Source organism: Azospirillum picis, from assembly GCF_017876115.1.
GTDB lineage: Bacteria > Pseudomonadota > Alphaproteobacteria > Azospirillales > Azospirillaceae > Azospirillum > Azospirillum picis.
The window spans coordinates 1-111,050 of sequence record NZ_JAGINO010000009.1 but is presented as its reverse complement, the minus strand read 5'-3'; the positions used below and the strand labels follow the sequence as shown (position 1 = coordinate 111,050).

The following is a 111,050-nucleotide window of genomic DNA, read 5'->3' as shown; positions in this document are numbered from 1 at the left end:
GCCTACGGTGATGCTGCGATCTTCGGCACGGTGACCCGTCCCTTGCTGGACCGCCTCGCCGTCTGACGTCGGCGCACCGAGGCGGAGGCTGGAGCCGCGCTCCCGATACGGCCCGACGCGTGCCCACAGAGCCTATCGACTAATAGGTAGGGCGCTCGCGCCTTGCTCCCCGTCCCTTGCTCCCCGTCCCTTGCTCCCCTTCGAAACCTTGTTTGCCCGACCGGCCTTCGCATCGTGATCAGACCCGTGATCGGAAAGGAACTCTCCCCATGTTCGGAATTTCCCCGCTCGGCTGGCTCCATACGCTCGGCAGCCTGCCGGCCATTCCGGTGGCCTTCTACATGTTTGTCCGCCATGGCCGGATCGTTCCCCGATCCGGGCTGGGCGCCGTCTATCTCGTTTCGATGCTGGTCGGCGCCTCGACCGTCTTTCCCGTGGCGCATCAGCCGGTCAGCTACGGAATCGGCGCGGCGACGATCCTGCTGGTGCTCGCCGGCTACGGGGTCGGGCGGCTCCCGGGGGCTGGGCGCCCGGCCCGGTACATCGAAACCATCTGCCTGAGCGTGAGCGCGTTTCTCCTGATGGTCCCGACCGTCAGCGAAATCCTGCGCCGTGTCCCGGATGGCCATCCCCTGGTCACCGACCTCAAATCTCCGCTGCTTCTCGGCGCACAGGGCGGGCTGGCTGTCCTCCTCGTGGCCGGCCTGGCCGCCCAGATGATCCACCTGGCAAGGCAGGGCGCGACGGCCTCGTCATAACACCGGCTGCTACCTCCAGTCGGTCCGGGATGGCGCCTCCGTTCCGGCCAAGGCCCGGTTGGGGAATGTGCTGCGCCGGACCGGCTATTTCCCGGGCGCGTCGGCGTACGCCGGAAGAACGCTTCTTAGAATCAACCAAAACTGCATACACTGCGAGCATTCCCACACCACATGCCGCGCAACCAACGCGGTTCTGGTCCCTTCCTGGCAACCGGCCCGCAGAGTCCGGCTTCTCCTGGGATGCAACGCACATGAATGTCGCGAACATCGCCCGGCGCCTCGTCGCCGGGGAGCTTCACTATGCGCTCGGCCGCTTCGAAACCGTGCGGCGGGGCTACAGCGCCTGGCGGCGCCTGTCGCCGCGGTCACGGCAGCGGCAGCCTGCCGGCCCACCGGTCCAGCTTCCGGCCCTGCCGGTCAGCCTGTTCGAAAGCCGGACGGCGGAGAGTGCCCTGGCCGACCTGCGGCGCGACTCGATCGCGCTCGGGTTCGATCTTCCCTGGGCGATGGTCGAGGAGATGGTGGAGTTCGCCACCCATTCGCCGCTTCAGCGCCGGCTGCGCGGCGAACGGGTCTTTTACCACCACGAGGTCCGCAAGGGCCGGCTGCCGGATGGGTCCCCGGCGGTGATGGGCATCGTCCCCGATCCGCTGGACTGCCCCGCCGTGCGCCGGGTCTGCCGGGATCCGGTGCTGATGGAGTGCGCCTCCGCCTTCCTCGGCTTCGGGGTCACCAAGATCATCCCGCGGCTGTTCTGGAGCTTCGTAACCGACGCGACCGATGACGAGCGGCGCCAGCTCGGCCAGACCATCGACTGGCATTACGACGTCCACGACTTCCATTTCTGCTCGGCCCAGTTCTACCTGACGGACGTCGGGCCGGGATCGGGCGAGCACGCGCTGGTCCGCGGCAGCCACCATGGCAAGTCGCTGCGCATGCTGCTGGGGTCCGCGAACGCCCGCGACGAGGAGCTGTTCACCCGCTTCGCCCGCGACCGCATCCTGGTGGTGGAGGGACCGGCCGGCACCGGCTTCATCGAGGATACCTCCTGCTATCACCGGGCGATGCCGCCGACCACGCGCGAGCGGCTGATGCTGCAGCTCTGGATGAGCTAGGCCAAGCGGGTTTTCCAGGCAGGTTTTCCCAGGCAGGTTTTTCCAGGCCTGGCCTGTGGCCCGATCTGGAAAAACCTGCGTAGACTGCGCCGCATTGCGACCACGCGATTGCGGAGCGGACGGCATGGGGAACTGGGGCGGAGAGCGCGGGGAGGCTCAAGGCGGCGGCAGGCAGGGCCGGGACGGCCTGCGCACCGTCGTCGGGCTGATGAGCGGCACCTCGATGGACGGCATCGATGCCGCCCTTCTGCGCACCGACGGCCGGGAACGGGTAGAGCCGCTCGCCTTCGTCACCGTCCCCTACGACGACGGCTTCCGCGCGCGCCTGCGCGGCTGCCTCGGCGGGAAGGGGGCAGTGGAACAGGCAGCGGATCAGGCAGTGCATCAGGTCGAGCGCGAGCTGACCGATGCCCATGCCGGCGCGGTGCGGCGCCTGCTGGCGGAGGCCGGGTGCGCCGCCGCGGACGTCGACCTGATCGGCTTCCACGGCCAGACCATCCATCATGCGCCGGAGGAGCGGCGGACCTTGCAGATCGGCGATGGCGCCAGGCTTGCCGGCGCCACCGGCATCGCCGTGGTCAATGATTTCCGCAGCGCCGACGTCGCCGCCGGCGGACAGGGGGCGCCGCTGGTGCCGCTGTTCCACCGCGCGCTGGCCCACGGCCTGCCGCGCCCGCTCGGCATCCTCAACATCGGCGGCGTCGCCAACGTCACCTGGATCGGTCCGGAACCGCAAGACGGCCTGGGCGAAGCTGCGGTGGTGGCCTGCGACACCGGGCCGGGCAATGCGCTGATCGACGATTGGATGCTTCGCCACGGGCTCGGCCGCTTCGATGCCGGCGGCGCGCTGGCCGCCGCCGGGCGGGTCGACGAGGCGGCCCTCGCGGCGCTGCTGGCCCATCCCTATTTCGACCGGCCGGCACCGAAGTCGCTCGACCGCGACGCCTTCGACCCGGCGCCGGTCACCGGCCTGTCCACGGCGGACGGTGCGGCCACGCTGACCGCCTTCACCGCCGAAGCCGTCGTCCGCGTGGTCCGCCACCTGCCGGCGCCGCCGGTGCGCTGGCTGGTGTGCGGCGGCGGGCGGCGCAATGCCACCCTGATGGCGATGCTGGCCGACCGCCTGGGCGTGGCGGTCGAGTCGGCCGACGGCGTCGGCTGGGACGGCGACGCGCTGGAGGCGCAGGCCTTCGGCTATCTGGCGGTGCGCAGCCGCCTGGGCCTGCCGTTGAGCCTGCCGGCGACGACCGGGGTGCCGTCGCCGATGACCGGCGGCCGGTTCCATCCGGTGCGATAGTCCGGCGCGATAAGGGAGAGTGATGCCGGTGATGCCGGGCATGAACCGGGCCCTTGCGGGCCGGCTCCGCCGCGGGGCCGTGCCGGGGCCGCAGGGGTCATCGTCCGGCTGCGAGCCCGCCCTCTTCGGGGCCGCATTCCGCCAAGCCATCCGCCAGCAGGGCCGACAGGGCCGCATCCTGGTCCACCGCGGCGAAGTCGGTCTTGCGCTCCATCGCTGCCGCGAGGCGGCGGCGATACTCGTTGCGCGGGATCTCGACAGCCCCGAACCGGCTCAGATGCTCGGTCACGAACTGGGTGTCGAGCAGCGCGAAGCCGGCGGCGCGCAGCCGGGCGACCAGGTGGACCAGAGCCACCTTGCTGGCGCCGGTCTCGCGGCTGAACATGCTTTCCCCGAAATAGGCGCCGCCGATCGACACCCCGTAGAGTCCGCCGACCAGCCGGCCGTCCTTCCAGCATTCGACGCTGTGGGCGAAGCCGGTCTCGTAAAGGTCGGTGTACAGCCGGACGATGTCGTCGTTGATCCAGGTCTTCGGCCTGTCTTCCGTCGCCTCGGCGCAACCCTCGATCACCGCCTGGAAGGCGCTGTCGAACCGCAGGTCGAACGGCCGGCGGCGCAGGACCTTGCGCAGGCTGCGCGGCACATGGAAAGCGTCCAGCGGCAGGATGCCGCGGCGTTCCGGATCGAACCAATGAAGCTCCCGCGATTCGGCACTTTCCGCCATAGGGAAGATCCCGGCGGCGTAGGCGCGCAGCAGAACCGGGGCGGACAGGGTGAACATGCCGGTCATTATACCCGCTGATGCGCCGCCGGGCGACGGGCGGCTGAGTGATTCTGGTATCGAGACCCCGCGACAGCAACCTCCTTCCATGGTATGCAACGAAAGGAAGAGAAATCTTGGGGAAAATCGTCATGCGCAACGCGATAGCCGCCGCATTGTCCGTCATGGTTGCCGGTCTTTTCCTCTCAAGCCCGTCTTGGGCGCAGCGGAAGGCGGAACCGGGGGCCTTCGATTACTACGTCCTGTCGCTGTCCTGGACGCCGACCTACTGCGCCCGCGACAGGTCCGGTCCCGATCCCGACCAGTGCGGCGAGAAGAAATACGGTTTCGTCGTCCATGGCCTGTGGCCGCAATACACTGACGGCAGCTATCCGGCGACCTGCTCGCGCGACCGCAACGTCCCCAAGGCCGCGGTCGACCAGACGATGGCGGTGATGCCCAGCGTCGGCCTGATGATGCATGAGTGGCGCAAGCATGGGACCTGTTCCGGCCTGGACGCCGGCGACTATTTCGCCAAGCTGCGTGCCGCCGCCGCCAAGGTGGCGATCCCCGACACGCTGAAGGCGCCCGGCCCGACGGTGCCGGCTCTGCAGGTGGAGCGCCTGTTCCTCGATGCCAACCCGGGCCTGACGCCGGAGGGCGTGGCGGTGATGTGTTCGCGCCGCGACGTTTCGGAGGTGCGGGTCTGCCTGGACAAGGACCTGGGGTTCATGCCCTGCGGCCAGAAGGTGGTCGACCGCTGCCGGGACCGCGATGCCGCTCTGTCGCCCGAGGTGTCCCAGTCTCCGCAGCCCCGCGGACGCGCCGCGGCGCCTGCCGCGTCGGCTTTGCCGCCGGCCCCGGCCCCGGTCCCGCTGTCGGCGCCCATGCGCTGAACGGGCAGACGCGCTGAACGGGCAGACGCGCTGGCGGATTGGCGTCACCCGGCCGCCAGCTCGGCCATCACCCCCGGCACCTCGGCCAGAAGCTCGCGGGCGAGGAAGCCGAGCGGCCCGATGCGCCGGCTCAGGCGGTTGCCGGCCTCGCCATGCAGGAAGACGCCCCAGATGGCGGCCTGCTCGGGGCTGGCGCCGCGGGCCATCAGGCCGGCGACGATTCCCGCCAGCGTGTCGCCCGAACCGGAAGTCGCCAGGCCGACCGTGCCGCCGCGATAGGCCCAGCAGGTGCCGCCCGGCGTGACGATGCGGGTGCAGCCCCCTTTCAGCGCCACCACGGTCTGCAGCCTGGCCGCCGCCGCCCGGGCGGCGGCCAGCGGGTCGGCGGCGACCTCGTCGCGGGTGCAGCCGAGCAGGGCGGCCATCTCGCCGGCATGAGGGGTGGCGACCGCGCGGCCCGGATGGCGCAGCAGCGGCGCCGGGTCGCGGCCCAGGCCGGCGAGGGCGACGGCGTCGAGCACGAGGCGCGGGCCGGCTTCCGCGGGGTCGAGGCGCCGCAGCAGGGCGCCGGTCAGTGCCGCGACCTCCTCTTCGTCGATCATGCCCGGACCGATCAGCACCGTCTCGCACCGTCCGGCACGGTCGGCGAGGACCGCCGCCGCCTCGGCCGCGATGGCACCGTCCGGCGTCTCCGGCAGGCCGACCACCAGCGCTTCCGGCAGGACGAGGCCGAGATGCGGGGCGACGCTGGCGGCGGTCGCGACCTGCAGCTTGCCGGCGCCGGCCCTGAGTGCGCCGATCCCGGCCAGCAGCGCCCCGCCGGGAACAGGAACGCTGCCGGCGACCACCAGCACGCGCCCGCGCGCCTCCTTGTCGCCGTCGCCGTCCGGCTGCGGCAGCGGCATGCTGCGGAGCAGGTCGGGGGTGACCGCTATCTCCTGGCTGTCGTTCACGGCCGATCCTCCCTAGCGCGCGGCCACGGCGACGTCCGGCTCCGCGGTGACGGCGGCGCCCGCCTCCTCCAGCGGGGCGACGAAATTGTAGCGGTGCAGGCGCAAGCCGCCGCGCGGCCCCGATTTCGGATCGAAGCGGTATTCGGTGACCGAGCAGTTGGCGACGTCGCCCGCGGCATCCACGGCCAGGATTTCCGATTCGGTCATGTTCTCCAGCAGGTAGCGCAGGCACAGCACCACCACCTGGTGCCCCACCACCAGCACCCGCCGGCCGCCATGGTGCAGGCTGATCGTGTCGAGCGCGCTGCGCAGGCGCAGGATCACGTCGCACCAGCTCTCGCCGCCGGGCGGCCGGTGGTAGAACTTGCCGAGCAGGCGGCGGAACTCGGCCTGCTCGGGGTATTCCTGCTCGATGCCGCTGCGGGTCAGCCGGTCGAGCACACCGAACTCCTTCTCGCGCAGCCGCTCGTCGATCACGAAGTCGGCGGGATCGACCGGCAGGCCGCCGGCCTGGTGCAGCCGCTCCGCCGTGCGCATGGCGCGGCGGTAGGGCGACGTCAGCACCACGTCCGGCCGCTCGACCGCCGGCATCGCCGCGAACCAGCGCCCGAGCGCGTCGGACTGGCGTTCGCCAAGCGGGCTCAGCGGCACGTCGACGTCGCGGTCGGCGATGTCGATCCGGCCGAGCCCGGCCGCGTGCGCCGCGTCGCGCGCGACGTTGCCGGCGCTCTCGCCATGCCGGACGATCCATAGTCGGTCGGGCCAGCGCTGCTGCATTCCCGGTCGCCTCCCAGTCCCAAGCCTCGGAAATCCCCGCCCCGGCGTCCGCCGCCGGGCGGGACTGCCGGGAATAACCGTCGGGCGCGGCGAAAGGTCCCGTGGTGCCGGACGGAGGGCAGGGCGGCCGTTCCGGGTGGCCCGGCCGGGCGGCTGCCGGGCGGCGGGAAGGTATGGCAGCCATGCTGTCCGGATCGCGCTGCCGCCCGATCCGGCCATTGCCGGGGGCCGGTCGCGGGCCACACTCTTGCCACGCCCTTTCACCATCTGAATGGATCGGACATGACGGACAGCAAGGCAGCGGCCCCCCTGTTCCAGCCGGTGACGATCGGCCGGTACGACTTGCCCAACCGCATCGCGATGGCTCCCCTGACGCGCAGCCGCACCGACAACGCCACCGGCGTTCCGACCGGGATGAACGCGGAATACTACGCCCAGCGGGCGAGCGCCGGCCTGATCATCGCCGAGGCGACGCAGATCTCGCCGCAGGGCAAGGGCTACGCCTACACGCCCGGCATCCATAGCGCCGAGCAGGTCGCCGGCTGGCGGCTGGTCACCGATGCCGTCCATGCCAAGGGGGGGCACATGTGCCTCCAGCTCTGGCACGTCGGCCGCATCTCCCACCCGGATCTCCAGCCGGGCGGGGCGTTTCCGGTTGCGCCGTCGGCGGTGAAGCCGAACATGAAGGCGTTCACCGTCGACGGGTTCAAGGACATCCCGGCGCCGCGCGCCCTGGATGCCGCCGAACTGCCGGGCATCGTCGAGGACTACCGCAAGGCCACCCGCAACGCGCTCGCCGCCGGCTTCGACATGGTGGAGGTGCACGCGGCCAACGGCTACCTCATCGACCAGTTCCTGCGCGACGGCACCAACAAGCGCACCGACTCCTACGGCGGTTCGGTGGAGAACCGCGCCCGCTTCCTGTTCGAGGTGCTCGACGCCGTGGTGGCGGAGGCTGGAGGCGATCGCGTCGGCATCCGCCTGTCGCCGCTGAGCCCGGCGAACGACGCGCAGGACAGCGACCCGCGCGGCACCTTCACTCCGGTCATCGAGCGGCTGAACGACTATGGCCTCGCCTACCTGCACATGATCGAGGGCGTCACCCGCGGGCCGCATCCGGGGTTCGGCGGGCTGCTCTCGGAACTGCGCGGGCTCTACAAGGGCCGCTACATCGCCAACAACGTCTACACCCGCGACATGGCGCTGGAGGCGACCGCCAACGGCCACGCCGACATGATCGCCTTCGGGCGCCCATTCATCGCCAATCCCGACCTGGTGGAGCGGCTGCGCATCGACGCGCCGCTGGCCGAACCCGACCAGGCGACCTTCTACGGCGGCGACCGCCACGGCTATACCGACTACCCGACGCTGGAGCGGTCGACCGCCTGACCGCGGCCGGGTTCTGCACGTCCGGCTTGTGATTCTCCCCCGAGTCGCAACGCCGGGCATGGGCCATTGTGCCGCATGCGGCACTTCGGTGCCGCTCCGCCGGGCGAAGCGGGGCGAGCGTGAGCCAGGGGTGGGGCAATTAACGGCGATTCGGCCATCTTTCCTTTGGAAGGCTTGACGGGGGACCGGATCCCTGTGACAACAGACATTCGGCACCCTCTATGAGCTTGAAGACACATGTTCGACCGCCCGCCCCGCCAGGGCTTCCGCGCTCCCGAGATCACCAAGTCCAACGTCACCGCCACCGTGAAGTGGTTCAACCCCACCAAGGGGTTCGGCTTCGTGTCGCCTGAGGACGGTTCGCCCGACGCTTTCCTCCACGTCTCGGCGGTTCAGGCCGCCGGCTATGACGCTCTGGACGAAGGCACCACCATCACTTGCGACCTGGCCCGTGGGCCGAAGGGTCCGCAGGTGGCTTCCATCCACACCGTCGACACCTCGACGGCTCAGCGTTCGGCCCGTCCGCGGACCGGCGGCGGCGGCTTCGACCGTGGCGGTTACGACCGCGGCGGCTACGATGCCGGCGGCGGCGGCGGCGAGGAAGTCGACGGCACCGTGAAGTGGTTCAACGCCGACAAGGGCTTTGGCTTCATCACCCCGAGCACCGGTGGCAAGGACGTGTTCGTCCATGTCAACGTGCTGCGCCGCTCGGGCATGCAGACCCTCCAGGAGGGCGATCAGGTGCGCGTCACCGTTCGCCAGGGCCAGAAGGGTCCGGAAGCGGGCAAGGTCGAGTACCTCTAAGGCCGGATTTTCCGCGCCTCGGCCGACCGGCGCCTGCCCTTACGGGAGCGCGCCGGATCGGTTGGCCCGTACTTCGGTGAGCGATACCGGCCTGGGACGATCCGTCCCAAGGCTTGCCGATACGATACCGGATTTTTGGCGCGGTGCCCTCCTGGGAGGGTGCTGCGCCATTTCTTTTTTATACGCCTTCGCACGGATCATCGGTGCGTCGGTGATTTGGATGCCGTCGGACTCGTCTGCCCGCGCGCCCGGGTCCGCTTTGACGCCGGATCGGGGGCGTCCGGCGCTGCGTCCTTACGCCCTCGCGGCCTTCTCCAGGCGGATCGCCGTGGGAGCCAACGGTTCCCGCGACCATACGGCCGTGTGCAAGCCGGTGGCTTTGTCCCGCCGATTGGTGCACAACGGTACCGCTGGGCTATCCCCTTAAGGGTCGCCCCTTAACGGTCGCTTTGGGGGCCGGCACGGTCCGCGGCAAGGGAAGCGAAGCTGTCATGAGCCAGACTCTCGGCAATCTGTCGGCGGACGACGCCGCCACCCTGAGGGCCATTCCCCTATTCGGCAAGCTGTCGGATCGCGCCCTGTCGCTGCTGGGCGGTGCCGCGATCGTACGCCCGGTGGTGCGCGGCTCCACCCTGTTCCTCCAGGACGAGATGGCGGACCGCTTCTTCGTGCTGTTCGACGGCTGGGTGAAGCTGTTCCGCCTGACCCGCGACGGTGCCGAGGCGGTGGTGCATGTCATCGGTCCGGGCGAGAGTTTCGCCGAGGCCGCGATGTTCGCCGACGGCAGGTTCCCGGTCTGCGCCGAGGCGGTCACCGACGCCCGCATCATGACGCTGACGGCGGAAGGCTTCGCCCGCTGCCTGCGCGAGGACGAGCGCATCGCCTTCGGCATGCTGGGCTCGCTGTCGATCCGGCTGCGCCATCTGGTCACCCAGATCGAGCAGTTGCAGGTCCAGCCGGCGCCGCAGCGGGTCGCCGCCTTCCTGCTCCGCTTCTGCCCGCCGGGCGACGGACCGGCGCAGTTCCAGCTTCCCTTCGACAAGGCCCTGATCGCACGCCGGCTGGGCATGCAGCCGGAAACCCTGTCCCGCGCCCTGGCCAAGCTGCGGCCGGCCGGCGTGGACACGCAGGGGCTGGCCGTGACGGTGGCCGACCGCGCCGCCCTGCGCGCCATGGCCGAGGCGGCCGAGGACGAGTGACGCCCGGCCCCGCCGGGATGGCCTGTCGGGAGGAGCGCGGGACGGCTCCGGGATGGGGTGGCGCCGCGGTGTGACAGCGGCGGCTCGGGTGTTCTGGGACGGTTGACGGCGCTGGTCCCCCGTGCGAGTTTGCACCCCTTCGGCGCCTCCCTTTCGGTGGTGGGAGAAGCGTCCGACGGCTCCGGGTACAGGGATTTCGAGGCAGCGATGGGCGACAGCAAGACGGTGGCGGCGGCATCGGACCCGGCGCGGGATCTGGTGGCCTTCGCCGGTGACCGGCGCTTCGCCACGGTGATGGCGGACCCGCCCTGGCGTTTCGTCAACCGCACCGGCAAGATGGCGCCGGAGCATCGCCGCCTGTCGCGCTACGGCACCATGACCGTGGAGGACATCTGCGCCCTGCCGGTCGCCGACATCGCCGCCCCGACCGCGCATCTCTACCTGTGGGTTCCCAATGCCCTGCTGCCGGAAGGGCTGCAGGTGATGCGGAGCTGGGGATTCGAGTACAAGACCAACCTGATCTGGCACAAGGTGCGCAAGGATGGCGGTTCCGACGGCCGCGGCGTCGGATTCTATTTCCGCAATGTGACCGAGCTGATCCTGTTCGGCGTGCGCGGCAAGAAGGCGCGCACGCTGCCGCCCGGCCGCACCCAGGTCAACCTGATCGAAAGCCGCAAGCGCGAACACAGCCGCAAGCCCGACGAGCAGTATGAGCTGATCGAGGCGTGCAGCCCCGGCCCCTATCTGGAGATGTTCGCCCGCGGCGCCCGTCCGCAATGGGCGGTGTGGGGCAACCAGGCCGACGACAGCTACGAGCCGACCTGGAAGACCTACGCCTACAACTCCGCCACCGACCGCGAGGCGGCGGCGGAGTAGGCGGGACGGCTGCAGCAGCCCCCCTCTTACAGCAGCCCCCCCTTACAGCAGCCCCAAGTCCGTCAGGTCGCGCCGCAGCGCCTCGGCGCCGAGGAACAGGTGCGCCGACATGCCGGTCGACCTTGCGGCCTCGACGTTGTCCGGGTTGTCGTCGATGAAGAAGCACTGCCTGATATCGAGCCCGTAACGGTCCGCCAGCAGCCTGTAGATCGCCGGGTCTGGCTTCACCAGCCGTTCCTCTCCGGAGACGATCAGGCCGTCGAAGCCGTTGAGGAAGTCGAAGCGCCTGCGGGTCAGCTCGAACTTCTCGGCCGAGAAGTTGGTGATGGCATAGACCGGAACGCCGCGCGCCTTCAGCTCGGCGAGGATTTCCGGCGTGCCGGGGATCGCGCCCGGCACCATCCGCTCCCACATCTCGTCATAGGCGCGGATCAGCTCGGCGCAGTCGGGATGCTCGGCGGTCAGCAGCGCGACCGCGTCGCTCCAGGGCCGGCCGCGGTCCTGCTCCAGGTTCCAGGCGGGCGTGCACACCCGCTCCAGGAAATCCTCCATCAGGTCCTCGTAGCCGTCGAACAGCTCGCGGTAGAGGTGGCGGGGGTCCCACTCGATCAGCACCTGGCCGATGTCGAACACGACGATGCTGGGGGTGCCGGCGGCGGTCGCCGCCGGTGCCTCGGTCGATGCGGTCATGGAATTGCCGTCCTCAGCCCTTGGCGCGGGCGGCGTCGACCAGCCGCTTCATCTCGTCGAGCTTGATGGCGCCCGGCACCAGCTCGTCGCCGAAGACGAAGCCGGGGGTACCGTGGATGTTGAGCTTCTCGGCCAGGGCCTGGTTGGCGGCGATCACCTTCAGGACGTCGGGCGAGTCCATGTCCTTCTTCAGCCGGTCGGTGTCGAGCCCGACCGACTTGGCGAGGCGCATGATCACGCCCTCGTCAAGCTGGCCGCGCTGGGCCATCAGGGCGTTGTGGAACTCCATGTACTTGCCCTGCGCACGGGCGGCGAGCGCCGCTTTGGAGGCGACGAGCGACGCCGGGCCCAGGATCGGGAATTCCTTCAGGACGAAGCGCAGCTTCGGGTCGTCCTTGATCAGCTTCTGGGTGTCCGCCTGCACCGCCTTGCAGTAGCCGCACTGGTAGTCGAAGAACTCCACCACCGTGACGTCGCCCTGCGGGTTGCCGGCGACCGGGTCGGCCGGGCTGCGCAGCAGCGCCTCGCGGTTCTCGGACAGCGCCCGGCGGGCCTCTTCGGCCTCCGCCGTCTTCTGGCGCTGCTGCATGGCGTCGACGGACTGGAGGATGATCTCCGGATGCTCCATCAGGTAGTCGCGGACGATCTTCTCGATGGCCGCCTTCTGGCTGCTGTCGAAGGCCGCCGACTGGGCGCGGGCCGGCAGGGCGGCGGACAGCGCCAGCGCCGCGACGGGCAGCGCAAGCAGGGCGGAACGCAGGGGCAGGGCGGAACGCATGGGAACAGTCTCCGAATCTCGGGAACAATGGGTCCGAAGGCCGCCCACACTGGACCGACAATCCCGTCCCGACAAGCGCAAAGCGAGGGAAGTTGACCACAAGATCGCGTGATCGGTGCGGCGGGGGCGGTTCGGTGGCCGGTGGGCCGGTGCGGGGCCGCGGTCAGGGCCTGCCGCCGGCCTGCGTGCCTCCGGCCTGGCCTCCGCCCGCTTGGGCACCGCCCGTCTGGCCACGGATGTCCTGGGCGCGGATCCAGCCTGGCGAGCCGGCGGGGAGCAGCCGTTCGGCCCGTTCCGCCTGGGCCTTGGCCATCGGCAGGTCGCCCCGCGCCAGCGCTTCCTCCGCGGTGGCGTAGGCGACCATGCCGTCGTTCTTCTTCATGCTCCAGGCCTGGGCGGTCAGCCGCCACAGGAAGGCCGACTGCGCCTTGCCCTTGGCGGCGATCTGCAGGTTCTTCAACGCCTCGTCCGCGACGCCCGGATCATGCTGCTCCAGCAGGGCATGGGCCAGCGAGACGCGGATGCTTCCGGCCTCGGAGCCGGCCAGATCGACCGCCTTCCGGTACGGGGCGACGGCATCGACCGCCCGGCCGGTCTGCAGCATCAGGTCGCCCTTCATCTCGTAGAGATAGGGATTGCGCGGCTCCTGGGCGATCAGCCCGTCGACCAGGGGCGTCGCCTGCCGGACGTCGCCCTGGCGGAAATAGGCGTAGGCGCGGCCGTAGCGCGCCGCCGCCGACGGATCACTCGCCTTGTAGCGCTGCAGGGCGCCGCGCGGGTCGAGATAGCCGTAAAGCTTGGCCTGGATGCGCTGCAGGTCGGCCTCCGTCGCCGCCGGCAGCCGGGCGTCGGAATAGCGGGAGCGGGCGACGAAGGCCTTTACGGCGTCGATGCGCTCGCGGGTCAGCGGGTGGGTCAACCGGTAGCCGGCATCGCGGTCGTTCAACAGCGGCTCGCCGACCCCCAGCTTTTCCAGGAAGGTTTCCATCCCGCGCGAGGAGATGCCGGACTGCTCCAGGTAGGACAGGCCGGCCTGGTCGGCCGAGGCCTCCTGCGTTCGCGAGAAGGACAGGAAATTCCGTTCCGCCAGATGCTGGCCCAGCATGACGCCCGCGGCGCCGGCGCCGGCATTGCCGGACGCGATGCCGCCGACGATGCCGAGGCCGATGCCGATCAGCGACGAGAGGAAGGCGTTGTCCATCGCCTCGGTCCCGCGGACCAGATGGCCGCCGGAGATGTGGCCGGTTTCGTGGGCGATCACGCCGAGGAGCTGTTCGGCGTTGTCGACGGTCAGCAGCAGTCCGGTGTGCAGGAAGATGTTCTGCCCGCCGGCGACGAAGGCGTTCACCGAAGGGTCGTTGATCAGCAGGATCTGCACGGAGTCGGGGTCGACGCCGGCCGCCTGGAAGATTGGCCGTGCCATCTTTCGAATGATATGGTCCGTCTCGGCGTCGCTGAGGACCTGCATGTCCGCGCGGCGCTGCGCGCTTGCCGGTGGCGCTCCCCACACCAGCGACATCAGACACATGGACATGATGGCGACGACCGAAACCAGCCTGCTGGGCTTGCGCACCGTGACGACCTCCGGCTTGGAACAGCGGAATCCCGCGCGCGACCGGCGGAACTCCGGGCCGCGACACACTCGCCTGCGAATCTGGCGACGGTTGGGCGCGGTTGCCATAGTGGCATCACTGCTCACCGGCTGCGTCAACACCAAGTTCAAGACCGACGCCATGGTGCAGAGCTTCGTCGCCGCCGACGAACCCTATGCCGCCGGGATCGGGCGCGACATCCTCGCCCAGGGCGGCCGGGCCGGCGACGCGGTCGCCGCGATGGCGCTGGCGATGACCGCCAGCCTGCCGTCGCGCGTCGGGCTGTCCGGCGGCGGCGTCTGCGTCCTGTTCGACAGTGCCAGCAAGCAGGCCCGCACCGTCGATTTCCTGCCGCGCCCGGCCAGCGCCGGCGGAGCGGCCATGCCGGCGATGCTGCGCGGCCTCTATGCCGTCAAGGCGTCGGTCGGCGTGCTGCGCTGGGAGCAGGTCGTCGCTCCCGCCGAACAGCTCGCCCAGTTCTCCCCCGGTCTCAGCCGTGCGCTGGTGCAGGACCTCGAGCGCTTCGGCGGGCGCCTGGCGCCGGAGTCCGAGGCCCGCCGCCGCTTCCTCGGCAACGGCGTGCCGTCGGTCGGTGCGGTGGTCGGGCAGCCGGAGCTGGCGGCCACCCTGTCGCTGATCCGCCGCGAGGGCGTCGGCGCCTTCTATGCCGGGCCGCTGTCGGCCACGGTGGCGCAGGGTCTCGGCCTCGACCCGGCGGCGCTGCGCGCCTACCAGCCGCGGGTCGCCGGCACGCTGACCGTGCCCTTCGACATCACCAACCTGCATCTCCCCGATCTTCCGGTGCCGGAGGCCGGGGCCGCGCTGGTGAAGACGTGGCAGGCGGTGGCCGGCCTGCCCGCCGGCCAGCGCGTCACCCGCGCCGCCCAGCTTCTCGGCGCCACCGGCAGCGGTCCGGCCGCCGCCGGTGCCGGGGTGGTGGTGATCGACCAGGACGAGAACGGGGCCGCTTGCACCTTCACCCAGGGGGCGCCGTTCGGCAGCGGCCGCACCATCCCCGGAACCGGCATGCTGGTGGCCCAGGGGGTGGAGAGCGGCGGCTTCGGCACGCCGGCGCTGATCGCCAACTCCATCGTCGGCCGCACCCTGTTCGCCGCCGCCGGCACCGCCACCGGCGACGATGGCCCGGCCGCCGGTCCTGCCGCCCTGCTGTCGGCTGCCCTGCCGGCGGCATTGGACGACAGCGTGACGGCGGCGGACATCCAGTCCTCGCGTCCCCAGGGGCTGCCGGGGCGGGTCAGCTTTGTCGGATGCCGGGTGTCGCGCGAGGATGGAGTACGCTATTGCCAGACGGCGGCCGACCCGAAGGCCGGTGCCTTGGCGCTGACCGCCGAGAGTGAACGCAAGCGCGAGTGACGCCGCCGGGTCCGGCGTGCTGGCAGGGTTCGAGAGACGGGAAACGATGAGCAAGCAGCCCAAAGTGTCGAAGCGGGGCGCGATCCCGCCCTTTTTCGTGATGGAAGTCATGCGCGCCGCCGCCGAGCGCGAGGCGGCCGGGCTCGAGGTCCTTCACATGGAGGTCGGCCAGCCCTCCACCGGCGCGCCCAGGGGCGTTGTCGACGCGGCGGCGTCCGCGGTGGTCGGCACCGACCCGCTGGGCTACACCGGGGCGCTCGGCATCCCGCCGCTGCGGGCGGCGATTGCCAAATGGTACAAGGACCGCTACGGCGTCGAGGTGCCGGAACGGCGGGTGGTCGTCACCACCGGCTCGTCGGGCGCCTTCCAGCTCGGCTTCCTCGCCGCCTTCGATCCGGGCGACCGGGTGGCGATGGCCTCGCCCAGCTATCCGGCCTATCGCCACACCCTGACCGCCGCCGGCGTCATCCCGGTGGAGCTGCCGACCGGCCCCGAGCACCGCTTCCAGCCGACGGTCGAGCTGCTCGACGCGCTGGAGCAGCCGGTGCAGGGACTGATCGTCGCCAGCCCGGCCAACCCGACCGGCACCATGCTGAGTCGCGAGGAACTGACGGCCCTGTCCGGCTGGTGCGAGCGCAACGGCGTGCGCATGGTGTCGGACGAGATCTACCATGGCCTGACCTACGGCACCGGCGCGGTCACCGCGGCCGAGGTCAACCAGGACGCCCTGGTGGTCAACAGCTTCTCCAAATACTTCTCGATGACCGGCTGGCGGCTGGGCTGGATGATCGTGCCGGACGACCTGCTGCGGTCGGTCGAGTGCCTGGCGCAGAACCTGTTCATCTCCGCCCCCACCCTCAGCCAGGTGTCGGCGGTCGCCGCCTTCGACTGCACCGAAGAGCTGGACGGCCACGTCGCCCGCTACGCCCGCAACCGGGCGCTCCTGCTGGAGGAACTGCCGAAGGCCGGGTTCGCCAGGCTCGCCCCGGCCGACGGCGCCTTCTACATCTACGCCGACGTCTCCGACCTCACCGACGACAGCGAGGCGCTGGCCAAGCGGATCCTGGAGGAGACCGGCATCGCCTGCACCCCCGGCATCGACTTCGACCCGGCCCGCGGCCGCCGCTTCCTGCGCTTCAGCTTCGCCGGATCGGAGGCCACCATCGCCGAGGCGGCGCGCCGGCTGATCGCCTGGCGGGCCGGGAAGTAGCGAGCGGTCCTGCCCCCTCCCTAACCCTCCCCGCTCTCGGCCGGCCATAGGCCGGTCCGATCGCGGGAGAGAGGGTTTCTCCCTCCCCTGCGGAGCGGGGGAGGGTCGGGGAGGGGGCTGGACGTGGCCTCAGAAAAGACGCTGCCTCAGAACAGGTGCTGGCCGCCGGTGACGAAGGTTTCGGTTCCCGTCACATAGGCGGAATCGGGGCCGCAGAGGTAGAAGATCACCGCGGCCACGTCCTCCGGCGTGCCCATGCGCTTCAGCGGGATGCGCGGGATCAGCACGTCGTATTCCGGGCCGGTCATCGCCGTCTCGATCTCGCCGGGGGCGACGGCGTTGACGCGCACGCCGATCTCGGCGAACTCCACCGCCATCTCGCGCGTCAGGCCGGACAGCGCGGCCTTCGAGGTCGAATAGGCCGATCCGGCGAAGGGATGCACGGAATGGCCGGCGATGGAGGTGATGTTGACGATCGCCCCCTTCGCCCGCGACAGCGGCGCGGCGAAGCCGCGCGCCAGCACCAGGGCGGCGAAGAAGTTCAGTTCGAACACCCGGTGCCACCCTTCCAGCGACCCGTTAAGGCAGCCCAGCCGCTCCTTGATCGGGGTTTTCGGCGACACGCCGGCATTGTTGATCAGCGCATGCAGGGCGCCGCCGTCCAGCGCCTTGTTCGCCTCCTCCACGAAGGCGGCGCGGCTGGCCGGGTCGGACAGGTCGGCCGGGATATGGTGTGTCCAGTTGGGGTCGCGCCGGCAGTGCTCCGGCACATCCTCGCGCGAGCAGGAGATGACGCGCCAGCCTTCGGCGCTGAAACGGGCGACGGTGGCGTGTCCGATACCCCGGCTGGCGCCGGTGAGGATGACGGTCTTGCGATGCGGCATGGGGGCGCTTCACGAATGATTGCGGTCGGCGGCGGGGCGGACGCGCTGGGAACGGCCTGGCCTGCGCCTCGCGGGCTGCGGGCGTGCGCTGCTTGGCATGCTCCGCCTGCCGGCCCTCCTCCGCCGCCGGCGATCCTACCCGCCGCCGCCGCACCTGTCATCCGTCGCCGCTCGGGCGGTCCCCGATGCGCGCGGCCGAACGCCGCAACGGGACCTTTGCGCCATTGACGCGGCGGCGGCGGCGCCCAACCTTGCCGCCTGCACCCAGAGCGACGGAGCCAGCCTGTGCGAAGCCTGCCAGCCCGCCTCCTTTCCGTCCGGCCCGGCGGCCTGCGGACCATCCTGCCGGCGGCGGTCGCCCTGGCGCTGTGCACGGCCGGCGCCCTGGCGCAGGAGGTCCAGCGGACCGGCTGCGTGCCGCCCGGAATCTGGGCCGACGGCACCGGCGCGGCCGTGGAGCCGGTGCCGCTGCTGCGCCGGATCGCCGACAGCCCGGTCGTCCTGCTGGGTGAACAGCATGACCGGCCGGACCATCACCGCTGGCAGCTCCACACCCTTGCCGGCCTGCATGCGCTCAACCCCGACGTCGCGGTCGGGCTGGAGATGCTGCCGCGCCGCCTCCAGCCGGTGCTCGACCGCTGGGTGGCTGGCGACCTTACGGAGGAGGAGTTCCTGCAGCAGACCGACTGGCGGACGGTCTGGGGCTTCGATCCGCAGTTCTACCTGCCGATCCTGCAATTCGCCCGGCTGCACCGGCTGCCGGTGGTGGCGCTGAACGTCGAGCGGTCGTTGATCAGCCGCACCGCCCGCAACGGCTGGAGCGCCGTCCCCGAGGCCGAGCGGGAGGGCGTCGGCACCCCGGCCGCTCCTTCCGCCGACTACCGTGCCCGCCTGAGGGAGGCGCTCGCCGCCCATGACCGCAGCGAATCGCAGGCCGACCCGGCCTCGTCCGCCGGGGACCCGTCCACCCGCTTCATCGAGGCGCAGACCGTCTGGGACCGTGCGATGGCCGAGAAGATCGCCGAGACCCGCAGGGTCACCGGCCGCCTCGTCGTCGGCATCCTGGGGGAGGGGCATGCCGCCCACCGGGACGGGATTCCCCATCAGCTCGCCGATCTGGGGGTTGCCGACAGCGTGGTGCTGCTGCCCTGGGACGCCGACCGCGATTGCGGCGAGTTGGACGGCCGCATCGCCGACGCCGTCTTCGGCCTGGGCGTCGAGCCGCGGGAGAACGCCCCGCCGCCGCCGAAGCTCGGCGTGCAGCTCGGTCCGGCGCCGGACGGGGTGGCGGTGTCGACGGTCAGCGACGGCAGCGTCGCCGCCGCGGCCGGCATCCGGGCGGGCGACCGCATCCTGAATGCCGCCGGCAGTTCGTTGCGCGCGCCGGCCGACCTCGTCGCCATCATCCGCCGCCAGGCACCCGGCACCTGGTTGCCGCTGACCATCCGACGCGACGGGGCGGAGCAGGAGCTTGTGGCGAAGTTCCCGGTTCAGGCGCGCTGACGGCGGATGCCCGCTCCTGCGCCGGGCCGTCCTGCTACAGCATCCGTTCCCAGCGCGCGAGCGCCTCGGGGGTCGGGTTGACCGCCGGAGCGCAGTCGGTGCCGCGATCCCGGCGCTCGCGGTGCTCCCGCAGCGCCCAGTGCACGGTCGGGAAGGCGATCTCGTCCCAGGGGATGTCCTCCCAGGCGAAGAGGCCGACCTCCAGGCTTTCCGGCCCGGGCGCGACGTCGGGGGAGAGCAGGCGGGCGCTGAAGATCATCTGCACTTGGCTGATGCGCGGGATGTCGTAGATCGCCAGCAGGTGGTCGATCCCGATGCGGGCGCGCGCCTCCTCCCACGCCTCGCGGGCAGCGCCCTCGCGGGTGCTCTCGCGCTCCTCCATGAAGCCGGCAGGGAGGGTCCAGAAGCCCTTGCGCGGCTCGATGGCGCGGCGGCACAGCAGGATGCGGCCATCCTCCCAGGTGGCGACCGCTCCCACGACGATCAGCGGATTCTGGTAGGCGATGTAGCCGCAGTCGGGGCACATCAGCCGTTCGCGGTCCTCCCCGGGCGGGATGGCGCGTACACGCGGCCCGCCGCAGGGCGGGGCACAGGACGGGGAAGCGGTGGCGGGGGTGTCTTCGGGCGTCTCGTCGGGCATGGCTTCCGATATGGCGCGGTCCCCTCCGCCCGGCAAGCGGGGAAAGCGGGGGCCTTGCCGTGGCATCGGCGCCCGGGCGGGGCCGTTCGCGCCTTGTTCCAATTCGTGTTTCGTTCCGATAGGCTGTGCCGGGCGACAGGCCTTGCGGGAAGCCGCTGAACGGGTCGGGTGCGGGAGAACGGGTGTTGACGCAAATCGCGGTGAATGGGGTCGCGGTGAATGGGGTCACGGCCTATGGGATGACGGTTGACGGCCCGTCCCTCGGCCTGGGGCTGCTGGCCGGGCTGCTGCTGGGCGCGCTCGTCGCCTGGGCGGTGCTGCGGTCGGTCGCCGGCCGGGCGGAGGCCGCCGCCGCCGCGTTGCAGGCGGAGTTCGCCGTCCGCCTCGATCACGCCGAACGGGCCGAGGACGACCTGCGCGAGGAGATCGAGGCGCGCGACCACCAGATCGCCCGGCTGCACGGCGAGATCGCCACCGCGCGCGAGCGCCACGCCCAGCTTGCCACCCGGCTGGAGGCGGAACGCACGGCGGCGGCCGACAAGCTGGCGCTGCTGGAGCGGGCGCAGGCGGCGCTGGCCGACAGCTTCAAGGCGCTGTCGGCCGAGGCGCTGCACCAGAACAACCGCAGTTTCCTCGACCTGGCGCGCGAGACGCTGTCCGGCTTCCAGGAGCAGGCGAAGGGCGACCTCGACAAGCGGCAGACCGCCATCGCGGCCGTCGTCGATCCGGTGCGGCGGTCGCTGGAGGCGATGGACCGCCAGATCCGCGACCTCGAGACGGCGCGGGCCGGTGCCTATGAAGGGTTGAAGCAGCAGGTGCTGTCGCTGGCGGAAACCCAGACCCAGTTGCGGGCGGAGACCGGCAACCTGGTGCGCGCCCTGCGCACGCCGGCGGCCCGCGGGCGCTGGGGCGAAATCCAGCTCCGCCGGGTCTGCGAGATGGCGGGCATGCTCGACCACTGCGACTTCGTCGAGCAGGCGACGGTGGACAGCGGCGCCGGCCGGCTGCGCCCCGACCTGATCGTCACCCTGCCGGGCGGCAAGACCATCGTCGTCGACGCCAAGACCCCGCTGGAGGGCTATCTCGACGGCATCCAGGCGACCGAGGAGACGGCCCGGCGCGAGGGCCTCAACCGCCATGCCCGCCATGTGCGCGAGCACATGAAGCAGCTCGGCACCAAGGGCTATTGGGACCAGTTCGACGACAGCCCGGAATTCGTCGTGCTCTTCCTGCCGGGCGAGAATTTCTTCTCCGCGGCTTTGGAGCAGGATCCGGCGCTGATCGAGGCGGGCATCGACCACCGCGTCATCCTGGCCACCCCGACGACCCTGATCGCGCTGCTGCGCGCCGTCGCCTACGGCTGGCGGCAGGAGCGGCTGGCCGACAACGCCCGCGAGATCAGCGCCCTGGGGGCCGAGCTGTACAAGCGCCTGTCCGACCTCGGCGGCCACATGGAGCGGCTGGGCGGCCAGCTCGACAAGGCGGTGGGCTGCTACAACAGCGCCGTCGGCACGCTCGAAAGCCGGGTGCTGGTGAGCGCCCGCCGCTTCCGCGAGCTGCATGCCACGCCGGAAACGGCGGACATGCCGTTGCTGGAACCCCTCGATCACAGCCCCCGCCGCCTGCAGGCGGCCGAGCTGCGGGAAGCCGTCGGCGGCAGCGCGGCCGAGTGACGTCCCTGCGGCATTTTGTCCCGGCCATGGGCGGCCGACGGCCGGCGGCGGCGCTGCGGAACGGGTCTGTCCATGCTATCCATGGCCGCCCATTGGCTTAGACAGTGACGAGACCACCCGATGACGGACCAGACCGGACCCGATCACACCCTCCGGTGCGAGCGCTGCGCGAATCCCTATCCAGCCAGTGAGCCGGGCTGCCCGCGCTGCCGGTCAATCCGCCGTTCCAACGCGGTGATCGTGGCATTGCTCGTGATGCTGGTGATCCTCGCCCTGGTCGGATGGGTCGGCACGCTGGCGTTGACCTGAGGATGTTGCCGGCAGCGTGACGCTGTGTTCGCCATGGACTGCACAATTCTTGCTCAAACCGCTCAACGAAATATCATTTCCCGGAAGGCTGATAACCGAGCAATTTTTGCTCTTGTCACAAATCTGCTAATTTGAGAAGCAAACCCTGCCGCCGCTTTTGGCCGTCCTCATCAGGCAGGGTCGCAACATGCTGAAGAATGTCAGGATCGCTGCGCTCACCAACCTGTTCGGCGTGGCCGTCGCCCTGGGGTTCCTGGCGGTGGCCGTCACAGGCATGCTGGCGATCCGGGAGCTGAAGGTCGGGGGACCGATCTACCAGCGCATCGTTCTCGGCAAGGATCTGATCGCCGATATCCTGCCACCTCCGGAGTATGTCATCGAAGCCTATCTCGAGGCGACGCTGGCCCTGCAGGACCCGGCATCGGCGGATCGGCGCCGCGCGCGTCTGGCGCAACTGCGCAAGGACTATGACGAGCGCCACGACTACTGGCTGCAGGAGAGCTTCGAGCCGGCGATCCGCGACAAGCTGACCCGGACCTCCCACCTGCCGGTGCAGCGCTTCTGGACGGAGATCGAAGCGAATTTCCTGCCGGCTCTGGTCCGGCGGGACGTGGCGGCGGCCACCGCCTCCTACAAGGTGATCGCCGACGCCTATGCCGCCCACCGTGCCGTCGTCGACGAGATCGTGGCGGAGACCACGCGCTACAACAACCGGACGGAGGTCTATGCCGATGATCGCGAGGCGTGGTTCGTCGGTGCGGTGTGGGCGGTCTCGGCCCTGGTGCTGGTGGTGGTGAGTGCGGGCGTGCTCGGCATCAGGCGCCGCGTCGTGCGGCCGGTCGGCGAACTCACCGCGGCCATGCGCACCCTGGCCCAGGGCAACCTCGCCGTGACGATCCCGGAGGCCGGGCGCAACGACGAGATCGGCGCCATGGCGCAGGCCCTGCGGGTGTTCAAGGAGAATGCCGAGGAGGCCGACCGGCTGCGCCGCCGGCATGACGAGGAGCGGGAGCGGGCCGGACGCGAGAAGCAGGCGGCGCTGCTACGCATGGCGCAGACCGTGGAGACCGAGGCATCGAACGCCGTCGACGCGGTTGCCGGCCAGACCAGCCAGATGGCGGTCAACGCCACGCGGATGGCGGATTCGGCGCGGGCCGTGGGGGACAACAGCCAGGCCGTGGCTTCCGCCGCCGACCAAGCGTTGGCGAACGCCCAGACCGTGGCCGCGGCCTCCGAGCAGCTCAGCGCCTCGATCCGCGAGATCGCCAGCCAGGTCGGCGCCTCGACGGCGATGACCGCCGGGGCGGTCGAGGCGTCGCTTCGTGCCGAAGAGACGATCCGCCACCTCGCCGAAGCGGTGGCCCGCATCGGCGAGGTCACCGACCTGATCAACGACATCGCCGGCCAGACCAACCTGCTGGCGCTGAACGCCACCATCGAGGCGGCCAGGGCCGGGGAGGCCGGAAAGGGGTTCGCCGTCGTCGCCGGGGAGGTGAAGCAGCTCGCAAGCCAGACCGCCAGGGCGACCGACGAGATCGAAGGGCAGATCGATGCCATCAAGTCGACCACCGCGCAGGCGGTCAACGCCGTCCGCGCCATCGCCGAGCGGGTGCGCGGGGTGGAGGGCGTCTCGGCCATCGTCGCCGCCGCGATCGAGGAGCAGGAGGCCGCCACCGGCGAGATCGCGCGCAACGTCGCCAGACCTCGGCCGCGGCGCGCGAGGTGGCCGCCCGCATCGCCGCCGTGTCGCGGGAGGCGGCGGCCGCCGGCGAGCGGGCGGGGGAGGTGAACGACCTGTCCGGCAGGGTTGCCGCCGGGATCGACCAGCTTCGCCGGGTCCTGATCGCGGCGATCCGCACCGCGACGCCGGAGGTCAACCGGCGGGCGGCGCCACGCTACCCGTTGAACCGGGCGGGACGCATCACCGTCGGCGGTCAGGAGGTGCCGGTGACCGTCGACAACGCGTCGGAAGGGGGAGCCCAGGTAAGCGGCGTGCCGCAGGGAGTGTGGGACCGCCTGGCGGAGGGGACGCCGCTGCACCTCGTCCTGCCTGGGCTGGAGCCCGTCGCGGCGACGGTGCGCACGCTGGAGCGGGCGGCCGGTGGCCGCCTGCATGTGACCTTCATCGTGCCGGACGTCGAGCGCGACCGGTTCGTCGACCGCTTCCGCCGCCTCGCCGCCGGACTGGTTCCGCTGGACCAGGCCGCCTGATCGGCTGCCAGCCGCCGGCCGCCGTCGCGCGGGAGCGGCCGGGAGGCCGGGCGCAAGGCGGATTACAGCGAATTCATGACGATGGGCGGGGCCTTGGGGCCAGAATGGGGCCGTGAAGCCAATGGAAGACCGGGTCAGCCGGCCCGCCCCGAAAGCCCCCGCGTCATGAGCGACACCACCGTCTGTCCCTATTGCGGTTCCGATTACGGCCATGGTCCGGATGACTGTCCGTTGTGCCGGTCGGCCCGGCGCAAGGACCTGATCGTGCGCATCGTCATCGGGCTGATGTTCCTGATCCCGGTCCTGACACTGGTGGCGACGATGCTGGTCGACGCCGGGACCGGGGCGAGGCTGCTGTCGCTCGGCTGACGGCGTGTCGGCTGACGGCGTGATGGCCGAGGACGGCTGGGCGGTATCGCCCGGTTGCCCGACGGGAGCGGCGTCAGAGCACGCCGGTGCGTGCCGACTGTTCCAGCGCCTTGATGTGCGAGAGGCCCGGGAGGATTTCCGACTTCACGAATTCCATGCGGCGGTTGGGGCCGCCGCCGCCGCGGGCGAAGCGGTGCTTCCACAGGTCCATCTTCACCGCCAGGCCGCACAGCACGCCGCCGATGGTGATGTGGTGGGAGCTGATCAGCTCGCGGATCGAGCGGAAGGTGTCGGCGTTGATGTCGCTCCAGAAATCCTTGGAGCGGTTGTCGAAGCTCTCGAAGCGGCCGGTGATCGAGGTCGAGATGTCGGTCAGGTCGCGGGCGATGTCGTCGAGCAGCCGCATCTGCCGGGAATCACGCTTCACCTCGGCGGAGCTGCGGATCTCGCCCATCCAGGTGACGAAACGCTGCACTTCCGGAACGATCTCGTCCAGGCATTTGCGGAAATAGGCCAGCGACAGGAAGATGTCGCCATACTCTTCCAGGAACTGCGGGATCTCGGTCAGGCCGATGTCCAGCCGGTCGGCCATCATGCGCAGATTGCGCAGCGCCTCGTCCCGGTTGGGGTTGGCGAACATCTGGATGATGTCGCTGACGTCGGACACCTGGACCTCTTCCGTGCCGTAGACGTATTCCATCAGCGGGCGCGTGAAGATGCGCATGTAGCTGGTCAGCTCCGCCTTCTTGCGGTCGGACAGCGTCAGCGAGTCGACGTTGTTGACGTCGATGTTGAGCCGCCGCAACTCGATGCGCGAGGAATAGACGTCGAAGCTTGAGGCGGTGCCGATCTTCTCGAGCTTCACGAGATCGCGTTCGATCTCGTCCTTGTAGGATTCGAAATAGCCCGGGAGGTGTCGGGGCGTGACCTGCCCGCTGCCGGCCTGGGCATCGCGGAACATCTCCACCACCGTCTGCAGCCGGACGTTCTTGATCAGCCGGGCATGCTGGAGCCCCGGGGTCTCCAGGGGGATCGAGGAAAGCGGGAGGATGTGCAGCGCGTCGCGGGCCTCGTCGTCCCAGGTCCTGCGCTTTTCCCCCTCCGCCGGAGCCTCTTTCGACTCCCGCGCGGTATCGTTCGCCCCGCCGTCCAACCGTCCGTCTCCCGATGCCTTAGCGCTTGCGGTCCGAAGTATTGCAGGCGCTACCTTACAGCACGAGTCAGGGCTGACAAGGATCGAGATGCCGCGTCCTGCAACGCGATGGGGGCAGCAGCGGGCGGCCGGCGCCCCGCGCCGGACCCGCCCTTGCGCCGTGGCGGTCAGTGCAGGCTGACCGGCTCCATGTCATTCTGGACGATGGCGGCGAAAGCCAGCTCACGGCCGTCGACCACGCTCAGCGGCGTGCCGTCGGCGGCATGGATGGCGAAGGCCGCCACGCCGTCGACCTCGACCGGACGGACATAGGCGACGTCGCCCAGTCCGAAGCTGGCGAAGTCCTGGGCCGAAATCTGGCGGAGCTGGCTGTGGATGTCGTTGATCATGGTCATCGTCTCCCCGCGGCTCCCCGCATGGGCGGCCGCGCGTAAGGAATGTCTGGAAAACTGCTGCGGACCGGTCCCGGCGGGCGCGGTCAGTCGCCCTTGCCGTCGGTCGACATGTCGATCGTGCGGGGCATGCCGGCCCCCGCAGCCTTCTTGGGCTGCTCGATCTTGATGGTGCGGACCTTCGGCTCGGGCATCGGGCGGGTCAGGTCGATGTTGAGCAGCCCGTTGTCGAGCGAGCAGCCCACCACCTCGATCCCTTCCGCCAGGACGAAGCTGCGCTGGAACTGGCGCGCAGCGATGCCGCGATGCAGGTAGATCCGCGACTTGTCGTCGGTCTGCCGGCCGCGGATGACGAGCTGATTGTCCTCGATCTGCACCGACAGGTCGTCGGAGGTGAAGCCGGCCACGGCGAGCGTGATGCGCAGGCCGTCATCGCCGATCTGCTCGATGTTGTAGGGCGGGTATCCCTCGGCCGAATTCTTGGCGATGCGGTCGAGTGTCCGTTCGAACTGGTCGAACCCGAGCAGCAGCGGGCTGTTGAAGAGCGAAAGGCGAGTCGTCACGACGCATCCTCCTCACGACGGGAGCGAGTTGCGGAAGGTGGGCCCGTTTCCGGCGCCCGGCGGATCGGCGGCCCAGCCCATGCCGGCGCCGCCATGCCTATAGATTGGGAGATGCGGGGTCGCGGTCAAGAACCTTGCCGCCGAGATGGCATGGTCGGGTCGGGATTTCCTGCGGCTGGAGCGTGACCGGTTCGCGCGGCCTCGCTCGAACCGCGAAGCACACGGGCTAGTCCAGCGTCGCGGCGACCGCGTCGGCGATGGCGAGGCAGGAGGTCAGGCCGGGGGATTCGATGCCGAACAGGTTGACCAGCCCGTCGATCCCATGGGTCTGCGGACCCTGGATCAGGAAATCGGCCTGCGGCTCGCCGGGGCCGCTCAGCTTCGGCCGCACGCCGGAATAGGCCGGCACCAGCGCCCCGTCCGGCAGCCCCGGCCAATAGGCGCGGACCGCGCCGTAGAAGGCGTCGGCACGGGCGGGGTCGACGGCATAGCCGATTTCATCGGTGCCGATCCCGCTGCCGATCCCGCTGCCGAGCCACTCGACGTCGGGTCCGAAACGGGCCTGCCCGGCGAGGTCGAGCGTCAGGTGGACGCCGAGCCCGCCATCCACCGGCACCGGATAGACCAGCCGGGAGAAGGGCGAGCGGCCGGCCGCCAGCGCGTAGTAGTTGCCCTTGGCGAGCACCCGCGGCGGCACATGCTCCGCGGCCATCCCCTCCAGGCCGCGGGCGACCGCCCAGGCGCCGAGACCGGCGGCGTTGACCAGGGTGGAGCAGGCGAGGCGCATCGGCTCCGCGCCGCCGACTTCCAGCTCGAAGCCGGCGGCCGTCCTGTGCGAGCGCTCCAGCGGGCTCAGCAGGGCCAGCATCGCCCCGGCGTCCTCGGCATCGCCGAGCAGGGCCAGCATCAACCCGTGGCTGTCGATGATGCCGGTCGAGGGGGACAGCAGCACGCCGACGGTGCGCAGGTTGGGTTCCCATGACCGGGCGGTCGCGGCGTCGATCTCGGTCAGGTCGTCGACGCCGTTGGCCGCCGCCTGGGCGCGGATCGCCGCCAGCTTCGGCAACTGCGCCTCTTCGGTCGCGACGATCAGCTTCCCGAGGCGGCGATGCTCCACCCCGTGGCTGGCGCAATACGCGTAGAGGGCGTCGCGGCCCGCCACGCAGAGCCGGGCGCGCAGGCTTCCGGTCGGATAGTAGATGCCGGCGTGGATCACCTCGGAGTTGCGCGAGCTGGTGCCGGTGCCGATGGCATCCGCCGCCTCCAGCACGATCACCTCGCGCCCGGCCCGCGCCAGGCGGCGCGCCACCGCCAGACCCACCACGCCCGCACCGACCACCACGCACTCGACCCGTTCCATCGGTTTCGCCCCGTTCACGTCCAGCCGTTGCAGGGGAGCCCAAAAGGGCGCCCCCGCGCAAGGGGGAGCCGCAAAGGGCGCGCGGGGCCGCCCATGGCCGCCGTGCCTGCGCCGCACGCATCGCGCTTGACTCCGCCGCGTCAATGGATATTGTGCGCGCCTTCACCTCCTGGGAAAGCGGGCGCGCGCAGACTTCAGCGCCCCGTCCGTCGCCGGTCGGGCGACGGAACTACCGGGACAACATCAACTCGTGTCCAACGAGGCGTGAGAGTTATGAGCAAGCGTCAAGAGTCCAAGTACAAGATCGACCGCCGCCTCGGCGTCAACCTCTGGGGCCGCGCCAAGAGCCCGCTGAACAAGCGCGAGTACGGCCCGGGCCAGCACGGCCAGCGCCGCAAGAAGCCGTCGGACTACGGCCTGCAGTTGATGGCCAAGCAGAAGCTGAAGGGCTACTACGGCAACATCGGCGAGAAGCAGTTCCGCCGCATCTATGCCGAGGCCGTCCGCCGCAAGGGCGACACCGGCGAGAACCTGGTCGGCCTGCTTGAGCGCCGCCTGGACGCCGTCGTCTACCGCATGAAGTTCGCGCCGACCCCGTTCGCCGCGCGCCAGATCATCAACCACGGCCACATCCTGGTCAACGGCCGCCGCCTGAACGTCGCGTCGGCCCGCCTGAAGGACAACGACACCGTCGAGGTGCGCGCCAAGTCCAAGCAGATGGCGCTGATCCTGGAGTCGGTCGCTTCCAACGAGCGTGACATCCCCGACTACCTGGACGTCGACACCAGCGCCCTGAAGGGCCGCTTCGTCCGCGCCCCGCTGCTGGCCGATGTCCCGTACCCGGTCCAGATGGAACCGAACCTGGTCATCGAGTTCTACTCGCGCTGATCGGTCGGTTTCCGCCGCATGCGAAAAGGCCGCTCCTCCGGGAGCGGCCTTTTTGTTTGGCCGTCCTGCGGCGAGCCGCGCGGGCCTTGCGCGCGGCCCTTTCGTGCGGCCGGCGGCTCACCCCCGCCGCGTCAGCAGCAGCGCCGTCAGGTCGTCGTCGATCGGGCCGGCGGCATGCAGGTCCCCGACCAGTCCGGCCAGCAGGCGGGCACCATCGGGGTCCCGCATCCGGCCCGCCAGCAGGGCGGCGAGCCCGGTATCGTCCAGCACCTGATGGCCGCCCTCCTGCCCGCCGGTCGGGATCTCGATGGCGGCGTCGGAATAGAGGAACAGGCGGGCGCCGGGCGGCAGGGGAAGCTCCCTGTCTTCATAGGATGCCGAGGCGAGGAGCCCCAGCGGCAGGCCGCTGCCGTCCCCCAGCCGCGGCGCCTCGTCGCCCGGCAGCCAGAGCATCGGCGCCGTCGAGCCGGCCGAGGCGTAGCGGAACACCCCGGCCACCGGATCGACGAGCCCGGCCAGCATCGTGGCGAACTGCCCGGTCGGCAGCAGCCTGCACAGCCGGCGGTTCACCGCGGCCAGGAAGGCCGCCGGGGTGTCGGCGGTGCTGTCGGCCTGCCGGCAGATGGCATCCAGACGGAAGGTGTTGAGTGCGGCGCCGACGCCGTGGCCGGAGAAATCGACCAGATAGACGGCGATGCGGCCGCCGGGCAGCGTCTGGATGCCCCAGAAGTCTCCGCCCAGCTCCGAGGACGGGGCGAAATGGGCCTGCACGGCGACGCCGGTTTCCGCCTCAAGCTCTGCCAGGCGCGATGGACTGGGCAGCAGCCGTTCCTGCATGCTGCGGGCCAGCATCAGCTCGGCCCGGGTGCGGCTGTGGTAGCGTTCCAGGTCGCGCAGCATCAGGTGCTTGCGGATATGGATGCGGACGCGGGCCAGCAGCTCGACCGCGTTGATCGGCTTGGTCACATAGTCTGTCGCCCCGGCAGCGAAGGCGCGGATCCGGTCTTCCACCCGGTTCAGGCTCGATTGCGCGAGGACGGGCAGCGACCGCCAGCGCGGGTCGGCCCGCAGCCGCCGGCACATCTCGAAGCCGTCGAGCTGGGGCATCATCAGGTCGAGAAGCACAAGGTCGGGCTTGAAGCGTTCCATGCAGGCAAGCGCGTCGTCGCCGTCCTCGGCCTGTTCGACCGACGTGATGCCCCCGCGTTCCAGCAGCGCCAGCAGAAGGTGGCGGTTGATGCGGTTGTCGTCGACGATCAGGACCCGCGCGCCGGCGATGCCGTCGGTAAGCTGGTCGGCCTCCGCCGCCGGCGAGGCCGTTTCCCTCCCCGGTTCCGACCGCGGCCTTTGCCGTGGCTCCAACTCCGGCCCGTCACCGTTCATGGTCCGCCGTCCCGCCTGATCCATACCAGCGTGTGGTCGTCGCTGCTGGCTTCGCCCAAGGCCAGCCCCAGGGCGCCGACCACATGGTCGAAGCCGCCGCCTTCGGCGACCGCGCAGGCGATCAGCCAGCCGAGCCCGATGCCGGTGCCGCCGGCGTCCAGCGCCTGCAGCACGGCGACGGAGTAGAGGGCCAGCACCGCCCCGGGCGGCAGTTCCATCGTCTCGGCATGGTAGCGGGTGCCGACGGCGGCACCGATCGGCAGGCCGGTGGAGGAGCCGAGGGCCGGTGGCGAGCCGTCGCACAAAATCATCGGCGGAGCGCTGTCGGCCGAGGCGTGGACGAACCGTCCGGCCTCGCCGTCGACCACGCCGTAGGTGATGGTCGCCCGCTCGCCCTGTTCCAGCAGCAGGCAGGCGCGGTCGTTCAGCGCCGTCAGGAGGGCGGCCGGATCGCCGCCCTTTTCCGGTCCAAGCTCGTGGAGCAGGGTATGCAGGCGGAAGGCATTCAGCGCCGCCGACACGCCGCGGCCGGGTACGTTCAGCAGATAGACGCCGAAGCGCCGGCGGTCGAGCGGGAGGAGCCCCCAAAGGTCGCCGCCCAGAAGCGGGGAAACCGCGCTGTGGGCGCGCAGGCTGCAGCCGGCCGACCCGGCCACGGCGGCGCAGCCGGCCGGCGTCGGCAGCAGATGCTCCTGCATCGAGCGGGCGATGGCCAATTCGGCCTCCACCCGGGAGCGATAGAACTGGAGGCGCCGGATCAGCATGCCGCTCTCCAGGTGGATGCGCACGCGCGCCAGGAGTTCCGTCCGCTCAAGCGGCTTGGAAATCAGGTCCGTGGCTCCGGCGGCGAAGGCCCTGTTGCGGTCCTCGCCCGCCGACAGGGCGGTCTGCACCAGGATCGGCAGGTCGGCGGTCTCCGGCATGGCGCGCAGGCGGCGGCAGACCTCGAACCCGTCCATCCCCGGCATCATGATGTCGAGGATCAGCAGGTCCGGCGTGCCGGCTGCGATCATCTCCATTGCCTGCGGGCCGTCCTCGGCGAAGGTCACGAAACGGAACCCGGCCTCGTCGAGAAGCGCCCCGATCAGCGTCCGGTTGATGGCGATGTCGTCGACGACAAGGACGCGGCAATCCAATATCCCGTCGTCAGCGGTCGCGGCGGCCGGGCTGTCGAGGCCGGCCCGGGAGGAGTCGTGCGGGGGATCGGTTGCGCTGACGGGCGGGCTCATGGGCGGACTCATAGGTGGAACCTCAGCCGGATGCGCCGGCCGCCGTCGGCGATCTCCAGCCCGTCGGCGATCGACCCGATCAGGTCGAGGCCGCGGCCGGACGCGCCGGAGCCCGGTCTCGGGTCATGGTGGTGGCCGCGGTCGGGGGCGAACCCTGCGCCTTCGTCGGCGATGTCGACCGAGGCGGCGCGCTGCCCGTCCCCACCGACCTCCAGCCTCACCGCGATGGCGATGCGCCGCGCCGCCAGGACGGGATCGGCCAGCCGGGTCTCAAGGTCGCGCGAGAACCGGTCCAGCTCGGCGGCGCTCAGTTCCTTCATGCCCGAAACGCCGAGGTTGCCGTGGACCAGCGCGTTGCTGATCGCCTCGTGCAAGGCGAGTTCGACGTCGCCCCGCCGCTCGCCGGCCAGCGGGCAGCGGGCGGTCAGGGCGGTGAGCAGCCTGGCGCCGAGATGCAGGTCGTGGGCGGTGGCGGTGGTCACGTTGACGTAGAGATCGGCGGCGGCGGCGGCGTCCATCAGCGACCGCAACGAAGGGCCGGGATCCTCCGCGGCATCGCGGCAGGGAACCACCTCCACCCAGGCGGCGAAGGGCGGCTGCCACAGCGCATCGGCATCGGCACCGGCCGGACCCGCCAGCAGGAGGGCGAGCGGACCGCCACCCGCCTCCGGTCCGGCCGGCGGCAGCCCCAGCGCCCGCGCCAGCCGCGGCAGGCCGCCGTCCGGCAGCGACGGACCGTGGACGCCGGCGAAGTGCGTGCGCAGGCCGGGCTGGAGGGTGGCGCCGTCGCTCACTCCGGTCAGTCCTCGATCGGGACGATCTTCGCGATCTGCGCCACGGTCAGCACCCGCTTCACCTGCCCCCCGGCGGCACGCAGGATGAGCTGCTTGTCGGCATTGGCCATTTCCTCCCGCGCGATCAGCAGCATGCCGATCCCGGCGGAGTCGACGAATTCCAGCGACGACAGGTCGAGCACCTGGCGCCTTGCCCGGTTCTGGCCCATCTCGCCGATCAGCGTGCGCAGCTTGCCGTGGTCGTTGAAGGTGAGGCGGCCGCGCAGGCAGACCACCGCCTCCTGGTCACGCACTTCGATGCCGTAATCCATGGTGCCGGTCTTTCGGAAAGGTTGGGTCCGATCCTACAAACGGACCCGGTGACGTGCTAGAAGAGTTCGATGTCGCCGCCCGTGCCGTCGCTGCCGGCATCGAGGTCGAGCACGCCGTTCTCGTCCAGTGCGGTGCCTTCCAGCAGCAGCTTGCGCACGAAGCGCTGGCGCATCTCGCTCAGGGTGAAACGGCCGAGAAGCTGGTCCAGCCATTCCTGCGGCTCGCGCACGCCGATGCCCGGAGGCACCTCGGCGCGGATGCGCGCCTCCAGCTCGCCCAGGCCGGCGCCCATGATGACGAGGCTGTCGTTGATCGCTTCGATCCGCTGCTTGGTGAGGTCCTGGAACTGCATGCCGGTGACGACATGCGCGATGGTGGCGGACATGTCGGAGGACACGGCGGCGGCCGTCTGCAGCACCGACTGGAAATGCGCGGTCTGCTCGACCAGGCTCTCCATCGTCTTGTCGATGCGTTCCTTCGCCAGCATCTGCGGCGACATGTCGGTGTTGGCGATCTGGCGCAGGATGTCGTGGCCGTTGCGCACCCCCTTCACCACCGCGGTCACCTTGCTGCGCATCCGTTCGGCGAGATCGCCGGTCGAGCGGGACAGGTGGCGCACCTCCTGCGCGACCACGGCGAAGGTCCGCCCGGCGTCGCCGGCACGGCTGGCCTCGATGGTGGCGTTCAACGCCAGGAAGTTGGTCTGGCGGTTGATGCCGTCGATGTCGCCGATCGACTTCTCCAGTTCGGCGACGTCCTTCTGCACGTCGTCCAGCAGATAGACCATGCTCATGGCGTGGCGCGACAGGGTGACGATGTTGGTCACCATGTCGGTGATCACGTCCTGCATGGTGACGACCAGCGTGTCGAGCGGCACGCGCTCGCCGTCGATGTCGACCGATCCGGCCTTGTCGACGATCTCCGCAACGCGTTCCGACTGGTCCAGGGCCTTTTGCGCCAGTTCGCGGAACCGGTCGGACAGGTCGAGAGTGGAGCTTTCCACATGGTCGGAGGTGCGGGTCAGCTCGCCGCGCAGGATGTCGAGCGTGCGCCGCTGTACGTCGGCGAAGCCGAGCCATGTCGACAGCAGGTCGGCGGTGACGGCGACCTTGTCGCCGTCCGCCGGATGGGCGGCCTCCGGTTCGCTGGCGCCCGGAAGGGCCGAGGGGCTCGGCGTCGCGGTGTGGCGGCTGGCGGCGTCGGGAAAGGCCATTGTCGTACTCCTGGAAACCCGGCCCGTTCAGGCGGTGCGCGGGCGTTCGCCCGCAGCGTCGAAGGCGCGCAGCATCTCGGCGGGGATGTGCGCGAGCGGCAGTTCGACCGCGACGGCGCCGTTCTCCTTGGCGGCGCGCGGCATTCCGTAGACGACGCAGCTCGATTCCTGCTCGCCGATGGTGAAGGCGCCGGCGTCGTGCATCGCCTTCATGCCGATGGCGCCGTCGCGTCCCATGCCGGACAGGATGACGCCCACCGCCTTCGGGCCGGCGGCCTTGGCGACGGTGGCGAACAGCACGTCGACCGACGGGCGGTGGCCGCTGACCGGCGGCGTGTCCTGGATGTGGCAGACGAAGCCGGCGGTGTCGCGGACGACGGCGAGGTGGCGGTCGCCGGGAGCCACCAGCACCAGCCCCTGTGCCGGGCGGTCGCCGTGGGCGGCAACGCGGACCGCCGGGGCCGACAGCCGGTCGAGCCTCGCGGCGAAGCTGGGGACGTAGCTGGGACCCATGTGCTGGGTGATGACGATCGGCGGGCAGTCGGCCGGCATGGCGGACAGCAGGTCGCGGATGCGCTCCACGCCGCCGGTCGAGGCGCCGATGGCGATCAGCCGCTTGCCCGAGCCGGCGAAGCGCGGCGACGGCAGCACGCCCTGGCCGGCGGCCGGCCGGCGCATGGCCAGGCGGGCGGTGGCGGCGACGCGGATCTTGGAGACCAGCTCCATCGCCGCCGCCTCGAACCCGTATCCTTCGGAACCATCCGGCTTGGCGACGCAGTCGACCGCCCCCAGTTCGAGCGCGCGGATGGCGGCGTCGGAACCTTCACGGGTGAGGGAGGAGACCATCACCACCGGCGTCGGGCGCAGGGTCATGATCTTCTCCAGGAAGGACAGCCCGTCCATCTTCGGCATCTCGACGTCCAGCGTGATGACGTCGGGGTTGGTGGCCTTGATCACCGCGCGCGCCTCGAAGGCGTCGCGGGCGACCCCGGCCACCTCCATCCCGGCCTCGCGGCTCAGGACGTCCTTCAGCATCTCGCGCATCAGGGCGCTGTCGTCGACGATGACGACGCGGATGGGTCTCGGCATGGGTCAGGTCCCTTCCGGGGCGGCGAACGGCGCCACCTTGCCCGCCGCGGCCTGCCGGCGGAACTGCGACATGAAGTGGCGTTCCCGGGTCACGGTCTCGATCGTTGCCTCCGGCCGCAGCAGGCGGCGCAGCGCGCGGCCGGCATGAGGGAAATAATGGATGCGGCGGGCCAGCGTTCCGCCCAGATCCTGCCCGGTCAGGTTCAGTCGCTCCATCCGGACATAGTCCAAGGCGAACCGGCTGTTCAGGCCGCCGATGTCGTAGCTGGAGTCGATGACGCTGGCGCCGCCGAACAGCTTGACCTGCAGGCGCCCGCGCTCCGCCCCGGCGGCGAGCAGCGCCTCGATCAGGCGCTCCATCGCGACGGCGCCGTAGCGCGCGGCGGGACCGGTGCCGGCATCCTCCGCTTCGCTGGCCGGCAGGTCTGGCAGCATGAAATGGTTCATGCCGCCGATGCCCCTGACGGGATCATGGATGCAGGCGGCGACGCAGGAGCCCAGCGTCGTGGCGATCATCAGGTCGGGGCGCTCGCCGACCGCCTGCTGCCCCAGCACCACCTTGATGGTGTCCGTCTTGAACTCGGGATTGTAGTAGACCCTGCCGGCCCGGTTCACGTCGATGGGATGGGCCTTGGACGGCGGTTGGGCGGCCTGGAGGGCGTGGGCGGAAGAGGAGGGGGTCACCGGTCACACCCTGCGGTAGATGGTTGGGCCGGCCTGCTGGAACAGGGTCGACACGCCGTACAGGCTTTCCGAGTGCCCGAGGAAAAGATACCCGCCGGAGCGCAGGAGCCGGGCGAAGTTCTCGATCACCTGCGTCCGGCCGCCGCGGTCGAAATAGATCAGGACGTTGCGGCAGAAGATGGCGTCGAAGGGGCCGGACATCGGCCAGCGCTCGAGCAGGTTCAGCGGCTTGACCGTGACGAGCCGCTTCAGCTCGTCGCCCATCGCCACCGCCGGCTCGCCGTCCAGCAGGCCGTCGTGGGTGAAGCGCTGCCGGATCGCCGGTGGGATGCCGGTCGCCCCCGACAGCGGATAGACGCCGCGCCGCGCCGTCTCGACCATGTGGGTGTCGATGTCGGTGGCAAGGATGCGGGCGTCCCACCGGCGCAGATCGGCTCCCATGCTGCTCACCAGGACCATCGCCATCGTGTAGGGCTCCGGCCCCGAGGAGCAGCCGGCCGACCACAGCCGCAGCCGCGGCCGGGACGCCCCGGCGCAGCGCTGCCGCGCCTCGGGCACGACCACGGAGGACAGGAAGTCGAAATGGTGGGCTTCGCGGTAGAAGCTGGTCAGGTTGGTGGTCAGGGCGTTGACCAGATAGCCGACCTCGCCCGCGCCCTCCTCGCTCTGCAGCATGGCGCAATAGTCGTCGAAATCCGACAGCCGCAGCTCGCGCAGGCGCCGGGCCAGCCGCGCATAGACCATCTCGGCCTTGTGCGGGGCCAGCGCGATGCCGGCAAGCTGATGGAGCAGGCCGGCGATCAGCTCGAAATGATGCCGTTCGAAGTGGAACTCGCGGGTGCCGCCGAACACCGCCGCCATCGGGCGGTGGGTCGCCACCGGGGCGTCGGACAAGGCGGGCGGACGGGCGGTCATCGCGGCACCGGATGCATCAGGCGATCTCCAGCCGCCGGGGATCGGCAGCGGAGCGGTCGGCAGCGGACCGGCCGGGGGAGCCGGCGGCACCGCTGCGGTCGAGGGTGAAGAAGGTCATCTGGCCGCGCAACTGGTCGGCCTGCTCCTCCAGCGACCGGGCGGCGGCGGTGCTCTCCTCCACCAGGGCGGCGTTCTTCTGCGTCATCTCGTCCATCTGGGAGATGGCGATGTTGACCTCGTCCAGGCCAGAGGCCTGCTCGGTGGTCGCCCGGGCGATCTCCGACACCAGGTCGGCGACGCGGCCGATGCCGGTCACGATCTCGGTCAGCGCACCGCCCGCCGACCTCACCAGCTCGACGCCCTCGCGGACCTGTCCGCCGCTGTCGAGGATCAGCGTCTTGATCTCCTTCGACGCCTGGGCCGAACGCTGGGCGAGCTGCCGCACCTCCTGCGCCACCACGGCGAAGCCGCGCCCTGCGTCGCCGGCGCGCGCCGCCTCGACCGCGGCGTTCAGCGCCAGAAGGTTGGTCTGGAAGGCGATCTCGTCGATCACCCCGATGATCTCGGCGATCTTCTGCGACGACTTCTCGATCCGCCGCATCGCCTCGACGGCGCTGGTCGCCACCTCGCCGCCGCGCGACGCGGCGGCACGCGCCTCGGTGGCGTAGCCGTTGACCTGCTGGGCGTTGTCGGCGTTGGAGCGCACGGTGGCGGCGAGCTGTTCCATGCTGGCCGCGGTCTCCTCCAGCGACGAGGCCTGCTGCTCGGTCCTCTCCGACAGGTCCATGCTGCCCTCCGCCACCTCGCGGCTGGCGACGGCGATGGAGGTGGTCGCCTTGTCGATGCGCCGCACGATCTCCGACAGGTGCGCCACCGTGCCGTTGAAATCGTCCTTGAGGCGCTGGAACACGCCCTCGTACTGCTTGTCGATGCGGCGCGTCAGGTCGCCCTGCGACAGCGACCCGAGCACCGTCGCCAGTTCCTCGGTGACGGCGGCGACGTTGCCGGCCAGCCGGTTGATGCCCTCGCTGACCAGGCGGGAGAAGCCGGTCTTGCCGTCGAGCGCGATGCGGTGGCTGAAGTCGCCGCGCACCGCGTTCTCCACCACGGCGCCGATCTCGGCCTCGACCGCCAGTTCCTCGGTCAGGTCGCGCCACTCGATGACGGTGCCCAGCCGCTCGCCCTGGCGGCTGACCACCGGGTTTGCGATGACCTGGAAGGTGCGGCCGCCGGTCTTCGCCAGGCCGCGATGGGTCTGCGTCAGGCCGGACAGCAGGTGGCGCTGGTGGCCGGGGTCGCGGTGGAAGGAATCGAAGCTGCGGCCCACCAGCATTCTGCTGTCGAAATCCGGCATCGCCTTGCGGATGTCCGCCTCGGCGTGGCGGAACATCGCCAGGATCGACTCGTTGGCGTAAATGATCCTGGCGTCGGTATCGGCCATCATGATGTTGGCGGACACCTGCTCCAGCGCGATGCGCGACCGCAGCGCCTCCACCGCCTCGTCCTTGAAGGCGGCGACGGCGCGGGCCATGTCGCCCAGCTCGTCCTGCTGCGCGGTGTGGGGAACGGCCACCGCCAGCTTGCCCCCGGTCAGTTCCGCCATCACGCGGCGGATGCCGGTCACCGGCCCGATGATCGAGGCGGCGATGCGGTTGGCGGCGACGGCGCCGACCAGCAGCGACAGGACGCCGATGCCCAGCACCAGCCGGCTGGTGAAGGCGGCCTGGCGCTCCGCCTCGGTGTCGATCGCGGCCGCCGAACCCTGCACGGCGGCGACGATGCCGTCGATGGCCTGGACCAGCCCGGCGGCCACCGAACCCACCTCGGCGATGCGCTCGTCGGCCAGCCGGTTGGCGGCCACCGCGTCGCGGAAGGCGGCGCGATAGTCGGTCGCCTGTGCGTCGATGTCGCGCAGCGTGGCCATCAGCGCCGGGTTGCCACGGAAGGCGGCCGTCAGCTCCGCCAGATGCCCGCTCAGTTCCTTGCCCTGGTCGTCGACCTGAGGCGCCGCGGCCGGATCGCGCAGGCCGAGCGCGCGGTTGGCGGCGAAGCGGACCATGGTCCAGTGCTTCTCCGCCTCCTGGGCGCTGATCGCGGCGTCCTTGTCGCCGGAGGCCGCAGCCGCGGCGGCGACGGTCTCGATCGCCCTGGTCACCCTGGCGCCGAGCGGGTCCATCCGTTCGTGCAGCGCTTTGGCGGCCTGGGTGCGGGACTCGCGCACGGCTTCGAACCGGTCATGGTAGACGCCGTGCAGCGCCGCCAGCTCGTTGAAGGCGGCGGCATGGGGCGAGGAGGACAGGCCGGTCTTCCGCTCCGCCAGAACGGCGTCGAACTGGGCACGCTGCTGCTGCAGCCGTGCCAGCGCCTCCGGAGTGCCGAGGTCGACATACTCGCGTGCGCTCAGCCGCTCGGCGCCGAGGCGGCTTTCCAGATCCTTGGCGAAGACCGCGAGGTTTCCGGTGCGCATCACCGCGTCGACGTGACGGCTCAGGCCGTCCAGCCCGAACATGCCGGCCGCGGTCTGGGCGGCGATCAGCAGCAGAAGAAGTCCGAAGCCGAGCCACAGCCTTTTGGAAATGCCCATGTCGCGCAGGAAGGATCCCGACAGGATGGTCGAGCGGTGCTGGCTCATGGCATTCGTCTCCCGATATTATTCTTGTTCCGCCGGCGGTCCGCCGGGAAGCCGGGGCACCGCGACGGTCAGGTTCGTTAGGGGGCGGGGGCTGCCGCGGAGGCCGCGCGCAGAGCCGTCTCCGGCTCGCCATGCTCCCCGGCGAACAGCCTGTCGACGCTGAGCAGCGTCACCATCCGGTTCTCCGCGGTGTAGAGGCCGCTGAGATACTCGGCGTCGACCAGGCCGTTGTCGACGTCGGGCGGCGGCTTGATCTCCTCGTGACCGATCGCGAGGATGTCGGAGATGGCGTCGACCAGGATGCCGCGCGTGCGTTCGCCGACCTGCATCACCACCACCACGTGGCGCTTGGACACCTGGGTCGGTCCACCGCCGAAGCGCGCGCGGAGGTCGAAGATCGGGATGATGATGCCGCGCAGGTTTATCACGCCGCGGACATAGTCCGGCAGGTTGGGCAGTCGGCTTTCCGGCGTCCAGCCGCGGATTTCCCGGACGGCGAGGATGTTGACGCCATACTCCTCGTTGCCGACGGTGAAGGTGACATACTGCTCGTCGGTGCCGTTGGCGGTTCCGCCCATCGGCTGAAGGTCGGAGCGGGGGCCGACGGAGGCGATTGCCGTTGAACTGCTCATCGCTTTGACCTCAAACCGGTTGGCGTTGATGCGATTCCGGCCGCTCCGCCAGCACCGGCCGGGCCGTCGGCCGTGGCGTGGTCTGCGGGGGCGGCAGGGATCCGGAAAGGGAGTTGGCGGATGCCGGGCCGCCCGGAGCGGTGCCGGCGCCGTGGCGGCTCATCTCGCGCAGGCCGGCGACGTCCAGGATCAGGGCGACCCGTCCGTCGCCGAGGATGGTGGCGGCGGCGACGCCGTCCAGCCGGCGGAAATTGGCTTCCAGGCTCTTGATGACGACCTGCTGCTGGCCCAGCACCTCGTCGACGACGAGGCCGAGGCGGGCGCCGTCCTCCGTCTCCACCAGGACGACCAGCCCGCGGGTGGCGTCGTCGATGGCCTTCGGGATGCCGAACAGCCGGTGCAGGTGGACCAGCCGGACATATTCACCGCGCGCCATGATGACGTCGCACTTGTTGACCAGCCCGTGCAGGTCGGCGGGCTTGGGCCGCAGGCTTTCGACGATGTTGGTCAGCGGCAGCACGAAGCGCTCCTCGCCCACCGAGATCACCATGCCGTCCAGCACGGCCAGCGTCAGCGGCAGCGACAGCACGAAGCGCGAACCCTCGCCGGGCGTCGAATAGACGCCGATGCGCCCGCCCAGGCTGGAGATGTTCCGCCGCACCACGTCCATGCCGACGCCGCGGCCGGACAGGTTCGACACCTGGTCCGCGGTGGTGAAGCCGGGCAGGAAGATCAGGTTGTCGATCTCCTCGTCCGTCAGGGTGGCTCCCGGCTGGACCAGCCCCTTCTCGATGGCCTTGGACAGCACCTTGGCGCGGTTGATGCCGCGCCCGTCGTCGGTCACCTCGATGACGATGCGGCCTGACCGGTGGGCGGCCGACAGGTGCACGGTGCCGGCGCGGGGCTTGCCGGTCCGCTCGCGTTCCTCCGGGCCTTCCAGCCCATGGTCGATCGAGTTGCGGATCATGTGGGTCAGCGGGTCGACGAGGTTCTCCACCACCGTCTTGTCGACCTCGGTCGTCTCGCCGGAGGTGACCAGCACCACCTCCTTGCCGGTCATGGCGGCGCATTCGCGCACCAGCCGCGGCATGCGCGAGAAGACGCTGGACACCGGCTGGGCGCGGATCGACATCACGCTCTCCCGCAGCTCGCGGGTGTGCTGCGCCAGGCCTTCCAGCCCCTCCAGCAACTCCTGGAACTGTCCGGGCGGCAGGTCGCGCAGGTGCTCGGCGATCATCGCCTGCGTGATCACCATCTCCCCGACCATGTTGACCAGACGGTCGATCTTGTCGAGGTCGACGCGGATGGTGTGGGCGGCCGGGCCGGCATGGTCGCCCGCCGGTCCGCCGGTGCGCGGCTTGCCGCCGTTCCCGGCCGCGGTGCCGGGGGCGGCCTGGGTCGGGGCGGACGGAACGGGCGGGGCGGCCGGTGCGGCCTGCACCGCCGGAAGGGCCGGCTCGGCCGGTGCCGCCGGGCCGACGCCAGGCGACGCCGTGCCGGCGTCGGCCCGGCCGGCGGGCAGGACGGCCGGCGGCGGTGCCTCGACGCTGATCTGGATGTCGCAGTCGTCGGCGACGAATTCGAACACGTCGTCGATCTGCGGGCGGCCCACCTCCGGCCCGGCCAGCAGCGTCACCGTCCAGGACATGTGAAGCAGTTCGGCGTCGAGGGCGGCCAGACCGGGCAAGCTGTCCAGGTGGCAGACCACCTCCGCGTCCCCCAGCCGGCGCAGGGCGCGCAGCATGTAGGTCGGCTCGTTGCCCGACAGAAGCAGGTCCGCCTTGGGACGGAAGACGACGGTCCAGCGCAGCTTGCCTTCGGGCACTGTTCCGGCGGGCACCGTCCCGGCGGGCGCCGCGTCGTCGCGGGCGGCCTGGATGGCGGCCAGCGCGTCGCCGAAGATGCCGGCCTCGTCATCCTCGTCGTCGGCGTAGTGGGTGGGGGGCGCCGCGGCCGGCGGGGCGGCGGGGACTGCCGTGCCGGGCGCGGCGTCGGCCTGGACCAGGACGCGCCGCAACGCCGCGACGGTGTCGTCGGTGGTGCCTGCCGGCGCGTCGGTGCCGTCGGCGGCATGGGCGAGCATGCGGGCCAGCACGTCGTTGGCGCGGATCAAGGTGTCGACCAGTATGGTCGTAACCGGGATGTCGCCGTTGCGCACCCCGTCCATCACCGTCTCGAACTCGTGCGCAAAGGCGACGAGGTCGTTGAAGCCGAAGGCGCCGCCGCCGCCCTTGATCGAATGGACGGCGCGGAAGATCGCGTTCACCTCGTCCATGTCGACCTCGCCGGGGGCAAGGCGCAGCAGGCCGGACTCGGCGACGGCCAGCAGTTCGGCGCTTTCGTCGAAATAGGTCTGCTTGAAGCGGCTGAGATCGTCCACGGGCCTTTCCTCTTTCGCTGCCTTGCTCGCGGTCAGCCGCAAACCTTCTGGACCACCGACACCAGCTTGTCGGGGTTGAAGGGCTTGACGATCCAGCCGGTGGCGCCGGCCGAGCGGCCTTCCGCCTTCTTGCTTTCGTCGGCTTCGGTCGTCAGCATCAGGATCGGCAGGGTGCGGTGCGCCGGGATGGCGCGCAGCTTGCGGATCAGCGTCAGACCGTCCATCACCGGCATGTTCAGGTCGGTGATGACCAGGTCGACCTTGGCGGTGGCGATGGCGCTCATGGCCTGCTGGCCATCCGCCGCCTCGATCACCTCGTAGCCGGCGCCACGCAGCGTGAAGGACACCATGTCGCGCATGGTGCGCGAGTCATCCACCGTCATCACTTTCTTCTTCACGCTCGGCTCCATCGATTCAACCAGGCGGCGAGCCCGAGGTCTTCGCACGCGTCCAACAGGGTTTGCGACGGGGCGGCGAGGGCGAAGGCGGCCCCCCGCTCGGCCGCGTCGCGCGATGCGACGACCAGCGCCTGGATGCAGGCGGCGCTGACGCGCTCCACCGAATCAGCCCGGACGGTGACGTCGCCCGACGCCTTGAAGGCGGCCCGCAGGCTGTCGACCAGCGGCTGGGCCATCGGCAGGTCGAGATCGCCCGGCAGGTCCAGGCCGACCCGGCCGTCCAGTTCGCTCCATCTGATCAGCGACATGCCACCCCTCCGTCAAAGCCGTGCCGCTTCTTGCGCATTCCGGTTGCAGCAGCGACGTTGCCAGAGCCCCCTCAAAGATTCGTTAAACCGCACTCTCCATCGGGAGGCCCGGCTTTTGGAACTTGGGGATAACCGCAATCATTTTTGGGACATGAGCGATCGGCCGGCGATGCCGGGGCGCAAGGGGGCTGGGACGGGGCGGGCCGGCTCCCGCCTCCGGCGGTCAGGCTCCCTTCAGCCGGGCGATCAGCGGACGGAACTCCGCCAGGACCGATTCGTAGACCGGGCGCTTGAAGGCGACGATCAGGCCAGGCAACGCCTCGGCGTCGATCCATTTCCAGGCGTCGAACTCCGGATGCGCGGTGTCGAGCCGGATGTCGGCCTCGGTACCGGTGAAGCGCGCCAGCATCCACATCTGCTCCTGCCCGCGCCAGCGGCCCTTCCACACCTTGCCGAGCAGGTCGTCGGGCAGGTCGTAGCGGTGGGGGGCGGCGCTCATCGCGATGAACTCCGCCTTGGCGGTGCCGATCTCCTCCTCCAGTTCGCGGAAGGCGGCGGTGCGGGCATCCTCGCCCTCGTCGATGCCGCCCTGGGGCATCTGCCAGTCGGCCGCGGAGCCGTGCCGCTTCGCCACGAAGACCTCGCTGCGGCCGTTCAGCAGCATGATGCCGACGCAGGGACGGTAGGGCAGGGCACCGCGGTCGATGGGGGTGGTCATGGTCGGGGGCTCCGTCGGGATCAGGTCTTGGTGGCGAAGAAATAGACGCTCATCGCCGCCCCCACCAGGATGACGAACCGGCGCAGGTGCGGCGGCGGGATGCGGCGGGCGATCGAGGCGCCGGCATAGCCCCCGGCCATCGCCGCCGCCAGCATGATCAGCGCCTCGGTCCAATAGACGGCGCCGCCGGCGACGAAGGCGCAGACCGCCACCGCGTTGAGGCAGCCGGAGACCAGCGACTTCAGGCCGTTCATCGCATGCAGGTCGGTCAGGCCGAAGACGCCGAGCGTCGCCAGGATCAGGATGCCGATGCCGCCCCCGAAATAGCCGCCATAGACGGCGATGAAGAATTGGATGGCCAGCACGGCGCCATGGCCGACGGTGCAGTGGCGGCGGATCCAGGCGGATGCCTTCGGGCCGACCGCGAACAGCAGCGTCGCGAACAGCAGCAGCCACGGCACGATCGCCTCGAAGACCCGTTGCGGCGTCCACAGCAGCAGCAGCGCACCCAGCAGGCCGCCGACCAGGCTGATGCCCAGGAAGGAGGGCAGGTGGATGCCGCGGATCCGTCCCAGCTCGCGCCGGTAGCCGAAGGCGCTGGCCAGCGCGCCGGGAGAGACGGCAACCGTGCTGGTGGCGTTGGCGTTCAGCGGCGGCACCCCGGCCATGATCAGCGCCGGGAAGGTCAGGAAGCTGCCGCCTCCAGCCACGGCGTTGAGGACGCCGGCGAAGAAGGCGGAGACGATCAGCAGCAGCGTCAGCATGGAGGGCGCGGTCCCGGCGTCGTATCGGAATGGAGTGAACGGTGGCGGCCGGAGTTTGCCCGGCGGGCGGCCGATCGCCCATCACGATTTCCCCCGCCCGCCTTCGTCGGGCCGGACCTGTTTCATAACCGCACCACTTCCGCAGCCGGAAACGATCCGTTAAGGTCTTCATCCCTTTCACGCAGAGTGTGCCCGGAGGCACCCATGTCCGCCCTGCTCGACACCACAGACGCCCTGCACGACCAGATGCTGTCCCTCGGCAGCAAGGCGCGCGCCGCCGCGGCCGCGCTGGCGACCGTGCCAGGGCCGTCGAAGGACCGGGCGTTGCGGGCGGCGGCGGCGGCCATCCGCGCCCGCGCCGGCGAGATCAAGGCCGCGAATGCCGAGGACATGGCGACGGCCCGCGACCTGTCCGGCCCGATGCGCGAGCGGCTGATGCTGGACGACAAGCGCATCGAGGCAATGGCCAAGGGGCTGGAGGACATCGCCGACTTCCCCGATCCCATCGGCGGGGTGCTCGCCGAATGGACGCGTCCCAACGGCCTGCGCATCCAGCGTGTCCGCGTGCCGCTGGGTGTCGTCGGCATCATCTATGAAAGCCGGCCCAACGTGACGGCGGACGCCGGCGGCATCTGCCTGAAGTCGGGCAACGCCGCCATCCTGCGCGGCGGGTCGGAGAGCATCCGCTCGTCGCGCGCCATCGCGGACTGCCTGGTCCAGGGCCTGCGCGAGGCGGGATTGCCGGAGGCGGCGATCCAACTGGTTCCCACCACCGACCGCGCCGCCGTCGGCCATATGCTGAAGATGCGCGACCATATCGACGTCATCATCCCGCGCGGCGGCAAGTCGCTGATCCAGCGCATCGCCGACGAGAGCCGGGTGCCGGTGATCAAGCATCTGGACGGCAACTGCCACGTCTATGTCGATGCCGCCGCCGATCTGGAGAAGGCGCGCAAGGTGGTGCTGAACGCCAAGATGCGCCGCACCTCGATCTGCGGCGCCGCCGAGACCCTGCTGGTCGACCGCGCCGTCGCCGGCACGGTGCTGCCGGTGCTGGTCAGGGACCTGCTGGACGCCGGCTGCGCAGTGCGGGGCGACGCGGCGGCCCAGGCGGCCGACCCGCGCGTGACGCCGGTGGCGCCGGAGGACTGGGACACCGAGTATCTCGACGCGGTGATCGCCTGCGGCGTGGTGGACGGGGTGGATGCGGCGATCGACCACATCAACCTCCACGGCTCCCACCACACCGAATCGATCCTGACCGAGGATCCGGAAACGGCGGAACGCTTCCTGGCCCGCGTCGACAGCGGCATCGTGCTGTGGAACGCCTCCACCCAGTTCGCCGACGGCGGCGAGTTCGGCATGGGGGCGGAGATCGGCATCTCCACCGACAAGTTCCACGCCCGTGGCCCGGTGGGGGCCGAGCAGTTGACCAGCTACAAGTATGTCGTGCGCGGCGATGGCCAGACGCGCCCCTAAGCGGGAAGCCCTCTCCCGTCCCGGGAGAGGGAGGGGACCCGCCGCAGGCGGGGAGGGTGAGGGGCGATCTGGACATGGAGCCCCTGATCCTTGCATCACCCCTCACCCTTCCCATGCTGCGCATGGGCCCCTTCCCTCTCCCGGGGCGGGAGAGGGACTCCGCGCCCCCCACCTCTATTCCGGTCCGCTCTATGCGGGCCTCACCGTCGGCATCCTCGGCGGGTCCTTCAACCCGGCCCATGCCGGGCACCGGCACATCAGCCTGTTCGCCCTCAAGGCGCTGGGGCTCGACCGCGTCTGGTGGATGGTCAGCCCGCAGAACCCGTTGAAGCCGGCGTCCGGCATGGCCTCCCTGCGCGAGCGGCTGGCGGAGGCGCGGGCGGTCGCCGCCCATCCGCGGATCGAGGTGACGGCGATCGAGACGGAGTTGCACACCCGCTTCACCGCCGACACGCTGGCCAAGCTTCAGCGCCGCTTCCCGAAAACCCGCTTCGTCTGGCTGATGGGAGCGGACAATCTGCGACAAATTCCGCGCTGGAAGCTTTGGACACGAATCTTCGACTCGGTGGCCGTTGCGGTTTTCGCCCGGCCCACCTATTCTCTTAGTGCGCTGAGCGGCCAGGCCGCCCGGCGCTACACCCGTCGGCGGGTGTCCGTGTCGGGGGTGAAAGGGCTGGCGCGCCGCAGGCGGCCGGCCTGGGCGTTCTTACGCAACCCCTTGCATCCGGCCTCGGCGACGGCGATCCGGCTGGCACGGGCCTCCGGGTCGTGAAACCGTTGCAAGAGGTTGGAGCCATCACCACGCACACCGAAACGGCCGCGACCGCTCCGCGGCCAGCCGCCGTTCCCCAGATCCTGGAACCGCAGGACCTGAAGGCGCTCATCCAGGCGTCGCTCGACGCCGACCAGGCGGATGACGTGACCGTCATCGATCTCGCCGGGAAAACCACCTTCGCCGATTACATGATCGTGGCGTCGGGCCGCAACACGCGGCACATCGCCGCCATGGCGGTGAAGCTGGCCGACAAGCTGAAGCAGGCCGGCGTCCGCGGCGTCGAGATGGAAGGCCTGACCCAGTGCGACTGGGTGCTGGTCGATGCCGGCGACGTGATCGTCCATCTGTTCAAGCCGGAGGTCCGGACCTTCTACAACATCGAGAAGATGTGGGGTCTGGACCTGCCGAAGCCGTCCGATGCGGCGCGGCTGAGCGCCTGACGGACCGGAGGCGGAGGGCCGCACCATGCGACTGTGGCTCGCCGCCGTCGGGCGGTCGCGGGGCGGACCCACCCGCGACCTGTTCGACGAGTATGTCGGCCGGCTGAGCTGGCCGTTCACCTTGAAGGAGGTGGAGGTGAAGAAGCGCCTCCCCTCCGACGAATTGAAGCGGCAGGAGGCCGAGCTGCTGCTCGGCGCCATTCCCGCCGGCGCCGTCGTCGTCGCACTGGACGAGCGCGGCAAGGCTCTGCCCAGCGAGGCGTTCGCCGCGAAGGTCGGCGACTGGCGCGACCGCGGCACCGGCGACCTCGCCTTCCTGATCGGCGGCGCCGATGGCCATGGCGAGACGGTGCGTGCGCGGGCCGACTTCCTGCTGGCCTTCGGGCCGATGACCTGGCCCCACATGCTGGTGCGCGGCATGCTTGCGGAGCAACTCTATCGCGCCCAACAAATCCTGGCCGGCCATCCCTATCACAGAGCGTGAGCGTTACCGGGCCGGCGCCGGAACGCGCCGGAGCGAATAAAGACGAAACTCCGAGACCACAACCTTTCGAGAAAGGTAAGCGCGATGACCGAGACCACCCGACCCCGCCCCGTCGTCCTGTGCATCCTGGATGGCTGGGGCTATCGCGAGGAGCGGTCCGACAACGCCATCGCGCTGGGCCAGACCCCGAACTGGGACCGGCTGTGGTCGGGTGAGCCGACCGCCTTCCTCAACGCCAGCGAGGAGGAGGTCGGGCTGCCCAAGGGCCAGATGGGCAACTCCGAGGTCGGGCACATGAATCTCGGCGCCGGCCGGGTCGTCATGCAGGACCTGGTGATGATCGACCATGCGATCGTCGAGGGCGAGCTGGAGCGGAACGCCGCCCTCACCGGTCTGGCCAAGCGGCTGCGGGAGACCGGCGGCCGTGCCCACCTGATGGGGCTGCTGTCGCCGGGCGGCGTGCATTCCCACCAGGACCACATCGCCGCGCTCGCCGGCGTGCTGTCGCGCGAAGGCATCCCGGTCGCCGTCCACGCCTTCACCGACGGCCGCGACGTGCCGCCGCAGAGCGCAAAGGACCAGGTCGCCGAGTTCATGGCGGACGTCTACGAGATGCCGGGCGTCGAGGTGGCGACCGTCATCGGCCGCTACTACGCCATGGACCGCGACAAGCGCTGGGACCGCGTCGCCAAGGCCTATGCCGCCATGACCAGGGGCGAGGGCGAGCGCGCCGCCGACCCGATCCAGGCGATCGAGCAGAGCTACGCCGCCGACAAGCACGACGAGTTCATCCTGCCGACCATCATCGGCGACTATGCCGGCATGAAGGACGGCGATGCCATCCTGATGGCGAATTTCCGCGCCGACCGCGCCCGCGAGATCCTGGCGGCCTATGTCGATCCGGCCTTCGACGGTTTCCCGGTGGAGGGTGCGCCCAAGCTGGCCGCCGCTGTCGGCATGGTCGAGTATTCCTCGTCGCTGGCCAAGCAGATGACCACCATCTTTCCGCCCAAATCGCTGACCAGGGTGCTGGGCGAGGTGGTTTCCGAGGCCGGATTGAAGCAGCTTCGCATCGCCGAGACGGAGAAGTACCCGCACGTCACCTTCTTCTTCAACGGTGGCGAGGAGCGGGTCTACGAAGGCGAGGACCGCATCCTGGTGCCGTCGCCGAAGGTCGCCACCTATGACCTGCAGCCGGAGATGTCGGCCGGCGAAGTGACCGACAAGCTGGTCGCCGCCGTCGAGTCCGGCAAATACGACCTGATCGTCGTCAACTTCGCCAACCCCGACATGGTCGGCCACAGCGGCATCCTGGAGGCGGCGATCAAGGCGGTGCAGGCGGTCGACGGCAGCCTCGGGCGCCTGGAGGCGGCGGTGCGCCACGCCGGCGGCACCATGCTGGTCACCGCCGACCACGGCAACTGCGAGCTGATGAAGGACCCGGAGACCGGTGGGCCGCACACCGCCCACACGCTCGACAAGGTGCCGCTGGTCCTGGTCAACGGCCCGGCCGGCGCCCGCATCGACAGCGGCCGCCTCGCCGACATCGCGCCGACCCTGCTGGGCCTGCTGGGCCTGCCGCAACCGGCCGAGATGACCGGCCGCGACCTGCTGGTCCGCACCGCCGCCCGCGCGGCGGCGGAGTAACGGATGGCGCCCGTCCCCTGCGCGCTCGATGCCCCCTCTCTTCCCCGGGGCGAGAGGGGCGCGTGGCGCGACGGCGCAAGGGGACCGGGGGGCGGTGCGGTTTCCCGGGCGGGCGAGGGATTGGCCGCCGGCTTCGTTCTTGCCGCCGCGCTGTGCCTCGCCCAGCCGGCGGACGCCCAGGGGCAGGGGGATGCTCCCAAGGATGCGCTGAAGCGCGTCGAGCAGCAGATGCAGACCGGGAAGGACCGCCAGCAGCAACTGGAGCACCAGTCCCAGGCGTTGCAGGCGGAGCTCGACGACCTGCGCGGCAGGCTGATCGGGCTGGCGGACCAGGCGCGTGACCAGGAGCAGGCGCTGGGCGGTCTGGAGGAGTCGCTGACCGCGCTGGAAGCGGAGGAGCGGGAGCGCTCGGCCAGCCTGGACGCCGAACGGCGGCAGATCGCCGCCCTGCTCGCCGCCCTCCAGAGGTTGGCCCGCATCCCGCCGGAGGCGGCGCTGGCCCGTCCGGAAAGCCCGGTCGACACCTTGCGCTCCGCCCTGCTGCTGCGCGACGCGGTGCCGGCGCTGCGCGCGCGCTCCGACGCGCTGGCGAAGGCGCTGGAGGCGCTGGCCGACACCCGTGGCAAGCTGGTCGACCGCCGGGCCAAGGCGCTGGCCGCCCAGGTGGCGCTGGCCGAGAAGCAGGGCGAGATGAACCGCCTGATCGCCCGGCGCGAGGAATTGTCGCGCCAGACCGAGGAGGAGCGGGTCCAGGTGGCCCGCCGGATGGCCGACCTGTCCGGCCAGGCGGCCGATCTCCGCCAGTTGATGGAGAGGATCGAGGCCGAACGCCGCGCCGCCGCCGAGGCTGCCGCCCGCAAGGAAGCCGAGCGGCGCGAGGCGGAGCGCCGGGAAGCGGAACGGCGCCTCGCCGAACAGCGCGAGGCCGAACGCCGGCTTGCCGCCCGCAAGGAGGCGGAGCGCAAGGACGCCGAGCGCAAGCTGGCCGAACTGCGCGCCGCCGAGCAGAAGGCGGCGGAAGAGAAGGCGATGGCCGAGCGCCAGGCGAAGGAGGAGGCGGAGCGGGAACGCAAGCTGGCGGCGCGCGCGCCCTCCCGCGATACGGGAAACGCCTCGCAGGCGGACGGCATGCTGCTGCCCGTCGCCGGGAAGCTGACGACGCGCTACGGCGAGACCGACCGCTACGGCGTCGCCAGCCGCGGCGTCACCCTGCAGGCCCGCGCCGGCGCCACCGTGGTGGCGCCGCGCGGCGGCACGATCGTGTTCGCCGGCCCGTTCAAAGGGTATGGCCTCATCTTGATCGTGGAACACGGCAACGGATATCATAGTTTGATTGCGGGTTTGGGCCGGATCGAAACGGCCGTCGGGCGTAAGGTGGCGGGCGGCGAGCCGCTGGCCGTCATGCCGGCGGACGGCGAACCGGATCTCTATTTCGAGCTGCGACGAAACGGCCACCCGATCAACCCGCAGCGCGGGTTCGGCGCCCCGGAGGGGAAAGGACAAGGGTAGATGAAGATGATCAAGCGAGCCGCCGCGGCGGCTGCTCTGGTGTTTCTGGGCGCCGGCGTCGCCACCGTCACCGCGCAATCCAGCAATTCGTCGGACACCTACCGGCAGCTCAACCTGTTCGGCGATGTCTTCGAGCGCGTGCGCGCGGAGTATGTCGAGCAGGTGACCGACGAACAGCTCATCGAGTCGGCGATCAACGGCATGCTGACCTCGCTCGACCCGCATTCCAGCTACCTGAACAAGAAGAACTTCCAGGACATGCAGGTGCAGACCCGCGGCGAGTTCGGCGGGCTCGGCATCGAGGTGACGATGGAGAACGGCCTGGTCAAGGTCGTCTCGCCGATCGACGACACCCCGGCCTTCCGTGCCGGCCTGCAGCCGGGCGACCTGATCGTCCAGCTCAACGGCGAGGCGGTGATGGGCCTCAGCCTGAACGACGCGGTCGAGAAGATGCGCGGGCCGGTCGGCAGCGAATTGAAGGTCACCATCCGCCGAGGCGAGGCGGGCGAGCCCTTCACCGTGTCGCTGACCCGCGCCGTCATCAAGGTGCAGTCGGTCCGCTTCCGCACCGAAGGCGACATCGGCTACATCCGCGTCACCAGCTTCAACGAGCAGACGCAGAGCGGGCTGGAGAAGGCGATCACCTCCATCCAGCAGCAGGTCGGCGACAAGCTGAAGGGCTATGTGCTCGACCTGCGCAACAATCCGGGCGGCCTGCTCGACCAGGCGGTGTCGGTGTCCGACACCTTCCTCGACAAGGGCGAGATCGTGTCGACCCGCGGCCGCAAGGCCGAGGAGGGCACCCGCTTCAACGCCAAGCCCGGCGACCTGATCAAGGGCCTGCCGCTGGTGGTGCTGATCAACGGCGGTTCGGCCTCGGCGTCGGAGATCGTCGCCGGCGCCCTGCAGGACCACAAGCGCGCCATCATCATGGGCACCCAGTCCTTCGGCAAGGGGTCGGTGCAGACCATCATCCCGCTGCCCGGCCACGGCGCCATGCGGCTGACCACGGCGCGCTACTACACGCCGTCGGGCCGCTCGATCCAGCAGCTCGGGATCACCCCGGACATCGAGGTGCATGTCGCCAAGGTGGAGGATCTGGACAAGAACATCGTCCGCCGCCGCGAGGCCGACCTGAAGGGGGCGCTCGCCAACCCCGACGCCGCCAACCAGAACCGCCCGCCGAAGCCGGCGACGACCAACCCTGCCGCCCCGGGCACGCCGTCGGCCCCCAACCCGGGCGCCGCGCCCGACGCGAACAGCAGCGCCCCCGGTGCGGCACCGGGGGGGGCGCCGGGTGCAGCGCCGAACGCCGCTCCGAACGCCGCTCCGACCGACGGCGCGGCGGCCGATGGCGACCAGCAGCCCTTCGACTTCCAGCTCGCCCGCGCGCTGGATCTGCTGCGCGGCGTCGCCCTGTTCCAGCAGCGCGCGGCAGCGCGCTGACCGGGGCCGGGACGTGAAGGCTCCCGCTCTGCTCGGCCGTCTGCGCTTCGACATCCGCAGCCTGCGCCCCAGCCTCTCCCGGCTGCGCCGGAAAGGGGGTGGGGCAGGGCGTGAGCCGTACCGGCGCCAGCCGGGCAAGCCGCTCTCCAAGGCGCTGCTCGGCACCGTCGCCGCGCTGGCGGTGGCGGGCGGGGCGCTGGCCGGCTGGCTGGCGCTGAACGCCGAGGAGACGACGCGGGCCTGGCAGGCGGCGATCCCGGCGGCGACGGTGGCGGTGGCGCCGCTTCCGCCTGCGGAACCGCCGAAGCCGCCGCCGGAGGCGAAGGCGCCGTCGGCGCCTGCTCCCCTGGCGACCGACGGCGCGCCGCTGCCCCTGCCGGGCCAGCCGGCGGCCGCGGTGTCGCTGACGCCCGCTCCGGTTCAGGGGCTGGTGGAGGACAGCCGCAACGGTCCCCTGCCGCGCATCGCCCAGGACGGCCGCAAGCCCTGGCAGGTCTATGCCCGTCCCTTCCCGGCCGCCGACAAGCGGCCGCGCATCGCCATCGTGATGACCGACCTCGGCCTCAGCGGGGTCACCACCGGCAACGCGCTGGCCAAGCTGCCGGCCGGCGTCACCTTCGCCTTCGTCCCCTATGCCGAGCGTCTGGACGACTGGGTCGAACGCGCCCGCGGCGCCGGGCATGAGGTGATGCTGTCGGTGCCGATGGAGCCGCAGAACTACCCGCGCGACGATCCCGGACCGAACGCCCTGCTGACGATGCTCGGTCCCGACCGCAACGTCGAGCGGCTGGAATGGTCGTTGGGCAAGGCGGTGGGATATGTCGGCATCACCAGCACCACCGGCAGCAAGTTCACCGCCAATCCGGGGGCGATGCAGCCGGTGATCGACGCGCTGAAGGCGAGGGGGTTGCTGTTCGTGGACGCCCGCGCCAATCCGCGGAGCGTCGCCGGCCCACTGGCGAACCTTGCCGGCGTGCCGCGCGCGTTGGCCGACCGCACCATCGACCGCGACCTGTCGCGCGGCGCCATCGACGACCAGCTTCGCGAGCTTGAGGAACTGGCCAAGACCAACGGCGCCGCCGTCGGCTTCGCCTCGCCCTATCCGACGACGATCGAGCGCATCAACCTGTGGATGACAGCACTCGGCGACCGCGGCATCGCGCTGGCGCCGGTGTCGGCGGTGGTGAACATCCAGAAGTAGGGGGCCGGTGCAGGCTGTCCCGCCTCCACCCTAACCCTCCCCGCTGGACGGGGGAGGGCTTGGGTTCGGGCCGGCGCGCGAAGCTCGCCTCAGCCGCAGAGCTCGTCCCAGTCCAGGCTGGCCGGATCCTCGACCAGATGGTCGAGGGCGTCGAAGACCACCGCCGGGTGCTGGGGCCAGGCGATGGTCAGCATGCCGGCGGCCTTGGCGCTGCGGGCGCCGGTGGGGCTGTCCTCGATCACCGCGCAGGCCTCCGGCGGCAGGCCCAGCATCGAGGCCGCCAGCAGGTAGGGCTCCGGGTGGGGCTTGCCGTTGACGACGTCCTCGCGGGCAATGCTGAAGCGGAAATGCGGGATCGCCATGGCGCGCATGTTGGCGTCGACGATCATGCGGCCGCCGTTCGACACGCAGGCCTGCGCCAGCCCGCGCGCCGCGAAGGCCTCGACCAGCGCGAAGGCGCCCTCGCGCGGCTGCACCTCGGCCACGCGGGCGATGTACTGCGCGTTGATCTCGTCGGTCAGGCTGTGCAGGTCGATGGGGAAGGGGCGGCGGGCGTGGAGCGCTGCGTAGATGTCGCGGAAGGCGACGCCGTGCATCGCCTGGCAGTCCTCTTCGCTCAGGTCATGGCCGTAGACCCGGCAGAGGTCGACGGTGATGCGCTGGTGCCAGGGCTCGCTGTCCATCAGCGTGCCGTCGATGTCCCACAGCACGGCGCGGATCGGAAGGCGTTTCGGGGCCATGCTCACCGCATCACCAGATCGTCACGATGGATCATCTCGTCCCGGCCGCGATAGCCCAGGATCTCCTCGATCTCGGTGCTCTTGTGGCGCAGGATGCGGCGGGCGTCCTCGGCGCTGTAGGCGACCAGCCCACGCGCCAGCTCGCGCCCGTCCTGGGCGCGGACGATCACCACGTCGCCGCGGTCGAAGTCGCCCTGGACGGCGCTGATGCCGGCCGGCAGCAGGCTGGCGCCATGGGAGAGCGCGCGCAGCGCGCCGTCGTCGACCACCAGAACACCGGTGGCGTTGACGTGCCCGGCGATCCAGGCCTTGCGGGCGCTGCTGGGTTCGGCCGAGGGCAGGAACCAGGTGCAGGGCGCGCCGCCATCCTCCGGCCGCCTCTCCAGCGCCGCCAGCGGGTTCATGCGCTTCCCCTTGGCGATGACCATGCGGCAGCCGGCCGACAGCGCGACGCGGGCGGCGGCGATCTTGGTCACCATGCCGCCGCTGCTGTAGCCGGGCGGCGGCTCGCCGGCCATGCCCTCGATCTCCGGCGTCAGTTCGCGCACGGTGGGGATATGGCGGGCCTCGGGGTCCTTGCGCGGGTCGGCGGTGTAGAGGCCGTCGATGTCCGACAGCAGGACCAGCGTGTCGGCGCTGACCATCTGCGCCACCCGGGCGGCCAGCCGGTCGTTGTCGCCGAAGCGGATCTCCGCGGTGGCGACGGTGTCGTTCTCATTGATGACCGGGACGGCGCCCAGCTTCAGCAGGGTGTCGATGGTGCTGCGGGCGTTCAGGTGGCGCCGCCGCTCCTCGGTGTCCTCCAGCGTCACCAGCACCTGCGCGACGGTGACGTCGTGGCGGGCCAGCGTCTCCTGGTAGGCGTGGGCGAGCCTGATCTGCCCGGTGGCGGCGGCCGCCTGCTTCTCCTCCAGCTTCAGCGCTCGGCCGACCAGGCCGAGGTGCTCGCGCCCGCAGGCGACGGCGCCGGAGGTGACGATCACCACCTCCTGGCCGCGCTTGCGGCAGGCGGCGACGTCGTCGGCCAGGGCGTCGAGCCAGTCGCGGCGGATCTGCCGGGTTTCCCCGTCGACTAGGAGGGCCGAGCCGATCTTCACGACCAGCCGGCGGGATTCGAGAAGGGTTGGGGCGTCAGGCGCCATGGCGGGAGGTTCCGTCCGTATCGTCGTCCGAGCCGTCCTCTTCGTCCTCCGGCTCATCCCCGTCAAGGCCGTCGTCGGAGTCGCCCTCCGGTTCCTCGTCATAGAGGTCTTCGTCCTCGCCGCCGACCCATTCGCCGGTCTCGTCGTCCCACCGCATCTCGCCGTCGTCGGGCAGCTTCTGGCCGACCGGCGGGCGCGGGATGGAACGGGTGGCGGGGGCGTGGATGACCTCCGGCTCTTCCGCCTTCGACTCCTTGATGACCGTCAGCAACCGGTAGAGCACCTGCTTCACGCCCTGGCCGGTGGCGCCCGACAGCACCATGACCTCGGCGCCCGACGCCGCCTCCAATGCCGCCTTCTTCTCCTCGATCTCCTCGTCGAGCAGGGCGTCGGCCTTGTTCAGCCCGATCACCTCCAGCTTGTCGGCGAGGTTGCCGCCATAGGCTTCCAGTTCGTTCCGGATCGTCCGGTAGGACGCGACGACATCGTCCGCGGTGCCGTCGATCAGGTGCAGCAGGATGCGCGAGCGCTCGACATGGCCGAGGAAGCGGTCGCCCAGCCCATGGCCTTCATGCGCGCCTTCGATCAGGCCGGGAATGTCGGCGATGACGAACTCCTCGTCACCGGCGCGGACGACGCCCAGGTTGGGGGCCAGCGTGGTGAAGGGGTAGTCGGCGATCTTCGGCTTCGCGGCGGTGGTGGCGGCCAGGAAGGTCGACTTGCCGGCGTTCGGCAACCCGAGCAGCCCGGCGTCGGCGATCAGCTTCAGCCGCAGCCACACCCACTGCTCCTGCCCCGGCCAGCCGGGGTGGAATTTGCGGGGCGCGCGGTTGGTCGGCGTCTTGAAGTGGGCGTTGCCGTGTCCGCCGTCGCCGCCACGCAGGAAGACGCGGCGCTGGCCGGCTTCCGTCAGGTCGCACAGCACGGTTTCCTGGTTCTCGTCGAGGATCTGGGTTCCCACCGGCACGCGCAGGACGACATCCTCGCCGCGCGCGCCGTTGCGGTTGCTGCCCATGCCGTGATGGCCGCGCTGCGCCTTGAAATGCTGCTTGTAGCGATAGTCGATCAGCGTGTTCAGGCCTTCCGCCGCCTCGATGATCACGTCGCCGCCGCGGCCGCCGTCGCCGCCGTCGGGGCCGCCGAACTCGATGAACTTTTCGCGACGGAACGCCACGGCGCCGGGGCCGCCGTCACCGCTCTTCAAGAACACCTTGGCCTGATCGAGGAACTTCATCGGGGAACCCTGCCCGTAAACGGAAGGAAAACCGGCAGCGGGACAGCACCGGAATCAAAACGAAAATCGGGGGCCGGTCGCCCGGTCCCCCGACTTATCCCACAAGCGTGCTGGCCTGAGACACAGGCCGCGCAACGACCTCAGGTTTACTCCGCGGCGACCGCCGGGGCCTGGTCATTGGCCGGAACGACGTTCACGAAAGTGCGGCCGTTCGAGCTGTGCTTGAAGAAGACCTGGCCGTCGGCCATCGCGAACAGGGTGTGGTCGCGGCCGATGCCGACATTCTCGCCCGGGTGGAACTTGGTGCCACGCTGGCGAACGATGATGTTGCCGGAGATGACGGCCTCGCCGCCGAAGCGCTTCACGCCGAGACGGCGGCCGGCGGAGTCACGGCCGTTGCGGGACGAGCCGCCTGCCTTTTTGTGTGCCATGGGGTGTTGCTCCTAATGCTGAGAAGAGGTGCCGAACCGATCCGCGATGCGGATCAGGCCGCGCCGTTGATGCCGGTGATGCGCAGGACGGTCAGGTCCTGGCGGTGGCCGTTCTTACGGCGGTAGTTCTGGCGACGCTTCTTCTTGAAGACGATGATCTTCGGGCCGCGATCCTGGGCGACGACCTCAGCCACCACGTTGGCGCCCGCGACGGTCGGGGTGCCGATGGTGGTGTTGCCGGCGTCGCCGACCATCAGCACGTCTTCGAGCGTGATGGAGGCGCCAGCTTCGGCGTCGAGCTTCTCAACACGGATCACGTCGCCATTGGCGACCTTGTACTGCTTGCCGCCGGTGCGGATCACTGCAAACATTGTCGTCACTGCCTATGTCAAAACAAACGGCGGGCTTCTCGCCCACCGTTCGATGCGCAAGCCCGTTCATGGGAGCGACGATCTATACTCACGAGGGGTCGGAAGTCAACAGCCAAGCAGGCCGGACGGTGCGCATTTTTCCGCAAAAAAGGCTTGCGCGCTCCAAAGCCTTTCGATAGGTTCCGCCGCACCCCGCCAGACGGGGCAGCGGATGGGTGGCAGAGCGGTTGAATGCACCGCACTCGAAATGCGGCATACCTTCACGGGTATCGGGAGTTCGAATCTCCCCCCATCCGCCATTCTCTCTCCTGAGCGCATGAGACGCAAGGCGAGAGACGAGGCATGAAGCGCCAGCCCGAAGGGTTCGGCGCTTTTTTTCTGTTCGCCTTCCGGTCCTCCCCTTTTGCGCCCGGACGGCCCGATGGCCGTTCGCCCGGCTGGTTTGTTGGTCATTCCATCACCAACGCCCAGATCCCGCTCCCAACGATCGCCGCCGGACCGCCCGGCGCGGGATGCCACCGGAAGGGTTGCCGCCGTCATGAACACGCTCAGCCGTCGCGATGGATGCCTGCGATTCTCCTATGTGGCTGAAGGCGGCCTGCGGGTGGAAGGGTCGCAGGATGCGGCGCAGCAGGTCCTGGTCCTGCGGGTGACGGCGGCGCGTGGGCGGGTGATCCATATGGATGCGATCCCCTGCGACGATCCCCGCGTCATCCTGGAGGCGTTGCGCGAGTGGGGCGAGCCGCCCGCCGAGGTGCTGGACGCCCTGCCGTCCCTGGGCGGCAACACGCTCCTGCTCGACACGCATCTCGGCGACTCGGTGCGGGCCACGGTCCGGCGGCATGGCCTGACCGTGGCGGTGGTGTTCATCGACGGCGACGGCCGGCGCGTCGCCGAACTCCGTGCCGGCAGCCTGACCGCGCTCGATGCCAAGGCCGGATCGCTGCTGCGGCTGTCGCAGCGCACGCGGGAGGTGCTGAGCGCCTGGCTGTCGGCCGAGCCGTTGTGGCTGGCGGCGTTCCTGCTGGGCGGACCCTTCCTGGGGGCGTTGCTGGTGCTGCTGGGCGCGCGGGTGTCGCCGGAACAGGTGCTGGTCACCGCCTATGCCGCCGCCGGCGGCCTCGTGGCGGCCTACGAGCTGATGCGGGCGGGCTACGCGCAATGGGTGCTGGCGCCGCCCGACCAACCGCGCCGCTGACGCGGCCCGCGCGTGCCGGGGGCGATTCTCGGAGTCACCCATCGGATTCTCCCGTTGGCTCCACATGGGCGCTGGTATTGCGGATACGCCGCTGGACGGAAAAACAACGCGGACCCCGCACCTCTCCGGCATCACCGCTTCCACCATTCCTTCCACCGCCGCCATGCCCGGAAAGGTCGGGCCGAACAAGGCGCCGTCAATGGGAGGAATCCATATGATGCTGAGTCGATACGGGATCATCGGAGGCGCGATGGCCGCGCTGTCCGCCATCGCCCTGCCGGTCGCGGCCTCCGCCGCCGACCCGGCGCTGGAGGCCGCGGTCCGCAAGGCGGTCGGCCAGGAAGCCCAGCCCTGGCTTTCGGATTCGGCCGTATTGGGCGCGGTCAAGGCCCAGAACGCCAGGAACGCCGGCATCACCCAGGGCAGGATCGATGAAATGGACGCGCAGTGGAAGGCGGCGGTCAAGGGCGGCGGCGCCAACCCGGCCTATGACGCCATCGCCTCCAGCGAGCTGTCGAGGAGGCTGAAGGAGGTGGTGGCCGGCAGCGGCGGGCGGATCGCCGAGATCCTGGTGATGGACGACCGCGGCCTCAACGTCGCCCAGACCGACGGCACCTCCGACTACTGGCAGGGCGACGAGCCGAAATGGCAGAAGGTCTTCACCGGCGGGGCGGATGTCTACATGGCCGAGCCCGAGAAGGACGACAAGTCCGGCGCGATGCTGGCCGAAACCAGCGTCCCGCTGGTCGATCCGGCCGGCAAGCAGACGATCGGCGTGGCGATGATCGTGCTCGACACGGGCAAGCTCGCCCGCTGAGCCGGCAAGCGGGCAGGCAAGGAAACCTGCCGGCAGGAGAAACCGGCCAAGCGAAACCGGCCAAGCAAAGAGATCGGCCAAGCAAAGAGATCGGAACGAAAAGAAAAGCGGCGCCCCGGCCTGTCCGGGGCGCCGTTGCCATATCGGCCGTCCGTCAGCCCGCGAGGGCCCGGACGGGTGGTCAGGCCGCCTGCTGGGTCAGCGCCGGGGCCGGGGCGGGAGCCCCCACCTCGACCTGGTCACGCCGGTCGGCGGTGGTGATCGCGATGGAGCGGGGCTTCATCGCTTCGGGTACCTCGCGCGCCAACTCGATGTACAGAAGGCCATTCTGAAGTGACGCCCCCGTCACTTTGATGAAGTCGGCAAGCTGGAAGCGGCGCTCGAACGCGCGGCCGGCGATACCCCGGTAGAGGAATTGGCCGCTCGGCTCGTCCTTCTTAGCTTTACCAGTGACGGTGAGGGAGTTCTGGTGGGCGGTGATCGCGAGGTCATCGAGACCGAACCCGGCAACGGCCATGGTGATCCGGTACGAGTCCTCGTTCATCTTCTCGATGTTGTAGGGCGGGTAGGACGCCGCCTCCTCGCCGGTCGTCGCAGTCTCCAGCAGACGCGACAGGCGGTCGAAACCGACGGTGGACCGGAACAGGGGCGAGAGGTCGTAGCTGCGCATGACATATCCTCCGAAAGAGCGATACGGCCGTCGAGGACCACGTCTTGGTCGGTCCTCTGGGGCGGGGTTGAATGGCGGACCCCTGATGGGCATCCGCCGGACGAGCGAGAGATAGGGGACGCGTTTTCCTGTTCAAGGGGGTCGCAACGGCCGTCCGGGGATCATGTGAAAAATCCCCCGGGGTTGCCCGGTAGCCTGCGGTCACCAATTGTTAATCAGTTGCGGCAAGGCTCACGCTAGGGCCGCGCAGCCGCGGGAGGGGTCCGACGACCATGACTTCGCAAAGCTTCTTCTTCAACGGTCCCTACGATGAAACCATGGCTCTCTTGATCGAGGCCAGGAATTACATCGCGTACCAGGATGCGTCGGAACACCGGAAGCTCCCGCCGCAGGCTCGTCTGCAGGTTTCCTATGAATCCATGCGCGTGACCAGCCGCCTGACCCAGGTGATGGCGTGGCTGCTGGCGCAGAAGGCGGTCCATGCCGGGGAGATGACGAAGGAGCAGGCCGCGAGTGAGGACTTCTCCCTGTCCGGCGGCGAGATCTGTTCCGATCCCAGCGGCCCGGAAAACGAGGAGTTGCCGTCCGGCCTGCGCAGCCTGCTGGAGCGCAGCCACAGCCTTTACATGCGTGTCCACCGGCTCGACGCCATGGTCCGCGCCGATGTCGAGCGCGCGGCGGCCGAGATGGCGGTCGGCTGACCGCCGTGACCATGCTGCCGCCGGGTCCCGCACCGCGGGATCGGCGGGCATCCAGACGCGAAAAGGGCGCCCGATCCGGTCGGGCGCCCTTTTCGTGTGGCGGTCGAGAAGCGCGAGAGCCGCTTACTTCTTGAGGCCGAAGTTCGCGAAGCGCTTGTTGAACTTGGCGATCTGCCCACCGGTGTCCAGCAGCTTCTGCACGCCGGTCCAGGCCGGGTGCGACTTCGGGTCGATGTCGAGGCGCAGCGTGTCGCCCGGCTTGCCCATGGTGGAGCGGGTCGTGAACGAGCTGCCGTCGGTCATGACCACGGTGATCTCGTGATATTCGGGATGGATGTCAGTCTTCATGGCCGGGGTTCCTGCAAAGCGAGCGGCGTCTATACCAAAACACCCTCGCCGGCGCAACCCCTGAAACGGTCGCGTTTCAGCGTCCAACGGCGGGCTTTTCCCCCATTTCGCCGGCCTTTGCCAGCCGGGTGCCGGCTCGCGCCCGCCAGCCCGCGCCGTGCCGCCCCCTGTCCTTCGGCCGGCGCCTTGTTGCCGCCTCCCGCCCGCGCTATATGCCAGCCAACCCCAGCGATACCCCCAACAGCCAAGTGGGAACAGCGTGGCACGCCAACCCTCCCCCGACATGCTCGCCGCCGACGCCCGCGGCGACGCCGGCCGCCGCCGCGATCTCGGCCCGCTCCGCCGGCTCGTCCCGTTCCTGATGCCCTACAAGTGGCGGATCCTGGGGGCGATGGTGGCGCTGACCGTGGCCGCGGGGACCGTGCTCGGGCTGGGGCAGGGGATGCGCGTGCTGGTCGACCAGGGCTTCGCCGGCGGCGACACCACGCTCCTCGACCGCGCGCTGCTGGTGCTGCTCGGGGTGATCGCGCTGATGGCTGCCGCCACCTACAGCCGCTTCTATCTGGTGAGCTGGATCGGCGAGCGGGTGGTGGCCGACATCCGGCGCGCCGTCTACGACCATGTGCTCACCCTGTCGCCCGGCTTCTTCGAGACGACCAAGACCGGCGAGATCCTGTCGCGCCTCACCACCGACACCACGTTGCTTCAGGTGGTCGTGGGGTCGTCGGCGTCGATCGCGCTGCGCAATGCGCTGCTGTTCCTCGGCGGCGCCGGCATGCTGCTGGTCACCTCGCCCAAGATGACCGGGCTGGTAGCGCTGGTGGTGCCGCTGGTGGTGGCGCCCATCGTCTTCTTCGGCCGGCGGGTGCGCAGGCTGTCGCGCGACAGCCAGGACCGGGTGGCCGACATCGGCTCCTTCGTCGAGGAAACGCTGGCCGCCATCCGCACCGTCCAGGCATTCACCCATGAGGCGATCGACCGCACCCTGTTCGGCCGCCGGGTGGAGGACGCCTTCGACGTCGCCATCCGCAGGGTGCGGGTGCGGGCGCTGATGACGGTGATCGTCATCGTCCTGGTGTTCGGTGCCGTCGGCATCATCCTGTGGATCGGCGGGCACGACGTGGTGGCCGGCCGGCTGTCGCCGGGCGAGCTGTCGGCCTTCGTGATCTATTCGGTCGTGGTCGCCGGGTCGGTCGGCGCCATCAGCGAGGTGATCGGCGACCTCCAGCGGGCCGCCGGCGCCACCGAGCGGCTGTTCGACCTGCTGTCCGTCCAGCCGGAGATCCGCGCCCCGGCCGTGCCGGTGCCGTTGCCGACCCCGCCGGCGGGCGCGCTGTCCTTCGACCGGGTGCGCTTCCACTACCCGTCGCGCCCGGACTGGGCGGCGCTGGAGGAGTTCTCGCTCGACATCCGGCCGGGCGAGCGCGTGGCCCTGGTCGGCCCGTCGGGTGCCGGCAAGTCGACGGTGTTCCAGCTCCTGCTGCGCTACTACGACCCGCAGGCCGGCTCGGTGCGTCTCGACGGCGTCGAGCTGCGCGAGGCCGATCCGCGGGACGTGCGCCGCCGCCTCGGCCTCGTGGCGCAGGACCCGGTCGTGTTCTCCGCCAATGCCTGGGAAAACATCCGCTACGGCCGCCCGGAGGCGACCGACGCCGAGGTGCGCACGGCCGCCGAGGCCGCCCACGCCCTGGACTTCCTGGACGCGCTGCCGGAGGGGCTGGACACCTTCCTGGGCGAGAAGGGCGTGCGCCTGTCCGGCGGCCAGCGCCAGCGCCTGGCCATTGCCCGCGCCATCCTGCGCGACCCGCCGGTGCTGCTGCTGGACGAGGCGACCAGCGCGTTGGACGCCGAGAGCGAACGCATGGTGCAGGATGCGCTGGACCGGCTGATGCACGGCCGCACCACCCTGATCGTCGCCCATCGGCTGGCCACCGTGCTGAACGCTGACCGCATCGTGGTGATGGACCATGGCCGGGTCGTGGAGAGCGGAACCCACGGCGAGCTGGTGGCGAAGGGCGGGCTCTACGCGCGGCTGGCCGCCCTGCAGTTCGACCGGGCGGACGCGGCGGTGCAGGGGGCCTAGCCCCGCACCACACGCTCGCCTCGCCCCGCGCCCGAACGCCTCATCGCCCCACGGCCGCGGCCGCGCTACCCTCGCGACCCTTCCCAAGCCGACGAGGTGCTGCGATGGCGTGGTTCTCCGCAGGCCGCCTGATGGCGGTGATGGTCAAGGAATTCATCCAGATGCGCCGCGACCGGCTGACCTTCGCCATGATGGTGGGGGTGCCGATCGTCCAGCTTGTGCTGTTCGGCTTCGCCATCAACTCCGACCCCAAGAGCCTGCCGACGGCCGTGCTGTCCGCCGATTCCAGCCCGTTCGCCCGCACGCTGGTCGCGGCGATGGGGAATTCCGGCTATTTCGCCGTCGTCCGCCATGCCGTCTCGGAGGCCGAGATCGACCGCCTGCTGGCGGAAGGCGAGGTGCAGTTCGCCGTCACCATCCCGGCTGGCTTTTCCCGCGACCTGCAGCGCGGCAGCCGCCCGGTGCTGCTGGTGGAGGCCGACGCCACCGATCCCGCGGCGACCAGCAACGCGCTGTCGGCGCTGACCACCATCGCGCGGCAGGCTTTGAACGCCGACCTGACCGGGCCGCTTTCGGCCCTGCGCGCCGGGCCGGAGCCGGTCGAACTGCGCGTCCACCGCCGCTACAACCCGGAAGGCATCACCCAGTACAACGTCGTGCCCGGCCTGATAGGGGTCGTGCTGACCATGACCATGGTGATGATGACCTCGCTGGCCGTCACCCGCGAGCGCGAGCGCGGCACCATGGAGACGCTGCTGGCCATGCCGGTCCGCCCCTTCGAGGTGATGCTGGGCAAGATCGTGCCGTTCATCCTCGTCGGCTATGTCCAGGTGCTGCTGATCGTCGTCGCGGCGCGGCTGCTGTTCGACGTGCCGGTCGTCGGCAGCCTCGGCCTGCTGTCGGCGGTGCTGATCCTGTTCATCGCGGCCAATCTCGCCGTCGGCTTCACCTTCTCCACCCTGGCGCGCAACCAGCTCCAGGCGATCCAGATGTCCTTCTTCTTCTTTTTGCCGTCGATGCTGCTGTCGGGCTTCATGTTCCCCTTCCGCGGCATGCCCGGCTGGGCGCAGGCGGTGGGGGAGCTGCTTCCCCTGACGCACTTCCTGCGCATCGTCCGCGGCGTCCTGCTGAAGGGCAACGGAGTGGCCGAGATCGCGGCGGAGGTGCTGGCGCTCGCGCTGTTCCTGGCCGTGGTGACGGTGGTTGCACTGAAGCGGTATCGCCGTACGCTCGATTGAGCGGCGGCGGTGCCCTCCATCATTCCTTAACCGGGGTCCGCTATAGCCGAATCGGCGAGGATGCCGCGGATGGGGGAATGGCCATGGGGCATCGGGTTTCGGAACGGATTGCGCAGCGGCTGTCGGGGCAATCATCTAAGCGGTCGTCGTTGCGGCGGGCCTGCCGGCGGATCGCGGCGGGCGGGCTTGCGGTCCTGCTGGCGGCGGGCACCCTCTGGGCGGGGGGCGCCGATGCCCAGCCGCGCCGGAAGAAGCCGCAGCCGGTGCCGGCCTACGCCACCAGCGTCGCCTGGGCCGGGGTGACCGGACCCTCGCTGGGGGCGGCGCAGTCGATCGGCGGCTATGCCGCCGGTTGCATCGCCGGCGCCCGCGCCCTGCCGCCGGAGGGCGTCGGCTATCAGGTGATCCGCCTGTCGCGCCAGCGCAACTACGGCCATCCCGTCCTGATCGACATGCTCCGCGATTTCGGCCGCCATGTCGCCGCCGCCGGGCTGGGGACGGTGCTGGTCGGCGACATGGGACAGGCGCGCGGCGGGCCGATGCCGTCGGGCCACGCCAGCCATCAGGTCGGCCTCGACGCCGACATCTGGCTGCGGCTCGACCTGCCGCCGATGGGGCGGGCCGGCCGCGAGCGGGTGGAAGAGGTCAAATACGTCGATTACGACCGGATGCGCGTCACCGCCGACTGGTCGGACCGCCAGGCGCGGCTGGTCCAGATCGCCGCCAGCGACCCACGGGTCGCCCGCATCTTCGTCAGCCCCGCCATCAAGCTGGCGATGTGTGGCCGGAACTGGCCCGACCGCGGCTTCCTCAACAAGCTGCGGCCCTGGCATGGCCATGACGGCCACATGCACGTCCGCCTGTCCTGCCCCCCCGGCAGCCCGATGTGCGAGGCGCAGGCGGCGCAGCCGGAGGGCGACGGCTGCGGCGAGGAGCTGATGTCCTGGCTGGACAGCGCGTCCCCGGCCATCGAGCATCCGCCCGGCTACAAGCCCGAGCCGCGGGTGGTCCGCAAGATGCCCGCCGCCTGCCGGCCGGTGCTGAATGCGGCCGGAACCCGCATGGCGGCGTTGCCCGAACTCGGCGCGACGCCGGTCAAGGCGATACCCTGAGACGGGTCCCGAGAGGGGCGGGCGCGGCGGCGGGACCGGAGACTTTTTCGCTTGCATGCATTTAGCGCCGATTTAACCTGAAAGAGGAACGGTTCTTGTGCCGATTGCGCGGCGCAGGCGCGGGACAACCCCGCCGCATGCGCCGGGGCGCTGTTCGGTCGACGGGGTGACGGCCAGAAGGGGTGGCGGCGGCGATGGCGGACAAGGACGGTCAGTCCGGACACGGACCGAGCCTGAAGACGCGGCTCTATGCGTGGTGGGAGGGGTATGACCTCTCCGGCGTCAAATCCAGGAAGGAGGGCGAGGCCCCTCCGTCCTCGGAGCAGGCGGCCCCGGCTCCGGGCCCCGGGATGAACCGCTGGGGCAAGCCGCTCTGGAGCGCAACCCGGATCGAGGTGGCGGAGAAGATGTGGGGCGAGGGCTTCAACACGCCCGGCGGCGCCGACCACATTCCCTATCTGGTCAAGCCGCTGGGGCTGAACCCGGCGATGAGCGTGCTGGATCTCGCCGCCGGGCTGGGCGGCACCAGCCGCACCATGGCCGGCAAGTACGGATGCTGGGTCACCGGGCTGGAGGCGTCGGAGCTTCTGGCCAAGGAAGGGATGGTCCGCTCCTTCAAGCACGGGCTGGAGAAGAAGGCGCCGGTCGAGTCCTTCGACCCCGAGAACTTCAGCTATCCCAAGCGGGTCGACGCCATCGTCTACAAGGAGGGCATGTTCGCCGTCCGCGACAAGGAGCAGATGTTCGACGGGATCGAACTGGCGCTGAAGCCGCGGGGCCACCTGCTGATCACCGACTACATCGCCGAGGACGCGGTGACGGCGGCGAAGGCGGTGCAGACCTGGTGCGACAAGGAGCCGCTCGCCCCCAACCTGTGGCCCAAGGACCGGATGGCGAACGCCTTCGCTCAGCGCAACCTCGACCTGCGCATCGCCGAAGACATCACCGACACCCACCGCGGCCTGATCCTGTCGGCCATCCAGGGGCTGGTGGACCATCTGGAGAAATACCAGCTCGATACGCCGACCAAGCTGGCGGTGATGGAGGAGGTCGAGCTGTGGGCGCGCCGGGTCGCGGCCATCGACGCCGGGATGCGGGTGTTCCGGTTCTACGCAATCAAGCCCGCGGAGTAGGGACGGGCGCCCGAAAAAACTTTTGCGCGGACGCATTTTTTCTCTTGAGCACGGCGGCCGCTCTGGGTACATAGAGCGCCCCGCGTGACCCCAAGACACGCGGACGCGCTTGTGGCGGAACTGGTAGACGCGCTAGGTTCAGGTCCTAGTGGCTGAAAGGCCGTGGGGGTTCGACTCCCTCCAAGCGCACCAATGTGGGGCCATAGCTCAGCTGGGAGAGCGCTACAATGGCATTGTAGAGGTCAGGAGTTCGATCCTCCTTGGCTCCACCATTTCTTCCCGCCGGCCCATTCCGGCGGATGCGGGTCTTGCAGATTACTGCGGACCGATCCCCTGTGGCTTCCGCGCATCAGTTGCGCGCAGACAGGGCGTTACCCCCTTAGCGTACATGGCCGAACGGGTGCCGCGCACGGATAATCGCGTCTGTCGATCCCGCACGCCATTCCGATTATTTCCGGAGCGCCCGCCATGTCCACAAGGATGGAATTCGGGTTGAGGACGCTCGTCCTCGCCCTCTACGAGGAAGCCGCAATAACGGCGGCGGCCAAGGGCCTGACCGGCAGCCTTGGCGCCCTGGCCGTGCTGCGCGAAACCGCGAGCCTCGCGTCGGCGCGAGCCCGCCGCCCGGTGACGGAAGAAGAGGTGCTGGGCGCGGTGCTGCACGCCCGCCGCGCCCAGGGCCGGATCCGCACCGCCGCCGGTGCGGATCCCCGCCTTGCCGCCTTGCCGGTCGCGCCCGTCCTGTCCGGGAGCGTCGTGGTCCCGTCTCCGGCGGGTTCGCCCCTGGCTGCCATCGTCCTCGACGCCCCTGCGGACGCCGCCATGGCGGCTCCCCTGCTGTCGGCGTCCGAGCCGGCGAAGCCGCGTCGTGGGCGGCTGGCCCTGTGGGCATTGCGCTCCCTTGGTCCGGCGCCGACGGCGGCGCTGATCTGATCTGATCTGATCTGATCTGGTCTGATCTGATCCGGGCCGGCGGAGTGCCGGCCCCATGGGGCACATCTGACGACTTCATCCTGGTGCACCAACCTACAGGCCCATCGGCGTCTCCTCCCGCCGGTGGGCCTGCTTGTTTGCGGGCCTCGGCCGGGTGGATGGGGGAGCGTTATTGCGGATGCGCACTGGCGCAGCGGCGCGTGGCAGGCTAAAAGTCGCCGCTGTCTTGCGTCGGGCCGACCGCGTCGCAAGCATACCGTCTCCAGCGCCCGGTTTCCGGGTCGGGGCCCGTCGCCGGGCCGCCCGGCGGGTCCGTCCATTCCGGAGTATGAGCGTTGAGCCGCCCGCCCCGCCGCCTGTCCCCGCCCACCCATCCGCCGGCGCCCCGGAGCCGGGCATCGGCCCGGACCAAATTTCGCACCGAAACCCGGTTCCAGACCCGGCCTCCGGTCCGGAACCGGGAAACGGCGAACTGATCCGGACAGGGGCGACAGGGAAGAGCCATGCGCAGGACGACGATGAAACCGCGGGCGGATTGGCGCCCGGGCCTCCGCAGGTACCCCTACGGCGTGCGCGCCATGCCGGCCGGCACCGGCTGGCGGGAGGATGCCGTCTATGAATTCACTGCCTCGCAGATCGACCTGATCGAAAGCGTCGCCGACGAACTGCACAGCATGATCGGCGTTGCCGTCCGCCATGTGGTCGAGCACAAGCTGTTCGCGACTCTCGGCATCCGCGGCGACCTGGCGCGGCTGCTGGAGGCGTCCTGGATCGATTACTGGGCCGGCGGCCGGCGCAATGACCGGGCCGGCGGGCTGGCTGGGCGGCTGACGCTCGCCTATGACGGGCGCGACAGCGTCAAGCTGCTCGGCTGCAACTACGACACCACCGAAGGGCTGTTCGCCGCCTCGATCATCCAGCGCAACTGGCTTGAGGCGATGGCGAAGGACGCCAACCAGTTCAACGGCCTGCACGAGGCGCTGGTCGAGCGCTGGGAGGAGCTGGCGGCCGGCCTGCCGGGGCGCGCCCGCATCCATGCGACCTGCGCCACCCCCGACCCGCCGCGCGAGGGCGAGCTGGTCTATCTGGCCGCCACCGCCGCCGAGGCCGGGATCGACAGCCGGCTCCTGCCGCTGCAGAGCATCGCCTGGGACGGCCGCCGCTTCCTCGACGACGAGGCCCAGCCGATCGGCTGGCTGGCGAAGCTCTATCCATGGGACGGGCTGGCCGACGGGACCTTCCTGCAGCGGATGCGCAGCAGCGGGATGAGCGTGCTGGCGCCCTTCTGGTGCTGGCTGTGGTCGAACCACGGGCTGCTGGCGGTGCTGTCGCACCTTTACCCGCGCCACCCGAACCTCTGCCGGGCGGCACTGGACCCCAGCGGGGTCGCCGGCGCGGATTCGGTAACGGTGCGGGCGCTGCACGGGCTGGACGGCGCGCCGACCCGGATCGTCGAGCAGGGCGAGGTTGTTGCCGACGACGGGCCGGACATCGGAGGCGACGTCGCGGCGCAGGGCGCCGTCTGGCTGGAAACCCCGCCCGGCTTCCGGGAGGAGGAGACGCGCGCCGTCCTCCACGCCTGGATCATCGGGGACAAATGCCTGGGCATGGGGGTGCGGGAATCGACCGATCCGCGCCTCGGCCCGGATTCGTCGATGGTCCCGCACCTGTTCCGGGGATAGTCCCCCTCGCCGGGGGGCGCCTCCAAGGCCGAAGCCCGGGAAAGCGCGCGCCTCGCGGTCAGCCCCGCGGCCATATGGTTCCGGCCCGGCCGGTGGGCCGGCTGCGGGCGATCAGGGTGCGAAGGGGTTGCGCAGGGCCGGGCCGAAGGTCGCCTTGCGGGCTGCCCGCCAGATGGTTTCCGCCGCTGCGTCGTTGCCGCGGTCGGCGATCGCCATGCCGGCGACGGCCGGCTGGCGGTCGAGCCAGTCGCGCAACGTGTCCTCGAAGCGGACAACCTCCTGCGGGTCGTCGCTGGCCAGGGTGATCGACACGGTCAGTTCGGTGGTCATGGTCGGTTCCTTCCGGTTGGTCCGGCGGCAAGGCCGGATTGGCGCGGTCTCCCGCGGTTTCAGCGGGTCGCGGCGCGGTGGACGAGAAGGTGCCCCCTATGCACGCGGCCAGCGTGCGCTTCACCCCTCGCCGGCGCAATGAAAAAGGCGGGGTATGACCCCGCCTTCCGTGCCGTCCGTTTGCCGGGAACTTTTCCGACCTGCCGCGTTACTTGGCCTCGGTCTTGGTGCCGGGCCGGGCGATGCTGGCGATCTGCTTTTGCAGTTCGTCGATCTGTTTCTGCAGCTCGTCGAAGGATGCGCCCGCCTGGGCGGCCGGGCCGCCGGCCCCGGGCTGTCCGCCACCGGCTGTCCCGGCGACGCCGGCCGGGCCCTTGCCCGCGGCCTCGTCCGGGGCGCCGGCGGTGCCGAAGGGCGTGAACATGCGCATGGCCCGCTCGAACATCGCCATGTTCTGCTTGCTGACCTCGTCCAGCCTGCCGAAGGGGAACATCCCGCCCAGCGTGTTCTGGAAATAGTCGCGCATCTGCTCCTGGTTGCGGGAAAATGCCTGCATCGAATATTCCAGGTAGCGCGGCACGACCGACTGCATGTTGTCGCCGTAGAACCCGATGAGCTGGCGCAGGAAGCTGATGGGCAGCAGGTTCTGGCCCTTGTTCTCTTCCTCCACGATGATCTGGGTCAGGACCGAGCGGGTGATGTCCTCGCCGGTCTTGGCGTCATAGACCACGAAATCGAGCCCGTCCTTCACCATCTGACAGAGATGGTCCAGCGTGACATAGCTGCTGGTGGCGGTGTTGTAGAGCCGTCGGTTGGCGTACTTCTTGATCGTGATCGGAGCGGACTTCTGGTCTTCCTTGTCGGCCATCGCGGACTCTTTCAAGAAGGAACGTGTTCAAGACACGGGACGGGCGGCGGAAATTATTCCGCCCTTATGATTACTCGAATGAATAGCAATTTGTCCAGCGTTGCGCCGCGGCATGCGGCCGCAGCATCGGCGTGCTTCCCGGCTCGGACGGGTGCCGACGCCTACCCGGTTCCTACCCGGACGGGGAGGTGCGGGACCATGCCGCGCTGGTCAATGGGGGGAGGTCCCGCCTATACTCCCGCCATGGCCGATACGCCCGAAACCGATCCGCCGTCCTATGAGGCATTGGCGCGCCGTTACCTGGACCTGTGGCAGGACCAGTGGACGGCCGGGGCCGCCGATCCGGAGACGGCGGACATGCTGGCCCGCCTGTTCCAGATGATGGGGCAGGGGATGTCGGTCCTGTCGCCGTTCGCGCCGGGAGCCGGCGCTCCCTGGTTCGGGGGTTCGGGGTTCGGCGGTTTCGGCTTCGGCGGCCCCGCGGCGGGCGGGCCGCCCCCTTCCCACACAGTCACTCCCCAGCAGGGACAGCCTTCCGATGAGCGAGCGTCTGGCGGACAAGAGGCGGGCGGACGGCACGCCGATGCGCCTCGGGCCGCGGCCGCTGGGGCTGCATCTGGCGGCGGCGCTTGGCAGCCTGCTCAGCTCCTCGACCGGATTGCCGCTCTTGAGGAACGGCTTGCTGCCCTGGAGTCCGGCGCTGCGGGACCGGGCGGCGACGTTGAGGGGCGAGTTGCTGCAAGCGGAAAGGCTCCCCGGCGGCGCCGACCGCCTCGGCCGTGAGGTCGATCGCGAAATCAGGCGGCGCATCGATGCCGTCCTGACCGGGATCGATCGCTACCGGCGCCATCCCTACCGGCGCGACCTGCCGGATCCACCCGTCCTCTGGCGGGAGGGCGGTTCGCGCCTTCTCGATTACGGTGCGGAGGACGGGGCGGCGGGCGGCGGGCGGCGGGCCGTCCTGTTCGTTCCCTCGCTGGTCAACCGCCACTACATCCTGGACCTGTCGCGGGACAAGAGCCTGATGCGCTGGCTGGCCGGGCGCGGCTTGCGGCCGCTGCTGCTCGACTGGGGAACGCCGGGTCCGCTGGAGCGCCGCTTCACCCTGACCGACTATATCGCCGGCCGGCTGGACCGGGCGCTGGACGCCGCGCTCCGGGCGGCGGATGGGCCAAAGGGCGGGCCAAAGGGCGGGCCAAAGGGCGGGACGGTTCCGGTGGTCGGCTACTGCATGGGGGGCCTGTTGGCGCTGGGGCTGGCGCTTCGCCGGCCGCGCGACGTCGCCGGCCTGGCGCTGATGGCGACCCCCTGGGACTTCCATGCGGAGGATGCGGCGACCGCGCGGCGCGTCGCCGCCTTCATGCAGCCGTGGGGACCGGCGCTGGAGCGCTGGGGCGAACTGCCGACCGACGCGCTGCAGGCATTGTTCGCCCAGCTCGACCCGCTGCTGGCACTGAAGAAGTTCAGCCAGTTCGCGCGCATGGATCCGGCGTCGCGGGCGGCAACGGCCTTCGTGGCGCTGGAGGACTGGCTGAACGACGGCGTGCCCCTGGTGTCGGGGGTGGCGCGCGACGCGCTGGGCGGCTGGTACGGCCGCAACGACACCGTGGCCGGTAACTGGCTGGTCGCCGGGCTGCCGGTCGACCCCCGTGCCGTCCGCGTACCGACCCTGGCGCTGATCCCGGAGCGCGACCGCATCGTCCCGCCGGGCTCGGCGCTGGCACTCGCCGCCGCCGTGCCAGGAGCGCGCGCATTGCGCCCGCCGCTGGGCCATATCGGAATGGTTGTCAGTGCCGGAGCACAATCGGCGGTATGGGAACCTTTGGCCGATTGGCTTGCTGCGACAGGTTAGGCCAGCGACCTTCGGCCATCTTGCGCCCTTTGGTCTGCACGTCTTAAGGTAAGAACCACTCCGAGCGTCCCACCAGCGCTATAATAAAACTGTCCTAATTCGAGGAGCGTTCCATGACCGAGGTTGTCATTGCCGGTGCCGCCCGTACGCCTATCGGCAGCTTCAACGGTGCCCTCAGCGCCGTTCCCGCCCATGTCCTGGGCGAGGTCGCGATCCGCGAAGCGCTGGCCCGCGCCAAGACCGATGCTGCGGAAGTCAACGAAGTGATCATGGGGCAGATCCTGACCGCCGGCCAGGGGCAGAACCCGGCCCGCCAGGCCGCCGTCAACGCCGGCATCCCGGTCGAGGCAACCGCCATCGGCATCAACCAGCTCTGCGGCTCCGGCCTGCGCGCGGTGGCCCTCGGCTACCAAGCGATCAAGAACGGCGATGCCGACGTCATGGTCGTCGGCGGCCAGGAGAGCATGAGCATGGCCCCGCACGTCATGCACCTGCGCAACGGCACCAAGATGGGGTCGGCGGAGATGCTCGACACCATGCTGCGCGACGGCCTGACCGATGCCTTCCATGGCTACCACATGGGCAACACCGCCGAGAACGTCGCCCAGAAGTGGCAACTGACCCGCGAGGAGCAGGACGCCTTCGCCGCCGCCTCGCAGCAGAAGGCGGAAGCCGCCCAGAAGGCCGGCCGCTTCAAGGACGAGATCGTCCCGGTCACCATCAAGGGCCGCAAGGGCGACACCGTGGTGTCGGACGACGAGTATCCCAAGCACGGCACCACCCCGGAATCGCTGGCCAAGCTGCGCCCGGCCTTCTCGAAGGACGGCACGGTGACCGCCGGCAACGCGTCGGGCATCAATGACGGCGCCGCCGCCCTGGTGCTGATGACCGCCGAGAACGCCGCCCGGCGCGGCGTGACCCCGCTGGCCCGCATCGTCTCCTGGGCGACCGCCGGCGTCGATCCGGCGATCATGGGCACCGGCCCGATCCCGGCCTCGCGCAAGGCGCTGGAGAAGGCGGGCTGGACCGTCGACGACCTCGACCTGATCGAGGCGAACGAGGCGTTCGCCGCCCAGGCGCTGTCGGTGAACAAGGACCTCGGCTGGGACACCGGCAAGGTGAACGTCAACGGCGGCGCCATCGCGCTCGGCCATCCGGTCGGTGCTTCGGGGGCCCGCGTGCTGACCACGCTGCTGTATGAAATGCAGAAGCGGGACGCCAAGAAGGGCCTCGCCACCCTGTGCATCGGCGGCGGCATGGGCATCGCCCTCTGCGTCCAGCGCGACTGATATCGGACGGGCCGCCCTCCCGCTGAGGGGGCGGCCCGACCCGTCCAAGGTGTTCGCACGCACCCCGCACCCGCGGGATTGCCTGCGCTCGCCCAAAAACAACAACCACAAGAAACCAACCAAACGATCACTTTTCTGGGGAGAAAAACAATGGCTCGAGTTGCAGTCGTCACGGGCGGCACCCGCGGCATCGGCGAAGCGGTCTGCATCGCCCTGAAGAATGCCGGTTACAAGGTGGCCGCCAATTACGCCGGCAACGACCAGGCGGCCGAGGAATTCACCGCCCGCACCGGCATCCCGACCTACAAGTTCGACGTCGCGGATTTCGACGCCTGCAAGAAGGGGATCGCGGCGATCGAGGGCGACCTCGGCCCGGTCGAGGTGCTCATCAACAACGCCGGCATCACCCGCGACGGCGTGATGCACCGCATGACCTACCAGCAGTGGGAGGCGGTGATCCACACCAACCTGTCCTCCTGCTTCAACATGTGCCGCAACGTCATCGACGGCATGCGCGAGCGCGGCTTCGGCCGCATCGTCAACATCGGCTCGATCAACGGCCAGGCCGGCCAGTACGGCCAGGTCAACTACGCCGCCGCCAAGTCGGGCATCCACGGCTTCACCAAGGCGCTGGCCCAGGAAAGCGCGGCCAAGGGCATCACCGTCAACGCCATCGCCCCCGGCTACATCGACACCGACATGGTGCGCGCGGTGCCGGCCAACGTGCTGGAGAAGATCGTCGCCCGCGTCCCGGTCGGCCGCCTCGGCCGCGCCTCGGAGATTGCCAACGCCGTCCTGTTCCTGGTCAGCGACGACAACGGCTTCATGACCGGCTCGACGCTGTCGATCAACGGCGGCCAGCACATGTACTGATCCTCGCGGGATCCGTCCACGCCACCATCCTGTCCTTGCAAGCCCCTCTCCCGCCGGCCGGCGGGAGAGGGGCTTTTCTTTCGCTGCTTCCGCCGCCGCACTTGACGGAACGGCCGCCGGGCGGAAGGGTATCGTCCGCTTTCAACGCCCCTCAACACACGGACACCCGGCGATGCCCTACACCTCGTTGCGCGACTTCATCGACCGGCTGGAGAAGAATGGTCGGCTGGTGGTGGTGAAGGAGCCGGTGTCGACCGTGCTGGAGATGACCGAGATCCAGACGCGCCTGCTGGCGGAGGGCGGCCCGGCGGTGCTGTTCGAGAACGTCATCAAGGCCGACGGCACCCGGTCCGAGATGCCGGTCCTGGTCAACCTGTTCGGCACGGTGGAGCGCGTCACCTGGGGCATGGACCGCGAGCCGCACCAGCTCCGCGCCGTCGGCGAGACGCTGGCCTTCCTCAAGCAGCCGGAGCCGCCCGGCGGCTTCCGCGAGGCACTGGAGCTGATCCCGCTGGCCAAGACCGTGCTGTCGATGAAGCCGAAGACCGTCGGCTCCGCTCCCTGCCAGGAGGTGGTGCTGACCGGCGATGACGTCGATCTCGGCCGCCTGCCGGTGCAGAGCTGCTGGCCGGGCGAGCCGGCGCCCCTTATCACCTGGCCGCTGGTGGTGACCAAGGGGCCGACGGGCAAGCGCGAGGACGACTTCAACCTCGGCATCTACCGCATGCAGGTGCTGGGCCGCAACAAGACCATTATGCGCTGGCTGAAGCACCGCGGCGGCGCCCAGCACCATCACCGCTGGCAGGCTCATCAGGAAAAAATGGGCGGCAAGCGCGAGCCGCTGCCCTGCGCTGTCGTGCTCGGGGCCGACCCCGGCACCATCCTGGCCGCGGTGACGCCGGTGCCCGACACCCTGTCGGAATACCAGTTCGCCGGCCTGCTGCGCGGCAGGAAGGTCGAGCTGGTGGACTGCAAGACGGTGCCGCTGAAGGTCCCCGCCCAGGCGGAGATCGTGCTGGAGGGCCATGTCAGCCTCGACGAGTACGCCGACGAGGGACCCTACGGCGACCATACCGGCTATTACAACTCGGTCGAATCCTTCCCGGTCTTCACCGTCACCGCCATGACGATGCGGCGCAAACCGATCTATCTCTCCACCTTCACCGGCCGGCCGCCCGACGAGCCGTCGGTGCTGGGGGAAGCGCTGAACGAGGTGTTCATCCCGCTGCTGACCCAGCAGTTCCCGGAGATCGTCGATTTCTGGCTGCCGCCGGAGGGCTGCTCCTACCGCATCGCCGTGGTCAGCATGAAGAAGGCCTATCCCGGCCACGCCAAGCGGGTGATGATGGGCGTCTGGTCCTTCCTGCGCCAGTTCATGTACACGAAGTGGGTGATCGTCGTGGACGACGACATCGACGCGCGGAACTGGAAGGACGTGATGTGGGCGATCTCCACACGCATGGATCCGGCCCGCGACATCACGGTGATCGAAGGCACGCCGATCGACTATCTCGACTTCGCCAGCCCCGATTCGGGCCTCGGCGGCAAGGTCGGCCTGGACGCCACCAACAAGTGGCCGCCGGAAACCAAGCGCGAGTGGGGCCAGAAGATCCGCATGAGCGACGAGGTCGTCGACCAGGTCAGCCGCAAATGGAACCTTTACGGCCTGCCGGGCAGCGGCAAACCGATCTGGAAATGAGGAAGCCGGCGCCGCCCCTCTCCCGGCCGGGGAGGGGGGCGGGCGGCGCGCCGGCTCAGCGCCGCGGCTCCCGGCTCAGGCCCTTGGCCTGGAGCTCCTCCAGATACTCGGCCCACAGGCGGTCCTGATCGGTGCCGATCTCGTAGAGGTATTTCCAGCTATAGATGCCGCTGTCGTGCAGGTCGTCGAAGACGATGCGGACGGCATAGTTGCCGACCGGCTCCAGCCGCATGATGCCGACGTGGCGGCGGCCGGCGACCGTCTGCTTCTGGCTGGGATTGTGGCCCTGCACCTCGGCCGACGGGCTTACGACGCGCAGGAACTCCGCCGGATAGGAGAAGCGGCGGCCGTCGTCGAAATCGACCTCCAGCCGCTTCTCCTGCGTCTTCAGCCGGATTTCCGTGGGCCAGTGGACGGTGCCGAAGCTTCCGCCGGCATCGCCGCTCATCGCGCCGACCCCGCCTTGTCCAGGCTGCGCGCCTCGTCGATCAGCATGATCGGGATGCCGTCGCGGATGGGATAGGCCAGCCCGGCGCGCTCGCTGATCAGCTCGGCATGCTCGGCGTCGTAGCGCAGCGGACCCTTGGTCAGCGGGCAGACCAGGATCTCCAGCAGCTTCGGGTCGACGCGGGCGCTGGTCTTCGGTTCGCTGCTCTTGTCGTCGGGCGTCGCCATGTCGTGTCTCACAATCGATGGGGAAGGGGGCGGTCAGTGCCTGGGGGGCGGGCCGTCCCCGTCGTGGCTGTCGAGAATGGCCATCTCCACCAGCCCGATCAAGACCTTCCCTCGCTCCGCCAGCGTCGGGGCCTCCAGCAGCGCCTGCTTTTCGCTCGGGCTGAAGGGACAGATCATCGCCAGTGAATTGATCAGCCGTTCGTCCAGCGTCGTCTCGATGGATTTCCAGTCGACCGAAAGCCCCTGGACGCGGAAATAGGTCTTCAGTGCGCCCAGCAGGCGGCTGCGGTCGACGTCGCCGCAGGCTTCCGGTTCCATATCCCCCTTGAACGGGCGCCAGTCGGGAACGATGCGGCGATAGCCGCGCGCGCCCTCGACCTCCCGGGCGATCTCGAAGCGGGCGATACCGGTCAGGGTGATGAGGAAGCGGCCGTCGTCGGTCTCGCCGAAACTGGTGATGCGCCCGGCGCAGCCGCAGGGATAGACCGCCGGATCGCGTTCGCGGGACGCCGAATCAACCGGCTGGATCATGCCGATCATACGGCCGCTCGCCAGCGCGTCCTCGACCATGGCGAGGTAGCGCGGCTCGAAGACGTTCAGCGGCAGCCGTGCGCGGGGCAGCAGCAGCACGCCGGCCAGCGGAAAGATCGGCAGCATCGTCGGGAGCTGACCGAAAGCGGGGTCGAAGGGGTTCCTGGTCATGCCAATCACATAGAACCCCTTGAACCGCGGAACAGCCGCCCGTTCCGAAAAGCCTTAGCTGAACATCATCGACGACAGGCGCCGGCGGGTCTTGATCGTCAAGGGATCGGTCTGGCCGAAAGCCTCGAAGAACTTTACCAACTGCTTGCGCGCCGCGTCGTCGTTCCAGGTCCGGTCGCGCTTGAAGATCTCCAGAAGCTCGTCCACCGCGGCCTCGCGCTTGCCGGCGGCGAACAGCGCCATGGCGAGATCGAAGCGGGCGGCGTGGTCGGCCGGATCATGCGCGACCTTCTCCATCAGCTCCGGGATCGGGCCGGCGTTGGAAGCCTGCTCCGCCACCTCCAGCGCGGCGCGGACGTTGGCCAGTTCCTTGTCCTTGGCGATCGCCTCGGGGGCCTGGGCCAGCATCTCCTTGGCCTGCTCCAGTTCGCCGGCCGCGATCAGGCAGCGGACGATGCCGGCAAAGGCCTGGGCATGCTCGGGCTCGGCCTGGAGGATCTGGCCGTAAAGGTCCAGCGCACCCTGCAGGTCGCCGCCGTCCAGCATCTCCTTGGCCTGGGCAAGCGCCTCCTCCAGCATGTCGTCGCCGCCGCCGACCCCGGCCTGCTTGGCCAGCGCCACCAGCTTGTCGACGAACGCCTTGACCTGGGATTCGGGCAGGGCGCCCATGAAGCCGTCGACCGGCCGACCCTGGAAGAAGGCGTAGACCGCCGGGATCGACTGCACCCGAAGCTGCGACGCGATCATCGGGTTGGCGTCGGTGTCGATCTTCACCAGGCGGACGGCACCCTTGGCGGCGCGCACCACCTTCTCGATGATCGGGCCGAGCTGCTTGCAGGGGCCGCACCAGGGCGCCCAGAAGTCGACGATCACCGGCACGTCGCGCGACGCCTCGATCACGTCGGCCATGAAGGCGCGGTCGGAGCTGTCCTTCACGAGGTCGGCGGCACCGCCGGCGGCAGGCTTGGCTGCGGGCTTGGGCGCGTTCGCGGGGGGCATGGAGAACATGGCGTGGTTCGGTCCCGTTGGTGGTGTCTGGCCCAGGAGGACAGCCCGGTGGGCCATGTTGCCGGTCTGTTTGCCGTGATATGTGAGTGTGCGCGTCGGCTCAAGCAAGCATTGCGTCGCCGTCGGGTGCGGCCACCGGGTGCCGCCGCCGGGATTCAGCCGGCCACTGTGCCGCCGCCATCCGGTTCGGCGCCGAAATCGACGATCGCCGGCTCGTGGCCGCAGGCGCGGATGAAGCGCAGCAGGTCCTCGGAGCGAATCGCCGTGGTCCGGTCGTTCAGCAGCGGATGGTAGTTGAGCAGCTCGTGCTCCATCATCGCCTTCTGCAGCACCACGCGCACCTGGTGGCCGGCGTCGTTCACCAGGGCGAAGGGCGAGACCGACCCCGGACGGATGCCGAGGACGTGCCACAGCCGCTCGGGCGAGGCGAAGGACAGCCTTGCGGACCCGATGGCCTTGTCCAGCCGGTTCAGCTCGATCCGCGCATCCTCCAGCGCCACGACCAGCCAGTGCTGGCCCTTCCTGTCCTTCAGGAACAGGTTCTTGCAGTGGCCGCCGGGCAGGGCGCCGCGCAGCGCCTTGCTTTCCTCCACCGTGTGCAGCGGCGGGTGGCTGTGCGTGGCGGCCGGGATGCCGAGCGCGTCGAGCCGTGCCAGAAGCTGTTCCGGCGAGGTCGGCAGCGGGGCGTTGGGATCGGGCAGGGGGAGCGATGCGGTGTCCATGGCGATCTTTGTACCGATCCCGTGGAAAATCGTCCAGCCGGTGGAAAAAACCGGAACAAGGCGCTTGCATTGCGTCGGCCGATGAGTATAGTCCGCCGCACACCGCCAGACGGTGCGGAGCGCGGGCGTAGCTCAGGGGTAGAGCACAACCTTGCCAAGGTTGGGGTCGAGGGTTCGAATCCCTTCGCCCGCTCCAGTTTTCAAATTGCCGCAGTTCCAGGGGCCGGGCGGAAACGCGCTGGCCCTTTGCTTTTTTCCCGTCGGCATTCCCCTTCTATCCCCCCTCGCCGGACCGCGGTCCGGGTCGGCCGGCGGTTCTGCGCCCGCGCCGGCCGCGCAGATCTGCCAATCGTTCGAAGACGTTCCATCATCGGCGGCGGGGCGCTGTAATGGCCGGCGTCCGCCTTCGGGCGCCGTGCATCGCAGCGTCCGGCAGGCGTTTCCCATGTCCCTGATCTTCCAGCTCGTCCTGCCGATGTTCGGCCTGATCGGCCTCGGCTTCTGGGCCGCGCGGTGGCGCGGCTTCACCAGTGCCATGGCGCAGGGGCTGTCGCGGTTCGTGGGCCTTTACGCGCTGCCGGCCCTGCTGTTCGCCAGCATGGCGCAGGCCGACATTCCCGATCCGCTCGAATGGGCGCTGATCGCGTCCTTCTACCTCGCCGCCTTCGCGGTCTTCCTGGTGGGCGCCCTGTGGATGCGGCTGGCGGGCCGCCGGGAGCAGATCGCCACGATCGGCCTGGCCAGTTCCTTCTCCAACATCGCCATGCTCGGCATTCCCATCGTCATGCAGGCCTATGGCCCGGCCGTGGCGGTGCCGGTGATGCTGCTGATCGTCTTCCAGTCGCCGTTGCTTTTCACCTCCGCCACCATGCTGGTCGAGGCGCAACGCTCTGCCGGCGCGCAACGGGCGGGCGGCGTGGCGGGCCATCCGGTCAGGGCGGCACTGGCCGCCGCCTGGGCGACGCTGACCAGTCCGCTGGTGCTGGGCGTGGCGCTGGGCCTGGGCGCCAATCTCCTGCATGCGCCGGTCCCGGCCATGGTGATGAAGGGCTTCACCATGCTGGGGCAGGCGGTGCTGCCCTGTGCCTGCTTCTCGCTGGGGGCGACGCTGGCCTTCAGCCCGGCGTCGGGAGCGATCCTGCCGGGAGCGGTGGTGGCCGTGCTGAAGACCGGGCTGCACCCGCTGCTGACCTGGCTGCTGGCCACCCAGGTCTTCCATCTGTCGCCGCTGTGGGTGGCGCCGGCGGTCACGGCAGCCGCCCTGCCGACCGGCATCAACGCCTATGTCTTCGCCGAGCGCTACGGCGCCGGACGCGAGGTGGTGTCGATGTCGCTGCTGATCTCCACCCTGCTGTCGCCGGTGTCGATCTCCATCGCCTTCATGGTGTCCGGAGCCGGCTGACGTGACGCCCGGCCCCCGCGCTTCGGGCCGCCCGGCCAGACGGCCCAATCAAGCGACCCGATCAGGCGGCCAGGACGCCCCGGCGTTCGTCCGCCCAGCCGCGCGCGGTGGTCGGGCGCCCGTCGGCGTCGATCAGCCCGCGGCCGAACAGTTCCTCGGCGTGGCGGATGAAGAAGGCGGCGGTGCTCGGCCGCTCCCAGTGCTCCATCCAGTTCTGTTCCATGAAGGCCAGGATGGCCGGCTGGTCCAGCTCCGCCTCCCACAGCACGCCGAGCAGGGAGGTCTGCTGCTCCTCGTGCATGCAGTCCTCGAAGCACAGGCGCTTGTCGGCGCGGGCCTCTTTCCGGGCGGTGGTTTCCGGGCCCGGACCGAGGCCGTAGTCGATCAGCGGCCGGCGATCCGGCGCAGCGCACAGCCAGTGCGCCACCTCATGCACGATCACTGTCGCCTCGACCTCGGTGCGGATCACCTGGCCGTCCCACATGAAGGAGCGGCTGGGCGGCTCGTCCAGCGTGCCGATGCCGTGGGCGTGGGCCAGCCGCACCGCTTCGGCCCGGTGCGCCGGGGTGTCGACGCCGCCGTTCGGCTCGCCGTCGGGGCGGACCGGCCAGGTGGCGGCGATGCGGCGGAAGGCGGCCCGCGCCTGCGGATGGCCGTCCAGGTTGGCGTCGAAGGCGGCAAGCGCCTTCGGCATGTCGTCGATGGCAATCGGGGTCAGGATCATGGCGCCTATGTGCCGAAGGGCACCCCGCCGTGCAAGGGGATTGTCGGTGCGAAAAAGGCTGGGCCGGCCGGCGCCTCGCTTATGGCGCGGCTCCGGCGGCGGTCCCGTGGTGCCGCCGGAGCCTTGAAACCCAGGCCGCAGCCGGCCTTTGCGCTCAGGCCGCCCGCATGTCGGCGAGGAAGCGCGACACGAAGCCGCGGAGGCCCTCGGCCTCATGGTTGAGCCCGTCGGACGCGGCCAGCACCTCGCGCGACGCGCCGCCGGTGGAGGCCGCAGCCTCCGACACGCCGACGATCGTGCCGGACACCTGCTGGGTGCCGCGGGCGGCCTGCTGGACGTTGCGGCTGATCTCCCCGGTGGCCGCCCCCTGCTGTTCGACGGCGGCGGCGATGGTGGTGGAGATGTGGTTGATCTCGCCGATCACCCGGCCGATCTCGGCGATCGCGCCTGCCGCCTGTCGGCTGATCTCCTGGATGCCGGCGATCTGCGAGCCGATCTCCTCCGTCGCCTTGGCGGTCTGGCTGGCCAGTTGCTTGACCTCGCCCGCAACCACGGCGAAGCCCTTGCCGGCCTCGCCGGCGCGGGCCGCCTCGATGGTGGCGTTCAGCGCCAGCAGGTTGGTCTGGCTGGCGATGTCGGTGATCAGGCCGACGACCTCGCCGATGCGCTGGGCGGCATCCACCAGCCCGCGCACGGTCGTATCGGTCTTCCCGGCGACGGCCACCGCCTGGCCGGCCATGCGGGTGCTCTCCGCCACCTGGCGGCCGATCTCGGCGATCGAGGCGGACAGCTCCTCGGTGGCCGCGGCCACCGTCTCGACGTTGCCGGTCGCCTCCTGGGAGGCGCTGGCGACCGCGTCGGCCTGGCGGGTCGTCTGTTCGGCGTTGGCCGACATGGCCTGGGCGGTGGCCTGCAGTTGGGTCGCCGACAGGGACACCCGGCCGAGCGCCGCCAGCACAAGCTGGTCGAACTCCCGGGTCAGCCGGTCGATCCGCTCGCCGCGGATGCGCCCCGCCTCATGCTCCGCCTGCTGGAGGGCGGCCAGCCGGTCGCTCTCGATCAGGCTGTCCTTGAAGACCTGGAGCGCCTTGGCCATGCCGCCGATCTCGTCCGCGCGGTCGAGACCGGGGATGTCGACCGCGCGGTCGCCGCCGGCAAGCCGGGTCATGCGGTCGGTCATCGCCACCACCGGCCGCGACAGCCCGCGCCCGATCAGGAGCGCCACCGCCACCCCCAGCACCACGGCGATCAGCGAGGCGCCGGCCATCACCGTGCGCGACTTGCCGATGAAGGTGCCGGTCTGGACACCCAGCGCCTGCTGGTTCGCCACGCTCGCCTGCGTCAATTCGTCCGCCTGCTTGCCGACGGACTCGCCGACCGGCACCAGCACCTCGCGCACCAGCCTGTCGCGTTCGCCGGTGGTCTTGACCAGGCCGTTGAAGCCCGTGATGTAGACGCGCAGCATCGCAGTGTAGGACATCGCCATCTTGCGGCGCTCGAAGTCTCCCAGCTTTGCCATCATCGCCCCGCCGCGGCTGGCGGCGTCGGCGAACTGCGCGAGCGTCTCGTCGGCCAGCGTCGGCGAGCTGTCGACGTTGTAGCGGGTGGCGGAGATGCGCGCCGACAGCATGTGGCGCAGTGCCATGCCGGCCAGATAGGCCGCCTCGGTGTCGTTGGCGGCACCGGCGCTGTCCATGATCCCGTCCAGCGCCTTCTCCAGGCGCGGGCCGAGCTCGTTCAGGTCGCCGATCGTCTTGGTGCGCTGGGCCTGCAGCTCCATCGCCGTGGCGAACGCCTCCCGGTACTGGGCAATCTCCTCGGCCATGTGGTCGACCGTGCCGAGCAGTGCCGGATCGGTGAAGAGGCCGCGGGCCTCCGCGATGGTCCGGGCCGCGTCCTCGGCATGGCGGCGGACCGTCGCCCCGACCTCGGCGTCGCCGGTCAGCAGGAAACTGGTCGCCTGCTGCCGCATCTCCAGCATCAGCGCCTGGATGCGGCCCAGCTCGTTCGTCTGCTGCCCGAGCCGCTTGTAGGTTTCCACCGCGCCACCGGCGTCGCGCAGCGCGACGATTCCGATGCCGCCGATCAGCACGAGGAACACCAGGATACCGGCGCTGCCGGCGGTGATCTTGGTCCTTACGGAAAGGCGATTGAAAAGGCTCATGTGAGAGGCCTCCGGCGGCACAAGGTCATGGCTCGGCTTCTGTCGGGGTGATGGTTGTCGGGAGGATGGGTCGAAAGGGTCAATCATTGTGACCCGTTTCAGGAACCGTGCCACATGCCCGCATACGACCGCCAGCTTTGTGGGTGGCCGGGCGCCCTGTTGTGCGTTCCGGCTTCGCGGCTGCGGAATAAAAGGCCGCGGCGGATGTTTGCCCGGTGTTCGCCGTCATCGGGCGCCTACGGCTGTGGCGAACCGGCCATTTTTTGTGCCGTGCCGGTCACAGGAGAGGCATTTTGAACATCCCTCATATCGTGGTATACGCCGAAGGGCGGAGCGGCCGGCCGGGGTCGTCGCCGATCATCCTCTTCTCCCGGCTTTCGATGCTCTGACCCGACGGCTGGCCATGTCCATCACCGACGCGCCTCTTCCAGCGGCCTCTCTGGACGACCGCACCGCTTCCGCACGCCGACCGGGCCGCCCGCCGCGCGGCCGCCTTTCGGTCGTGATCCCCTTCTACAACGAGGGTCCCAACGTCGCCGCCCTGTTCGCCCGGCTGACGCCGGTGCTCGACGGGCTGGGCATGGACTGGGAGGTCGTCTGCGTCAACGACGGCAGCCGCGACGACACCGTCGACCGCCTGCTCGACGCCCACGACCGCGATCCGCGCATCAAGGTGGTCGACCTGTCGCGCAACTTCGGCAAGGAGCTGGCCCTGTCCGCCGGGCTCAGCCATACCACCGGCGACGCGGTGGTGCCGATGGACGCCGACCTCCAGCATCCGCCCGAACTGCTGCCGGCCTTCATCGCCAAATGGCGGGAGGGCTACGACGTCGTCGTCGCCGTGCGGCATGCCCGGGTGGGGCAGAGCCTGAAGCACCGGCTGTTCGCGCGGCTGTTCTACTGGTTCTTCGACCACCTGTCGGAGATCAAGCTGCCCCGCGAGGTCGGCGATTTCCGGCTGATGGACCGCCGGGTGGTCGAGGTCATCAACCGGATGCCCGAGCGCACGCGCTTCATGAAGGGCATCTTCGCCTGGGTCGGGTTCCGCCAGGCCGCCATCCCCTACGAACAGGGCGAGCGCGCCGGCGGCGACACCAAATGGGGGTTCGTCAAGCTCCTGCGCCTGTCGCTCGACGGGCTGACCGCCTTCTCGACCTTCCCGCTCCGGGTGTGGAGCCTGGTCGGCATGGCCGTCTCAGGGGTGGCCTTCGTCTATATCCTGATCCGCCTGGTGCGCACGCTGCTCCACGGCATCGACGTGCCGGGCTACGAATCGCTCCTGGTCGCGGTGCTGTTCCTCGGCGGCATCCAGCTCATCACGCTCGGCATCATCGGCGACTATCTCGGCCGCGTCTTCGCCGAGGTGAAGGGCCGGCCGCTGTTCATCGTGCGCTCGGCCCACGGCTTCGACGGCACCCACGACCCGGTGCCCTTCGATCCAGCCGCCGCCCCGCCGGCGCGTCCGGTCGAGGCCGGGACCCTGTCCGAAACCGGGGCGGAGCCGCAGCGATGACCATCCAGGCCCGCCGCCGTCCGGAGGGGGAGGCCCCTCCGGCCTCCCATCGCGCCCCGGCCGATCCCGTCATCGGCATGCCCGCCGGCTGGACGCCGCCGCGCCACGACGGCGCGCTGTGGGACGGGCTGTCGCGCGCGCTGGTCCTGGGCCTGCTGATCCTGGCGGCACTCACCTTCCTCAGCTACGGCATCAGCACCGACGAGGAGGTGCAGCACATCTACGGGAAGAAGCTGCTGTCCTACTACACCAGCGGCTTCCAGGACCGGTCGGCCTTCCATTTCAAGGACCTCGCCTATTATGGCGGCCTGTTCGACCTGATCACCGCGGTCATCGTCCCCTTCTCGCCCTTCGAGGAGTACGAGACCCGCCATCTTCTCTGCGCCCTGGTCGGCGTGCTCGGCATCGCCGGAACCTGGCGCTACACGAGGCTGCTGGCGGGGCCGCGCGCCGGCTTCATCGCCACGGCCCTGCTGGCGCTGAGCGGCGTCTATTACGGCGCGATGTTCAACAACACCAAGGACGTCCCCTTCGCCGCCGGCATGGTGTGGACGCTCTATTTCGCCACGCGCATCCTGCTCCAGTTGCCGCGCCCCAGCCGCAGCGCCGTGCTGAAGTTCGGGCTGGTGCTCGGCATGACGCTGGCGATCCGGGTGGGGGCGGTGCTCGCGGGCTTCTACCTCGCCGCCGGCATGGCCCTGCATTTCGCGCTGGTCGCGCGGCAGGAGGGGGGGCGCCGGGTGCTTGCCGACGCGCGCCACGCCTTCCTGTCGCTGTGGCCCGCGATTCCCGTCGCCTACGCCATCATGGCGATGTTCTGGCCCTGGGTGGTGCAGCGGCCGTTCCGCAATCCGTTGGAGGCGCTGCGCGTCGTCTCGCACTTCCCCATCGACATCCAGACGCTGTTCATGGGCCAGCTTGTCCACTCCAACGACCCGCCGGCGCTGTACCTGCCGGTCTATCTGGCGGTGAAGCTGCCGGAAGCGGTGGTGATCGGCGCCGGGGTCGCGGTGGCGATGGCGGCGGTGTGGCTGGCGCGCGGGGGCTGGCGGCGGACCGGCGCCTTCACCCTGGTGCGCTACACGCCGCTGGCGCTGGCGGCGTTCCTGCCGATCCTGCTGTTCATGCTGATGCGCCCGTCGGTCTACAACGGCATCCGGCATTTCCTGTTCCTGGCGCCGCCCTTCGTCGTGCTGGCGGCCATCGCCACCGACAGGGTGTGGGCGCTGTGCCAGCGTGGCGGCCGGGCGCTGGGGCAGGGATTCGCCGCGGCGATGACCGTGGTCGGCGTGCTGTACGCCTGGCAGCTCGGCGCCATGCATCCGAACCAGTATGTCTACTACAACCAGTTCACCGGGGGGGTGCGCGGCGCCGACGGGCGGTTCGAACTGGACTATTGGGGCAACTCGCTGCACGAGGCGCTGCAGGAGCTGATCGAATATGTCGAGCGCGAGAACGACGGTCATGCCCCGCCGCGGCAATACACGCTGACGGTCTGCGGCAACACGCTGGCGGTGCGCTTCGAGCTGCCGCCCTGGCTGCGGCTGGTCAACGGCATCGAGCCCGACTGGCGCAAGGCCGACTTCTTCCTGGCCTTCACCCAGGTCCAGCGCTGCCCCTCGCTCCTCGACGGCCATCCGATCCTGGAGATCGCGGCCGACGACGTGCCGCTGTCGATCGTCAAGGACCGCCGTCCGCCGAGGGCCGAAGTCCCGAGCGAGTAGGGCGCGGGCGGGAAGGGGCGTGAGCGTGGCCGTCCGGGAGTACCACGGCGGCACCCGACCGGCCTTTCGCCGCATCGCCCTTCGCGAACCTGTCGGTCCGCCGGACGCGGGCCCACTCTCCGTATCGGTTTCGGGGCCGGGCGGAGAAGGGGATGCGGCGCGGGCTGCTCTTGATCGTTTGCTGTCTGCTGCTGTGGAGCGTGCCGCTCGGGCCGACCGGAGCCATCGGCTTCGACCCGCTGCGCGACCAGGTGGCGCGGACCGTGGAGGACCGGCTGGCGTCGGCCGGGCCGGGCGGCATGGTGGTCGGGGTGATCCGCGACGGCCACCGCGTCGTGGTCGGGCGGGGCGATCCGGGACGGCCCGACGGCGGCCCGCCCGACGGCCGCACCCTGTTCCAGATCGCGTCGCTGACCAAGCCCTTCACCGGCACCATCATGGCCGAGCTGATGCGCGAGGGGCGCGTCGACCCCGCCGACCCGTTGGAGCGCCACCTGCGGCGCATCGGTCCGGTGCCGCTCGGCCATCTGCCGCAGTTCGACGGCCGGCCGGTGCGGCTGCGCGATCTCGCGACCCACACCGCCGGGCTGCCCAACGTCCCGGAGACGCCGCGCTTTTCCTGGAGCCGCCTGGAGGATCCCCGCAACCCGTACAAGGCGCTGTCGCGTGGCGAACTGGCGTTGTGGCTTGCCGCCTACCAGCCGCCGGTGCCGCCGGGCACCCGTTTCAGCTATTCCAACACCGGGATGGCGGTGCTGGGCGAGGCGCTGTCGGCTGCGGCCGGCCAATCCTACGAGGCCCTGCTGAAGCGCGTGGTGACCGTGCGCTTCGACCTGCGCGACACCACCCTCCACCCGACGGCCGAGCAGCAGGCGCGCAAGGCGTCCGGCCACGCCCGCGGCGTCGGCGTGCCGGACTGGGAGGCGCCGGCGATGCTGCCGGCCTTCGGCCTCTACTCCACCGCCGACGACCTGCTGGGCTGGATGGCGGCCAACCTGGGGGATTGCGCGGGCGCCGCCGCCGGTCCGGACGGGCGCGGCTGCGAGCCGGGGGTTGCGGCGACGCTGGACCTTGCCCAGGCGGTGCAGGTCGAAGGCAGGTCCCTGGCCGATCCGGGGGCGCTGGGAGGCGGCGCCATGGCGCTCGGCTGGTTCGTTGCCCGTGCCGACGACGGCACGCCGATCCATTGGCATTCCGGCTCGACCGGCGGCTTCAACGCCTACATCGCCTTCTCGCGCGCCCATCGCTGGGGCGTGGTGGCACTCACCAACAGCGACCCCGACAAGGTCACCGCCGACCGCGTGGTGGTCGATCTGGTCCGCCGGCTGGAGGCGCGGCCGGAGGTGGCCAGCCTGTCGCAGTAGGCGCGGGCGCCGCCTTCAGTGCAGGCGCGGCTTCTGCCGCACCGGGATCTCGACGTCGGCACGCTGGTGGGCGATCGGCCCGGCCTGATGGTGGGCGAGGCGCCACTGGCCGTTTTCCCGCGCGAACAGGTTGGTGGCGGCCAGCACGGCATCGCCCAGCATCTCCTCGCACAGGACGAGCGCCGTGTCGGAATGCAGGGTCACGCGCTCGTTGCGGGCGTGGACGGCGATGCCACTGGGCGCACGCAGCACGTCGCGCCAGCTCGCCAGCACGGCCTCGCGCCCGAACAGCGCCGCCCAGCCCGGATGGATGCAGGAGATCGGCAGCCTTTCCGCCCACAGGGCTTCCATCGCCGGCATGTTGCGTTCGGTGAATGCCCGGTAGAAGGCCTGGTTCAGGGCCAGCAGCGTGTCGCGATCGGTCATGGCGGCGTGTCCGGCTCGATGGGGTCCTGGCGGTTCCGGCTCGCTGCGGAGCACGGCCGTCCGGCCGGATCCGTCTGCTGGATCGACCGGCCGGGAAGAATCCGCTTTTAATGAAGCCATCGAGGGCGGGCAAGCGCCGGTCCGGAGGATATTGGACCGGCGCTGTGACATCGACCCGCACAGCCCGGGTTTCAGGCCGTCAGGTTCACGCTCGGCTGCTTGCCGCCGCCCTGGGTGGTGGTCGCGGGAGCCTGGGTGGGAACCTGGGCGGGGGCGGAGGTGGCCTTGCCGGCGCTCAGCCCGTCGACCGGGACCGAGAGGTCGAGCGACAGGTGGGTGACGCCATCCTTGCCGGTGGTGGGCTTGAGCACCGCCAGGCCTTTCATTCCGTCGCCGCCGGATTTGGCCGCGATGGCGTTCAGCTTGCCCAGGATGTCGTTGATCTCATCCTCGCTGAAGCCGTCGCCGCGGACGATCATGCCCGTGGACTTGCCGGTGGCGGTGGTGGTCATGCCGGAGACGCCGAGCGTCTGCCCCCCTTGACCGAGGGTGGCCTGCAGCCGCTGGTCGTCACGCCGGAAGTCCAGGGTCGACTTGGCGAAGGAGATGCGGACGCTGCGGTCGCCGTCCTGGATTTCCAGGTCGATCCCGTGGGATTCGATGGACCATTGCGACTGGCTCGACTGCATGTCCACCGACAGCTCGCTGAAGTCCATGCCGTCCAGCTTGGACTTCACATGGTCGCCGAAGCCGGAAACGGCGTCGGAGATGCGGTTCTGCGGCACCCCGATCGCTCCGAGTACGTCGCCCAGCCCCTGCTTGAGCTGGTCGATCGCCTTGCCGAACATGCCGGACAGCCCCTTGCTGTGGTCGAGGGCCGACTGCATGATCGACTGCGCCTGACGTGCGCGGTCGAGGCCGGCACCTCCGGCGGCCCCACCACCTGCCGCGGAGCCCTGGTCCGCGCTGCCGCCCTTGCCGGTGAGGCTGTCGAGCAGCGACTCCATCGACTGGCTCATCGTGTAGGCCGGCGACTGGGCGGCCTTGCCGCCGTCCGCCGCTTTCGCGTCCGTCTTCGCCAGCGCGTCCTTCGCCGTGCCGGCCGTCTTTGACGAACCGCTCTGCACCGCCGTGGACAGCACCGACGGTTTGCCGTTCGGGCCGCTGAGCTCCGCGTAATACATGGATGCCCCCGCATCGCTTCGTTATGTGCAAGGGAAGCATGGGCTCGGCAACCTTTACCATTTGTTAATTCGGGGACATTCTCAGAATGATTGTGATTCCTTCGTTACCTTACTAAACGGCGAATCAGACGCCTTCATTTCACCAGTTCGTATCCTGCTCGTTGCGTTTACGAGACGATCTGCGGCGAGTGGCGGCTTTGACTGTGGACCGGGGCCTGATACGGTTGCGCGGGATTTGCCCGATCCGAAGCACCCCGAAGAGGGAGCCGCCGCCATGACCGAGAGCATCCATGCCGGAAACCCGGCTGCCGACCGCCTGTCGATCGCGCTCGCCCAGATCAACCCAACGGCAGGCGATCCTGCCGCCAACGCCGACCGCATCCGCATCGTCCGTGCGGAGGCCGCGGCGCGCGGCGCCGATCTGGTCGTCTTTCCCGCCGGGGCACTGCCGGGCGTTCCCGCTCTCGACCTGCTGCGCAAGCCGGCATTCCTCGACGCCGTGGAGTCCGCGGTGCGGATGCTGGCCGCCGAAACGGCGGACGGCGGGCCGGCGCTGCTGGTCGGCGCCCCGTGGCGGGACGGCGGCCAACGGTACAATGCCGGACTGCTGCTGGATGCCGGACGGATCGCCGCCGTTCGTTTCCAGGCCGAACTGAACGGCGCGCCCGACGACGATTGTTTCGACTGCGGTCCGATGCCTGGGCCGGTCAATGTCCGCGGCGTGCGCATCGGCCTCCTGATCGCCGGCGATCTCGCGAGCGCCGACGTGGCGGAAACGCTGGCGGAGAGCGGGGCCGAACTCCTGGTCGCGCTGCTCGCCGAGTCCTTCACGCCGGGCAGCCACGACCGCCGCCTGCAGGCGGCGGTCAGCCGGGTGGTCGAATGCGCGCTGCCGCTGATCGCCGTCAATGCCGCCGGTGGCCAGGACGAACTGGTCCATGACGGCGGCAGCCTCGCGTTGGCCGTGGGTGGACGGCTGGCGGCGCAGGCGCCGCTGTTCGCGGAGCATCTGCTCCTGACCCGCTGGCTGTGCGGCGACGGCGGGCAATGGGAATGTTCCGAGGCCGAAACGATGCCGCCAGTCGAGGGAACGGAGGCGCTCTACTGCGCCCTGGTGCTCGGGCTGCGCGACGTCGTGTCGAAGCGCCGCCTGCCGGGCGTGGTGGTCGGCTTGACCGGCGGCCCCGAGTCTGCGCTGGTCGCCGCCCTTGCCGTGGATGCGTTGGGAGCCGACCGGGTCCTGGCCGTCCGGGCGCCGCTTCCGGCTGGCAGCCGGCGCGGCGACGCGCTGGGCGAGGAGCTCGACGACACGGCGGAGATCGTCGGGCTTCTCGGATGCCGCCTCGACAACGTGGCGTTGGGACCGGTGGTCAAGGCCGTGGACTCGCTGCTCGCCCCCGCCTTCGCCGGGCGGCAGGCGGGCGTGACGGAGGACCGGCTGCACGCGCGCGTGCGCGCCGCCACCCTGGCGGCGCTGGCGGAGCGGATGGGGGCGCTGCTGCTCTCGGCGGCCGACCGCAGCGACCTGGCGCTCGGCCTTGCCGACGACGATTCGGGAAGCGGCTACGCGCCGCTGAAGGACGTCGCCAAGAGCGGGATCCTCGAATTGGCGCGCTGGCGCAACATCCACCAGCCGCCCGGATCGCGCGGGCCGGCCGGCCGGGTGGTGCCCGACCGGGTGCTGGCGCGTGCCGGCACCGGCCCGGTCTGGCGGGACCTTCCGCCCTTGCCGGTGCTGGACGACCTGCTCGCCTGCCTGCTCGGGTCGGACCTGTCGGCGACGGAGCTCGCCGCCCGCGGTCATGCGGCCGAGACGATGGACGAGGTCTGGCGGCTGATCCTGGGCGCCGAGGCGCAACGCCGCCGCGCACCTCCGGGACCGCTGGTGGCCGGGCGTGACCTTCGGCGCGACCGCCGGTTCCCGGAGGGTGTCGGGCCTACGCCGCCTCGGTCAGCGCCAGATGCGGGCGACGGACGATCGACTGGATGGTGAAGGGGGCCCGGACGCCGCCGTTGAACAGCTCGGCGCATTCCAGCGCCTTCAGCACCCGCTCTTCCGGAGGCTGCCCGACGGTGGAGGCGAGCGAGCCGAGCGCGTAATCCGAGCCGCAGCCGATCGCGTGGAAGCCGCGGACCGCCTCGCCGACCTGATAGTCGGACTGCACGGTGAACAGCCGGCCGTCGCAGCCGACCATGAAGGTCCCGCCGGTCTCGACCTCGTTGGACCGGTGGGCGTAGCCGCCGTCCTTCAGGCAGTTTCGCACGGAGTCGACGAAATCGACGACCATGTAGCGGAAGAGGTCGGTGTCCGGCTCGCGCTCCGGCACGTCCAGCCGGTAATGAAGGAGCTGGCCCATGCGGAAGGAACTGGTGAAGCCGATCAGGCAGTCGCCGTTGCGGAACACCTTGGTGTCGGCACGCACGGTGATGTCCAGGCCGTTGACGCCGGCGCTGTCGCCGCCCATCCACACGCGGTCACCATCCACCAATCCCACAATGCAGGTCATCGCCAGCCCTCACCCTTGAAAATAGAAACCGGGGACAAGGGTGTGGGAGGGTGGTTAATGAATTCTTTCACCATGCTGTAGCGTGGCCGGTGACAAAAGAGGTGGAAATACCTCTTTCGTCGCCGGCTCATCTTGCTCAGCGTGCAAGGTCGACCAGAGCCTTGACCGTATTCTCCGCACCCTCGGCGATCTGGACCAGCGTGGCGTCCAGCATGTAGCAGGGCGAGGTGACGACCTTCAGCCCGCTGTCGACGACGATCTCGCCATGGCCGGTGGTGCGGTGCACCGCCCCCATCGCCTCCAGCGCGGCCACGGTGCCGGGATCGTTGCCGATGGTCAGCTCGACCCCCTGCTGGCCCAGGATCTTGGCGAGGATGGCCGGGGCGATGCACAAGGCGCCGATCGGCTTGCCGGCCGCCCGCATCGCGGCGACCGCAGCCACGACCTGCGGATTGACCGAGCAGTCCGCCCCCTTGAAGGCGAAGTCGCTGAGGTTCTTGGCGGCGCCGAAGCCGCCGGGGAAGATCAGCGCGTCGACGTCGCCGGCCGAGAACTCGCTCAGCGCCGTGATCTTGCCGCGGGCGATGCGGGCCGATTCGACCAGCACGTTGCGGCCCTCGCCGGCCTCCTGGCCGGTCAGGTGGTTGATGACGTGGGCCTGGGGGATGTCGGGGGCGTAGCAGATCGCCTCGGCGCCGGCCTTGGCGATCGCCAGCAGCGTGCAGACCGCCTCGTGGATCTCCGTGCCGTCGTAAACGCCGCAGCCCGACAGGACGACGCCGATGCGCAAGCTCTTCTCCGCCATGGGATGTCTCTCCGGAATAGGGTTGCCGCCAAGCTACCGCAGGCCGGCGTCTTCGCCTACGGGCCTTGCGGCCGCAGCATCCGCGCTGTTGCCGCGATGCATCGCTGGTCCTCCGCACGGCTTTCGGAGGCGCACCCGCCGTGCTAGGACTGGCCGCCCGTCAGTCCTCCACGCGAGTCCCGCCATGTCCACCGCCGTCCGCTTCGCCCCCAGCCCGACCGGCCGCATCCATGTCGGCAACGTGCGCCAGGCGCTCGTCAACTGGCTGTTCGCGCGCAAGACCGGCGGCAGCTTCATGTTCCGGCTGGACGACACCGACGAGGAGCGCTCGACCCCGGAGTTCGCCGACGCCATCGCCCGGGACCTGACCTGGCTCGGCCTGACCTGGGACCGCTTCGCCCGGGAAAGCGACCGCTATGCCCGCTATGACGAGGCGGCGTCGGCGCTGAAGGCGGCCGGGCGCCTCTATCCCTGCTACGAGACGGCCGAGGAGCTGAACCTCAAGCGCGCCAGCCTGGTGTCGCAGGGCCGCCCGCCGATCTACGACCGTGCCGCCCTGCGTTTGACCGACGCCGACCGCGCCCGGCTCGAAGGGGAAGGGCGCAAGCCGCATTGGCGCTTCAGGCTGGACCCGACGCCGGTGGAATGGACCGACCTCGTCCGCGGCCCGGTGCGCTTCGAGGGTACGGCGCTGAGCGACCCGGTGCTGATCCGCGAGGACGGCCGGCCGCTCTACACCCTCACCAGCGTGGTGGACGACGCCGACTTCGCGATCACCCACATCATCCGCGGCGAGGACCATGTCGCCAACACCGCGGTGCAGGCCCAGATCTTCGAGGCGCTGGATGCCGCCGTGCCGGCCTTCGCCCATCTGCCGCTGCTGACCGATGCCGGCGGACAGGGACTGTCGAAGCGGCTGGGCAGCCTGTCGGTCGGCAGCCTGCGCGACGAGGAGGGCATCGAGCCGATGGCGGTCAACAGCCTGCTGGCGAAGCTCGGCACCTCCGACCCGATCGAGGCGCGGCTGACGCTCGACGAGCTGGTGGCCGAGTTCGACCTGTCGAAGATCGCCCGCGGCACGCCCAAGTTCGATCCGGAGGAACTGGGCCGCCTGAACGCCCGCATCCTGCACCTGACCCCCTTCGCGGCGGTGGCCGGCCGGCTGGAGGCGCTGGGCCTGGCCGGCGCCGACGACGCCTTCTGGGAAGCGGTCCGGCCAAATCTGGCGCGGCTGGCGGATGTCCGCGACTGGTGGGCGGTGACCCATGCGCCGGTGACGCCGGTGGTCGGCGACGCCGGCTTCCTCGCCCGGGCGGCGGCGCTGCTGCCGGAGGAGCCGTGGGACCTCGGCACCTGGAGCGCCTGGACCAATGCGGTGAAGGCGGACACCGGCCGCAAGGGCAAGGAGCTGTTCCTCCCGCTGCGCCGTGCGTTGACCGGGCGCGAGCATGGACCGGAGTTGAAGAACCTGCTACCCCTGATCGGACGCGCGCGGGCGCTTCGCCGCCTCGCCGGAGAGACCGCGTAATCCTTCTTTTCCCGGGAGTTCGGATCGTGCCGTTGGACCTCTACAACACGCTGACCCGCCGCAAGGAGCGCTTCGAGCCGCTTCGTCCGGACCATGTCGGCATGTATGTCTGCGGCCCGACGGTCTACGACACGGCCCATATCGGCAACGCCCGGCCGGTGGTGGTGTTCGACCTGCTGTTCCGGCTGCTGTCGCGGCTCCATCCGGCGGTGACCTATGTCCGCAACATCACGGACGTCGACGACAAGATCATCGACCGCGCCCGCGACAGCGGGGAGCCGATCGACGCGCTGACCGCGCGCACCACCGGCCTGTTCCATGCCGACATGGACGCGCTGAACGCCCTGCGCCCGACCATCGAGCCGCGGGCGACCCAGCATATCGGGCAGATGATCGCGCTGATCGCGACGCTGATCGAGCGCGGCAACGCCTACGCCGCCGAAGGGCACGTGATGTTCTCGGTGCCGTCGATGCCCAGCTACGGCCAGCTCTCCCGCCGCTCGCTGGAGGACATGATCGCCGGCGCGCGGGTCGAGGTGGCGCCCTACAAGCGCGACGCGTCGGACTTCGTGCTGTGGAAGCCCAGCAGCCCAGACCAGCCCGGCTGGGACAGCCCCTGGGGCCGCGGGCGGCCCGGCTGGCACATCGAGTGCTCCGCCATGGCCAAGGAGCATCTCGGCGTCACCTTCGACATCCACGGTGGCGGGCTGGACCTGATCTTCCCGCATCATGAGAACGAGATCGCGCAGAGCTGCTGCGCCAACGGCACCGACCGGCTGGCCCGCTTCTGGGTCCACAACGGCTTCGTGACCGTCGAAGGCGAGAAGATGTCGAAGTCGCTCGGCAACTTCTTCACCGTCCATGAACTGCTCGACGAGTTCCCCGGCGAGGCGATCCGCCTGACCCTGCTGAGCGCCCATTACCGCCAGCCGCTGGACTTCACCCGCGACGGCATCCGCCAGGCCAAGGGCACGCTCGACCGCTGGTACCAGGCGCTGCGGGGCGACCCGGCGCCGCTCGACCAGGACCTGCCGTTCGACGTGCTGGCGGCGCTGGAGGACGACCTGAACAGCCCGCTCGCCATCTCCCACCTGCACGAGCTGGCGACGGCCGTGAACAAGGCGAAGAGCGATGCGGAGAAGGCGGCGGCCAAGGGCGCGCTGCTCGCCGCCGGCCGCCAGCTCGGCCTGCTGCTGCAGGAGCCGGAGGCCTGGTTCCGCTGGGCGCCGAAGGGCGGGACGCAGGGGTTGAGCGACGAGGCGGTCGAGCAGCTCATCGCTGGCCGCAAGGCGGCGCGCGCGGCGAAGAACTTCGCCGAGGCCGATCGCATCCGCAAGGAACTTGCCGACCAGGGCATCATCCTTGAGGACGGCCCGCAGGGCACGAGCTGGAAGCGCGGATAGGTTTATCGGCCGTTCCCGTAAAGGGCTGGTTTTACCCCCTCCTAACCTCCTCCGCTGGGCGGGGGAGGGACTGCCGCCGCTTTTCCCGACAAGCACTTGCCCCCTCTCCCGCCCAGCGGGGGAGGGTCGGGGAGGGGGAAAGGAGGGGCTCTTCGTTGTCCATATACACGCAACAATTCATCGCCATCTCCGCGGATTATCCCGCTCGCCGATCCGTCTAATCTCCTCTTCAGACAAACGCGGCCCTCACCGGCCACCCTGATCGAGGAGATCCAGACAATGATCGACATCAACACCGCCTCTTACGCCGCCTTCCTGCTGCGCGTCGGCCTCGGCCTGCTGTTCCTGGCCCACGGCCTGGTGCTGAAGGTGCTGACCTTCACCGTGTCCGGCACCGTCGGCTATTTCGAGAGCATCGGCTATCCCGGCGTCTTCGCCTATCTGGTGATCCTCGGCGAGATCGGCGGCGGGCTGCTGCTGGTCGCCGGCGTCTATACCCGCTGGATCGCGCTGGCCCTGCTGCCGATCCTGATCGGCGCCACGCTGCAGCATGCCGGCAACGGCTGGGTCTTCAACGCGCCCGGCGGCGGCTGGGAGTTCCCGCTGTTCTGGACGCTGCTTCTCGTCGTGCAGTCATTGCTGGGCGACGGCGCCTTCGCCCTGAAGATCCCGGCGGTGAACGCCCCGGCGGCCCGGCACGAAGCGGCCTAAGCGGCGATCGCCCTCCGCGGTGGCGTGGGGCAGGGGAAGGGGCAATTCGTCTCTTCCCCGTTCCGCGTCGCCGCCCCATTTGATAGACAAGAACGGAGACCAACCGGAGAGCCTGATGACCGTTTCGCCGCAAGACCAGCACCGGACGGACCCGTCCGGAGTCCTGAACCTGCTGGACGACCTCATCGCCAAGGCGCGCACCGCCGGGGCGGATGCCGCCGATGCGGTGCTGTTCGACAGCGCGTCGGTGTCCCTCGCCCAGCGGCTGGGCAAGACCGAGAAGCTGGAGCGGTCGGAATCGGGCGATCTCGGGCTTCGGGTGTTCATCGGCAAGCGCCAGGCCATCGTGTCCTCCACCGACCGCAGCGCCAAGGCGCTCGACGAGCTGGTGGAGCGGGCCATCGCCATGGCCCGCGTGGTGCCGGAGGACGGCTTTGCCGGCATCGCCGATCCGGCGCAGCTCGCCCGGACCTGGCCCGACCTCGATGTTTGCGATCCTGAGGAGCCGGCGGCCGAAACGCTGATCGAACGCGCGCGAATCGCCGAGGAGGCGGCGCTGGCGGTGGATGGCGTCACCAATTCCGAAGGGGCGGATGCCGGATGGAGCCGGTCGACCATCGCCATCGCCGCCTCCAACGGCTTCGCCGGCAGCTACGGCGTGTCGCGCCAGTCGCTCTCCGCCTCCGTCATCGTCGGAACCGGCACGGGGATGGAGCGCGACTACGACTATGACAGCAAGGTCTACGGCGCGGACCTGCGCGACGCCGCGGCGATCGGCCGCGAGGCCGGCGAGCGTGCCGTGCGGCGGCTGAACCCGCGCCGGGTCAAGAGCTGCAAGGTTCCGGTGGTGTTCGATCCCCGGGTTTCCCGCGGACTGCTCGGGCATCTGACCGGTGCGATCAGCGGCCCCAGCATCGCCCGCGGCACCAGCTTCCTGAAGGACAGGATGGGGCAGCGCATCTTCGCGCCGTCCATCACCATCGTCGACGACCCCCACGTCAAGCGCGGCCTGCGCTCCCGCCCCTTCGATGCGGAGGGCGTCGAAGTCAAGCGGCGCACCCTGATCGAGGATGGAGTGCTGACGACATGGCTGCTCGACCTGCGCTCCGCCCGCCAGCTCGGCCTGCAGACCACCGGCCACGCCGCCCGCGGCACCTCCGGCCCGCCCGGCCCGGCCCCGGCCAACGTCTACATGGCCGCCGGTGCGCGCAGCCGTGCCGACATGCTGGCGGAGATCAAGGACGGCTTCTACGTCACCGACCTGATGGGCATGGGCGTCAACGGGGTCACCGGCGATTACAGCCGCGGTGCCGGCGGCTTCTGGATCGAGAACGGCGAGATCACCTATCCCGTCAACGAGATCACCATCGCCGGCAACCTCAAGGACATGTTCCTGAACATGGAAGCCGCCGACGATCTCGAACTCCGCTTCGGCATGGATGCGCCGACCGTCCGCATCGACGGCATGACCATCGCCGGCATGTAGGCCGCGGCATATAGGCGTACCCTTGTCGGCGCATCTTCGCTGGCACCATTCTTGCGCTTATAGCGGGCGGCACTGACAGGGGCCGCCCGCTTTTTGTGCTGCATTTCGGCCACTCCGCCTGTGCAAACGTCAGCCGAGCCATTGCGCAAATTTGCCTTATCTGTTAGCAATTCGCCGCTTTTTTGAGCGCAATGCTGAAGGTTTGTGCAAATGGACGCTGGGAAGACGGGTGGCGACGTCCTTTTCGTGCTGATGGGCGCCGTGATGGTGCTGGCGATGCATTGCGGCTTCGCCCTGCTGGAGGTCGGGACGGTCCGGCGCAAGAACCAGGTGAACGCCCTGGTGAAGATCCTGTCGGACTTCGCGATGTCGACGATCGCCTATTTCTTCGTCGGCTATGCCGTGGCCTATGGGATCGATTTCTTCGCCGATGCCCACACGCTGGTCGGCAAGGGTGCGGGCGGTTTCGCCGCCTACGGCTACGACCTCGTCAAGTTCTTCTTCCTGGCGACGTTCGCCGCCGCTGTGCCGGCCATCGTTTCGGGCGGCATCGCCGAGCGCGCCCGGTTCTGGCCGCAGGCCGGCGCCACGCTGGCGCTGATCGCCCTGTTCTATCCGCTGCTGGAAGGCACGGTGTGGGGCACCCGCTTCGGGCTGCAGGGCTGGATGGCCGCGACCTTCGGCCAGCCCTTCCACGACTTCGCCGGGTCGGTGGTGGTGCATGCCTTCGGCGGCTGGGTGGCGCTCGGCGCGGTGCTGAACCTCGGCAACCGCCGCGGCCGCTACCGCAGCAACGGGTCGCTGGTCGCCATCCCGCCGTCGAACATTCCCTTCCTGGCGCTCGGCGCCTGGATCCTCTGCGTCGGCTGGTTCGGCTTCAACGTCATGAGCGCGCAGTTCCTCGACGGCGTGTCGGGACTGGTCGCGCTGAACTCGCTGATGGCGATGGTCGGCGGCATCCTCACCTCGCTGGTCATCAGCCGCACCGATCCGGGCTTCGTCCACAACGGCGCGCTGGCCGGCCTGGTCGCGGTCTGCGCCGGCTCCGATGTGATGCATCCGCTGGGGGCGCTGGTCACCGGCGGCGTCGCCGGCCTGCTGTTCGTCTGGGCCTTCAACAAGTGCCAGATCGACTGGAGGATCGACGACGTGCTCGGCGTCTGGCCGCTGCACGGGCTGTGCGGCCTGGCCGGCGGCCTGCTGGCCGGCGTGTTCGGGCAGGAGGCGCTGGGCGGGCTGGGCGGGGTGTCGGTCGCCGGCCAGATCGCCGGCACGCTGGGTGGGGCGGCCTTCGGCTTCGCCTCCGGCCTCGCGGTCTACGGCCTGCTGCGGGTCACCGTCGGAATCCGCCTCGATCCCGAGCAGGAGTACAAGGGCGCCGACCTGTCGTTGCACCACATCACCGCGTACCCGGAAGAGGACGCGCCGACGGCCTGAGGTGCTTTTTTCGCGGACCGCCGCCCCTTGCTTTGGCAGGGCGGCGGCTTTAGTGTCCGCCGCGAACACCTTCCCCTCACGACGCCGGATTTTGACCGCCCCATGAAGGCCGCCATCGTCGTTTTCCCCGGCTCCAACCGCGAACGCGACGCCGTCGCCGCGCTGGAGGCCGTCAGCGGGACCAAGCCGCATCTGGTCTGGCACCGCGACACCGAACTGCCCAAGGTCGACCTGATCGTCGTGCCCGGCGGCTTCTCCTATGGCGATTACCTGCGCTCCGGCGCCATGGCGGCGCATTCGCCGATCATGCGCGAGGTCAAGGCGCGGGCCGACCAGGGCGTCCGGGTCCTCGGCGTCTGCAACGGCTTCCAGATCATCACCGAGGCCGGGCTGCTGCCCGGTGCGCTGATGCGCAACGGCGACCTGAAGTTCGTCTGCCGCGTCCAGCATCTGCGGGTGGAGAACACCGACAGCCCCTTCACGAAGAAATACGCGAAGGGCCAGATCGTCCGCTTCCCCGTGGCGCACGGCGACGGCAACTACTGGACCGACGCCGAGACGGTGAAGCGGCTGGACGGCGAGGGGCAGGTGGCCTTCCGCTACGTCGGGGACGACGCGCGGACCGATCCGCGCGGCAACCCGAACGGCTCGGTGTCCGACATCGCCGGCATCTTCAACGCCAAGCGCACCGTGCTGGGCCTGATGCCGCATCCCGAGGACGCGGTGGAGGCCCTGCACGGCAACACCGACGGCAAGCCCATGTTCGAAGGTCTGGTGGAGGCCCTGTCGTGAGCGCTGAAGCTACCAGGGCGCAGGAGCGTCCGGTCACCGCCGAACTCGCCAAGGAGTTCGGCCTGTCCGCCGAGGAATACCAGAACGCCCTGGACATCCTGGGCCGCACCCCGACCTTCACCGAGATGGGCATCATCTCGGTCATGTGGTCGGAGCACTGCTCCTACAAGTCGTCCAAGGTCTGGCTGAAGACGCTGCCGACCACCGGCCCGCAGGTGATCTGCGGCCCCGGCGAGAATGCCGGCGTGGTCGACATCGGGGATGGCGACGCCGTCATCTTCAAGATGGAGAGCCACAACCACCCGTCCTACATCGAGCCCTACCAGGGTGCCGCGACGGGCGTGGGCGGCATCCTGCGCGACGTGTTCACCATGGGCGCCCGCCCCATCGCCAACATGAACGCCCTGCGCTTCGGCTCGCCCGACCATCCCAAGACCCGCCATCTGGTGTCGGGCGTGGTCGCCGGCATCGGCGGCTACGGCAACTGCGTCGGCGTGCCGACCGTGGGCGGCGAGACCAACTTCCATCCGGCCTACAACGGCAACATCCTGGTCAACGCCATGACCGTGGGTGTCGCCAAGACCGACAGGATCTTCTATTCGGCCGCCGCCGGCATCGGCAACCCGGTCGTCTATGTCGGATCCAAGACCGGCCGTGACGGCATCCACGGCGCCACCATGGCCTCGGCCGAGTTCACCGAGGATTCGGAGGAGAAGCGCCCGACCGTGCAGGTCGGCGACCCCTTCACCGAGAAGCTGCTGATCGAAGCCTGCCTGGAACTGATGGAGACGGACGCCATCGTCGCCATCCAGGACATGGGTGCCGCCGGCCTGACCTCCTCCTCGGTCGAGATGGCCGGCAAGGGCGGGCTGGGCATCGAGCTGACGCTCGACAGCCTGCCGATGCGCGAAGAGGCGATGACGCCCTACGAGATCATGCTCTCCGAAAGCCAGGAGCGCATGCTGATCATCCTGAAGCCCGGCCGCGAGGAGGTGGCGAAGGCCATCTTCGACAAGTGGGAGCTGGACTTCGCCGTCATCGGCCACCTGACCGACACCGGCAACCTCGTCATCAAGATGTATGGCGAGACCTGGTGCGACATGCCGATCGCCCCGGTGTCGAACGCCGCCCCGGAATACAACCGCCCGTGGGAGCCGACGCCGAAGGCATCGGACGTCGACGACAGCGTGTTCGACGGTTATTCCGAAAGCCTGGGCGACACCCTGACCAAGCTGTTCGGCTGCCCCGATCTGGCCTCCAAGCGCTGGATCTGGGAGCAGTATGACAGCCTCGTCGGCGGGGACACCCGCTTCATGTCGGGGCAGGCCGACGCCGCGGTCGTCCGCGTGCCGGGCCAGACCAAGGCGGTGGCGATCACCACCGACTGCACCCCGCGCTACTGCCTGGCCGACCCGGTCGAAGGCGGCCGCCAAGCGGTGGCCGAGGCGTGGCGCAACCTGTCGGCGGTGGGCGCCCTGCCGCTCGCCATCACCGACAACATGAACTTCGGCAATCCCGAAAAGCCGCGGATCATGGGCCAGTTCGTCGGCGCCGTGCAGGGCATCGGCGAGGCCTGCAAGGCGCTGGACTTCCCGGTCGTGTCGGGCAACGTCTCGCTCTACAACGAGACCAACGGCGAGGCCATCCTGCCGACCCCGGCCATCGGCGGCGTCGGCATCATGCCGGACGCCATGATCGCGGCCGGCATCGCCTTCCGGAATGAGGGCGACGTGATCCTCGCGGTGGGCGAGACGAAGGGCCACATCGGCCAGTCGATCTTCCTGCGCGAGATCCTGGGCCGGGAAGAGGGTGCCCCTCCGCCGGTCGACCTGGCGGTGGAGCGCCGCAACGGCGATTTCGTCCGCGGCCTGATCCATGAGGGTCTGGTGGTGTCGAGCCATGACGCGGCCGACGGCGGCCTGATCGTCACCATCGCCGAGATGGCGCTGGCCGGCGGCATCGGCGCCTACCTGACCGGCTTCGACGGCCAGCATGTCCGCACGCTGTTCGGCGAGGACCAGGGCCGCTACGTCCTGGCGGTGCGGCCGGATGCGGTGGCTGCGGTGCAGGAAAAGGCGAAGGCGGCCGGTGTTCCGGTCTCCGTGCTGGGCGAGACCCGCGGCACGGCACTGTCGGGCCGCGGTGGCGACATCGTGTCGCTGAAGCGCCTGCGCGAGGCCAACGAGGGCTGGCTGCCCGCCTACATGTCGGCGGAGCTGTAAGGGGCGCGGGGAGGGGCTGCCCCCTCCCCAACCCTCCCTCGTCTTTGGCGGTGGAGGGGACTGCCGCCGCGTTGCAGAAGGCACCCTCTCCCACCGTGGGTGGGGGAGGGTCGGGGTCGGGCAGGAACCTGGGAGCGCCGCGGTGTTACTCGGCCGCGTTCGCCGAGGCGAGCGCGCGGCGGCGGACCCAGCGGAAGCTCTTGACGGCGATGAACAGGGCACCGATCGCCAAGCCGGTCAGCAGCAGGATCTTCGGGCCGTCCTCGCCGATCGCGGCGGCGGCCTCACCGAACAGGTAGCCGGCCCCGGCGAAGCAGCAGGCCCACAGGCCGGCGGCGATGAAGTTCCAGAACAGGAAGCGCGACCACGGCATGCGCGAGGTGCCGATGGCGACCGACGCGATGTTCCGGACGCCGTAGAGGAAGCGGAAGACCAGGATGAAGGCGACGCCGTACTTCTCCAGCCAGCGCAGCACGCGGCTGGCATGCACCTCGGCGGAGGGGAAGCGGGCCAGTGCCTTGGCGCCCCAGCGGCGGCCCAGCCAGAACCAGACCTGATCGCCCATGAAGCTGCCGATCCAGACGGTGCCGACCAGCCAATAGAGATTGATGATCCCCAGCTTGGCGCCCATGCCGCCGAAGATTACAAATGTTTCACCTTCAAAGAAGGCCCAGACAAAGGCCAGCGGGTAAAAGGCGTTCCCCCACTCCTGCAACCAATTGATCCAGTCCAAAGACCCCTCCGGGAGACGACGCAAACAGGTTCGGCTGGCCCGGCGGCGCCTTTTCGCCGCATTATTGTGCGTTGCGGCATAATTGGCGTGGGCTGGCACCGATCATGACATAAAGCCGGGACGCTTGTCTCGGAAACTTTATTGGCGAAGAATCTGCCCGATTGTGGGACCCCGATCAGAAATCCTCGCCCGACAATTCACCCACGGCTTGACGTGCCGCACGCAGCAGCGCCGGGTTGGGCTCGCGGGCATCCCCGTCCTCTTCGCCACCGTCGCCATCCTCGCCCGCTGGGGCAGCCCGCCGCTTGAGCTCGCGCGCGGCCTCGATCAGCAGATGCGCCAGCCGCTGGTCGGGCAGAGCCTGTACGAGCGCGCGCAGCTCCGGGTTCGACAGCGCCGCCGGGTCGAAGGCGGGCGGTGGCGCTGGCGGGGGGAGGGGGGCCGGTGGTGCCAGCGGCAGCGGCACAACCCCTGGGTCCGGCCGTGGCGGTACGGCCTCGTGAACCATGTCCACGGCGACCGGCGCCGCGATGCTGGAGGCGCGGGACCGGCGGGCCGGCTTGCGCGTCGGCGCCGTTTCCGGCAGATCGTCGAACAGAAGCCGTTGGACGCTCATCGCTGCAGATGCTCCCTGCGCTCCACCATGGTGGCCGCTCCTTTCGGCTGCGGACGGCCACGTTTACGTTCACTCGCGGTTTGCGATGTGTTCTCTTTTCATTCTAGAAATCGCGCCCGGTTTGTCGAGTGGAATCTCCAGGTCCCCCGGATTGCCCTACCGCCTCCAGGAAGCGTTCCGGCCTGAGAACCCGCGCTTCCCCAACCCGGCGGACGGAGAGGAGCTGGCGGTCGACGGTCACCAGCCAGGGAACCGCACCGCCGGCCGCGGCGGCCAGGAACATGTCGTCCTCCGGGTCGCGGCACAGGCGCCCGACCGGGGCGGGATCGACCAGGGTGGTCTCGCGGGCGATCGCGTCGAGGAAGCGGCGGCGCTCGGCGGGGGCGACGTAGCGATCGAAGCAGGACCGCATCAGCACCATGTCCAGTTCCGCCAGCGTGGCGCGGGTCCCTACCAGCCCGCCGCTGCCGCGCACCCGGTCGACGCAGCGGCGCAGGGCGTCGTGCCGCCTGGCCGTGGCCGCCCCGAGCAACGCATAGGCGACGAGGATGTTGGTATCCAGGACCGCGCGCGTCGGAGCGGCATCCCCGGCGTCCGGCGCGGCGGCCGGCATGTCCGGCAAAGTTGGTCTTGAAGGCACTGATTGGGAACTTTTCCGACGGTGTTGAGCGTATGTTGTGGGAGCGGGCGCTTTGATGTAAGAAGCCGCCAAGGTGTCGAAAGTTTTTTTAAGACGGACAATACGGCATGACCAGCATCCTCGTCGTCGACGACAGCCGGTTGGCGCGCAACATGGTTTCCAGCGTCATCGCCGCCCTGCGGCCCGACTGGACCATCGTCACCGCGGCAAGCGGCGACGAGGCATTGCAGATTGTCGGCGAGGTGTCGCCGGTCGCCGCCATCGTCGACTACAACATGCCGGGCATGGATGGGCTGGTCCTGGCGGAACGCCTCAAGGAGCGGTTCGGCGGCCTGCCGATCGGCCTGCTGACCGCCAACGTCCAGGACGTGCTGAAACGCAAGGCCGAGGCGCTGGGCATCCGCTTCATCGCCAAGCCGATCACCTCCGACAAGATCCGCGAGTTCCTAGCCGCAGCCGGGCGGTGACCCCGATGGCCGATCCCGCCGAACCGCCGGGGGACCCCCTCCGCCTCGATCCAGACGACGCCGACGCCATCGCCGAGCTGTTCAACATCGGTATGGGGGAGTCGGCGGCGGCCCTCAGCTCCATGTTGGGGGAGGAGGTGCACCTGTCGGTGCCGTCCTTCGCGATGTCGACCCGCGCCCTCATCACCGATGAGGTCGGCGGGGACCTCGACGGCGATGCCCCGGTCTGTGCGGTGCGCGGCGCCTTCACCGGACCCTTCACCGGCGAGGCGATGCTGATCTTCCCCGAGCGCAGCACGCTGGCGCTGGTCGGCCGGCTGATCCCCGTCGATCCGGCGGCCGAGTCGCCGGGCGAGGTGGAACAGGACGCGCTGACGGAGATCGGCAACATCATCCTGAACGGGTGTCTCGCCAGCCTGTCGAACCTGATCGGCGGCGAGCTGTCGGGCGCCGTGCCGGGCTATGGCGCCGGCGCCCCGGCGGCGGTGATCGGGTCGGCCACCGACCCGGTGCTGTTCGTGCGCATCGACATGGCGCTTGCCGGCGGCGATGCCCGCGGGCATGCGCTGTTCCTGCTGGACATCGCCTCTCTCGACGCCTTCCGCGAGGCGATCAGGCGGGTGGTGGCAGGGCTGTAGGGGAGAGTTGGCCCCTCTATCCCTCCGCCGCTTCGCAAGAGGCACCCTCTCCCGCGTAGCGGGGGAGGGTCGGGGAGGGGGCCGACGCCCCCCCACCGATCACCCTTCGATCTTTGAGAACTCGGCCACCGCGTTCAGCGTCGTGCGGATCTGCGTCAGCAGGCGCAGGCGGTTGGCGCGCAGGTCCCTGTCGTCGGCATTCACCGTGACCTTGTCGAAGAAGGCGTCCACCGGGCCGCGCAGCTTCGCCAGAGCCGCCATGGCGCCGGTGAAGTCCTCCGCCTCCAGCCGCGGCCTGGCCGTGGCCGACGCCTCGTTCAGCGCGGCGAACAGCGCCGTCTCCTCGTCCTGGACCAGGCGGGCGGCGTCGACCGGCTGGTCGAAGCTTGCGCCGTCCTTCTTCTCCTCAATGCGGACGATGTTGGAGGCGCGCTTGTAGGCCGCCAGAAGGTTGGCGCCCTCCTCGGAGCCGACGAAGGCCTGCAATGCCTTCACGCGGGCCAGCAGCCGCACCAGGTCGTCCTCGCCGCCCAGCGCGAACACCGCGTCGACCAGATCGTGACGGACGCCCTGCTCGCGCAGCACCACCTTCAGGCGGTCGGCGAAGAAGCCCATCAGGTCGCCACCGACGGCGTCGGCCGCCGCGAAGCCGCCGACCTTGTAGGCCCCATGGGCCGCCGCGAACACCTGCGACAGCGACAGCCGCAGCCGATTCTCCAGCACCAGACGGATCACGCCCAGTGCTGCGCGGCGCAGGGCGTACGGGTCCTTGGACCCTGTCGGCTTCTCGTCGATGGCGAAGAAGCCGACCAGCGTGTCGATCTTGTCGGCCAGCGCCACGGCGACCGACACCGGCGCGGTCGGGCAGCCGTCCGAGGGGCCGAGCGGCTTGTAATGGTCGGCGATGGCGTTCGCCACCGCCTCGCTCTCGCCCTGGCCGAGCGCGTAGTAGCGGCCCATGATCCCCTGCACCTCGGGGAACTCGCCGACCACCTCGGTCACCAGGTCGGCCTTGCACAGCAGGGCGGCGCGGCTGGCGGCGTCGGCATCGGCACCGATGGCGCGGGCGATCCCGGCGGCCAGACCCTGCACGCGGGCGACCTTCTCGGCCACCGTGCCCAGCTTGGCGTGGAAGGTGATCTTCTCCAGCGCCGGGACCCGTGCCTCCAGCTTGGTCTTGCGGTCCTGGTCCCAGAAGAACTTGGCGTCGGACAGACGGGCGCGCAGCACGCGCTCGTTGCCGGCGACCACCGCCTTGCCGCCGTCCAGCGTCTCGGTGTTGGCGACGACGATGAAGCGCGGCGCCATCCTGCCCGCGGCGTCGAGCGCCGCGAAATACTTCTGGTGCGTGCGCATCGAGGTGATCAGCACCTCCGACGGCACGTCCATGAAGCTCTCGTCGATGCCGCCCATCAGCACGACCGGCCACTCGACGAGGCCTGCGACCTCCTCCAGCAGCGCGTCGTCGGGGGAGAGGGTCAGCCCCTCGGCCGCCGCCAGCGCCTCGGCATCAGCCTTGATCTTGGCCTTGCGCTCCTCGCGGTCGAGCATGACCTTGGCGGCGCGCAGCTTCTCCTGGTAGTCGGCGAAGCTCTCGACCGTGATGGCGTCGGGCGCCAGGAAACGGTGGCCGCGGGTGCTGTTGCCGAAGGCGATCCGGCCCTGGGTGCCGCCGATGTCATAGCCGCCGTCGAGCACCCGGCCGCCGAAGACGGCGATGATCGAGTGCAGCGGGCGCACCCAGCGCACGGTGCCGGTGCCCCAGCGCATCGACTTCGGCCAGGGCAGTTCGGCCATCGCGGCGGGAATGATCTCCGCCAGCACCTCGGCGGTCTCGCGTCCCTTCTTCTCGGTCACCGCGAAATAGAAGACGCCCTTGCCGGTGTCGCGCTGCTCGCACTGGTCGAGGCTGTCGAGGCCGGCCGACTTCAGGAAGCCGGCGACCGCCTGTTCCGGCGATCCGACGCGCGGACCCTTCTTCTCCTCGCGCACGTCGGCGGTGCGCTCGGGCAGCCCGTCGACCACCAGGGCCAGACGGCGCGGGGTGGAGTGGGCCTGGGCGCCGGTGAAGGTCAGGCCGTTGGCCGACAGCTTGTCGGTGACGAGGCGCTTCAGGTCGTCGGCGGCGCGCGCCTGCATGCGCGCGGGGATCTCTTCGGAGAAGAATTCGATCAGCAGTTCGGTCATCGGACTCACTTGGCCCCCGTCCAGGCTTCGCAGCAGGCCTTGGCCAGCGCACGCACGCGGCCGATGTAGGCGGCGCGCTCGACGACGCTGATCACGCCGCGGGCGTCCAGCAGGTTGAACAGATGCGACGCCTTGATGCACTGGTCATAGGCGGGCAGGGCGAGATTCTGCGACACCAGCGCCTGGCACTCGGCCTCGGCGTCCTTGAAGTGCTGGAGCAGCATGTCGGTGTTGGCGAACTCGAAATTATGCTTCGAATATTCGATCTCGGCGCGCTTGAAGACGTCGCCGTACTTCACGCCCTGGCCGTTGAAGTCGAGGTCGTAGACGTTCTCGACCCCCTGCACGTACATGGCCAGCCGCTCCAGCCCGTAGGTCAGCTCGACCGCGACGGGATCGCACTCGATGCCGCCGACCTGCTGGAAATAGGTGTACTGGGTCACTTCCATGCCGTCGCACCAGACCTCCCAGCCGAGGCCCCAGGCGCCCAGCGTGGGGCTTTCCCAGTCGTCCTCGACGAAGCGGATGTCGTGCAGCGCCGGGTCGATGCCGATCGCGCGCAGGCTTTCCAGGTACAGCTCCTGCGCGTTGGCCGGCGAGGGCTTCATGATGACCTGGTACTGGTAATAGTGCTGCAGGCGGTTCGGGTTCTCGCCGTAGCGGCCGTCCTTCGGGCGGCGCGAGGGCTGGACATAGGCGGCCTTCCAGGCGTCGGGGCCGAGCGCGCGCAGCGTGGTCGCCGGGTGGAAGGTGCCGGCGCCGACCTCCATGTCGTAGGGCTGCAGGATGACGCAACCCTGCTCGGACCAGAACTGGTGGAGCTTGAGGATCAGGGCCTGGAACGACAGGCCGCGGCGGTCGGCGGAGGTTCCGCCGTCGGAAGTCCCGATCTGGGAGGCCATGGACGGTCCACAATGAGAAGTGTTGAAACGCGCCGCACGATAGGCGGGCGCACTCGTCAAATCAAGCCGCAGCGCGGCAAATTCGGGGCGGCGGGGCGGCGGACCGCGGTGGCGTCAGCGGCCGTAGGGGCAGGCCGGCCGGCCGCAGGACACCGCGGAACGCGGGGCGACATAGGCGCCGCATTCGGGGCACTTCTCCATGTCCTCCGCCTCCATGGCGACGGGAGAGGAGCCGGTGTCGCGCCGGGCCGGACCGTTTCCGGCGCCGCCCGCCATGCCCGCGCGCCGACGCGCGGCGCCGCGTTCGCGGCCCACCGCCTGTACGCGGTTGATCCAGCGCCAGCCGTACCAGACGACGCCGATCACCAGCGCCAGAACCAGAATCTTGGACAAGGACATCATCACGCGAAACCCGTCTGCTCCCAGGGGGCATTCAGCCCGCGGGCGGCGGGAAGTCAAGGAAATAGGACATGCGCAGGCGGGGTGGGGGCCGTCCGCGTGGAACAGCCCCCGCGCCGTTCCTTACTTTGCCGTCACGGCCGGGCGCCAGTTGTAGACCGGGGTGATGCCATAGGTGCGGGTCATGTCGGCCTGGCGCAGGCTGCGCACCACCACTTCGGCGCCGGAGGCGACGCGGATGTCGGTGCCGAGCAGGCCGCAATCCTCCGGCACGACGTTCATGCACTGGGTGGCGTCGACCCGGGTCAGCACGATGTCGAAGGGCAGGCCGTTGCGGGCGTAGACGCTGAGGATGCCGGGGGCGGAGGTGGCGGTGCGCAGGGTCACCACGCCGGCCGGCAGGGCACGGTCGCTGTCGGCCGTCGGCCGCTGGTTGTGGCTGTCGTCCCACACCGGCTGGCCGTTGGCGTCCAGCTTCGACTGGGCAGCGGCTCCGCCGCTCCACCCAGCCAACATCGCTCCGCTCACCGCCGCCAGCGCAAGGGCCGCCATCCGAAACCGCAACATCGCTGTACTCCGTTCTTGTCGATGTTCTTCTTGCCGGACCGGCCGCCACCCGTCGGGCGGCGGCCGGAGGCAGAGGCCTTATATGGGAAGCAGGCTTGGCCGTCGCCTTACCCCAGACAGCCTATGGTGTTCCGCAGGGAGACCCGGAAGGATGTCCAGAAGGAGGCAACGACAGATCGCTCTGGACCGGGACGGGATGCTTGTGAATGATGGCACCTCCGCCCGTTGATGAATTGGCCGGCGTCATTTCTCTTCGGTTGCGGACGTGGTGGGCTGAAAATGCTCCTGGGCGGGGGCGAAGCAGAAGGTGTTCTCGTAGATGGTCGCGCTTGTTGACAGTGAGTCGAGACAGTCCACAATCGTGTCCATGGAAGTGCCGGTCCTGGAGACGCCCCGCTTGATTCTTCGCCCCACCAGGGCGGAAGACTTCGACAACTGGGCGTCGATGATGGCGGACCCGCAGTCCGTGGAGTATGTCGGCGGCGTCCAGTCACGGCCCCTCGCTTGGCGGGGCTTCGTCGCCGTGGCCGGAGCCTGGATGGTTTATGGCCACTCGATGTTTTCGGTCATCGAAAAGGAGACCGGCCTCTGGGTCGGGCGCGTCGGCCCATGGATCCCTGATGGGTGGCCGGGGAACGAGGTCGGATGGGCCATCATGCGCGAGCGGTGGAGGCGTGGCTATGCCGTAGAGGCCGCGACTGCCGCGATCGACTGGGCGTTCGAAACGCTGGGATGGGATGAGGTGCTTCATACCATCAATCCCCGCAACCTGGCCTCCAAGGCGGTGGCGCGCCGTCTCGGCGCCCGTATGACCGGCGTGGCTCCGCTTCCCGAGCCGATGCCGCAGCCTGAGGCGGAATTCTGGCGCCAGACCCGTGAGGAATGGCGTGCACGTCGGTCGGCAGGCAGGTCGGCCTGACGGACCGATGATCCCGCGACCGCCAGTGCGGCAGCACCGGTGGACGGGCGGCTCTCACGCCGATCCGGTCGCGTCCGAGCCGGCCAATCCCCTGTTGTCGTCCCTCGTTCGACGTTGACGTTCGTCCTGCCGCGACGCTGATATGGAGCGGCTTCGCGAAGGTCCGTCGTCTGAGGATGTTGGGCATCACAGGGAATTAAATTTCTCCCGCTGGTCGCATCCCTAACTTTTTGTTGGCATTTTCTGTGATTGCCTATGCTAGCGGTCATGCCAAAGCACCCCTTTAGTCGCAATCCCATTGGCATGCCGGCGGAGGAGGCCAACCATGGCCAAACAAAAGGCACTTGAGCTAATTACGCGCCTAGCTACGGACAACGATTTTCGTAATGCGTTGAATTCGGCCAGCGCCGCCGACAAGCAGGCTATTCTCGCTCAGAATGGTTATTCCGGGATGACGCCGGAGGATGTCCGTGGCGCCGCGGCCGAGGCATTCACGGGTCTGACTGGCAACACTGGTGTAAGCAGCGATCACGCTGTCGAATCGGTTGCATTCGCCGCGTCGATGTCGATGCTTGCCGGCACCGCGGCACCTGCGGCGTCCGCGTCGATGTCGATGCTTGCCGGCACCGCGGCACCTGCGGCGTCCGCGTCGATGTCGATGCTCGCCGGCACCGCGGCACCTGCGGCGTCCGCGTCGATGTCGATGCTCGCCGGCACCGCGGCACCTGCGGCGTCCGCGTCGATGTCGATGCTTGCCGGCACCGCGGCACCTGCGGCGTCCGCGTCGATGTCGATGCTCGCCGGCACCGCGGCACCTGCGGCGTCCGCGTCGATGTCGATGCTCGCCGGCACCGCGGCACCTGCGGCGTCCGCGTCGATGTCGATGCTCGCCGG

109 protein-coding genes and 4 tRNA genes (1 of these 113 running past the window's edge) are annotated in these 111,050 nt (G+C 69.9%); 58 read left to right on the top strand and 55 right to left on the bottom strand.

What is annotated here, in order from left to right; genetic code table 11:
• The 4 genes from J2850_RS14375 to J2850_RS14360 all read left to right on the top strand — a co-directional run.
• A protein-coding gene (locus J2850_RS14375) for a TetR/AcrR family transcriptional regulator (RefSeq protein ID WP_209982742.1) crosses the window boundary here: on the top strand, window positions 1-66 show its 3' portion. The gene continues 513 nt to the left of window position 1, outside the view; the window shows 66 of its 579 coding nt (coding positions 514-579); its start codon lies off the left edge, out of view; it ends in the stop codon at window positions 64-66.
• 203 nt (window positions 67-269) lie between these two features.
• Window positions 270-758: a hypothetical protein gene (locus J2850_RS14370; protein ID WP_209982740.1), complete on the top strand. Its 489-nt coding sequence runs from the start codon at window positions 270-272 to the stop codon at window positions 756-758.
• Window positions 759-1,009: 251 nt separating this feature from the next.
• Window positions 1,010-1,873, top strand: a complete 864-nt coding sequence (locus J2850_RS14365; protein WP_209982738.1) for a phytanoyl-CoA dioxygenase family protein — start codon at window positions 1,010-1,012, stop codon at window positions 1,871-1,873.
• 124 nt (window positions 1,874-1,997) lie between these two features.
• A complete protein-coding gene (locus J2850_RS14360) occupies window positions 1,998-3,170 on the top strand; it encodes an anhydro-N-acetylmuramic acid kinase (RefSeq protein WP_209982736.1) in 1,173 nt (390 codons plus the stop codon).
• A 97-nt stretch (window positions 3,171-3,267) separates the two neighbouring features.
• Here the strand turns inward: J2850_RS14360 and aat are convergent, their stop codons facing one another.
• Window positions 3,268-3,951, bottom strand: coding sequence for a leucyl/phenylalanyl-tRNA--protein transferase (aat, locus tag J2850_RS14355; protein ID WP_209982932.1), 684 nt, complete (start codon window positions 3,949-3,951; stop codon window positions 3,268-3,270).
• A gap of 131 nt (window positions 3,952-4,082) precedes the next feature.
• Between aat and J2850_RS14350 the strand changes: the two genes are divergently transcribed.
• Window positions 4,083-4,826, top strand: a complete 744-nt coding sequence (locus J2850_RS14350) for a ribonuclease T2 family protein (protein WP_209982734.1) — start codon at window positions 4,083-4,085, stop codon at window positions 4,824-4,826.
• A 44-nt stretch (window positions 4,827-4,870) separates the two neighbouring features.
• On the opposite strand, the gene J2850_RS14345 is transcribed toward J2850_RS14350, so the two are convergent.
• Entirely contained in the window at window positions 4,871-5,779 is a 909-nt protein-coding gene (locus J2850_RS14345) for an NAD(P)H-hydrate dehydratase (RefSeq protein ID WP_307354411.1), read from the bottom strand.
• Between the two features lie 12 nt (window positions 5,780-5,791).
• Entirely contained in the window at window positions 5,792-6,556 is a 765-nt protein-coding gene (locus tag J2850_RS14340; protein ID WP_209982731.1) for a histidine phosphatase family protein, read from the bottom strand.
• A gap of 282 nt (window positions 6,557-6,838) precedes the next feature.
• Here J2850_RS14340 and J2850_RS14335 point away from each other — a divergent pair, with 282 nt between their 5' ends.
• The 4 genes from J2850_RS14335 to J2850_RS14320 all read left to right on the top strand — a co-directional run bounded on the left by J2850_RS14335 (window position 6,839) and on the right by J2850_RS14320 (window position 10,824).
• Window positions 6,839-7,945, top strand: a complete 1,107-nt coding sequence (locus J2850_RS14335; RefSeq protein ID WP_281414982.1) for an alkene reductase — start codon at window positions 6,839-6,841, stop codon at window positions 7,943-7,945.
• A 237-nt stretch (window positions 7,946-8,182) separates the two neighbouring features.
• Window positions 8,183-8,749, top strand: coding sequence for a cold-shock protein (locus tag J2850_RS14330; RefSeq protein WP_209982730.1), 567 nt, complete (start codon window positions 8,183-8,185; stop codon window positions 8,747-8,749).
• A gap of 491 nt (window positions 8,750-9,240) precedes the next feature.
• Window positions 9,241-9,948 carry a Crp/Fnr family transcriptional regulator gene (locus J2850_RS14325; protein WP_209982728.1) on the top strand — a complete coding sequence of 236 codons (708 nt, stop codon included), beginning with the start codon at window positions 9,241-9,243 and terminating at the stop codon, window positions 9,946-9,948.
• 207 nt (window positions 9,949-10,155) lie between these two features.
• Window positions 10,156-10,824, top strand: coding sequence for an MT-A70 family methyltransferase (locus tag J2850_RS14320; RefSeq protein WP_209982726.1), 669 nt, complete (start codon window positions 10,156-10,158; stop codon window positions 10,822-10,824).
• Window positions 10,825-10,866: 42 nt separating this feature from the next.
• On the opposite strand, the gene J2850_RS14315 is transcribed toward J2850_RS14320, so the two are convergent.
• The 3 genes from J2850_RS14315 to J2850_RS14305 all read right to left on the bottom strand — a co-directional run bounded on the left by J2850_RS14315 (window position 10,867) and on the right by J2850_RS14305 (window position 13,865).
• Entirely contained in the window at window positions 10,867-11,514 is a 648-nt protein-coding gene (locus tag J2850_RS14315; RefSeq protein ID WP_209982724.1) for an HAD family hydrolase, read from the bottom strand.
• A gap of 13 nt (window positions 11,515-11,527) precedes the next feature.
• Window positions 11,528-12,292 carry a DsbA family protein gene (locus J2850_RS14310; protein WP_209982722.1) on the bottom strand — a complete coding sequence of 255 codons (765 nt, stop codon included), beginning with the start codon at window positions 12,290-12,292 and terminating at the stop codon, window positions 11,528-11,530.
• Window positions 12,293-12,455: 163 nt separating this feature from the next.
• Window positions 12,456-13,865, bottom strand: a complete 1,410-nt coding sequence (locus J2850_RS14305) for a M48 family metalloprotease (protein ID WP_209982720.1) — start codon at window positions 13,863-13,865, stop codon at window positions 12,456-12,458.
• Window positions 13,866-13,974: 109 nt separating this feature from the next.
• On the opposite strand from J2850_RS14305, the gene J2850_RS14300 reads away from it, so the two are divergent.
• Window positions 13,975-15,258, top strand: a complete 1,284-nt coding sequence (locus J2850_RS14300) for a gamma-glutamyltransferase (RefSeq protein ID WP_307354412.1) — start codon at window positions 13,975-13,977, stop codon at window positions 15,256-15,258.
• A 46-nt stretch (window positions 15,259-15,304) separates the two neighbouring features.
• A complete protein-coding gene (locus J2850_RS14295; protein ID WP_209982716.1) occupies window positions 15,305-16,468 on the top strand; it encodes a pyridoxal phosphate-dependent aminotransferase in 1,164 nt (387 codons plus the stop codon).
• 146 nt (window positions 16,469-16,614) lie between these two features.
• On the opposite strand, the gene J2850_RS14290 is transcribed toward J2850_RS14295, so the two are convergent.
• Window positions 16,615-17,352: an SDR family NAD(P)-dependent oxidoreductase gene (locus J2850_RS14290; RefSeq protein WP_209982714.1), complete on the bottom strand. Its 738-nt coding sequence runs from the start codon at window positions 17,350-17,352 to the stop codon at window positions 16,615-16,617.
• A gap of 285 nt (window positions 17,353-17,637) precedes the next feature.
• Here J2850_RS14290 and J2850_RS14285 point away from each other — a divergent pair, with 285 nt between their 5' ends.
• A complete protein-coding gene (locus J2850_RS14285) occupies window positions 17,638-18,855 on the top strand; it encodes a ChaN family lipoprotein (RefSeq protein ID WP_307354413.1) in 1,218 nt (405 codons plus the stop codon).
• Between the two features lie 34 nt (window positions 18,856-18,889).
• On the opposite strand, the gene J2850_RS14280 is transcribed toward J2850_RS14285, so the two are convergent.
• Window positions 18,890-19,495, bottom strand: a complete 606-nt coding sequence (locus J2850_RS14280; protein ID WP_209982713.1) for an NUDIX hydrolase — start codon at window positions 19,493-19,495, stop codon at window positions 18,890-18,892.
• A gap of 182 nt (window positions 19,496-19,677) precedes the next feature.
• On the opposite strand from J2850_RS14280, the gene J2850_RS14275 reads away from it, so the two are divergent.
• The 5 genes from J2850_RS14275 to J2850_RS14260 all read left to right on the top strand — a co-directional run bounded on the left by J2850_RS14275 (window position 19,678) and on the right by J2850_RS14260 (window position 24,057).
• Entirely contained in the window at window positions 19,678-21,168 is a 1,491-nt protein-coding gene (locus tag J2850_RS14275) for a DNA recombination protein RmuC (RefSeq protein WP_307354414.1), read from the top strand.
• Between the two features lie 120 nt (window positions 21,169-21,288).
• Window positions 21,289-21,477, top strand: a complete 189-nt coding sequence (locus J2850_RS14270) for a hypothetical protein (RefSeq protein ID WP_209982711.1) — start codon at window positions 21,289-21,291, stop codon at window positions 21,475-21,477.
• Window positions 21,478-21,664: 187 nt separating this feature from the next.
• Complete coding sequence (locus tag J2850_RS14265; protein WP_246513071.1) at window positions 21,665-23,266, top strand: methyl-accepting chemotaxis protein; 1,602 nt, start codon at window positions 21,665-21,667, stop codon at window positions 23,264-23,266.
• Window positions 23,200-23,688: a PilZ domain-containing protein gene (locus J2850_RS32220; RefSeq protein WP_307354415.1), complete on the top strand. Its 489-nt coding sequence runs from the start codon at window positions 23,200-23,202 to the stop codon at window positions 23,686-23,688. The genes J2850_RS14265 and J2850_RS32220 overlap by 67 nt, the downstream gene beginning before the upstream one ends.
• A 165-nt stretch (window positions 23,689-23,853) precedes the next feature.
• Window positions 23,854-24,057 carry a hypothetical protein gene (locus tag J2850_RS14260; RefSeq protein WP_246513070.1) on the top strand — a complete coding sequence of 68 codons (204 nt, stop codon included), beginning with the start codon at window positions 23,854-23,856 and terminating at the stop codon, window positions 24,055-24,057.
• Between the two features lie 73 nt (window positions 24,058-24,130).
• Here J2850_RS14260 and J2850_RS14255 read toward each other — a convergent pair whose 3' ends face one another.
• The 4 genes from J2850_RS14255 to J2850_RS14240 all read right to left on the bottom strand — a co-directional run bounded on the left by J2850_RS14255 (window position 24,131) and on the right by J2850_RS14240 (window position 27,525).
• Window positions 24,131-25,210 (bottom strand): hypothetical protein, encoded by a 1,080-nt coding sequence (locus J2850_RS14255; RefSeq protein WP_209982709.1) that lies wholly within the window; start codon window positions 25,208-25,210, stop codon window positions 24,131-24,133.
• A 167-nt stretch (window positions 25,211-25,377) separates the two neighbouring features.
• The gene (locus tag J2850_RS14250) at window positions 25,378-25,599 is read right to left on the bottom strand and encodes a DUF1150 family protein (RefSeq protein WP_209982708.1); all 222 of its coding nucleotides are present in this window, start codon (window positions 25,597-25,599) and stop codon (window positions 25,378-25,380) included.
• Between the two features lie 89 nt (window positions 25,600-25,688).
• Window positions 25,689-26,165, bottom strand: coding sequence for an Hsp20 family protein (locus J2850_RS14245; RefSeq protein WP_209982706.1), 477 nt, complete (start codon window positions 26,163-26,165; stop codon window positions 25,689-25,691).
• Between the two features lie 226 nt (window positions 26,166-26,391).
• Window positions 26,392-27,525, bottom strand: a complete 1,134-nt coding sequence (locus tag J2850_RS14240) for an NAD(P)/FAD-dependent oxidoreductase (protein ID WP_209982704.1) — start codon at window positions 27,523-27,525, stop codon at window positions 26,392-26,394.
• 273 nt (window positions 27,526-27,798) lie between these two features.
• Here J2850_RS14240 and rpsD point away from each other — a divergent pair, with 273 nt between their 5' ends.
• Complete coding sequence (gene rpsD / locus J2850_RS14235) at window positions 27,799-28,413, top strand: 30S ribosomal protein S4 (protein WP_209982702.1); 615 nt, start codon at window positions 27,799-27,801, stop codon at window positions 28,411-28,413.
• A 117-nt stretch (window positions 28,414-28,530) separates the two neighbouring features.
• On the opposite strand, the gene J2850_RS14230 is transcribed toward rpsD, so the two are convergent.
• From J2850_RS14230 to J2850_RS14160, 15 genes are all read right to left on the bottom strand, one after another.
• Window positions 28,531-29,796, bottom strand: coding sequence for a PP2C family protein-serine/threonine phosphatase (locus J2850_RS14230; RefSeq protein WP_209982700.1), 1,266 nt, complete (start codon window positions 29,794-29,796; stop codon window positions 28,531-28,533).
• Window positions 29,793-31,025, bottom strand: coding sequence for a fused response regulator/phosphatase (locus tag J2850_RS14225; protein ID WP_246513069.1), 1,233 nt, complete (start codon window positions 31,023-31,025; stop codon window positions 29,793-29,795). The genes J2850_RS14230 and J2850_RS14225 overlap by 4 nt, the downstream gene beginning before the upstream one ends.
• Before the next feature lie 8 nt (window positions 31,026-31,033).
• On the bottom strand, window positions 31,034-31,819 hold the full coding sequence (locus J2850_RS14220; RefSeq protein ID WP_209982696.1) for an ATP-binding protein: 786 nt from the start codon (window positions 31,817-31,819) through the stop codon (window positions 31,034-31,036).
• A gap of 5 nt (window positions 31,820-31,824) precedes the next feature.
• Complete coding sequence (locus J2850_RS14215) at window positions 31,825-32,130, bottom strand: STAS domain-containing protein (protein ID WP_209982694.1); 306 nt, start codon at window positions 32,128-32,130, stop codon at window positions 31,825-31,827.
• A gap of 56 nt (window positions 32,131-32,186) precedes the next feature.
• Window positions 32,187-33,344, bottom strand: a complete 1,158-nt coding sequence (locus tag J2850_RS14210) for a methyl-accepting chemotaxis protein (protein ID WP_209982693.1) — start codon at window positions 33,342-33,344, stop codon at window positions 32,187-32,189.
• Window positions 33,345-33,371: 27 nt separating this feature from the next.
• Complete coding sequence (locus tag J2850_RS14205; RefSeq protein ID WP_209982691.1) at window positions 33,372-34,433, bottom strand: protein-glutamate methylesterase/protein-glutamine glutaminase; 1,062 nt, start codon at window positions 34,431-34,433, stop codon at window positions 33,372-33,374.
• Between the two features lie 3 nt (window positions 34,434-34,436).
• Window positions 34,437-35,117, bottom strand: coding sequence for a chemotaxis protein (locus J2850_RS32215; protein WP_209982689.1), 681 nt, complete (start codon window positions 35,115-35,117; stop codon window positions 34,437-34,439).
• Between the two features lie 3 nt (window positions 35,118-35,120).
• Window positions 35,121-36,032, bottom strand: coding sequence for a CheR family methyltransferase (locus J2850_RS14195; RefSeq protein WP_209982687.1), 912 nt, complete (start codon window positions 36,030-36,032; stop codon window positions 35,121-35,123).
• A gap of 16 nt (window positions 36,033-36,048) precedes the next feature.
• Window positions 36,049-38,664, bottom strand: coding sequence for a methyl-accepting chemotaxis protein (locus J2850_RS14190; RefSeq protein ID WP_209982684.1), 2,616 nt, complete (start codon window positions 38,662-38,664; stop codon window positions 36,049-36,051).
• A gap of 77 nt (window positions 38,665-38,741) precedes the next feature.
• On the bottom strand, window positions 38,742-39,296 hold the full coding sequence (locus J2850_RS14185; protein WP_209982682.1) for a chemotaxis protein CheW: 555 nt from the start codon (window positions 39,294-39,296) through the stop codon (window positions 38,742-38,744).
• A 10-nt stretch (window positions 39,297-39,306) separates the two neighbouring features.
• A complete protein-coding gene (locus J2850_RS14180) occupies window positions 39,307-41,676 on the bottom strand; it encodes a chemotaxis protein CheA (protein WP_209982680.1) in 2,370 nt (789 codons plus the stop codon).
• Between the two features lie 32 nt (window positions 41,677-41,708).
• Window positions 41,709-42,086, bottom strand: coding sequence for a response regulator (locus tag J2850_RS14175; RefSeq protein ID WP_211113908.1), 378 nt, complete (start codon window positions 42,084-42,086; stop codon window positions 41,709-41,711).
• Window positions 42,071-42,382 (bottom strand): STAS domain-containing protein, encoded by a 312-nt coding sequence (locus J2850_RS14170; RefSeq protein WP_209982676.1) that lies wholly within the window; start codon window positions 42,380-42,382, stop codon window positions 42,071-42,073. Before J2850_RS14170 ends, J2850_RS14175 begins: the two co-directional genes overlap by 16 nt.
• Window positions 42,383-42,605: 223 nt before the next feature.
• Complete coding sequence (locus J2850_RS14165; RefSeq protein WP_209982674.1) at window positions 42,606-43,100, bottom strand: RNA pyrophosphohydrolase; 495 nt, start codon at window positions 43,098-43,100, stop codon at window positions 42,606-42,608.
• Window positions 43,101-43,120: 20 nt separating this feature from the next.
• Complete coding sequence (locus tag J2850_RS14160; RefSeq protein ID WP_209982672.1) at window positions 43,121-43,864, bottom strand: sulfite exporter TauE/SafE family protein; 744 nt, start codon at window positions 43,862-43,864, stop codon at window positions 43,121-43,123.
• A 204-nt stretch (window positions 43,865-44,068) separates the two neighbouring features.
• Here J2850_RS14160 and J2850_RS14155 point away from each other — a divergent pair, with 204 nt between their 5' ends.
• From J2850_RS14155 to J2850_RS14120, 8 genes are all read left to right on the top strand, one after another.
• The gene (locus J2850_RS14155; protein ID WP_209982669.1) at window positions 44,069-45,343 is read left to right on the top strand and encodes a glutamate-5-semialdehyde dehydrogenase; all 1,275 of its coding nucleotides are present in this window, start codon (window positions 44,069-44,071) and stop codon (window positions 45,341-45,343) included.
• A 211-nt stretch (window positions 45,344-45,554) separates the two neighbouring features.
• Entirely contained in the window at window positions 45,555-46,115 is a 561-nt protein-coding gene (locus J2850_RS14150; protein WP_209982920.1) for a nicotinate-nucleotide adenylyltransferase, read from the top strand.
• A complete protein-coding gene (rsfS, locus tag J2850_RS14145) occupies window positions 46,112-46,558 on the top strand; it encodes a ribosome silencing factor (protein WP_209982667.1) in 447 nt (148 codons plus the stop codon). Before J2850_RS14150 ends, rsfS begins: the two co-directional genes overlap by 4 nt.
• A 25-nt stretch (window positions 46,559-46,583) precedes the next feature.
• A complete protein-coding gene (gene rlmH, locus J2850_RS14140) occupies window positions 46,584-47,042 on the top strand; it encodes a 23S rRNA (pseudouridine(1915)-N(3))-methyltransferase RlmH (RefSeq protein ID WP_209982665.1) in 459 nt (152 codons plus the stop codon).
• An 84-nt stretch (window positions 47,043-47,126) separates the two neighbouring features.
• On the top strand, window positions 47,127-48,689 hold the full coding sequence (gpmI, locus tag J2850_RS14135) for a 2,3-bisphosphoglycerate-independent phosphoglycerate mutase (RefSeq protein ID WP_209982663.1): 1,563 nt from the start codon (window positions 47,127-47,129) through the stop codon (window positions 48,687-48,689).
• A gap of 3 nt (window positions 48,690-48,692) precedes the next feature.
• Window positions 48,693-50,198 (top strand): murein hydrolase activator EnvC family protein, encoded by a 1,506-nt coding sequence (locus J2850_RS14130; protein ID WP_209982660.1) that lies wholly within the window; start codon window positions 48,693-48,695, stop codon window positions 50,196-50,198.
• Complete coding sequence (locus J2850_RS14125; protein WP_209982658.1) at window positions 50,199-51,644, top strand: S41 family peptidase; 1,446 nt, start codon at window positions 50,199-50,201, stop codon at window positions 51,642-51,644. It abuts the gene before it with no gap.
• 13 nt (window positions 51,645-51,657) lie between these two features.
• On the top strand, window positions 51,658-52,845 hold the full coding sequence (locus J2850_RS14120; protein WP_209982656.1) for a divergent polysaccharide deacetylase family protein: 1,188 nt from the start codon (window positions 51,658-51,660) through the stop codon (window positions 52,843-52,845).
• An 89-nt stretch (window positions 52,846-52,934) separates the two neighbouring features.
• On the opposite strand, the gene J2850_RS14115 is transcribed toward J2850_RS14120, so the two are convergent.
• From J2850_RS14115 to rplU, 5 genes are all read right to left on the bottom strand, one after another.
• A complete protein-coding gene (locus J2850_RS14115; RefSeq protein ID WP_209982654.1) occupies window positions 52,935-53,585 on the bottom strand; it encodes an HAD family hydrolase in 651 nt (216 codons plus the stop codon).
• A 2-nt stretch (window positions 53,586-53,587) separates the two neighbouring features.
• Window positions 53,588-54,727, bottom strand: a complete 1,140-nt coding sequence (gene proB, locus J2850_RS14110) for a glutamate 5-kinase (RefSeq protein WP_209982652.1) — start codon at window positions 54,725-54,727, stop codon at window positions 53,588-53,590.
• The gene (gene obgE, locus J2850_RS14105) at window positions 54,717-55,961 is read right to left on the bottom strand and encodes a GTPase ObgE (RefSeq protein ID WP_209982650.1); all 1,245 of its coding nucleotides are present in this window, start codon (window positions 55,959-55,961) and stop codon (window positions 54,717-54,719) included. The genes proB and obgE overlap by 11 nt, the downstream gene beginning before the upstream one ends.
• 146 nt (window positions 55,962-56,107) lie before the next feature.
• Entirely contained in the window at window positions 56,108-56,392 is a 285-nt protein-coding gene (gene rpmA / locus J2850_RS14100; protein ID WP_209982648.1) for a 50S ribosomal protein L27, read from the bottom strand.
• A 53-nt stretch (window positions 56,393-56,445) separates the two neighbouring features.
• On the bottom strand, window positions 56,446-56,763 hold the full coding sequence (rplU, locus tag J2850_RS14095) for a 50S ribosomal protein L21 (RefSeq protein ID WP_209982646.1): 318 nt from the start codon (window positions 56,761-56,763) through the stop codon (window positions 56,446-56,448).
• A 209-nt stretch (window positions 56,764-56,972) separates the two neighbouring features.
• Here rplU and J2850_RS14090 point away from each other — a divergent pair.
• The 3 genes from J2850_RS14090 to J2850_RS14080 all read left to right on the top strand — a co-directional run bounded on the left by J2850_RS14090 (window position 56,973) and on the right by J2850_RS14080 (window position 58,778).
• A tRNA-Ser gene (locus J2850_RS14090) sits at window positions 56,973-57,062 on the top strand.
• Between the two features lie 239 nt (window positions 57,063-57,301).
• The gene (locus tag J2850_RS14085) at window positions 57,302-57,961 is read left to right on the top strand and encodes a hypothetical protein (protein WP_209982643.1); all 660 of its coding nucleotides are present in this window, start codon (window positions 57,302-57,304) and stop codon (window positions 57,959-57,961) included.
• Window positions 57,962-58,211: 250 nt separating this feature from the next.
• A complete protein-coding gene (locus J2850_RS14080) occupies window positions 58,212-58,778 on the top strand; it encodes a hypothetical protein (protein WP_246513068.1) in 567 nt (188 codons plus the stop codon).
• 181 nt (window positions 58,779-58,959) lie between these two features.
• On the opposite strand, the gene J2850_RS14075 is transcribed toward J2850_RS14080, so the two are convergent.
• Complete coding sequence (locus tag J2850_RS14075) at window positions 58,960-59,448, bottom strand: Hsp20 family protein (RefSeq protein WP_209982642.1); 489 nt, start codon at window positions 59,446-59,448, stop codon at window positions 58,960-58,962.
• Between the two features lie 272 nt (window positions 59,449-59,720).
• Here J2850_RS14075 and J2850_RS14070 point away from each other — a divergent pair, with 272 nt between their 5' ends.
• Window positions 59,721-60,149, top strand: coding sequence for a DUF1465 family protein (locus tag J2850_RS14070; protein ID WP_209982640.1), 429 nt, complete (start codon window positions 59,721-59,723; stop codon window positions 60,147-60,149).
• Window positions 60,150-60,272: 123 nt separating this feature from the next.
• Here J2850_RS14070 and rpmE read toward each other — a convergent pair whose 3' ends face one another.
• Window positions 60,273-60,497, bottom strand: a complete 225-nt coding sequence (rpmE, locus tag J2850_RS14065; RefSeq protein WP_209982638.1) for a 50S ribosomal protein L31 — start codon at window positions 60,495-60,497, stop codon at window positions 60,273-60,275.
• 283 nt (window positions 60,498-60,780) lie between these two features.
• Between rpmE and J2850_RS14060 the strand changes: the two genes are divergently transcribed.
• The 8 genes from J2850_RS14060 (at window position 60,781) to J2850_RS14025 (ending at window position 68,678) form a co-directional block, all read left to right on the top strand.
• Window positions 60,781-62,580 carry an ABC transporter transmembrane domain-containing protein gene (locus tag J2850_RS14060; protein ID WP_209982916.1) on the top strand — a complete coding sequence of 600 codons (1,800 nt, stop codon included), beginning with the start codon at window positions 60,781-60,783 and terminating at the stop codon, window positions 62,578-62,580.
• A 104-nt stretch (window positions 62,581-62,684) separates the two neighbouring features.
• Window positions 62,685-63,818 (top strand): ABC transporter permease, encoded by a 1,134-nt coding sequence (locus tag J2850_RS14055; RefSeq protein ID WP_209982636.1) that lies wholly within the window; start codon window positions 62,685-62,687, stop codon window positions 63,816-63,818.
• A gap of 77 nt (window positions 63,819-63,895) precedes the next feature.
• On the top strand, window positions 63,896-64,930 hold the full coding sequence (mepA, locus tag J2850_RS14050) for a penicillin-insensitive murein endopeptidase (RefSeq protein WP_246513067.1): 1,035 nt from the start codon (window positions 63,896-63,898) through the stop codon (window positions 64,928-64,930).
• 194 nt (window positions 64,931-65,124) lie between these two features.
• Window positions 65,125-66,063 (top strand): class I SAM-dependent methyltransferase, encoded by a 939-nt coding sequence (locus J2850_RS14045; protein WP_209982634.1) that lies wholly within the window; start codon window positions 65,125-65,127, stop codon window positions 66,061-66,063.
• Window positions 66,064-66,168: 105 nt separating this feature from the next.
• Window positions 66,169-66,255 (top strand) — tRNA-Leu (locus J2850_RS14040).
• A gap of 4 nt (window positions 66,256-66,259) precedes the next feature.
• Window positions 66,260-66,335: transfer RNA gene (locus J2850_RS14035), tRNA-Ala, on the top strand.
• A 196-nt stretch (window positions 66,336-66,531) separates the two neighbouring features.
• Entirely contained in the window at window positions 66,532-66,996 is a 465-nt protein-coding gene (locus tag J2850_RS14030) for a hypothetical protein (protein WP_246513066.1), read from the top strand.
• A gap of 503 nt (window positions 66,997-67,499) precedes the next feature.
• Window positions 67,500-68,678 carry a glutathionylspermidine synthase family protein gene (locus tag J2850_RS14025; RefSeq protein ID WP_209982632.1) on the top strand — a complete coding sequence of 393 codons (1,179 nt, stop codon included), beginning with the start codon at window positions 67,500-67,502 and terminating at the stop codon, window positions 68,676-68,678.
• A gap of 111 nt (window positions 68,679-68,789) precedes the next feature.
• Here the strand turns inward: J2850_RS14025 and J2850_RS14020 are convergent, their stop codons facing one another.
• A complete protein-coding gene (locus tag J2850_RS14020) occupies window positions 68,790-69,008 on the bottom strand; it encodes a hypothetical protein (protein WP_209982630.1) in 219 nt (72 codons plus the stop codon).
• A gap of 208 nt (window positions 69,009-69,216) precedes the next feature.
• Window positions 69,217-69,876 (bottom strand): polyhydroxyalkanoate synthesis repressor PhaR, encoded by a 660-nt coding sequence (gene phaR, locus J2850_RS14015; RefSeq protein ID WP_209982627.1) that lies wholly within the window; start codon window positions 69,874-69,876, stop codon window positions 69,217-69,219.
• Window positions 69,877-70,414: 538 nt separating this feature from the next.
• On the opposite strand from phaR, the gene J2850_RS14010 reads away from it, so the two are divergent.
• The 4 genes from J2850_RS14010 (at window position 70,415) to J2850_RS13995 (ending at window position 75,589) form a co-directional block, all read left to right on the top strand.
• Complete coding sequence (locus tag J2850_RS14010) at window positions 70,415-71,728, top strand: alpha/beta fold hydrolase (RefSeq protein WP_246513065.1); 1,314 nt, start codon at window positions 70,415-70,417, stop codon at window positions 71,726-71,728.
• Between the two features lie 113 nt (window positions 71,729-71,841).
• Entirely contained in the window at window positions 71,842-73,017 is a 1,176-nt protein-coding gene (locus tag J2850_RS14005; protein WP_209982625.1) for an acetyl-CoA C-acetyltransferase, read from the top strand.
• A 150-nt stretch (window positions 73,018-73,167) separates the two neighbouring features.
• Window positions 73,168-73,890 carry an acetoacetyl-CoA reductase gene (gene phbB, locus J2850_RS14000; RefSeq protein WP_209982624.1) on the top strand — a complete coding sequence of 241 codons (723 nt, stop codon included), beginning with the start codon at window positions 73,168-73,170 and terminating at the stop codon, window positions 73,888-73,890.
• A 172-nt stretch (window positions 73,891-74,062) separates the two neighbouring features.
• The gene (locus tag J2850_RS13995) at window positions 74,063-75,589 is read left to right on the top strand and encodes a UbiD family decarboxylase (RefSeq protein WP_209982622.1); all 1,527 of its coding nucleotides are present in this window, start codon (window positions 74,063-74,065) and stop codon (window positions 75,587-75,589) included.
• A 55-nt stretch (window positions 75,590-75,644) separates the two neighbouring features.
• Here J2850_RS13995 and J2850_RS13990 read toward each other — a convergent pair whose 3' ends face one another.
• The 5 genes from J2850_RS13990 to J2850_RS13970 all read right to left on the bottom strand — a co-directional run bounded on the left by J2850_RS13990 (window position 75,645) and on the right by J2850_RS13970 (window position 78,696).
• Complete coding sequence (locus tag J2850_RS13990; RefSeq protein WP_209982620.1) at window positions 75,645-76,037, bottom strand: gamma-butyrobetaine hydroxylase family protein; 393 nt, start codon at window positions 76,035-76,037, stop codon at window positions 75,645-75,647.
• On the bottom strand, window positions 76,034-76,264 hold the full coding sequence (locus tag J2850_RS13985; protein ID WP_209982619.1) for a Trm112 family protein: 231 nt from the start codon (window positions 76,262-76,264) through the stop codon (window positions 76,034-76,036). The genes J2850_RS13990 and J2850_RS13985 overlap by 4 nt, the downstream gene beginning before the upstream one ends.
• Before the next feature lie 33 nt (window positions 76,265-76,297).
• Window positions 76,298-76,966 (bottom strand): LON peptidase substrate-binding domain-containing protein, encoded by a 669-nt coding sequence (locus tag J2850_RS13980; RefSeq protein WP_209982617.1) that lies wholly within the window; start codon window positions 76,964-76,966, stop codon window positions 76,298-76,300.
• A gap of 54 nt (window positions 76,967-77,020) precedes the next feature.
• Window positions 77,021-77,974, bottom strand: a complete 954-nt coding sequence (locus tag J2850_RS13975) for a thioredoxin family protein (protein WP_209982615.1) — start codon at window positions 77,972-77,974, stop codon at window positions 77,021-77,023.
• Between the two features lie 155 nt (window positions 77,975-78,129).
• Window positions 78,130-78,696: a prolyl-tRNA synthetase associated domain-containing protein gene (locus J2850_RS13970; RefSeq protein WP_209982613.1), complete on the bottom strand. Its 567-nt coding sequence runs from the start codon at window positions 78,694-78,696 to the stop codon at window positions 78,130-78,132.
• Window positions 78,697-78,817: 121 nt separating this feature from the next.
• On the opposite strand from J2850_RS13970, the gene J2850_RS13965 reads away from it, so the two are divergent.
• Together J2850_RS13965 and J2850_RS13960 are read left to right on the top strand one after the other, a co-directional pair.
• Window positions 78,818-78,892: transfer RNA gene (locus J2850_RS13965), tRNA-Gly, on the top strand.
• 249 nt (window positions 78,893-79,141) lie between these two features.
• The gene (locus J2850_RS13960) at window positions 79,142-80,098 is read left to right on the top strand and encodes an AEC family transporter (RefSeq protein WP_209982611.1); all 957 of its coding nucleotides are present in this window, start codon (window positions 79,142-79,144) and stop codon (window positions 80,096-80,098) included.
• Window positions 80,099-80,159: 61 nt separating this feature from the next.
• Here the strand turns inward: J2850_RS13960 and J2850_RS13955 are convergent, their stop codons facing one another.
• Entirely contained in the window at window positions 80,160-80,822 is a 663-nt protein-coding gene (locus J2850_RS13955) for a hypothetical protein (RefSeq protein WP_209982609.1), read from the bottom strand.
• Between the two features lie 154 nt (window positions 80,823-80,976).
• Entirely contained in the window at window positions 80,977-82,986 is a 2,010-nt protein-coding gene (locus J2850_RS13950) for a methyl-accepting chemotaxis protein (RefSeq protein WP_209982607.1), read from the bottom strand.
• A 403-nt stretch (window positions 82,987-83,389) separates the two neighbouring features.
• Between J2850_RS13950 and J2850_RS13945 the strand changes: the two genes are divergently transcribed.
• The 3 genes from J2850_RS13945 to J2850_RS13935 all read left to right on the top strand — a co-directional run bounded on the left by J2850_RS13945 (window position 83,390) and on the right by J2850_RS13935 (window position 87,587).
• A complete protein-coding gene (locus tag J2850_RS13945; RefSeq protein ID WP_246513064.1) occupies window positions 83,390-84,499 on the top strand; it encodes a glycosyltransferase family 2 protein in 1,110 nt (369 codons plus the stop codon).
• Entirely contained in the window at window positions 84,496-86,223 is a 1,728-nt protein-coding gene (locus J2850_RS13940; RefSeq protein WP_209982605.1) for an ArnT family glycosyltransferase, read from the top strand. Before J2850_RS13945 ends, J2850_RS13940 begins: the two co-directional genes overlap by 4 nt.
• 170 nt (window positions 86,224-86,393) lie before the next feature.
• The gene (locus tag J2850_RS13935) at window positions 86,394-87,587 is read left to right on the top strand and encodes a serine hydrolase domain-containing protein (RefSeq protein WP_246513063.1); all 1,194 of its coding nucleotides are present in this window, start codon (window positions 86,394-86,396) and stop codon (window positions 87,585-87,587) included.
• Between the two features lie 15 nt (window positions 87,588-87,602).
• On the opposite strand, the gene J2850_RS13930 is transcribed toward J2850_RS13935, so the two are convergent.
• Window positions 87,603-88,013, bottom strand: coding sequence for a nuclear transport factor 2 family protein (locus J2850_RS13930; protein WP_209982601.1), 411 nt, complete (start codon window positions 88,011-88,013; stop codon window positions 87,603-87,605).
• 191 nt (window positions 88,014-88,204) lie between these two features.
• Window positions 88,205-89,197 carry a hypothetical protein gene (locus J2850_RS13925; RefSeq protein WP_209982599.1) on the bottom strand — a complete coding sequence of 331 codons (993 nt, stop codon included), beginning with the start codon at window positions 89,195-89,197 and terminating at the stop codon, window positions 88,205-88,207.
• A gap of 274 nt (window positions 89,198-89,471) precedes the next feature.
• On the opposite strand from J2850_RS13925, the gene nadE reads away from it, so the two are divergent.
• Window positions 89,472-91,190 (top strand): NAD(+) synthase, encoded by a 1,719-nt coding sequence (nadE, locus tag J2850_RS13920; RefSeq protein ID WP_209982597.1) that lies wholly within the window; start codon window positions 89,472-89,474, stop codon window positions 91,188-91,190.
• Here nadE and J2850_RS13915 read toward each other — a convergent pair.
• Window positions 91,135-91,704 (bottom strand): hypothetical protein, encoded by a 570-nt coding sequence (locus J2850_RS13915; RefSeq protein ID WP_209982595.1) that lies wholly within the window; start codon window positions 91,702-91,704, stop codon window positions 91,135-91,137. The genes nadE and J2850_RS13915 overlap by 56 nt on opposite strands.
• 136 nt (window positions 91,705-91,840) lie before the next feature.
• Window positions 91,841-92,509 (bottom strand): isoprenoid biosynthesis glyoxalase ElbB, encoded by a 669-nt coding sequence (gene elbB / locus J2850_RS13910; protein ID WP_209982593.1) that lies wholly within the window; start codon window positions 92,507-92,509, stop codon window positions 91,841-91,843.
• A 184-nt stretch (window positions 92,510-92,693) separates the two neighbouring features.
• Here elbB and gltX point away from each other — a divergent pair, with 184 nt between their 5' ends.
• The 7 genes from gltX (at window position 92,694) to purL (ending at window position 102,088) form a co-directional block, all read left to right on the top strand.
• Window positions 92,694-94,037 (top strand): glutamate--tRNA ligase, encoded by a 1,344-nt coding sequence (gltX, locus tag J2850_RS13905; RefSeq protein WP_209982591.1) that lies wholly within the window; start codon window positions 92,694-92,696, stop codon window positions 94,035-94,037.
• A gap of 26 nt (window positions 94,038-94,063) precedes the next feature.
• On the top strand, window positions 94,064-95,440 hold the full coding sequence (gene cysS / locus J2850_RS13900) for a cysteine--tRNA ligase (RefSeq protein WP_209982588.1): 1,377 nt from the start codon (window positions 94,064-94,066) through the stop codon (window positions 95,438-95,440).
• Window positions 95,441-95,719: 279 nt separating this feature from the next.
• Window positions 95,720-96,151: a DoxX family protein gene (locus J2850_RS13895; protein ID WP_209982586.1), complete on the top strand. Its 432-nt coding sequence runs from the start codon at window positions 95,720-95,722 to the stop codon at window positions 96,149-96,151.
• A gap of 115 nt (window positions 96,152-96,266) precedes the next feature.
• Complete coding sequence (locus tag J2850_RS13890; RefSeq protein WP_209982584.1) at window positions 96,267-97,637, top strand: TldD/PmbA family protein; 1,371 nt, start codon at window positions 96,267-96,269, stop codon at window positions 97,635-97,637.
• 210 nt (window positions 97,638-97,847) lie between these two features.
• Window positions 97,848-99,074, top strand: coding sequence for an ammonium transporter (locus tag J2850_RS13885; RefSeq protein WP_209982582.1), 1,227 nt, complete (start codon window positions 97,848-97,850; stop codon window positions 99,072-99,074).
• 102 nt (window positions 99,075-99,176) lie between these two features.
• A complete protein-coding gene (gene purQ / locus J2850_RS13880; protein ID WP_209982580.1) occupies window positions 99,177-99,866 on the top strand; it encodes a phosphoribosylformylglycinamidine synthase subunit PurQ in 690 nt (229 codons plus the stop codon).
• Window positions 99,863-102,088, top strand: coding sequence for a phosphoribosylformylglycinamidine synthase subunit PurL (gene purL, locus J2850_RS13875; protein ID WP_209982578.1), 2,226 nt, complete (start codon window positions 99,863-99,865; stop codon window positions 102,086-102,088). The genes purQ and purL overlap by 4 nt, the downstream gene beginning before the upstream one ends.
• Before the next feature lie 145 nt (window positions 102,089-102,233).
• On the opposite strand, the gene J2850_RS13870 is transcribed toward purL, so the two are convergent.
• The 3 genes from J2850_RS13870 to J2850_RS13860 form a co-directional block, all read right to left on the bottom strand.
• Window positions 102,234-102,920: a DedA family protein gene (locus J2850_RS13870; RefSeq protein ID WP_307354418.1), complete on the bottom strand. Its 687-nt coding sequence runs from the start codon at window positions 102,918-102,920 to the stop codon at window positions 102,234-102,236.
• Between the two features lie 76 nt (window positions 102,921-102,996).
• The gene (locus J2850_RS13865; RefSeq protein ID WP_209982574.1) at window positions 102,997-103,437 is read right to left on the bottom strand and encodes a hypothetical protein; all 441 of its coding nucleotides are present in this window, start codon (window positions 103,435-103,437) and stop codon (window positions 102,997-102,999) included.
• A gap of 103 nt (window positions 103,438-103,540) precedes the next feature.
• Entirely contained in the window at window positions 103,541-104,050 is a 510-nt protein-coding gene (locus J2850_RS13860) for a putative toxin-antitoxin system toxin component, PIN family (protein ID WP_209982908.1), read from the bottom strand.
• Window positions 104,051-104,184: 134 nt separating this feature from the next.
• Here J2850_RS13860 and J2850_RS13855 point away from each other — a divergent pair, with 134 nt between their 5' ends.
• Both J2850_RS13855 and J2850_RS13850 read left to right on the top strand, forming a co-directional pair.
• Window positions 104,185-104,544, top strand: coding sequence for a response regulator (locus J2850_RS13855; protein WP_209982572.1), 360 nt, complete (start codon window positions 104,185-104,187; stop codon window positions 104,542-104,544).
• Window positions 104,545-104,549: 5 nt separating this feature from the next.
• Window positions 104,550-105,182, top strand: a complete 633-nt coding sequence (locus J2850_RS13850) for a chemotaxis protein (protein ID WP_209982570.1) — start codon at window positions 104,550-104,552, stop codon at window positions 105,180-105,182.
• Window positions 105,183-105,281: 99 nt separating this feature from the next.
• Here J2850_RS13850 and glyS read toward each other — a convergent pair whose 3' ends face one another.
• The 4 genes from glyS to J2850_RS13830 all read right to left on the bottom strand — a co-directional run bounded on the left by glyS (window position 105,282) and on the right by J2850_RS13830 (window position 109,237).
• The gene (gene glyS / locus J2850_RS13845) at window positions 105,282-107,369 is read right to left on the bottom strand and encodes a glycine--tRNA ligase subunit beta (protein ID WP_209982568.1); all 2,088 of its coding nucleotides are present in this window, start codon (window positions 107,367-107,369) and stop codon (window positions 105,282-105,284) included.
• A gap of 5 nt (window positions 107,370-107,374) precedes the next feature.
• Window positions 107,375-108,271, bottom strand: a complete 897-nt coding sequence (locus J2850_RS13840; RefSeq protein WP_209982567.1) for a glycine--tRNA ligase subunit alpha — start codon at window positions 108,269-108,271, stop codon at window positions 107,375-107,377.
• 114 nt (window positions 108,272-108,385) lie between these two features.
• Window positions 108,386-108,670 (bottom strand): hypothetical protein, encoded by a 285-nt coding sequence (locus J2850_RS13835; RefSeq protein WP_246513079.1) that lies wholly within the window; start codon window positions 108,668-108,670, stop codon window positions 108,386-108,388.
• A gap of 123 nt (window positions 108,671-108,793) precedes the next feature.
• Window positions 108,794-109,237 (bottom strand): hypothetical protein, encoded by a 444-nt coding sequence (locus J2850_RS13830; RefSeq protein ID WP_209982563.1) that lies wholly within the window; start codon window positions 109,235-109,237, stop codon window positions 108,794-108,796.
• 319 nt (window positions 109,238-109,556) lie between these two features.
• Between J2850_RS13830 and J2850_RS13825 the strand changes: the two genes are divergently transcribed.
• Window positions 109,557-110,156, top strand: a complete 600-nt coding sequence (locus J2850_RS13825) for a GNAT family N-acetyltransferase (RefSeq protein WP_246513062.1) — start codon at window positions 109,557-109,559, stop codon at window positions 110,154-110,156.
• A 528-nt stretch (window positions 110,157-110,684) separates the two neighbouring features.
• Here the strand turns inward: J2850_RS13825 and J2850_RS13820 are convergent.
• Window positions 110,685-111,050, bottom strand: a 366-nt coding sequence (locus J2850_RS13820; protein ID WP_425514133.1) for a hypothetical protein, incomplete at its 5' end; no start/stop codon positions are given.

What these genes read in the sequence shown, in the direction of transcription:
- J2850_RS14010 (WP_246513065.1), top strand. Translation starts at nt 70,415, where the DNA reads ATGAGCGAGCGTCTGGCGGACAAGAGGCGGGCGGACGGCACGCCGATG.
- J2850_RS13865 (WP_209982574.1), bottom strand. Translation starts at nt 103,437, where the DNA reads ATGAGCGTCCAACGGCTTCTGTTCGACGATCTGCCGGAAACGGCGCCG.
- J2850_RS14175 (WP_211113908.1), bottom strand. Translation starts at nt 42,086, where the DNA reads ATGGAGCCGAGCGTGAAGAAGAAAGTGATGACGGTGGATGACTCGCGC.
- J2850_RS14055 (WP_209982636.1), top strand. Translation starts at nt 62,685, where the DNA reads ATGGCGTGGTTCTCCGCAGGCCGCCTGATGGCGGTGATGGTCAAGGAA.
- J2850_RS14240 (WP_209982704.1), bottom strand. Translation starts at nt 27,525, where the DNA reads ATGGAACGGGTCGAGTGCGTGGTGGTCGGTGCGGGCGTGGTGGGTCTG.
- J2850_RS13830 (WP_209982563.1), bottom strand. Translation starts at nt 109,237, where the DNA reads ATGTTGCGGTTTCGGATGGCGGCCCTTGCGCTGGCGGCGGTGAGCGGA.
- J2850_RS13990 (WP_209982620.1), bottom strand. Translation starts at nt 76,037, where the DNA reads ATGAGCGGCGATGCCGGCGGAAGCTTCGGCACCGTCCACTGGCCCACG.
- J2850_RS13975 (WP_209982615.1), bottom strand. Translation starts at nt 77,974, where the DNA reads ATGTTCTCCATGCCCCCCGCGAACGCGCCCAAGCCCGCAGCCAAGCCT.
- J2850_RS14350 (WP_209982734.1), top strand. Translation starts at nt 4,083, where the DNA reads ATGCGCAACGCGATAGCCGCCGCATTGTCCGTCATGGTTGCCGGTCTT.
- J2850_RS14290 (WP_209982714.1), bottom strand. Translation starts at nt 17,352, where the DNA reads ATGCCGCATCGCAAGACCGTCATCCTCACCGGCGCCAGCCGGGGTATC.
- J2850_RS14030 (WP_246513066.1), top strand. Translation starts at nt 66,532, where the DNA reads ATGTCCACAAGGATGGAATTCGGGTTGAGGACGCTCGTCCTCGCCCTC.
- J2850_RS14225 (WP_246513069.1), bottom strand. Translation starts at nt 31,025, where the DNA reads ATGAGCCCGCCCGTCAGCGCAACCGATCCCCCGCACGACTCCTCCCGG.
- J2850_RS14075 (WP_209982642.1), bottom strand. Translation starts at nt 59,448, where the DNA reads ATGCGCAGCTACGACCTCTCGCCCCTGTTCCGGTCCACCGTCGGTTTC.
- J2850_RS14190 (WP_209982684.1), bottom strand. Translation starts at nt 38,664, where the DNA reads ATGAGCCAGCACCGCTCGACCATCCTGTCGGGATCCTTCCTGCGCGAC.
- J2850_RS14295 (WP_209982716.1), top strand. Translation starts at nt 15,305, where the DNA reads ATGAGCAAGCAGCCCAAAGTGTCGAAGCGGGGCGCGATCCCGCCCTTT.
- nadE (WP_209982597.1), top strand. Translation starts at nt 89,472, where the DNA reads ATGACCGAGAGCATCCATGCCGGAAACCCGGCTGCCGACCGCCTGTCG.
- J2850_RS13950 (WP_209982607.1), bottom strand. Translation starts at nt 82,986, where the DNA reads ATGAGCCTTTTCAATCGCCTTTCCGTAAGGACCAAGATCACCGCCGGC.
- J2850_RS14325 (WP_209982728.1), top strand. Translation starts at nt 9,241, where the DNA reads ATGAGCCAGACTCTCGGCAATCTGTCGGCGGACGACGCCGCCACCCTG.
- phaR (WP_209982627.1), bottom strand. Translation starts at nt 69,876, where the DNA reads ATGGCCGACAAGGAAGACCAGAAGTCCGCTCCGATCACGATCAAGAAG.
- J2850_RS14340 (WP_209982731.1), bottom strand. Translation starts at nt 6,556, where the DNA reads ATGCAGCAGCGCTGGCCCGACCGACTATGGATCGTCCGGCATGGCGAG.
- J2850_RS13855 (WP_209982572.1), top strand. Translation starts at nt 104,185, where the DNA reads ATGACCAGCATCCTCGTCGTCGACGACAGCCGGTTGGCGCGCAACATG.
- J2850_RS14170 (WP_209982676.1), bottom strand. Translation starts at nt 42,382, where the DNA reads ATGTCGCTGATCAGATGGAGCGAACTGGACGGCCGGGTCGGCCTGGAC.
- rpmE (WP_209982638.1), bottom strand. Translation starts at nt 60,497, where the DNA reads ATGAAGACTGACATCCATCCCGAATATCACGAGATCACCGTGGTCATG.
- J2850_RS14265 (WP_246513071.1), top strand. Translation starts at nt 21,665, where the DNA reads ATGCTGAAGAATGTCAGGATCGCTGCGCTCACCAACCTGTTCGGCGTG.
- gpmI (WP_209982663.1), top strand. Translation starts at nt 47,127, where the DNA reads ATGACCGAGACCACCCGACCCCGCCCCGTCGTCCTGTGCATCCTGGAT.
- J2850_RS13980 (WP_209982617.1), bottom strand. Translation starts at nt 76,966, where the DNA reads ATGACCAGGAACCCCTTCGACCCCGCTTTCGGTCAGCTCCCGACGATG.
- J2850_RS14025 (WP_209982632.1), top strand. Translation starts at nt 67,500, where the DNA reads ATGCGCAGGACGACGATGAAACCGCGGGCGGATTGGCGCCCGGGCCTC.
- J2850_RS13995 (WP_209982622.1), top strand. Translation starts at nt 74,063, where the DNA reads ATGCCCTACACCTCGTTGCGCGACTTCATCGACCGGCTGGAGAAGAAT.
- glyS (WP_209982568.1), bottom strand. Translation starts at nt 107,369, where the DNA reads ATGACCGAACTGCTGATCGAATTCTTCTCCGAAGAGATCCCCGCGCGC.
- J2850_RS14165 (WP_209982674.1), bottom strand. Translation starts at nt 43,100, where the DNA reads ATGACCACCCCCATCGACCGCGGTGCCCTGCCCTACCGTCCCTGCGTC.
- rpsD (WP_209982702.1), top strand. Translation starts at nt 27,799, where the DNA reads ATGAGCAAGCGTCAAGAGTCCAAGTACAAGATCGACCGCCGCCTCGGC.
- J2850_RS13850 (WP_209982570.1), top strand. Translation starts at nt 104,550, where the DNA reads ATGGCCGATCCCGCCGAACCGCCGGGGGACCCCCTCCGCCTCGATCCA.
- J2850_RS14060 (WP_209982916.1), top strand. Translation starts at nt 60,781, where the DNA reads ATGCTCGCCGCCGACGCCCGCGGCGACGCCGGCCGCCGCCGCGATCTC.
- J2850_RS13940 (WP_209982605.1), top strand. Translation starts at nt 84,496, where the DNA reads ATGACCATCCAGGCCCGCCGCCGTCCGGAGGGGGAGGCCCCTCCGGCC.
- rlmH (WP_209982665.1), top strand. Translation starts at nt 46,584, where the DNA reads ATGCGACTGTGGCTCGCCGCCGTCGGGCGGTCGCGGGGCGGACCCACC.
- rpmA (WP_209982648.1), bottom strand. Translation starts at nt 56,392, where the DNA reads ATGGCACACAAAAAGGCAGGCGGCTCGTCCCGCAACGGCCGTGACTCC.
- J2850_RS14195 (WP_209982687.1), bottom strand. Translation starts at nt 36,032, where the DNA reads ATGACCGCCCGTCCGCCCGCCTTGTCCGACGCCCCGGTGGCGACCCAC.
- gltX (WP_209982591.1), top strand. Translation starts at nt 92,694, where the DNA reads ATGTCCACCGCCGTCCGCTTCGCCCCCAGCCCGACCGGCCGCATCCAT.
- J2850_RS14315 (WP_209982724.1), bottom strand. Translation starts at nt 11,514, where the DNA reads ATGACCGCATCGACCGAGGCACCGGCGGCGACCGCCGCCGGCACCCCC.
- J2850_RS14360 (WP_209982736.1), top strand. Translation starts at nt 1,998, where the DNA reads ATGGGGAACTGGGGCGGAGAGCGCGGGGAGGCTCAAGGCGGCGGCAGG.
- mepA (WP_246513067.1), top strand. Translation starts at nt 63,896, where the DNA reads ATGGCCATGGGGCATCGGGTTTCGGAACGGATTGCGCAGCGGCTGTCG.
- J2850_RS14215 (WP_209982694.1), bottom strand. Translation starts at nt 32,130, where the DNA reads ATGGATTACGGCATCGAAGTGCGTGACCAGGAGGCGGTGGTCTGCCTG.
- J2850_RS14185 (WP_209982682.1), bottom strand. Translation starts at nt 39,296, where the DNA reads ATGAGCAGTTCAACGGCAATCGCCTCCGTCGGCCCCCGCTCCGACCTT.
- J2850_RS14280 (WP_209982713.1), bottom strand. Translation starts at nt 19,495, where the DNA reads ATGCCCGACGAGACGCCCGAAGACACCCCCGCCACCGCTTCCCCGTCC.
- J2850_RS14335 (WP_281414982.1), top strand. Translation starts at nt 6,839, where the DNA reads ATGACGGACAGCAAGGCAGCGGCCCCCCTGTTCCAGCCGGTGACGATC.
- J2850_RS14080 (WP_246513068.1), top strand. Translation starts at nt 58,212, where the DNA reads ATGGCCGCGCTGTCCGCCATCGCCCTGCCGGTCGCGGCCTCCGCCGCC.
- J2850_RS13925 (WP_209982599.1), bottom strand. Translation starts at nt 89,197, where the DNA reads ATGTATTACGCGGAGCTCAGCGGCCCGAACGGCAAACCGTCGGTGCTG.
- proB (WP_209982652.1), bottom strand. Translation starts at nt 54,727, where the DNA reads ATGGCGCCTGACGCCCCAACCCTTCTCGAATCCCGCCGGCTGGTCGTG.
- J2850_RS14155 (WP_209982669.1), top strand. Translation starts at nt 44,069, where the DNA reads ATGTCCGCCCTGCTCGACACCACAGACGCCCTGCACGACCAGATGCTG.
- J2850_RS13970 (WP_209982613.1), bottom strand. Translation starts at nt 78,696, where the DNA reads ATGGACACCGCATCGCTCCCCCTGCCCGATCCCAACGCCCCGCTGCCG.
- J2850_RS13930 (WP_209982601.1), bottom strand. Translation starts at nt 88,013, where the DNA reads ATGACCGATCGCGACACGCTGCTGGCCCTGAACCAGGCCTTCTACCGG.
- J2850_RS13985 (WP_209982619.1), bottom strand. Translation starts at nt 76,264, where the DNA reads ATGGCGACGCCCGACGACAAGAGCAGCGAACCGAAGACCAGCGCCCGC.
- J2850_RS14310 (WP_209982722.1), bottom strand. Translation starts at nt 12,292, where the DNA reads ATGCGTTCCGCCCTGCCCCTGCGTTCCGCCCTGCTTGCGCTGCCCGTC.
- J2850_RS14045 (WP_209982634.1), top strand. Translation starts at nt 65,125, where the DNA reads ATGGCGGACAAGGACGGTCAGTCCGGACACGGACCGAGCCTGAAGACG.
- J2850_RS14070 (WP_209982640.1), top strand. Translation starts at nt 59,721, where the DNA reads ATGACTTCGCAAAGCTTCTTCTTCAACGGTCCCTACGATGAAACCATG.
- J2850_RS13825 (WP_246513062.1), top strand. Translation starts at nt 109,557, where the DNA reads ATGGTCGCGCTTGTTGACAGTGAGTCGAGACAGTCCACAATCGTGTCC.
- J2850_RS14130 (WP_209982660.1), top strand. Translation starts at nt 48,693, where the DNA reads ATGGCGCCCGTCCCCTGCGCGCTCGATGCCCCCTCTCTTCCCCGGGGC.
- J2850_RS14270 (WP_209982711.1), top strand. Translation starts at nt 21,289, where the DNA reads ATGACGGACCAGACCGGACCCGATCACACCCTCCGGTGCGAGCGCTGC.
- J2850_RS13945 (WP_246513064.1), top strand. Translation starts at nt 83,390, where the DNA reads ATGTCCATCACCGACGCGCCTCTTCCAGCGGCCTCTCTGGACGACCGC.
- J2850_RS14320 (WP_209982726.1), top strand. Translation starts at nt 10,156, where the DNA reads ATGGGCGACAGCAAGACGGTGGCGGCGGCATCGGACCCGGCGCGGGAT.
- J2850_RS14205 (WP_209982691.1), bottom strand. Translation starts at nt 34,433, where the DNA reads ATGCCGAGACCCATCCGCGTCGTCATCGTCGACGACAGCGCCCTGATG.
- J2850_RS14260 (WP_246513070.1), top strand. Translation starts at nt 23,854, where the DNA reads ATGAGCGACACCACCGTCTGTCCCTATTGCGGTTCCGATTACGGCCAT.
- J2850_RS14250 (WP_209982708.1), bottom strand. Translation starts at nt 25,599, where the DNA reads ATGATCAACGACATCCACAGCCAGCTCCGCCAGATTTCGGCCCAGGAC.
- J2850_RS14085 (WP_209982643.1), top strand. Translation starts at nt 57,302, where the DNA reads ATGAACACGCTCAGCCGTCGCGATGGATGCCTGCGATTCTCCTATGTG.
- J2850_RS13890 (WP_209982584.1), top strand. Translation starts at nt 96,267, where the DNA reads ATGACCGTTTCGCCGCAAGACCAGCACCGGACGGACCCGTCCGGAGTC.
- J2850_RS13835 (WP_246513079.1), bottom strand. Translation starts at nt 108,670, where the DNA reads ATGTCCTTGTCCAAGATTCTGGTTCTGGCGCTGGTGATCGGCGTCGTC.
- purQ (WP_209982580.1), top strand. Translation starts at nt 99,177, where the DNA reads ATGAAGGCCGCCATCGTCGTTTTCCCCGGCTCCAACCGCGAACGCGAC.
- J2850_RS14330 (WP_209982730.1), top strand. Translation starts at nt 8,183, where the DNA reads ATGTTCGACCGCCCGCCCCGCCAGGGCTTCCGCGCTCCCGAGATCACC.
- J2850_RS13895 (WP_209982586.1), top strand. Translation starts at nt 95,720, where the DNA reads ATGATCGACATCAACACCGCCTCTTACGCCGCCTTCCTGCTGCGCGTC.
- J2850_RS13960 (WP_209982611.1), top strand. Translation starts at nt 79,142, where the DNA reads ATGTCCCTGATCTTCCAGCTCGTCCTGCCGATGTTCGGCCTGATCGGC.
- J2850_RS13885 (WP_209982582.1), top strand. Translation starts at nt 97,848, where the DNA reads ATGGACGCTGGGAAGACGGGTGGCGACGTCCTTTTCGTGCTGATGGGC.
- elbB (WP_209982593.1), bottom strand. Translation starts at nt 92,509, where the DNA reads ATGGCGGAGAAGAGCTTGCGCATCGGCGTCGTCCTGTCGGGCTGCGGC.
- J2850_RS14370 (WP_209982740.1), top strand. Translation starts at nt 270, where the DNA reads ATGTTCGGAATTTCCCCGCTCGGCTGGCTCCATACGCTCGGCAGCCTG.
- obgE (WP_209982650.1), bottom strand. Translation starts at nt 55,961, where the DNA reads ATGAAGTTCCTCGATCAGGCCAAGGTGTTCTTGAAGAGCGGTGACGGC.
- J2850_RS14230 (WP_209982700.1), bottom strand. Translation starts at nt 29,796, where the DNA reads ATGAACGGTGACGGGCCGGAGTTGGAGCCACGGCAAAGGCCGCGGTCG.
- J2850_RS14125 (WP_209982658.1), top strand. Translation starts at nt 50,199, where the DNA reads ATGAAGATGATCAAGCGAGCCGCCGCGGCGGCTGCTCTGGTGTTTCTG.
- J2850_RS14160 (WP_209982672.1), bottom strand. Translation starts at nt 43,864, where the DNA reads ATGCTGACGCTGCTGCTGATCGTCTCCGCCTTCTTCGCCGGCGTCCTC.
- J2850_RS14115 (WP_209982654.1), bottom strand. Translation starts at nt 53,585, where the DNA reads ATGGCCCCGAAACGCCTTCCGATCCGCGCCGTGCTGTGGGACATCGAC.
- J2850_RS13955 (WP_209982609.1), bottom strand. Translation starts at nt 80,822, where the DNA reads ATGATCCTGACCCCGATTGCCATCGACGACATGCCGAAGGCGCTTGCC.
- aat (WP_209982932.1), bottom strand. Translation starts at nt 3,951, where the DNA reads ATGTTCACCCTGTCCGCCCCGGTTCTGCTGCGCGCCTACGCCGCCGGG.
- J2850_RS13840 (WP_209982567.1), bottom strand. Translation starts at nt 108,271, where the DNA reads ATGGCCTCCCAGATCGGGACTTCCGACGGCGGAACCTCCGCCGACCGC.
- rplU (WP_209982646.1), bottom strand. Translation starts at nt 56,763, where the DNA reads ATGTTTGCAGTGATCCGCACCGGCGGCAAGCAGTACAAGGTCGCCAAT.
- phbB (WP_209982624.1), top strand. Translation starts at nt 73,168, where the DNA reads ATGGCTCGAGTTGCAGTCGTCACGGGCGGCACCCGCGGCATCGGCGAA.
- J2850_RS14020 (WP_209982630.1), bottom strand. Translation starts at nt 69,008, where the DNA reads ATGACCACCGAACTGACCGTGTCGATCACCCTGGCCAGCGACGACCCG.
- J2850_RS14365 (WP_209982738.1), top strand. Translation starts at nt 1,010, where the DNA reads ATGAATGTCGCGAACATCGCCCGGCGCCTCGTCGCCGGGGAGCTTCAC.
- J2850_RS14210 (WP_209982693.1), bottom strand. Translation starts at nt 33,344, where the DNA reads ATGGCCTTTCCCGACGCCGCCAGCCGCCACACCGCGACGCCGAGCCCC.
- J2850_RS13915 (WP_209982595.1), bottom strand. Translation starts at nt 91,704, where the DNA reads ATGACCTGCATTGTGGGATTGGTGGATGGTGACCGCGTGTGGATGGGC.
- J2850_RS13860 (WP_209982908.1), bottom strand. Translation starts at nt 104,050, where the DNA reads ATGCCGGCCGCCGCGCCGGACGCCGGGGATGCCGCTCCGACGCGCGCG.
- J2850_RS14005 (WP_209982625.1), top strand. Translation starts at nt 71,842, where the DNA reads ATGACCGAGGTTGTCATTGCCGGTGCCGCCCGTACGCCTATCGGCAGC.